This window comes from Nitrincola lacisaponensis, assembly GCF_000691225.1.
Taxonomy (GTDB): domain Bacteria; phylum Pseudomonadota; class Gammaproteobacteria; order Pseudomonadales; family Balneatricaceae; genus Nitrincola; species Nitrincola lacisaponensis.
This window is the reverse complement of record NZ_JMSZ01000032.1, coordinates 287,445-402,787: the sequence shown is the minus strand read 5'-3', so window position 1 is coordinate 402,787 and position 115,343 is coordinate 287,445. Positions and strand designations below refer to the sequence as shown.

Annotated in this window: 97 protein-coding genes and 5 tRNA genes (2 of these 102 cut by a window edge); 27 read left to right on the top strand and 75 right to left on the bottom strand. The window is 50.3% G+C overall.

All coding sequences use genetic code 11. The features are described 5' to 3' along the window. The 4 genes from ADINL_RS11945 to ADINL_RS11930 all read right to left on the bottom strand — a co-directional run. Positions 1 to 3,671 carry the 5' end (the start) of a retention module-containing protein gene (locus ADINL_RS11945; protein WP_036548146.1) on the bottom strand. The gene continues 3,685 nt to the left of window position 1, outside the view, so 3,671 of the gene's 7,356 nt are visible here — the first part of the coding sequence; its start codon is at positions 3,669 to 3,671; its stop codon lies off the left edge, out of view. 257 nt (positions 3,672 to 3,928) lie between these two features. Next, on the bottom strand, positions 3,929 to 5,530 hold the full coding sequence (locus tag ADINL_RS11940) for a phosphohexomutase domain-containing protein (RefSeq protein ID WP_036548143.1): 1,602 nt from the start codon (positions 5,528 to 5,530) through the stop codon (positions 3,929 to 3,931). Positions 5,531 to 5,715: 185 nt separating this feature from the next. After that, entirely contained in the window at positions 5,716 to 6,477 is a 762-nt protein-coding gene (gene xdp1 / locus ADINL_RS11935; RefSeq protein ID WP_036548140.1) for an exosortase-dependent surface protein XDP1, read from the bottom strand. A gap of 57 nt (positions 6,478 to 6,534) precedes the next feature. Continuing rightward, a complete protein-coding gene (locus ADINL_RS11930; protein ID WP_036548137.1) occupies positions 6,535 to 7,077 on the bottom strand; it encodes a VPLPA-CTERM sorting domain-containing protein in 543 nt (180 codons plus the stop codon). A gap of 390 nt (positions 7,078 to 7,467) precedes the next feature. Between ADINL_RS11930 and ADINL_RS11925 the strand changes: the two genes are divergently transcribed. Together ADINL_RS11925 and ADINL_RS11920 are read left to right on the top strand one after the other, a co-directional pair. Continuing rightward, positions 7,468 to 8,076 carry a VPLPA-CTERM sorting domain-containing protein gene (locus tag ADINL_RS11925; protein ID WP_036548135.1) on the top strand — a complete coding sequence of 203 codons (609 nt, stop codon included), beginning with the start codon at positions 7,468 to 7,470 and terminating at the stop codon, positions 8,074 to 8,076. Positions 8,077 to 8,188: 112 nt separating this feature from the next. After that, positions 8,189 to 8,773, top strand: coding sequence for a hypothetical protein (locus ADINL_RS11920; protein WP_036548133.1), 585 nt, complete (start codon positions 8,189 to 8,191; stop codon positions 8,771 to 8,773). On the opposite strand, the gene ADINL_RS11915 is transcribed toward ADINL_RS11920, so the two are convergent. Further along, positions 8,770 to 10,788: a fibronectin type III domain-containing protein gene (locus ADINL_RS11915; RefSeq protein WP_152547670.1), complete on the bottom strand. Its 2,019-nt coding sequence runs from the start codon at positions 10,786 to 10,788 to the stop codon at positions 8,770 to 8,772. The genes ADINL_RS11920 and ADINL_RS11915 overlap by 4 nt on opposite strands. A 204-nt stretch (positions 10,789 to 10,992) precedes the next feature. Here ADINL_RS11915 and galE point away from each other — a divergent pair, with 204 nt between their 5' ends. The 4 genes from galE (at position 10,993) to ADINL_RS11895 (ending at position 16,240) form a co-directional block, all read left to right on the top strand. Continuing rightward, positions 10,993 to 12,009 (top strand): UDP-glucose 4-epimerase GalE, encoded by a 1,017-nt coding sequence (gene galE, locus ADINL_RS11910; protein WP_036548128.1) that lies wholly within the window; start codon positions 10,993 to 10,995, stop codon positions 12,007 to 12,009. Between the two features lie 110 nt (positions 12,010 to 12,119). Further along, on the top strand, positions 12,120 to 13,757 hold the full coding sequence (pgi, locus tag ADINL_RS11905) for a glucose-6-phosphate isomerase (protein ID WP_036548126.1): 1,638 nt from the start codon (positions 12,120 to 12,122) through the stop codon (positions 13,755 to 13,757). A gap of 26 nt (positions 13,758 to 13,783) precedes the next feature. After that, positions 13,784 to 15,061, top strand: a complete 1,278-nt coding sequence (locus ADINL_RS11900) for a nucleotide sugar dehydrogenase (RefSeq protein ID WP_036548124.1) — start codon at positions 13,784 to 13,786, stop codon at positions 15,059 to 15,061. Between the two features lie 60 nt (positions 15,062 to 15,121). Then, positions 15,122 to 16,240 carry an acyltransferase family protein gene (locus tag ADINL_RS11895; RefSeq protein WP_036548121.1) on the top strand — a complete coding sequence of 373 codons (1,119 nt, stop codon included), beginning with the start codon at positions 15,122 to 15,124 and terminating at the stop codon, positions 16,238 to 16,240. Between the two features lie 54 nt (positions 16,241 to 16,294). On the opposite strand, the gene ADINL_RS11890 is transcribed toward ADINL_RS11895, so the two are convergent. The 27 genes from ADINL_RS11890 to ADINL_RS16795 form a co-directional block, all read right to left on the bottom strand. Beyond that, entirely contained in the window at positions 16,295 to 17,530 is a 1,236-nt protein-coding gene (locus ADINL_RS11890; protein WP_036548119.1) for a right-handed parallel beta-helix repeat-containing protein, read from the bottom strand. Positions 17,531 to 17,542: 12 nt separating this feature from the next. After that, positions 17,543 to 18,127 (bottom strand): acyltransferase, encoded by a 585-nt coding sequence (locus ADINL_RS16800; RefSeq protein ID WP_275574408.1) that lies wholly within the window; start codon positions 18,125 to 18,127, stop codon positions 17,543 to 17,545. Positions 18,128 to 18,134: 7 nt separating this feature from the next. Beyond that, on the bottom strand, positions 18,135 to 18,956 hold the full coding sequence (locus ADINL_RS11880; protein WP_036548116.1) for a glycosyltransferase: 822 nt from the start codon (positions 18,954 to 18,956) through the stop codon (positions 18,135 to 18,137). A 14-nt stretch (positions 18,957 to 18,970) separates the two neighbouring features. Next, positions 18,971 to 19,912 (bottom strand): glycosyltransferase family 2 protein, encoded by a 942-nt coding sequence (locus tag ADINL_RS11875; protein ID WP_036548113.1) that lies wholly within the window; start codon positions 19,910 to 19,912, stop codon positions 18,971 to 18,973. 9 nt (positions 19,913 to 19,921) lie between these two features. Next, entirely contained in the window at positions 19,922 to 20,404 is a 483-nt protein-coding gene (locus tag ADINL_RS11870; protein ID WP_051632762.1) for a glycosyltransferase, read from the bottom strand. Further along, the gene (locus ADINL_RS11865; protein WP_036548110.1) at positions 20,401 to 20,862 is read right to left on the bottom strand and encodes a glycosyltransferase family protein; all 462 of its coding nucleotides are present in this window, start codon (positions 20,860 to 20,862) and stop codon (positions 20,401 to 20,403) included. Before ADINL_RS11865 ends, ADINL_RS11870 begins: the two co-directional genes overlap by 4 nt. Before the next feature lie 22 nt (positions 20,863 to 20,884). Next, positions 20,885 to 22,216, bottom strand: coding sequence for a lipopolysaccharide biosynthesis protein (locus ADINL_RS11860; protein ID WP_036548107.1), 1,332 nt, complete (start codon positions 22,214 to 22,216; stop codon positions 20,885 to 20,887). Next, positions 22,206 to 23,459 carry an O-antigen ligase family protein gene (locus ADINL_RS11855; protein WP_036548105.1) on the bottom strand — a complete coding sequence of 418 codons (1,254 nt, stop codon included), beginning with the start codon at positions 23,457 to 23,459 and terminating at the stop codon, positions 22,206 to 22,208. The genes ADINL_RS11860 and ADINL_RS11855 overlap by 11 nt, the downstream gene beginning before the upstream one ends. After that, a complete protein-coding gene (locus ADINL_RS11850) occupies positions 23,452 to 23,904 on the bottom strand; it encodes an acyltransferase (RefSeq protein ID WP_051632761.1) in 453 nt (150 codons plus the stop codon). Before ADINL_RS11850 ends, ADINL_RS11855 begins: the two co-directional genes overlap by 8 nt. A gap of 37 nt (positions 23,905 to 23,941) precedes the next feature. Further along, positions 23,942 to 25,345, bottom strand: coding sequence for a mannose-1-phosphate guanylyltransferase/mannose-6-phosphate isomerase (locus ADINL_RS11845; protein ID WP_036548103.1), 1,404 nt, complete (start codon positions 25,343 to 25,345; stop codon positions 23,942 to 23,944). 25 nt (positions 25,346 to 25,370) lie between these two features. Then, positions 25,371 to 26,468 carry a dTDP-glucose 4,6-dehydratase gene (gene rfbB / locus ADINL_RS11840; protein ID WP_036548101.1) on the bottom strand — a complete coding sequence of 366 codons (1,098 nt, stop codon included), beginning with the start codon at positions 26,466 to 26,468 and terminating at the stop codon, positions 25,371 to 25,373. Next, complete coding sequence (rfbD, locus tag ADINL_RS11835) at positions 26,465 to 27,361, bottom strand: dTDP-4-dehydrorhamnose reductase (RefSeq protein ID WP_036548098.1); 897 nt, start codon at positions 27,359 to 27,361, stop codon at positions 26,465 to 26,467. Before rfbD ends, rfbB begins: the two co-directional genes overlap by 4 nt. After that, positions 27,354 to 27,902, bottom strand: coding sequence for a dTDP-4-dehydrorhamnose 3,5-epimerase (rfbC, locus tag ADINL_RS11830; protein WP_036548095.1), 549 nt, complete (start codon positions 27,900 to 27,902; stop codon positions 27,354 to 27,356). The genes rfbD and rfbC overlap by 8 nt, the downstream gene beginning before the upstream one ends. Next, positions 27,899 to 28,786 carry a glucose-1-phosphate thymidylyltransferase RfbA gene (rfbA, locus tag ADINL_RS11825; protein ID WP_036548091.1) on the bottom strand — a complete coding sequence of 296 codons (888 nt, stop codon included), beginning with the start codon at positions 28,784 to 28,786 and terminating at the stop codon, positions 27,899 to 27,901. The genes rfbC and rfbA overlap by 4 nt, the downstream gene beginning before the upstream one ends. A 14-nt stretch (positions 28,787 to 28,800) precedes the next feature. After that, the gene (locus tag ADINL_RS11820; RefSeq protein WP_161667750.1) at positions 28,801 to 30,975 is read right to left on the bottom strand and encodes a tetratricopeptide repeat protein; all 2,175 of its coding nucleotides are present in this window, start codon (positions 30,973 to 30,975) and stop codon (positions 28,801 to 28,803) included. A gap of 230 nt (positions 30,976 to 31,205) precedes the next feature. Next, positions 31,206 to 32,786 carry a VPLPA-CTERM-specific exosortase XrtD gene (xrtD, locus tag ADINL_RS11815; protein ID WP_204368237.1) on the bottom strand — a complete coding sequence of 527 codons (1,581 nt, stop codon included), beginning with the start codon at positions 32,784 to 32,786 and terminating at the stop codon, positions 31,206 to 31,208. A gap of 39 nt (positions 32,787 to 32,825) precedes the next feature. Next, a complete protein-coding gene (locus tag ADINL_RS11810) occupies positions 32,826 to 33,722 on the bottom strand; it encodes an ExeA family protein (protein WP_036548085.1) in 897 nt (298 codons plus the stop codon). 9 nt (positions 33,723 to 33,731) lie between these two features. Then, positions 33,732 to 34,523, bottom strand: a complete 792-nt coding sequence (locus ADINL_RS11805; protein WP_036548083.1) for a CpsD/CapB family tyrosine-protein kinase — start codon at positions 34,521 to 34,523, stop codon at positions 33,732 to 33,734. A gap of 29 nt (positions 34,524 to 34,552) precedes the next feature. Beyond that, positions 34,553 to 36,136 carry a GumC family protein gene (locus tag ADINL_RS11800; RefSeq protein ID WP_036548081.1) on the bottom strand — a complete coding sequence of 528 codons (1,584 nt, stop codon included), beginning with the start codon at positions 36,134 to 36,136 and terminating at the stop codon, positions 34,553 to 34,555. 30 nt (positions 36,137 to 36,166) lie between these two features. Further along, a complete protein-coding gene (locus tag ADINL_RS11795) occupies positions 36,167 to 37,294 on the bottom strand; it encodes a porin family protein (RefSeq protein ID WP_036548079.1) in 1,128 nt (375 codons plus the stop codon). Between the two features lie 18 nt (positions 37,295 to 37,312). Further along, positions 37,313 to 37,864, bottom strand: coding sequence for a polysaccharide biosynthesis/export family protein (locus tag ADINL_RS11790; protein WP_036548075.1), 552 nt, complete (start codon positions 37,862 to 37,864; stop codon positions 37,313 to 37,315). Between the two features lie 104 nt (positions 37,865 to 37,968). Beyond that, on the bottom strand, positions 37,969 to 38,511 hold the full coding sequence (locus ADINL_RS16500; RefSeq protein ID WP_152547669.1) for a hypothetical protein: 543 nt from the start codon (positions 38,509 to 38,511) through the stop codon (positions 37,969 to 37,971). A 576-nt stretch (positions 38,512 to 39,087) separates the two neighbouring features. Continuing rightward, a complete protein-coding gene (locus tag ADINL_RS11780) occupies positions 39,088 to 39,666 on the bottom strand; it encodes a hypothetical protein (protein ID WP_036548069.1) in 579 nt (192 codons plus the stop codon). Between the two features lie 282 nt (positions 39,667 to 39,948). Next, positions 39,949 to 40,500 carry a heat-shock protein gene (locus tag ADINL_RS11775; protein WP_036548066.1) on the bottom strand — a complete coding sequence of 184 codons (552 nt, stop codon included), beginning with the start codon at positions 40,498 to 40,500 and terminating at the stop codon, positions 39,949 to 39,951. A 244-nt stretch (positions 40,501 to 40,744) separates the two neighbouring features. Continuing rightward, positions 40,745 to 42,148 (bottom strand): undecaprenyl-phosphate glucose phosphotransferase, encoded by a 1,404-nt coding sequence (locus ADINL_RS11770; RefSeq protein ID WP_036548063.1) that lies wholly within the window; start codon positions 42,146 to 42,148, stop codon positions 40,745 to 40,747. Positions 42,149 to 42,326: 178 nt separating this feature from the next. Beyond that, on the bottom strand, positions 42,327 to 42,908 hold the full coding sequence (locus ADINL_RS11765) for a hypothetical protein (protein WP_036548060.1): 582 nt from the start codon (positions 42,906 to 42,908) through the stop codon (positions 42,327 to 42,329). A gap of 30 nt (positions 42,909 to 42,938) precedes the next feature. Beyond that, positions 42,939 to 44,843 carry a retention module-containing protein gene (locus ADINL_RS16795; protein WP_036548057.1) on the bottom strand — a complete coding sequence of 635 codons (1,905 nt, stop codon included), beginning with the start codon at positions 44,841 to 44,843 and terminating at the stop codon, positions 42,939 to 42,941. A gap of 189 nt (positions 44,844 to 45,032) precedes the next feature. Here ADINL_RS16795 and ADINL_RS11755 point away from each other — a divergent pair, with 189 nt between their 5' ends. The 6 genes from ADINL_RS11755 (at position 45,033) to ADINL_RS11730 (ending at position 54,568) form a co-directional block, all read left to right on the top strand. Next, positions 45,033 to 48,395, top strand: a complete 3,363-nt coding sequence (locus ADINL_RS11755) for an ATP-binding protein (protein ID WP_036548054.1) — start codon at positions 45,033 to 45,035, stop codon at positions 48,393 to 48,395. Positions 48,396 to 48,505: 110 nt separating this feature from the next. After that, on the top strand, positions 48,506 to 49,933 hold the full coding sequence (locus ADINL_RS11750; RefSeq protein ID WP_036548050.1) for a TolC family outer membrane protein: 1,428 nt from the start codon (positions 48,506 to 48,508) through the stop codon (positions 49,931 to 49,933). An 83-nt stretch (positions 49,934 to 50,016) separates the two neighbouring features. After that, positions 50,017 to 52,152 carry a type I secretion system permease/ATPase gene (locus ADINL_RS11745; protein WP_036548047.1) on the top strand — a complete coding sequence of 712 codons (2,136 nt, stop codon included), beginning with the start codon at positions 50,017 to 50,019 and terminating at the stop codon, positions 52,150 to 52,152. Next, the gene (locus ADINL_RS11740) at positions 52,152 to 53,576 is read left to right on the top strand and encodes an HlyD family type I secretion periplasmic adaptor subunit (RefSeq protein ID WP_036548045.1); all 1,425 of its coding nucleotides are present in this window, start codon (positions 52,152 to 52,154) and stop codon (positions 53,574 to 53,576) included. Before ADINL_RS11745 ends, ADINL_RS11740 begins: the two co-directional genes overlap by 1 nt. After that, positions 53,573 to 54,172: a response regulator transcription factor gene (locus tag ADINL_RS16515; protein ID WP_036548043.1), complete on the top strand. Its 600-nt coding sequence runs from the start codon at positions 53,573 to 53,575 to the stop codon at positions 54,170 to 54,172. Before ADINL_RS11740 ends, ADINL_RS16515 begins: the two co-directional genes overlap by 4 nt. Before the next feature lie 45 nt (positions 54,173 to 54,217). After that, the gene (locus ADINL_RS11730) at positions 54,218 to 54,568 is read left to right on the top strand and encodes a hypothetical protein (RefSeq protein WP_036548041.1); all 351 of its coding nucleotides are present in this window, start codon (positions 54,218 to 54,220) and stop codon (positions 54,566 to 54,568) included. On the opposite strand, the gene ADINL_RS11725 is transcribed toward ADINL_RS11730, so the two are convergent. After that, the gene (locus tag ADINL_RS11725) at positions 54,555 to 56,480 is read right to left on the bottom strand and encodes a bifunctional diguanylate cyclase/phosphodiesterase (protein WP_036548039.1); all 1,926 of its coding nucleotides are present in this window, start codon (positions 56,478 to 56,480) and stop codon (positions 54,555 to 54,557) included. The two genes, ADINL_RS11730 and ADINL_RS11725, sit on opposite strands and share 14 nt — an antisense overlap. 46 nt (positions 56,481 to 56,526) lie before the next feature. Continuing rightward, on the bottom strand, positions 56,527 to 57,231 hold the full coding sequence (locus ADINL_RS11720; RefSeq protein WP_193364964.1) for a transglutaminase-like cysteine peptidase: 705 nt from the start codon (positions 57,229 to 57,231) through the stop codon (positions 56,527 to 56,529). A 166-nt stretch (positions 57,232 to 57,397) separates the two neighbouring features. Here ADINL_RS11720 and ADINL_RS11715 point away from each other — a divergent pair, with 166 nt between their 5' ends. Further along, on the top strand, positions 57,398 to 57,736 hold the full coding sequence (locus tag ADINL_RS11715) for an ArsR/SmtB family transcription factor (RefSeq protein WP_239644378.1): 339 nt from the start codon (positions 57,398 to 57,400) through the stop codon (positions 57,734 to 57,736). 34 nt (positions 57,737 to 57,770) lie between these two features. Here ADINL_RS11715 and ADINL_RS11710 read toward each other — a convergent pair whose 3' ends face one another. Further along, on the bottom strand, positions 57,771 to 60,509 hold the full coding sequence (locus ADINL_RS11710) for a bifunctional acetate--CoA ligase family protein/GNAT family N-acetyltransferase (RefSeq protein WP_036548036.1): 2,739 nt from the start codon (positions 60,507 to 60,509) through the stop codon (positions 57,771 to 57,773). Positions 60,510 to 60,904: 395 nt separating this feature from the next. Here ADINL_RS11710 and ADINL_RS11705 point away from each other — a divergent pair, with 395 nt between their 5' ends. Beyond that, a complete protein-coding gene (locus tag ADINL_RS11705; RefSeq protein ID WP_051632760.1) occupies positions 60,905 to 62,647 on the top strand; it encodes a PHA/PHB synthase family protein in 1,743 nt (580 codons plus the stop codon). A gap of 142 nt (positions 62,648 to 62,789) precedes the next feature. Next, positions 62,790 to 62,984 (top strand): PA3496 family putative envelope integrity protein, encoded by a 195-nt coding sequence (locus ADINL_RS11700; RefSeq protein ID WP_036548034.1) that lies wholly within the window; start codon positions 62,790 to 62,792, stop codon positions 62,982 to 62,984. 51 nt (positions 62,985 to 63,035) lie between these two features. Here the strand turns inward: ADINL_RS11700 and ADINL_RS11695 are convergent, their stop codons facing one another. The 4 genes from ADINL_RS11695 to ectA are packed head-to-tail and all read right to left on the bottom strand — an operon-like array spanning position 63,036 to position 66,752. Continuing rightward, entirely contained in the window at positions 63,036 to 64,463 is a 1,428-nt protein-coding gene (locus ADINL_RS11695) for an aspartate kinase (protein WP_036548032.1), read from the bottom strand. A 24-nt stretch (positions 64,464 to 64,487) separates the two neighbouring features. Beyond that, on the bottom strand, positions 64,488 to 64,874 hold the full coding sequence (locus ADINL_RS11690) for an ectoine synthase (RefSeq protein ID WP_036548030.1): 387 nt from the start codon (positions 64,872 to 64,874) through the stop codon (positions 64,488 to 64,490). Positions 64,875 to 64,900: 26 nt separating this feature from the next. Next, positions 64,901 to 66,175 carry a diaminobutyrate--2-oxoglutarate transaminase gene (gene ectB, locus ADINL_RS11685; protein WP_036548028.1) on the bottom strand — a complete coding sequence of 425 codons (1,275 nt, stop codon included), beginning with the start codon at positions 66,173 to 66,175 and terminating at the stop codon, positions 64,901 to 64,903. Between the two features lie 52 nt (positions 66,176 to 66,227). Continuing rightward, positions 66,228 to 66,752, bottom strand: a complete 525-nt coding sequence (gene ectA, locus ADINL_RS11680; protein ID WP_051632759.1) for a diaminobutyrate acetyltransferase — start codon at positions 66,750 to 66,752, stop codon at positions 66,228 to 66,230. Positions 66,753 to 67,013: 261 nt separating this feature from the next. Here ectA and ADINL_RS11675 point away from each other — a divergent pair, with 261 nt between their 5' ends. Beyond that, positions 67,014 to 67,487 carry a MarR family winged helix-turn-helix transcriptional regulator gene (locus ADINL_RS11675; protein WP_036548025.1) on the top strand — a complete coding sequence of 158 codons (474 nt, stop codon included), beginning with the start codon at positions 67,014 to 67,016 and terminating at the stop codon, positions 67,485 to 67,487. Between the two features lie 94 nt (positions 67,488 to 67,581). After that, entirely contained in the window at positions 67,582 to 68,625 is a 1,044-nt protein-coding gene (gene hisC / locus ADINL_RS11670; protein ID WP_036548022.1) for a histidinol-phosphate transaminase, read from the top strand. Between the two features lie 50 nt (positions 68,626 to 68,675). Here the strand turns inward: hisC and ADINL_RS11665 are convergent, their stop codons facing one another. The 8 genes from ADINL_RS11665 to ADINL_RS11630 all read right to left on the bottom strand — a co-directional run bounded on the left by ADINL_RS11665 (position 68,676) and on the right by ADINL_RS11630 (position 76,648). Continuing rightward, positions 68,676 to 69,575, bottom strand: a complete 900-nt coding sequence (locus tag ADINL_RS11665; protein ID WP_036548018.1) for a GGDEF domain-containing protein — start codon at positions 69,573 to 69,575, stop codon at positions 68,676 to 68,678. Between the two features lie 49 nt (positions 69,576 to 69,624). Continuing rightward, a complete protein-coding gene (locus ADINL_RS11660) occupies positions 69,625 to 69,930 on the bottom strand; it encodes a c-type cytochrome (RefSeq protein ID WP_036548015.1) in 306 nt (101 codons plus the stop codon). A gap of 181 nt (positions 69,931 to 70,111) precedes the next feature. Then, the gene (gene htpG, locus ADINL_RS11655; RefSeq protein ID WP_036548012.1) at positions 70,112 to 72,037 is read right to left on the bottom strand and encodes a molecular chaperone HtpG; all 1,926 of its coding nucleotides are present in this window, start codon (positions 72,035 to 72,037) and stop codon (positions 70,112 to 70,114) included. Between the two features lie 93 nt (positions 72,038 to 72,130). Beyond that, positions 72,131 to 72,883 carry a DUF599 domain-containing protein gene (locus ADINL_RS11650; RefSeq protein WP_036548009.1) on the bottom strand — a complete coding sequence of 251 codons (753 nt, stop codon included), beginning with the start codon at positions 72,881 to 72,883 and terminating at the stop codon, positions 72,131 to 72,133. A 137-nt stretch (positions 72,884 to 73,020) separates the two neighbouring features. Next, positions 73,021 to 73,758: a hypothetical protein gene (locus ADINL_RS11645; RefSeq protein ID WP_036548006.1), complete on the bottom strand. Its 738-nt coding sequence runs from the start codon at positions 73,756 to 73,758 to the stop codon at positions 73,021 to 73,023. Then, complete coding sequence (locus ADINL_RS11640; protein ID WP_036548004.1) at positions 73,755 to 74,480, bottom strand: hypothetical protein; 726 nt, start codon at positions 74,478 to 74,480, stop codon at positions 73,755 to 73,757. The genes ADINL_RS11645 and ADINL_RS11640 overlap by 4 nt, the downstream gene beginning before the upstream one ends. A 57-nt stretch (positions 74,481 to 74,537) precedes the next feature. Continuing rightward, a complete protein-coding gene (locus ADINL_RS11635; protein ID WP_036548002.1) occupies positions 74,538 to 75,017 on the bottom strand; it encodes a lipase family protein in 480 nt (159 codons plus the stop codon). 155 nt (positions 75,018 to 75,172) lie between these two features. After that, a complete protein-coding gene (locus tag ADINL_RS11630) occupies positions 75,173 to 76,648 on the bottom strand; it encodes a protein adenylyltransferase SelO (protein WP_051632758.1) in 1,476 nt (491 codons plus the stop codon). Between the two features lie 138 nt (positions 76,649 to 76,786). On the opposite strand from ADINL_RS11630, the gene ADINL_RS11625 reads away from it, so the two are divergent. After that, a complete protein-coding gene (locus ADINL_RS11625) occupies positions 76,787 to 77,113 on the top strand; it encodes a DUF3301 domain-containing protein (protein ID WP_036548000.1) in 327 nt (108 codons plus the stop codon). A gap of 43 nt (positions 77,114 to 77,156) precedes the next feature. Here ADINL_RS11625 and sucD read toward each other — a convergent pair whose 3' ends face one another. The 9 genes from sucD to sdhC all read right to left on the bottom strand — a co-directional run bounded on the left by sucD (position 77,157) and on the right by sdhC (position 88,462). Next, positions 77,157 to 78,038: a succinate--CoA ligase subunit alpha gene (gene sucD / locus ADINL_RS11620; RefSeq protein ID WP_036547997.1), complete on the bottom strand. Its 882-nt coding sequence runs from the start codon at positions 78,036 to 78,038 to the stop codon at positions 77,157 to 77,159. 2 nt (positions 78,039 to 78,040) lie between these two features. Beyond that, positions 78,041 to 79,207, bottom strand: a complete 1,167-nt coding sequence (gene sucC, locus ADINL_RS11615) for an ADP-forming succinate--CoA ligase subunit beta (RefSeq protein WP_036547994.1) — start codon at positions 79,205 to 79,207, stop codon at positions 78,041 to 78,043. A gap of 129 nt (positions 79,208 to 79,336) precedes the next feature. Then, positions 79,337 to 80,773, bottom strand: a complete 1,437-nt coding sequence (lpdA, locus tag ADINL_RS11610; protein WP_036547991.1) for a dihydrolipoyl dehydrogenase — start codon at positions 80,771 to 80,773, stop codon at positions 79,337 to 79,339. 38 nt (positions 80,774 to 80,811) lie between these two features. Continuing rightward, positions 80,812 to 82,026, bottom strand: coding sequence for a 2-oxoglutarate dehydrogenase complex dihydrolipoyllysine-residue succinyltransferase (odhB, locus tag ADINL_RS11605; protein ID WP_036547988.1), 1,215 nt, complete (start codon positions 82,024 to 82,026; stop codon positions 80,812 to 80,814). 47 nt (positions 82,027 to 82,073) lie between these two features. Beyond that, on the bottom strand, positions 82,074 to 84,905 hold the full coding sequence (locus tag ADINL_RS11600) for a 2-oxoglutarate dehydrogenase E1 component (RefSeq protein WP_036547985.1): 2,832 nt from the start codon (positions 84,903 to 84,905) through the stop codon (positions 82,074 to 82,076). Between the two features lie 345 nt (positions 84,906 to 85,250). Further along, the gene (locus ADINL_RS11595; RefSeq protein ID WP_036547982.1) at positions 85,251 to 85,955 is read right to left on the bottom strand and encodes a succinate dehydrogenase iron-sulfur subunit; all 705 of its coding nucleotides are present in this window, start codon (positions 85,953 to 85,955) and stop codon (positions 85,251 to 85,253) included. Between the two features lie 12 nt (positions 85,956 to 85,967). After that, positions 85,968 to 87,740 (bottom strand): succinate dehydrogenase flavoprotein subunit, encoded by a 1,773-nt coding sequence (sdhA, locus tag ADINL_RS11590; RefSeq protein WP_036547979.1) that lies wholly within the window; start codon positions 87,738 to 87,740, stop codon positions 85,968 to 85,970. 3 nt (positions 87,741 to 87,743) lie between these two features. Next, the gene (sdhD, locus tag ADINL_RS11585; RefSeq protein WP_036547977.1) at positions 87,744 to 88,091 is read right to left on the bottom strand and encodes a succinate dehydrogenase, hydrophobic membrane anchor protein; all 348 of its coding nucleotides are present in this window, start codon (positions 88,089 to 88,091) and stop codon (positions 87,744 to 87,746) included. Then, positions 88,085 to 88,462 (bottom strand): succinate dehydrogenase, cytochrome b556 subunit, encoded by a 378-nt coding sequence (gene sdhC / locus ADINL_RS11580; RefSeq protein WP_036547973.1) that lies wholly within the window; start codon positions 88,460 to 88,462, stop codon positions 88,085 to 88,087. The genes sdhD and sdhC overlap by 7 nt, the downstream gene beginning before the upstream one ends. Positions 88,463 to 88,901: 439 nt before the next feature. Here sdhC and gltA point away from each other — a divergent pair, with 439 nt between their 5' ends. Then, complete coding sequence (gltA, locus tag ADINL_RS11575; protein ID WP_036547971.1) at positions 88,902 to 90,176, top strand: citrate synthase; 1,275 nt, start codon at positions 88,902 to 88,904, stop codon at positions 90,174 to 90,176. 50 nt (positions 90,177 to 90,226) lie between these two features. On the opposite strand, the gene rlmKL is transcribed toward gltA, so the two are convergent. Then, the gene (gene rlmKL, locus ADINL_RS11570; RefSeq protein WP_036547967.1) at positions 90,227 to 92,380 is read right to left on the bottom strand and encodes a bifunctional 23S rRNA (guanine(2069)-N(7))-methyltransferase RlmK/23S rRNA (guanine(2445)-N(2))-methyltransferase RlmL; all 2,154 of its coding nucleotides are present in this window, start codon (positions 92,378 to 92,380) and stop codon (positions 90,227 to 90,229) included. A 281-nt stretch (positions 92,381 to 92,661) separates the two neighbouring features. Here rlmKL and rmf point away from each other — a divergent pair, with 281 nt between their 5' ends. Further along, positions 92,662 to 92,868, top strand: coding sequence for a ribosome modulation factor (gene rmf, locus ADINL_RS16270; protein WP_084154488.1), 207 nt, complete (start codon positions 92,662 to 92,664; stop codon positions 92,866 to 92,868). Positions 92,869 to 92,935: 67 nt separating this feature from the next. Here the strand turns inward: rmf and ADINL_RS11565 are convergent, their stop codons facing one another. The 3 genes from ADINL_RS11565 to ADINL_RS11555 form a co-directional block, all read right to left on the bottom strand. Continuing rightward, the gene (locus tag ADINL_RS11565) at positions 92,936 to 93,964 is read right to left on the bottom strand and encodes a quinone-dependent dihydroorotate dehydrogenase (RefSeq protein ID WP_036547964.1); all 1,029 of its coding nucleotides are present in this window, start codon (positions 93,962 to 93,964) and stop codon (positions 92,936 to 92,938) included. Positions 93,965 to 94,031: 67 nt separating this feature from the next. Continuing rightward, positions 94,032 to 94,253: a DUF2835 family protein gene (locus ADINL_RS11560; protein ID WP_036547961.1), complete on the bottom strand. Its 222-nt coding sequence runs from the start codon at positions 94,251 to 94,253 to the stop codon at positions 94,032 to 94,034. A 53-nt stretch (positions 94,254 to 94,306) separates the two neighbouring features. Then, entirely contained in the window at positions 94,307 to 99,136 is a 4,830-nt protein-coding gene (locus ADINL_RS11555; protein ID WP_036547959.1) for an NAD-glutamate dehydrogenase, read from the bottom strand. A gap of 111 nt (positions 99,137 to 99,247) precedes the next feature. On the opposite strand from ADINL_RS11555, the gene ADINL_RS11550 reads away from it, so the two are divergent. Continuing rightward, positions 99,248 to 100,633 carry a BatD family protein gene (locus ADINL_RS11550; protein ID WP_036547956.1) on the top strand — a complete coding sequence of 462 codons (1,386 nt, stop codon included), beginning with the start codon at positions 99,248 to 99,250 and terminating at the stop codon, positions 100,631 to 100,633. Positions 100,634 to 100,650: 17 nt separating this feature from the next. Here ADINL_RS11550 and ADINL_RS11545 read toward each other — a convergent pair whose 3' ends face one another. Further along, complete coding sequence (locus tag ADINL_RS11545; RefSeq protein WP_036547952.1) at positions 100,651 to 101,520, bottom strand: TIGR01777 family oxidoreductase; 870 nt, start codon at positions 101,518 to 101,520, stop codon at positions 100,651 to 100,653. Between the two features lie 58 nt (positions 101,521 to 101,578). On the opposite strand from ADINL_RS11545, the gene ADINL_RS11540 reads away from it, so the two are divergent. Beyond that, positions 101,579 to 102,754 (top strand): sensor domain-containing diguanylate cyclase, encoded by a 1,176-nt coding sequence (locus ADINL_RS11540; RefSeq protein ID WP_051632757.1) that lies wholly within the window; start codon positions 101,579 to 101,581, stop codon positions 102,752 to 102,754. Here ADINL_RS11540 and ADINL_RS11535 read toward each other — a convergent pair. The 13 genes from ADINL_RS11535 to ADINL_RS11475 all read right to left on the bottom strand — a co-directional run bounded on the left by ADINL_RS11535 (position 102,738) and on the right by ADINL_RS11475 (position 110,850). Continuing rightward, positions 102,738 to 103,292, bottom strand: coding sequence for a hemerythrin domain-containing protein (locus ADINL_RS11535; RefSeq protein ID WP_036547949.1), 555 nt, complete (start codon positions 103,290 to 103,292; stop codon positions 102,738 to 102,740). The genes ADINL_RS11540 and ADINL_RS11535 overlap by 17 nt on opposite strands. Positions 103,293 to 103,396: 104 nt before the next feature. Continuing rightward, positions 103,397 to 103,783: a hypothetical protein gene (locus ADINL_RS11530; RefSeq protein ID WP_036547946.1), complete on the bottom strand. Its 387-nt coding sequence runs from the start codon at positions 103,781 to 103,783 to the stop codon at positions 103,397 to 103,399. 99 nt (positions 103,784 to 103,882) lie between these two features. Further along, positions 103,883 to 106,510, bottom strand: a complete 2,628-nt coding sequence (gene pepN / locus ADINL_RS11525) for an aminopeptidase N (RefSeq protein ID WP_036547944.1) — start codon at positions 106,508 to 106,510, stop codon at positions 103,883 to 103,885. Between the two features lie 24 nt (positions 106,511 to 106,534). Then, on the bottom strand, positions 106,535 to 106,801 hold the full coding sequence (locus ADINL_RS11520) for a YeaC family protein (RefSeq protein WP_036547943.1): 267 nt from the start codon (positions 106,799 to 106,801) through the stop codon (positions 106,535 to 106,537). 83 nt (positions 106,802 to 106,884) lie between these two features. Continuing rightward, the gene (locus ADINL_RS11515) at positions 106,885 to 107,496 is read right to left on the bottom strand and encodes a rhomboid family intramembrane serine protease (protein ID WP_051632756.1); all 612 of its coding nucleotides are present in this window, start codon (positions 107,494 to 107,496) and stop codon (positions 106,885 to 106,887) included. Positions 107,497 to 107,508: 12 nt separating this feature from the next. Next, positions 107,509 to 108,492: a metallophosphoesterase gene (locus tag ADINL_RS11510; protein WP_036547940.1), complete on the bottom strand. Its 984-nt coding sequence runs from the start codon at positions 108,490 to 108,492 to the stop codon at positions 107,509 to 107,511. 30 nt (positions 108,493 to 108,522) lie between these two features. Next, positions 108,523 to 109,401, bottom strand: coding sequence for an NAD(+) kinase (locus ADINL_RS11505; RefSeq protein ID WP_036547936.1), 879 nt, complete (start codon positions 109,399 to 109,401; stop codon positions 108,523 to 108,525). Between the two features lie 32 nt (positions 109,402 to 109,433). Then, positions 109,434 to 110,375, bottom strand: a complete 942-nt coding sequence (locus ADINL_RS11500; protein WP_036547933.1) for a 1-aminocyclopropane-1-carboxylate deaminase/D-cysteine desulfhydrase — start codon at positions 110,373 to 110,375, stop codon at positions 109,434 to 109,436. Between the two features lie 27 nt (positions 110,376 to 110,402). Continuing rightward, a tRNA-Asp gene (locus ADINL_RS11495) sits at positions 110,403 to 110,479 on the bottom strand. A 4-nt stretch (positions 110,480 to 110,483) separates the two neighbouring features. Then, a tRNA-Val gene (locus ADINL_RS11490) sits at positions 110,484 to 110,559 on the bottom strand. Between the two features lie 29 nt (positions 110,560 to 110,588). Further along, positions 110,589 to 110,665: transfer RNA gene (locus ADINL_RS11485), tRNA-Asp, on the bottom strand. Positions 110,666 to 110,669: 4 nt separating this feature from the next. Then, positions 110,670 to 110,745: transfer RNA gene (locus ADINL_RS11480), tRNA-Val, on the bottom strand. Positions 110,746 to 110,773: 28 nt separating this feature from the next. Then, positions 110,774 to 110,850, bottom strand: a tRNA-Asp gene (locus ADINL_RS11475). Between the two features lie 283 nt (positions 110,851 to 111,133). Here ADINL_RS11475 and syd point away from each other — a divergent pair. Continuing rightward, positions 111,134 to 111,703 (top strand): SecY-interacting protein, encoded by a 570-nt coding sequence (gene syd / locus ADINL_RS11470; RefSeq protein WP_036547930.1) that lies wholly within the window; start codon positions 111,134 to 111,136, stop codon positions 111,701 to 111,703. Between the two features lie 13 nt (positions 111,704 to 111,716). Beyond that, positions 111,717 to 112,295, top strand: coding sequence for a YajG family lipoprotein (locus tag ADINL_RS11465; RefSeq protein WP_036547927.1), 579 nt, complete (start codon positions 111,717 to 111,719; stop codon positions 112,293 to 112,295). Here ADINL_RS11465 and msrB read toward each other — a convergent pair. Further along, on the bottom strand, positions 112,292 to 112,705 hold the full coding sequence (msrB, locus tag ADINL_RS11460) for a peptide-methionine (R)-S-oxide reductase MsrB (protein WP_036547925.1): 414 nt from the start codon (positions 112,703 to 112,705) through the stop codon (positions 112,292 to 112,294). The two genes, ADINL_RS11465 and msrB, sit on opposite strands and share 4 nt — an antisense overlap. A 150-nt stretch (positions 112,706 to 112,855) precedes the next feature. Here msrB and ADINL_RS11455 point away from each other — a divergent pair, with 150 nt between their 5' ends. The 3 genes from ADINL_RS11455 to htpX form a co-directional block, all read left to right on the top strand. Beyond that, positions 112,856 to 114,070: a pyridoxal phosphate-dependent aminotransferase gene (locus tag ADINL_RS11455; protein ID WP_036547923.1), complete on the top strand. Its 1,215-nt coding sequence runs from the start codon at positions 112,856 to 112,858 to the stop codon at positions 114,068 to 114,070. A gap of 64 nt (positions 114,071 to 114,134) precedes the next feature. Beyond that, positions 114,135 to 114,503, top strand: coding sequence for a hypothetical protein (locus tag ADINL_RS11450; RefSeq protein WP_036547921.1), 369 nt, complete (start codon positions 114,135 to 114,137; stop codon positions 114,501 to 114,503). 121 nt (positions 114,504 to 114,624) lie between these two features. Then, on the top strand, positions 114,625 to 115,343 hold the 5' portion of the coding sequence (htpX, locus tag ADINL_RS11445) for a protease HtpX (RefSeq protein WP_036547918.1). It continues 166 nt past the right edge of the window; 719 of the gene's 885 nt are visible here — the first part of the coding sequence; its start codon is at positions 114,625 to 114,627; its stop codon lies beyond the right edge, outside the window.

Here is a 115,343-nt window from a genome sequence, read left to right as displayed (position 1 = left end):
CCATCTCCCTGAGTTACTCCGAGACTGTATACAGAAGCAGGCCCCTGCATATCAGCGCCAAATTCGGCAGAGAAGTAGGTAGAGAAGTCGAAACTGGCTACCTGATCCAGATCATTTTCACTGACGGTCAGGCTGGCATCACTCCAGGTCACATTAATGTTGACGTCGTTATAGTCATAATCACTGCTGTTACCGTAGATATCTTCCCAGTTCAGATCCCCTTCGGTCAGGTTATTCTCAACATGAGAAACACCATTCGGATGCAGGTTCCCATCACTGAACAGCGCTGGCATATTACTATTCTGTCCAGCCAACGGCTCCAATGGATCGCCATTTTCATCCGCCGTCCAGGCCTGCCAGACCGTATCGCCATTTGAATTCACGAAGGACTGGAATACCACTGAGGTATCGTTACCCAGATCCGGGTTATGCGTTGCACCATTCGGAATAATGAAATAACCGATCTCACCGGGTGCATAGCCGGTGATAACGCGGATGTCGTTGACATCCAGTTTGACATTACTCCAGAGCACCACACCGATCGTAGGTTCGCCATTCTCTCCTACAACGTAGTAGCCAAAGCTATTGTCATAACCGGTATTGGGGTTACTGCCCAGATTAGTGATGGTCACTTCATGGCCGGATGGATTAGTGCCTTCTACCTCTGGCAAGTCATCATGTACGGTGACCGATACACTGGCAGCCGCAGATTCCGTACCATCGCTGTCAATCGCTTTCACCTGAATGCCACTGATCTCCAGCTCATCCACGTCAGCGTTATGTGGCAGGCTGGCCAGTTGCTCAACATTCACCGTGACGGTGCCAGTATCACCGGCCGCCACAGGACTGCCGCTCAGCGTCAGCTTCAGGACATCAACACCATTCAGAGAACCGATCAGCTCATCACCTTCAGCATTCACCGACCAGGTCAGCGTGCCATCCAGTCCATCGACACTGATGCCGCTGGTATCACCAAACACAAAGCTGGCAATATCATCACTGCCCGCTGTAAAGGTCAGCAGACCACTGTCATCACTCACCAGACTGTCACGCAGATCCACATCAGTAGTCACCAGTCCGACACTGCTACCCACACCGTCTTCACCGCCCGGAGTCGGGCCATCGCCATCCACGATGGTAATCGTATGGGTGGCATCCGCTTCGTCCAGATCGCCATCGATCTTGATCAACTGGAAGCTCAGGGTCGGATCGCTTTCGCTGTGATCCAGGTTGGTGGCAGCCACAAAACTCCAGGTGCCACCCGCGTTGAAGGTCAGGATACCCACGCCGGTATCAATGGGATCACCGACGACAAAACTGACCGGGTCTGCACCATTGATAGACAACAAGCGTTGAGCACCCTCAGCATCGGCACCTGCTTCTGTACTCCAGGTACCGCCAATGGCATCGCCACCTTCAGTAGCCTGAACATCGCCATCCAGAGTCACTTCTGGCAGATCATCATGCACAGTAACCGATACACTGGCAGCCGCAGATTCCGTACCATCGCTGTCAATCGCTTTCACCTGAATGCCACTGATCTCCAGCTCATCCACGTCAGCGTTATGTGGCAGGCTGGCCAGTTGCTCAACATTCACCGTGACGGTGCCAGTATCACCGGCCGCCACAGGACTGCCGCTCAGCGTCAGCTTCAGGACATCAACACCATTCAGAGAACCGATCAGCTCATCACCTTCAGCATTCACCGACCAGGTCAGTGTGCCATCCAGTCCATCGACACTGATGCCGCTGGTATCACCAAACACAAAGCTGGCAATATCATCACTGCCCGCTGTAAAGGTCAGCAGACCACTGTCATCACTCACCAGACTGTCACGCAGATCCACGTCAGTAGTCACCAGTCCGACACTGCTGCCCACACCGTCTTCACCGCCCGGAGTCGGGCCATCACCATCCACGATGGTAATCGTATGGGTGGCATCGGCTTCGTCCAGGTCACCATCAATCTTGATCAGCTGGAAGCTCAGAGTCGGATCGCTTTCACTGTGATCCAGGTTGGTGGCAGCCACAAAACTCCAGGTGCCATCGGCGTTAAAGGTCAGGATACCGACACCGGTATCAATAGGCTCACCCAGCACCAGCAAATCTGCCGGGCCACCATTAATGGAGAGCAATCGAGTGGCACCATCACTGTCAGCACCGGGATCTGTGCTCCAGGTACCCGTCACTTCATCACCACCCTCAACCGCTTCAATTGCACCATCCAGCTCAGCTGCAGGTTCATCATCATTGAAGGTTATAAACTCGCCCAGGTTAAGAGGCTCAGTGGACTGACTGACACTGTCGCCATCACGGTCAGTAACGGTAACACTTGCTGTCAGAGTTACCAGACTACCAAGATTTAACTGGTCAACCGGCTCACCATTGAGCAAATGATCAATAGGCAAAAACTGTGTCAGCACCAGCTGACCTTCAATAATTTCAAGCGTGAAAACGGTTTCAGAACCTTCACCCATGATAAAGCCGACAATGGACTGCTGATCCTCAGACAGCGCCAACATGATTGGCATATCACTGCTGCTTAGCCCTGAATTGACACTATCCGGAGGCAAGAGCATGAGTTCCTCATCGAGCTCACCACCCGGAAGCTGAATAGGCGGAAAATCTGACTGCGCAAGACCCAACGCATAGCTCCAGCTCAGGCTTCCGGGGCCATCTGTTCCGTAATCGACATCAACGGAGAAAAGCTCAGACAGATCCACTGAATCGACACTGCCACCTTCAGACAGGGTTTCAGCATCAAAGACGTTCAGCTGTAACCCTTCAGCATCGGTATTCAATTCAAGAATACTGGGACCATCATCAAAAATATCGACAATAAAGCTGGATGTAGCCGTCAGACCATTTTCACTGACTACCGTTACAGTCACTTCAACCGGCACTGAATCATTCGGATCATCAGCATCCGGGTGCTCCATAGCTCCAGTCTGCTCAAAGGTATAGGTTCCATCAGGGTTCACCTGAATCTGCCAGGAACCGCCATAGCTGTCAGGACCATAGGTCAGAGTATTCGCGACGGGGTCCCATACGGCACCGGGAGAAGAGAGAGTGACCGTGCCGGTCAAGCCACCAAAGCTGATACCCAGGCTCTGGGTAAAGCTGTCAAAACCACCAGTCTCATTCACAGACCCGCCTTCAGGAGCGACTGAAGGTGGAATAGGCTCTTCAGCAACGACTGGACCTGAATCACCAATAGGTGCTTCAAAGGGTGTGGCCAGCTGTTGGTCATATTGGAAAGACAAGGGATCTACGGTTTCAGAGATACGCATCAGGCGGACAAAAGAACCACCACCGCCATCCGGGGCACCTTCAGTACCGGCGGCCGGCGCTTCCAGGTCATCCAGCAAATCACCATCACCTTCCAGTGCAGCCAGAATTGCATCAATACTGGGATCAGTGATTTCGCTTTCAACGGGTTCAGGAACGGAGGCTGTTATTTGCGCTTCACTCATCAACACATCTTGTGGACCAGCAATGCTGACAAGCTCGCCATTTCCATAATCAAGAACAACTTGAGAAGCATCTGATGTGATCAGGACTTCGCCTGCATAAAGGACATCACCCTCGGTTAAAACGCGGATAGTGCCATCTGCCGCGCGTGCGGAAACGTCACCGGTAATGCTTACGATGGTAGCAACTTGGGGGCTCATGACGGGTTACCTCTGATTATAAGTACTGCTGAGACCTTCTGGCCTCAATTCATATGAGGAATCCTTTCGATGCAATCAGTATAGAACCGGGTTTAAAAAAGGTTACTGTACTGAAGTACAACCCCAGTAATTACGGGGCCTTCAGGAAGATTTAGAGGAAACTGATACGTTTGAATACTACCCTATGTTTTTTAAGTGTTTTTATAAAAAAAGGCCCCATAAGGAGCCTTTCCGACAACACACAAGAGCAAAAACAATTAAGCTAAAGTCGACAACATCTCATCGACAATCACCCGCGCCTCAGTGACCAGTTGATCCAGATGCGACTCATCCACAAAGCTTTCCGCGTAAATTTTATAAATGGACTCAGTGCCGCTCGGACGCGCTGCAAACCAGCCACTTTGCGTGATCACCTTGACCCCGCCTATCGACTCCACATTGCCAGACGCTTTTACCTGAATATCCGTAATAGGCTCACCAACCAGATGCGATGAGCGAATATGCGAAGCCTGCAACCAGCCCAGCACTTTTTTCTCCGCCGGTGTCGCAGGCGCATCAATACGCTTGTAGTACGGCAACCCCAGGGTCCGAGTGAGCTCCTGATAATACTGACTCGGCGACTTTCCAGTCACCGCAAACAACTCTGCCGCCAGCAAACACAGCAGAATACCGTCTTTATCTGTCGACCAGGGCTCACCAACCATGGTTAGAAAACTGGCACCCGCACTTTCCTCGCCCGCAAATGCCAGGCGCTTCTGGTGCAACCCTTCCACAAACCACTTGAAGCCGACTGGAACCTCGTACAAGGTACGGCCATGCTTGGCCACAACACGATCCAGAATGGATGAACTGACCAGCGTCTTGCCTATCGCCAGTTCAGGACTCCATTCAGGCCGATGTGTCAGCAAATAGTCCACCGCCACCGCCAGAAAGTGGTTAGGGTTCATCAACCCCGCTGTATCAACAATCCCGTGCCGGTCCGCATCCGGATCATTAGCCAATGCCAGATCATAGCGATCCCGCAGACGCAGCAAGTTTGCCATGGCATGCGGGCTCGAGCAGTCCATACGAATCTGTCCATCGTGGTCCGGCGGCATGAACGAGAAAGTAGGCTCCTGAACCGTATTAACAATACTGAGATGAATCCGGAAACGCCGTGCAATCTCTTGCCAGACCTCAAGGGAGGTACCCCCCATCGGATCGACAGCAACGCGCAAGCCAAAACGCTCAATCGCTTCCATATCAATCACTTCAGGCAGGTGTGTGACATAGAGATCAACAAAATCAAACGGTTTGACTGCCACTTTCGCCTGATCCAGCGACACCCGCTTGATATTTTTAAAGCCCGACGCCAGCAATGCATTCGCACGATCCTGGATTTCACGCGTCACATGCGATGCCGCCGGACCGCCATCAGGGGTATTGTACTTGATACCCCCGTCACCGGGCGGATTATGCGAGGGTGTAATCACGATACCATCTGCGCGCACCTCAGGCTGATGGCGATTATGCTGTAAAATAGCATGCGAAATCAGTGGTGTTGGTGTAAAACCGCCTTCCGGGTGCACATAAACATCCACCCCTTGAGCCACCAACACCTCGATCACACTGCCACACGCTGGCTCCGATAAGGCATGCGTGTCAATTCCCAGATACAAGGGTCCAAAAATTCCGGCTGCAGTACGATACTCGACAATCGCCTGAGAAATAGCCCAGATATGCGCCTGATTAAACGAGCCGTCAGTCGAAGTACCACGATGCCCGGACGTGCCAAAGCTAACACGCTGGGATGCAACAGACGGGTCGGGTATCTTCTGGAAATACGCTGAAATCAGCGTCGTGATGGTTGAATCTTGCATAGAACAGTCCCTTTTCAATAGTCACTACACGCGCCTCCAGCACTCTTCGGCCTGTCGAAACGCGAAGCCATCAGTCTTTCAAAAAACTGATTCTAGACTACAAAAATGAACTCTGAATGTCTCTATTTTTTTGCAGCGCACAAGCGATGCAGAACACATCGCCCGTGCGTTTCAAGGCGGGAAAATCAGGCAGCCTGAAGCTGGTCACGCTTCTGCTTGCGTTTTTTCATCCAGCTCATACCGGCCAGACCGGTCAGGAACAACCAGGCTGCAGCAGGCAGCGGAACTTCAGACACATCCATCGTGGAGAAGCTAATACCTGTGAGCTTGAAGCCTTCATTATAAGTACCCAACGGGTTGTCACTGAATACTGCATTGTAGACACCTACCAGCCAGTACTGAGAGGTCAATCCACCTTCTACCAGCTTCGGCGTACCTTCAGCAACACCGGTGTAAGTATTGGCATCACCTGCATGACTGAAGCCATTCTGCAACAGGCTGGACCAGGTCAAACCGCTCAGAGTGGTCAGCGGCGCGGTATCGGTGTAAGCCAGCACACTTGCCCAGTTATTATTACCCCAGGCAGAGTCCCCAACAGTAAATGAATCCAGCGATACTTCACGACCAAAATCAAACAGCACCATCTGGTAAACGCGTTGCCCTCTCACAGAATCATTGGACACACGGTGGGAACCATTTTGAGTGGGTGTACCCATGCCATAACCGGCCCAAGTCTGCACAGTATTGCCCGAAATTGTCTGATTATTACGGCCTGACAGACCATAGACAGTCAACGAATCCAGACCATCATTGTAGTTGTATGTCAACGAGTTGCGAGCGCCCGTATTTTGCGTATTGAAGCTCAGATCAAACGACGCAGCTGATACAGGTGTCGCTACCGCAAACACCAGAGCCGCAGCAGCCAATCCTTTCAAGATATTTTTCATAGCAAGTTCCTTAGAATGAATAGAGATGCAGTTAAACCATCCCGGATACGAAGCCGATCAGCCCTGCGCCTTCTTCCGCTGGTGCGCACGCAACCCCAATACACCCGCCAAACCAGTCAAAAACAACCAGGCAGCTGCAGGCAACGGAGTTTCAGCAATATTGGCAGCACTGTAAAAAGTCACATTTGAGATGCCATTTTGATTGAACGTATAACTACCCAATGCCGTATCAATCAAAAAAACAGCCCATACAGGTCCCTGCTTGATGCCAATCGCGATTTGAGAAAACATTGAACTGATAGACTCAGGCAGCGTAATGACAGTCGAACCACCCTCGCTAGACCAGATCGTGTTTCCACCTTCAAACTTGGTGATGTAGCTATAACCCTCTCCAGCCGGATTAATCAAAAAACCATTGTTTGATGGATTGCTGGTCAGGTTTGTCCCTTGAGATCCACGAGAAGATCCGGACAACAAACACTCACCACCCGACAAGCTAAAGCCAGAACAGCCGTTTGCATTACTGGGAACCGGCGCAGCAAACGCCTTGGCACCCATCAGGCAGACAGCCAATACAATCAAACCAATCAGTTTTTTCATCACATCACCCAGTTCGTATCCATTAACAGGTTCAGGGTCAGTGCCACCCGATAGGGGGTCGCTACACTGCCCACACATTACTTCTTGTAATTTTTCAATCGGCCGTTTAAATAATTAAAACGAATTTCCGATTTACCACACATCCTTTCATGGACTGAAGCGAACTATATACAACCAGTTAAGTGAAAACATCGGTCCGTAGTACAATACAATTCAAACAGCAATATGAAAAAACCGGAAAGACCTTATTGTACTTGAGGACAATGGCATAAACAGCGCCATAAGCAGACAATCGCGCACGACTCTCGGGAGTCTCAATCCACGGAATCCGTGCAGTAAAACACCAGGGATTGATCACAACAACAACGCATCATGAACAAGGAAATCATCATGAGAAAACTACTCCTCGCAACCCTGCTGTTCTGCGTCAGTTCCCTGACACAAGCAGCAACAATCAACTTCACCGCAACGGGAACGCCAACATTCAATCTGAGCCATAACTATTTTATGGATCGGAACACTGCCAGTAATGGTATCTACCTGAACAGCGGCTACTACAGTGTCATGGATGCAACTAACGGTGATTATGTTGCCTATAATGGCCACGCTACACCACTTGTCAGCTTCAACTACACGGGCGCAGGCGCTTTTGACCTGAACAGCTTCGTCATTGCCGGTGCCTGGGGATCTCAGACCCTGACCATTCGTGGCTACACCGATGCCGTACTGACCTACACCGCTGAACTGTTTGTGGATACTGCAGCACGGGTCTTCCAGGCAGACTGGCTGGGCTTGACCAGCTTCAGCATCGCAACAGGGAATGACTACGTTAATGATCCGAATGTTGGCGGCGGCGGACAGCACTGGGCCATCAACGCCATCCGTATCAATGAAGCACTGAGCGAAGTGCCTCTGCCTGCAGCTGCCTGGATGTTCCTGGCGGGTATTGCCGGTGCACTGGGTCTGCGTCGCAAGGCAGCACGCAAAGCCATCGCTTAATACCTCTCCCGAGCTGATCGCCTGTCCTGCAGGTGATCAGCTGCCGCTTTTGCACCCCTCTTCAACGCAGGTTAACATGCCCGCTATTCAATAGCTGACTGGAGCTAACCGTTTGAACGACCATCTGCACGCACTGATCCAATGCACCCAGGACCGCTGGCAACCCACTATCGGTGACCCCCACCTGATGGGGTGGATTACCGTACTGGGTTATGGTCTCGCCGCACTCGCCGCGCTGACAGCACTGATTCGTACCCAGGCCACCACGCGGCCCACCGCAGAAAAGCTGTTCTGGTACCTGCTGGTGCCAGGACTGGTCTTTCTGATGATCAATAAACAACTGGATCTGCAATCACTGCTTACAGCCGTCGCACGCTGCGAAGCTCAATTATCGGGCTGGTACGCTGACCGTCGTCCGGTGCAGGTAGCATTTATCTTTGCACTGATCGCACTGGGTACGGCACTACTGGGTATACTGGCCTGGCTGCTCCGCCAATCACTGGACAGGCTCTGGCTGGTCCTGCTGGGTATCACCCTGCTGGTCACCTTCATACTGGTCCGCGCCGTAGGCTTTCATCGTGTCGATGTACTCATAGGCACTGAACTGGCAGGCTGGCGGCTTAACTGGCTGTTCGAACTGGGCGGCATCACCCTGGTGATTCTCGGCTGCCGATATGCGATCCGCCGCAGTGACTAATTTGCACTCACCTGAACAATCAGCAGCGACGGTTCGCTCAGTCCGACACCATCAAAAAGGCGATAGACAAGGGTGTCAGAACCCGAAAAGCCGGGTTCTGATACATACACCGGCATACCCTTCTCCCAGCGAATCTGTCCCTGTTCAGGGTGCTGCAAGATCACAACATGATGATCTGACGCACCCGGAACCTGTAACACAACAGACTCACCCGCGACGACCTGCTGCTCAACAGCGGGTGGAACCACAGGTGGCCGATATTCAACAGCCTGCTCTGCCAACCAGACGTAAGCCGCTCGAGAAGCCAGTTGATAGACACCACTTCGTGTCTCGTTTCGATGCACCGCACGTATCTGATAATACAACGGCCCGGCTGCCGCAGCCGAAACATCCAGATAGGATCGTACATCAGGCTCCAGCATCGACTCGGTAATTCGCTGGTATCCGGAGACCGGATGATCCGAGCGGTATACCAGATACCCCTCAATAACCCCTTCATCCGGAGCCTCCCAGCTCAACACCACACCCTCGGAACCACGCACGACAGCAGGCACTTTCGGGGGTGCTGCCACATGCAAGCGCAGCGTCGGATCGCCCATCAAATTGATATGCACCTGACTTTCCAGATGCGCATAGCGTCCACCGGGATAAAACTCTCGGCCATTGAAGGCATTATTGACCGTACGCAGATGAGATTGCCCGACCGTCCAGCCCGCTGCCATTTGATGCATATGCCAGGCAGGACGCGCACCCCACCCGACCGTTAAACCCCAGTCCGGCTGAGCCAGCAGCATACGCATCGCATTCTTGCCCCCCATCCACTTCTGCTTGCCGCTGCCAAAATTTAAAAAAAACTGTGCTCGATTCTGCACGCCCACATAATGTTCTTCAGAACCACCATCCCAGTGACCAAAATCCATTGCCCAGAGATAGGCTTCAGTATTCAACTCGGGCTGAAACGCCGCCTCCATCACCCGGTCTTTGCCAAACATGGCGCGAGCCCAGGTATGCTCCTGAAATAAATGACTGCTGTTCAACAACACCCGGTACGGAACCTGTCGATCACCATTCCGCCAGGCATGTGCCTTGTGCACATAGTCACGCAGCAGCTCAAGCTCAGATTTTCTTGCCGCACTAAGACGTGACAGATCAACACGTCCAACCATCACATCTATCGCTTTCGGCAAGCTGCTATGATCAAACCTGCCATCACGCGGAACATTGGAGCGCGACTCTCCGCCGGAGTCTGAAAAGAACTGAAGATCCGTCCAGGCCCCGGTTAGATCGGCATAGTATAAATCCGTTTCATGCGGCCCATTTTGATGTCCATCCGGGGCCAGAAAGCCTGAACGCGCAACGGGCACATGACCGAATAAATACAACCCCTGTATCTCAGGATCAGCCCGAACTGCCTCACGAATTGCACGATGCAGATCCTGAGGATCTTGCTGCGGATGCCGCGGCGTCAGCAAGCGCGTCACCGACCAGCCGTCACCCGCCAGATCCAGCTCCAGCAGGCGCAAGTCATCTGCCAAATCCTCTACCAGTGTTTCATCCACCACCAGCAGAATCGTGCCATGCTGATCAACCACAGGCACATCCAGACTCACCACAAAGTAGGTCGCTGCCTCGTTATAGCGATTCGCCAGCTCAGGACGATGCACGCGATACTCGTAATGTTTGCCACGCTCAACCTGCGTATCCGTAAACCCGGTCGCAGAAGGCGGTAATACAGCGACTGGCTCAAACAAAGTCATTTCGGCAAAACTGCGAAGACGACCATCCTGCAGAATATTGCGATACCAGATAGCGCTTTTAACACCCAACTCCCGACGATACACCGTAACCTGTAATTCAGAAGCAGCAGCGCGCTGTCGACTCCAGGACAAATGCACAGACGGCTGCGCACCCGTCTCAACCTGCACATCCATATTAATCGCACTTCGACTCCCATAGGCCTGGGGAGCCACGAAGCATAAAAACACAACTAGAATCAAAATATTAAATCTGATCACGATAGATAATCACCCTTGTAATGCTGGCATCATCGGTTCAACCACAACCGACATAGAGACATACACAGACTATATACCACCGAAGGCTCACTGACCTCCACCCACATTCCTGTCCTGTAGTACAATAGACCCAGGGTGCCAATATGAAAATAATCAGAGGCTTAGGTGATCGACACAATGGAAAGCAAGTTAAAGGAATGCGGTATGACTAAAACGGTATTGGTGACAGGGGGCGCAGGATATATCGGCTCACATACCACCGTAGAATTACTGCAAGCAGGCTGCTCCGTTGTCATACTGGACAACCTGTGCAACTCAAATCCAGCAGTACTGGAGCGCATCTACAGCATCACCGGAAAAAAACCCGTTTTTATTCAAGGCGACCTGCGCGATGCAGCCTGCCTGGATCAGGTGTTTCAGCAACACCCGATAGACAGCGTCATTCATTTCGCCGGACTGAAAGCCGTTGGCGAGAGTGTTCAACAGCCTCTGCGCTATTATGAGAACAACGTCTGCGGAACACTCACACTCTGCCAGGCGATGGAACGCGCCGGGGTCAGACGGCTGATCTTTAGCTCCTCAGCCACCGTGTATGGCGAGGAAGCCCCTGTACCCTATGTCGAAACCCTGCCAAGAGGCACCACTACCAATCCTTACGGTACTTCCAAGGCAATGGTGGAACAGCTTCTCACCGATCTGCAAATCGCGGACCCTCGCTGGTCGGTGGTACTGTTGCGTTATTTTAACCCCATCGGCGCACACGAATCCGGGCTGATCGGCGAAGATCCGCAAGGCATCCCCAACAACCTGATGCCCTACATGACTCAGGTCGCTATCGGGCGACTACAGGAACTGTCCATTTTTGGTGATGATTACCCCACCACAGATGGCACCTGTGAGCGAGACTACCTGCATGTCGTTGATTTGGCACAGGGCCATCTGCAATCAATGCAGAAACTGGGCGCACCAGGCGTGCATATATACAATCTGGGAACGGGACAACCCGTATCCGTCCTGTCGATGCTAAAAACCTTCGAACAGGTCATACAACAATCACTGCCCTATCGCATGGCAGCTCGACGCGCGGGAGATCTGCCCGCCTTCTGGGCCGATGCCAGCAAAGCAAACATAGAACTTGGCTGGACTGCCAAGCGCCCCCTCAAACAGATGCTGGAAGATACCTGGCGCTGGCAAACGCTCAATCCACAAGGCTTTAACTGATAAAACAAGCGTTTACAAATGACTAGTCCTCAGCCGAGGAACGCAGTAGAATGCAGATTGCTGCACTGCAATAAATGTGACGGACCATCACCAAGGGAGTTGTAACAAGCATGAACGTATTTGCAACCGAAGCAGGCACAGATCTCTACGAACACGCCACCACACTGGGGAAGGCGCATATCGCTTCGATGTTCAAACAAAACCCGAACCGTTTTGAAGATTTCAGCTACTCCCTGCCCGGCCTGATGCTCGATCTGTCCAAACAACGCATTACAAGTGAAACACTGAACCTGCTCTGCGCCCTGGCACGTGAAAAACAGCTCGATCAGTGGATCAACGACCTGCTCACCGGTGAAAAAATCAACGAATCCGAAAACCGTCCGGCACTGCATACGGCCTTGCGCACACCGGTAGATCAGACACTGGAGGTCGATGGCGTCAATATCATTGACCAGGTACATGAAAACCTGGCACGCATGGAACGCCTGGTTAACCAGATTCATGCCGGTCAATGGCTGGGCTGCACCGGTGACCCGATCGACACCATCGTCAACATCGGCGTCGGTGGTTCAGACCTCGGGCCCTTCATGGCCTGCAAAGCCCTCGGCGAATTCACCACAACCAACAGCCGTGACATTGAATTACATTTTGTGTCGTCCATGGATGGCAGCCATATCTCCAGCCTGCTGGACAAGCTGGACCCGACACGCACCCTGTTTGTGATTTCATCCAAATCCTTCACCACCATCGACACACTGGCTAACGCAGAAACCGCCAAAGAATGGCTCAAGCGCGCGTACCAGTACGAAGGAACAGATGAAGCACTGATTCTGGCACGCCACTTTATCGGCGTATCCGCAACGCCGCAGCGTATGATTGACTGGGGCATCCCGGAGAGCAACCACCTGTACTTCTGGGACTGGACCGGAGGACGTTACTCCATGTGGTCCACAATCGGCTTACCCATTGCACTGCGTATTGGCATGTCCGGCTTTCGCGAAATGCTGGCCGGCGCACATGTGATGGACAGCCATTTCCGCGACACCCCCTTCGAACATAACTTGCCAGTACTGCTGGCCCTGACCGGTATCTGGAATATCAATTTCCTGGGGATTACCGCACATGCCATCCTGCCCTACGATGGCCGCCTGAGCCACCTGCCCAGTTATCTGGAGCAGCTGGAAATGGAAAGTAACGGTAAAAACACCACCCGTAGCCACGAACTGGTCGGTTACAACACCTGTCCGGTACTCTGGGGAGAGATCGGTACCAACGCCCAGCATGCTTTTTATCAATTACTGCATCAGGGCACCATACCGGTGATGTGTGACTTCATCACCTGTGCCGTGCGTTATGAAGGTCCCAATAACATCGATCTCAAGCGTCAACATCAGCTTAACCTGTCCAACTGTCTGGCCCAGTCACAGATCCTGGCGCTGGGCGACACAGTGATAGAAGGCGCAGACAAAGCCCCCGCTTACAAGCGCTACCGTGGCAACCAGCCCTGCACCACCCTGTTGCTCGACAAACTGACGCCACACACCTTTGGCATGCTTATCGCGCTCTATGAACACAAGGTCTTCGTTCAATCCGTCATCTGGAATATCAACCCCTTTGATCAGTGGGGCGTTGAACTGGGTAAAACCATTGCCACTGGACTGTTGCCTGCCCTGACCGGCGAAGCAGATAATCCATCCCTGGACAGCTCCACACGGGGCCTGATTCATCACATTAATACCAAGCGCTGAGCAGCAACAACCGCCTGGAGGGCAGTATGAAAATTGCAGTATGGGGAAATGAACTGATCGGCTGGACCGCCGCGACCGCCTTCGCTGAATTTGGCAATCAGGTACACGTCAATCAGGACATCAATCGACAGCAGAGCTTGAGTGAACAGTCAGACGCCAACACCATCCTGTTCAACGAGCCGGGACTGCTAACCCACGTAAAAGCACAGTACCACCAGGGAAACCTGGTGTTTGGTAGCCCTGCAGATGCGCTGAACTGTCCGGTTCAAATTCTAGCCCTTAATCCGGATCAATTTGAACTGGCCAAAGACATTATTCGTGCTGTGAATCATCAAACCCAACAACAGCTGATAGTCATCAACTACTCCACCTTTGGCCTGGGCGCAACCGACCAACTGGCAGAACTGCTCGACAGCAACAAACAGCAAGCCATCGCGTATATTCCAGACCAACTGTCTGAAGGCACCGCCTATGACAACTTCATCAAAGCCAAGACCCTGGTCATCGGCTGCCAAAGCAATGAAGCCAATACGCAGATCAAGGCCCTCTACAAGCCTTTCAGCCGCCAACTGGAACAACTGCTGATCGTCAAACGCCGTGAAGCCGAGTTCATGAAGTTCGCTGTCAACGGCATGCTCGCCCTGCGACTGGGCTATATCAACGAACTGGCTAACCTGGCCGACCAACTGAGTATCGATATCGACACCATCATATCCGGCATGGGTAGTGACCCCCGTATCGGTAAACATTACCTTTCACCTGGCTGTGGTTTCGGGGGCGCACACTTCTCCAAATCCATTCAAAACATGGCAGAGTTGCTGAGTACCAACCGTAACTCGATCATTCTGAATACACTGCTGGAAGAAAACGAAAAACAGAAAGTACTGCCCTTCCGCAAACTCTGGCAGCACTATAAAACCGATGTTAAACACCGCAAGATCGCCGTATGGGGCTTATCCTTCAAACCCAACACCGCCAGCATACAAAATGCCCCCAGCTTACAGGTGATCAAAACTCTGTTGGCACAAGGCTGCCAGATACAAGCACATGATCCGCAAGCCATCTTGAACTTCTCGCGACAATTCCCCGTGAATGGACAGATCGCTTACTACGATAAAGCCACTGATGCACTGAAAGACGCCGATGCACTAATTATTTTGACCGAATGGAATGAATACTGGTCACCCGACTACTACGAGATGCTGGAACTCATGAAAAGCCCAGTGATTATCGACGGGCGTAACATCATGGATAAAGAGCTGATGGAAAGCTTTGGGTTTATTTATTATGGGATAGGACGTTAAAAACGATTCTTTCAGCAAAATTTGATTAATTTAAAAGCAGAATCTAAAAGTGGGACAGGAATGATTAACACACAGAACAGAGAGCATTATTTAGACAATCTTCGTTGGATTGCCATGCTACTGGGTGTTTTTGTTCACACTTCAAAACTAGACAACTTTGGATTTTTGGATCAAATAGCAGAAGTTTCTAATCTATTTAGAATGGCACTATTTTTTCTAATTTCCGGATATTTAGGAGCATTGCTTCTGAGCAAAAAAAGCAACCTTGACTTTTTAAAAAGCAGGCTAGCAAATCTAACAATACCACTCGCTGCTGGCATTCTTATATTAAACCCAATTACATTTTTACTAATGCATCAGTACATTGATGGCAACCCATCATTTGACCGAGCCATTTCAGTCTACAGCCTAAACGAGGAGCAAAGATTCAAAGACATCATTATAGTTTGGCACCTGCACTTGTGGTTTCTTTTTTCACTAATTTTTTATGTATTAATGGCCACATTAATCAAAGATATAATTAAAAAAACCTCATCAAAAGTCCAAAGCTATATCTTAGATCGACCAGCTGTGCTAAGAAATATACACGCAATAACCATATCCTTCATAATAATTACATCAATCTTCACTATAATCATATTTAAGTGCATTGAGAGTTTTACAGGAAATCTTCCTTGGATTATCCGAATTACATTTCAATACATCCCATTCTACATAACCGGAATGATAATATTCTACTGCAAAACCTTATTCATAAATTTAAGAAAAACAAACTATGTCCTTGGGTTCATAATAATATTCACATACATTATATTCAACCACATGTACACACAAAATAGCACTCTATCACTCATTACGCTAATATGTGCCAGGACTTGGATTTGCTTTTTCATGCTGGACTTAGGCTATAAATTTTTAAATATAAAAAACAAAGCAACAACTTTATTATCAGAGTCAATATATACTGTATACATATTTCATTTCATTGTTATATATATATTGGCAACACTATTAACAAAGCCATTCGAAATGAACATATTAGACTACGTAACCATATCAGTTATCACTATATCAATATGTATAATGGCACATATTTACTTGATAAAAAAATCCAACCTTGCCTTGCTTGTCTTTAACGGCAGGCTTAAAAAAGCAAAAGAAACATCAATCATCAATTAAAAAAGACTGGATTCAAAAAAACATGAAACCAGCCCAATCTTATAAAACCAAAAATCAATCAGATATTAATAGAGACGAACCAATATCATTCAGAACAGGATAGCTATCTGGCTTATAGTAAAAATCTTCAAAAACTCTTAGACCTTGGCTAGAGAAGTCGCCAGAAAAAAATTCAGAGTAATTATCCAATCCACGTAACCCATCGGAGACAATTAGATTATCTAAAAGAGTCCACGTTAGCTGTCCATCAAACCCATTTATAGAAGAAACCATATTTCTTTCAATTTCAACATTTAAAGATTCAGGATAAACAGAAATCCGTGGAGTCCATAAATTCAAATTATCTCTAACACCTTGAGACGCTGGATTTCTTACAACAGTATTATTAGAGATATTTAAACCATCAGTTGCACCAACATATATACCGTGAATATGTGCATTTATAACAACGTTGTCAATTATATTTATATTACGATAAAACATTTCATAATCAGCTCTACCTGTATCAACCAACTCGTTTCTCATAAATATTGAATGTGTATACCATCCTTCAGATGAATCAAGAATATTTTTCGCTATCAGAATGTTTTTAGATGGTTCTGTTGTTCTCTGTGTCCAAAACTGGATCATGTCAGCATGGTCAGATGATTCAATTGATCTATTAAAATTTTTAATTATATTTTCTGTAATTTCAACATCTGAAACCTGGGCAAAGGTTAATCCATCCATCCGGATTCGTTCTAGTCTATTCCGGTGAAATACGATATTATTTGTACTACTAAAGACAGCGCCTACGTGAAAATCAAAAAACGAGGTGTCTGTGATAGTGATATCACTAGACCCTCGTACAGAGAGACCAACAGCATAGCCATAACCATCATCTACATCACTTACATTTCTAGCCAAATCGCCATCAAAGACACTATCACTAATGCTAACACCTACACTTGACATAACTCTAAATGGCCGATAATAAATTTTATCATCATCGTTGAAATTATAATCAAAAATAACATGTTCAAAAGCTATATTTTGCGAGCCATTGATAACCAAAGATACTATTTTAGAGGGGAATACATAATTTTCAGATTTGATATTAATTTGAGTGTTATCACTACCAGAGTTCAAAACTTGAACGTTACCTGAAAACCCCTCACCCAAAACATAAGTAGCATTTGACTTAATATTTCTAATAACTAATGATTCCTGCTCACCCGAAACATATATTATATCATTAGAAAAAACATCAAACGCCAAAATAGTAAGAACAATACTTAATATAAAACGCATTATACACTCCCATTATCCAGTATTAATATCCTTTATAAACCGAGCGGGATTACCACCAAAAACAACACCAGCAGGAACATTTTTAGTAACCACACTACCAGCAGCGATCACTGCCCCATCACCAATTTCAACTCCAGGCAAGATCACTGAGTTAGCTCCAATCCAAACACCCGACCCAATGCGAACCGGTTTCACCTCAACCTTTTCAGTAGACTTCACCAAGCCAAGATTAGTTCCAGAGTGATGTCTATTTTCACCTGTAATAAAAACGCCCTGGCTAATACCTGAATTGTCACCAACCGTTATAGGCCCGATTAAGATTGAACGTATACCAACCCTACTGTTGTTACCAATTAATACATCGCCAATAGAAGTGTTGATTACAGAAAAGCTTTCGAGTCTAGATCCATTACCGATTTTAAACTGGCAAAAATCATGCTGATTTCTAAAAGAAATTTTTTTGTAAACATCCAGTCTTGCAGAAACTGCAATCCAGGATTTTTCACCTCTTGAGACTCTAAAACGAGCCAGAGCCTGTTCTATTAAAAACATAAAAAGTTTAATTAAATCACGAAAAAACATAAAAAGATTACTCATACCAGCCTCACTGCCTTGAAGTATCATCACGTTGCCAAACATAGTTTTTTAGCTTTTTAAGCTTCCAGCCAGCATAAAAAGCAGAAATCAAATTCACAAAATAATACACAAACATTGACGAAGCACCAACATACTTATAATGCTTAGGCTTACCAGAAACAGACTGATATATATCATAGCCCAACTGTTTCAATTCATAATTACCAAGCTTACTTCTTGTTTTTATTTTAATGAGTCCACCGAGTGTTTTAGGTGGCGAAACAGTAGATATTGCACCTTCAATAACAGAAATATTCCCAGCAGGGACTATACCACGGACAAAACCATCATCTGAAATCACTTCAGGGAACTCATCGAACAACTTCCTTGCAGACTCGTTTAATGCAAAAACACACGATCCGTAACCATCATCAACACAATGAGTTGTATGAATCCAAACAGAATAAAATTTTTTAACAGCAAGTGCTGACTTACTGGTATCTATGTGGGGTTGTGGAACTGCCAAGTAAGGCTCATTTTGATCAGATAAATAGTCTACAATTTTTATAACACTATCTTTATCAATCGATATATCAGAATCTATATAAATTCTTGGGTAATCAATATTGAGCCTTTCAACTAGTCGAATAGCATTAATTTTCGATGGCGTTTCAGTTGAAATCACGTTAACACCATCAAAACTTCTAACTATCTCCTCTGTTTTATCGGTGCAGCCATTACAACAAACATAAATATTATAATGATTTAACCAATCATGTTCAGTAAGAAGAGTTAACAGCCTACCTATATTTCGCTCTTCATTGTGCGCAGGGATGATAATAGCAGCCACGACAGTACCTCAAATTAGATAACATTCCATTTTTTTTGCAAATCATACAACTCCTTCCAGAGTGTATGTTTATCAGTATACTTTCCATTTAGCTTTGACAAACAATAATAAAAAATACGTCTAATCAAAAATGCCAACTTCAGAATATACCTCGCCACATTAAACTTTAAACCACTCCAATGCTTTTTATAATACACAAGACGATGCTTATAAAGCAAATTGAGTTTATTGAGACCACTAGTAGTTCCTCCACCTATGTGGATTAGGTTCGAATCAACCACTAGCATTGGCTTTGCAGAAAAACACTCTCTTGCTCTTTTACACAAGTCTACTTCTTCACTATACATAAAAAAGCGCTCATCAAATCCATTTAAAGATTTAAATAAACTAGTTTTAATTAGAAAAAAGCAACCTGGTATTGAGTCTACAGCAGCATTATCAATTAACTCACTGGAGTTATAAGCATCAAAGCGATTGACATTAAAATACTCTCTCATTATATCTATAAAAAACGCCCAGCTTATCAAGCCTAACAAGGTCGGTTCCTTAAAAGCACTTAAACCTGAATCCTCACCATTCTCATCCAGCACTCTACCACCATATATCATATTTTCCTGGTTTTTCTGTGCTGCTTTAATCAGATTCTCAATGGAGTTCTTAAAAATCTTAACATCAGGATTAACCAGCAATAAATAATCAGCACTCAACTCAGGTATAGCAACATTACAAGCACGCCCAAAGCCCAGATTTTCTCCAGTATACACTGTAGTGATATTAGGAAACTCAATATTTTCAACAAAGCTCATAGAGCCATCATGCGAATCATTATCCACAACAATAAATTTTAATTTATCAATGGGGTAGCTACTACTTAGAATATCTTTAATAACTACAGATATGTCCTTACCACAGTTATAGCAGACAAACAAAATATCTATGCTAGGATAGTTTTTCATGTGTCGCTCCTAATTAATTCCAAGGTTATCCCTAATAAACTTAGATATTTCAAGTTCAGAAATATCACCCACACTTCCCCCATTGGTTATATTATCTAAAGCTTGATCTATAGCATTAGCCAACTCTGATTCAGAGTAGGCGACATACACTCCTGATCGACCTGAAAACTTTCGGGCTGTTGCGATCTGATGGTCATTACGATGCTCTCCGAATTCAAATTGTCTAGGAAGAATAACTACAGGACGCCCAATTGAGAGCCTAGATAAAATCGTACCAATTCCAGCATGCCCTATAACAAGTCGTGCATTACTTTGCAATTGATCAATTTGCTTAGCCTCTAAATATTCGTAAACCCCTCCCAATGCAGGCTTATAACCATTTTTTCCCACTTGATATATAATTTCAAAATCTTTGTGATTATGATGCCAAGCCTCCACCGCTTTAATCAAACGATCAAAGGTTAACTGTGTACCTACCGTAACTAAAATCAAAATACTTCCCCCCTATATATAGGTCCATCCGGTGAGGAAACATCTTTCCATTGAGTCATCCAAAGGTCGGCAAACGGTTTTACTTTCTGACCAGAAAGAGACATAGCTTCAGCATTTGCAATACTGTCAACCCATATTGTTTTTTTTCTCAGCACCTTCCCAATTACTAAAGCAAAAAAACCAGGAGCAGCTCCAGTTGATATGATGACATCAGGGCGGTACCAAACTATCTTAACTGCTATTACTAATGCCATATAAATAAGCATTACTTTTTTATCCATACTGGCATCAGGTACTGTTAACATTTTCTCATTAGGTATGTAGTGACTTAACGATTTATCATTACTCATATAAATAACATTCTGATCATGCCAAACATGTCGTAGCCTAAGTAACTGCAACCAGTGGCCACCTTTTGATGCAACAGCTAAAATTGTCAGTCTCTTATCCTTGCTCATATTCAAAAACACTCCGTTACTTTTAACGCTTAATTAACATCGACCAAGTTATTCTAAACTGCTCTTTAAAGACAAATGGCGAAATATAGCAAACACCATACAATCTAAAGACTTTAACTGCACACATGGCAGCCTGGAGGACAATGCCAGCAGTTGTAGCATAAACAACACCATCAATTCTGTATTCAGGAATTAACCAGAAGGCAAGCACAAAAGAAATAGTTATCGAGTAAATAATATAGTGCCGAATGTATTTGACATTATCGGTCATTAACAAGATAGAACTCACCGGCCCCAGGAATGAAACAATCATCCATGCTCCAGCCATAATCACCATTGCTTTATGACCAACAACGTAATTACTTCCAAACATATTCAGAAGGTTTGATCCAAATATTAAAAAAACCATAAACATTAAAAATGAAAATATTTTTATGACCAAATTATGTTTTATTGTACGGTCCAAGAGATATGATATTTTTCCACTAGAGTGAAGTGTTGCAATAACGGGAGTATTTAGAACAGTTAATGACAAATGAGCAAAATGTACCAAATATGCAAACCGCATTATCACTGCAAGCACTGCCAATTCATAGGCATTAAGCCATCGTGCAGATATGAGCTGACTTCCCCAAACAGTTAGTATTGAAAGAAATGTAACTGGTGCATACGGTGCAGTCACCTTAACAAAATCCGAAAAGCTTTTTAACACGGATTTTAATAAAAAATCATTATCGTCAAGTGAAACACTCTTAAAAAAACCATACAATGATATAGCCAGAACGACCATCACAGAAACCAATATTGCATAGCTCATCTCATATGAAGTTTCAGCACCTGAAAACATCAGATAAAATCCAGCTAACGAGCCAAGCAAAACTATTCCTATATTAAGAGACCAGTATTGATATATAATTTTCTGCTTTGCCTGGAAAAATGAAGCAAAAACTTGCGTCATTGTAAATAATACTGATACCAGAACAAAAACATAAAATGTATTAATGCTATCACCTTTAGCATACACCTTGATAAAATTCGATGTCATCAAAAGATAAGCAAGAAATAATGCAAAGGAACACATCAACAAGACATAAAGTACTGTCTGATAAACTAATACGCGTTCTGATTTTTTTGAGTTTACATTACATAACTCCTTTACCATCGAGTGCTCAGTGCCTGCTCTGGATATTTGTACAATTATAAGCATCAAGTTATAAGTATAAAGAAAAACACCCGCCTCATTTATCTCTAAAGCTTTAGCCACCACCCAAAGAAATACAAACGATCCCGCAGCAGAGATCGCTTTACATATTAAAGCCAAACTTCCTTTTTTCTTTAAAAAATTAATGAGCATCTATATATTTCGCCTCATGCTTTTCTTTTTTAATCTTCACTCTTTCCAAAACAAGAAAAGAGTTATACATCCCTAGTATGAAATAAACAATTGGCTTTGCCCTGTCAAACAAATCCACGGTAAAGGCAGCAAAAACAAGCGACACTATAGACACAAAGAAAACATAATAAATTTTATCCTTAGTGGCTCTATAAGTTAGCCAGTAATTTCTCAGAGTCAATGCAAAAAATATTGAAACCAACAAAACCCCAACATAACCATGCCTTAACGTCATCAACAACCAATAGCTATCAACACTCGGGGGCATCCAAAAAGGCCTGATCCAATCGGAAAATCCAACGCCAAAAATTGGGCTTCTATCTATATTCTGCATAACATGCACCCACTGTATATAACGCGTATACGCTGTATCTGAATTGAATGATGTCAAATCTATTATAAATTTCACAGCACCTCTATTTGACATAAATTCAACGAAAAGAAGCACAAGAATTAGAGCGATCAATGAAAACTTAAAGATCCACTCTTTTTTCAAACTAACTCTATATAAAAAAAACATAAATACATTAATTAAAAACATTAAAAATGCAGCAGAAGTAACGGATGTAAATATAGTTGATACAAGTCCTACTGAAAAAACCACTGCAACTCGCGTTTTGTACAAGTTAAACACAAGCGCCAAAAACATCAATGCAGTAATTGAGTATAATATTGGATGTGAGAACACTGTACTTGAGCGATGAATACCAAACCTAATGTATTTCTCACCTAGATACGGCATATAGTCTACATTCGTTATTGAAGCGGCAAGAGCATGAAAAAGCCTATATCCATTAGTTGCTTCGACAAATGCAAAAGGCATTAAAATCAAAAAAAACACACAAAAAACACCTATGTTGTATTTTAATGACCTAACATTACCCATTATTCTCATGCCTAGAAAAAAGGCAACGAACACCTCAAGAAAATGAATCACACCTGACTGAAGGCCCGATCCAAAGCCATGATTGCGCATAAAACTAATAGCAACCCAAACGCAATACAAAAGTAAAAAAAACTCAGACTTGGTATACTTAAACCCGATAATTTTAGGCAAGTATATTATAAAAACAAAAAGCAAAAATATTCTGTAGGGTTCCAATCGAACCCCGGAAATACTCCAATAGACTTCATTAGGTATAAAAATCAGCAGAATAAATGCAGTTACTATACCAAACTTATTCACATTTAATGAGTTAGACATCTCTGATGATTATCCCTAACCTTCCAGTTTTAATACCATCTTTGATAATCACAGCCGGATTTCCAGCAACCATTACATTACTGGGTATGTTTTTTGAAACCACAGCACCTGCGCCAATAACCACAGAGTCACCGATTTCAACTCCGGGCAGTATTATTGAGTTACAACCAATAAAACAATTTTTACCAATTTTAACATCGGCCTTATAGTTTCTTGACATATCGTGTGTGAGAACTACTGCACCAAATGCCACGTAGGTCCCCTCATCAATATAGATTCCTTTTGGGTTAGTTTTATCTAATTTTGCCTTCAAAGAAATCAGTGCAGTTTTATGTATGTGCATTCCATATATTCTATTCAAAATAAAAGTTTGAATATAAAGAATGCTCTGCCTGAGAGTCACATGTACTAACCAGTGCAGTTTTTTTAAATAGCTTTTCTTCATCGCCCTGTCCTTTAGTCTTTCTTCGAACGAATTATCATCAACTCTGACATGTTTCTATACGCACAATATCATCCTCGCCCAGATACGAGCCTGACTGCACCTCAATTAACTCAAGATCGATGCAACCCGGATTATGTAATCGGTGAATCTCTCCACATGGGATATAGGTAGACTCATTTTCAGTGACCATAAAGGTTTCAGTACCGCGCACCACCTGAGCTGTACCAGAGACTACAACCCAATGCTCTGCACGGTGGTAATGTTTTTGCAACGACAAACTGGCACCAGGCTTGACAGTGATACGCTTTACCTGAAAACGGCTCCCCTCTACGAGTGAGACATATTTGCCCCAAGGCCGGAAGACTTCCTTATGTAGATCAGATTCAGAACGCCCCGCTTGTTTTAACCGATTGACCAGTACCTTAATCGATTCACTCTCAGATTGATGTGCCACTAGCACGGCGTCATCTGTTTCAACAATGATCAAATCCTTGATACCCACACCGGCAACCAGGCGCTGTGTCGCGTAGATGCTGTTGTTCTCAGAGGTTTCCAGCCAGACATCTCCGTGACAGTCGTTACCCTGTGCATCTTTGCTTTTCAATTCGCGCAAGGCTGACCAGTTCCCCACATCACTCCAACCGGCATCCATGGGAACCATGCTGGCATGACGGGTCTTTTCCATCACCGCATAATCGATTGAATCCGACGGACAGGCAGCAAAGCGTTCAGCTGGAATACGGATAAAATCGAGATCAACGGTTGCTTCATCCATCGCTTGTTGGCAGACAGTCAGGATATCTTCCCGATGTACGCCCAGCTCTGCCAAAAAACGCTCAGCCTGAAAGGCAAACATGCCACTGTTCCAGTAGTAGTCGCCGCTGGCCAGGAAAGTCTCTGCGGTAGATGCATCAGGCTTTTCAACAAACTCTTCCACGTCATGGGCAACCTGGGAGCGCGACGCGCCTGCCTTGATATAACCATAGCCTGTCGCGGCGTAGGTCGGCACTATGCCGAACGTCACCAACTGTCCAGCAGCGGCCTCTTCTGCAGCATTGCGCACGGCCTGCTGGAATACTTCGAGGTTCTGGATCGCATGATCTGCAGCCAGTACCAGCAGCACGACAGGCTCTGCATAGGTTTTTTCTGCCTGTAACGCCGCCAGTGCAATCGCTGGTGCAGTATTGCGTCCAACAGGCTCAAGCAGGATTTGTGCGCGAATATCAATTTCACGTAACTGCTCTGCCGCCATAAAGCGGTGTTCATCATTGCAGATCAGTATGGGTTCCAGAGTATCCAGTCCCTTCAGGCGCAGCAGCGTCTCCTGCAGCATACTGAAGTCTGAGGTCAATGGCAGGAACTGCTTCGGCCTACTCTTTCGGGACAAGGGCCATAAGCGCAAGCCTGTGCCCCCGGCCAGAATTACAGGTACAGTCTTCAACCATAGCCTCCTGACAACACGTTACTTAAGCATACTGCTTCGCAATCCACTCACGGTAGCTACCATCCATCACGGACTGCCACCATTGAGGGTGCTGCAAATACCAGTGCAATGTTTTGCGAATTCCGGTTTCAAAACTTTCGAGGGGACGATAGCCAAGCTCCTGACCCGATTTATGCGCATCAATCGCATAACGACGGTCATGGCCCGGACGATCTTTAGCATAGGTAATTAACCGGGCACTTTCACCCGCAATGGCTGAAGCCGCTTGCGAATAGCGCTCTTGAAGGGTTGGATCAGCCGCAAAGGCGCTGTCCATTTCACGACAGATGTACTGCACAATATCGATATTCTGCCACTCATTATGGCCACCGATATTGTAGTTTTCGCCCACCTGGCCTTGCAGCAGCACTTTTTCAATACCGCGTGCATGATCTGTCACATACAGCCAGTCACGCACCTGCTTGCCATCGCCATAGACGGGCAAGGGTTGATCAGCAAGAATGTTGGTGATGATCAGCGGAATCAGCTTTTCCGGGAAATGATAGGGACCGTAATTGTTTGAGCAATTGCTGGTTGTCACCTGTAACCCATAGGTGTGGTGATACGCACGCACCAGATGATCCGATGCAGCCTTACTGGCAGCATAGGGTGAATTGGGCGCATAGGGTGTGTTTTCTGTAAAGGCCGGATCATCAGGCTCCAGCGTGCCATAGACTTCATCCGTGGAGACATGATGGAAGCGGTGCTGTGCACAGCGTCCTTCAGTTATCCAGACCTGACGCGCAGCCTTCAACAGACTGTGTGTACCGATAATATTGGTTTCCAGAAAGGCATCTGGCCCGGTAATCGAACGGTCAACATGCGACTCAGCAGCCAAGTGAACGATGGTATCTAACTGGTGTTCACGAAGCAGTTGCTCCATCTTGGAGGTGTCACAGATATTCGCTTGTACAAACAGAAAATTAGGATGCTGTTGTACGGGATCTAAATTCGCCAGATTGCCAGCATAGGTCAGTGCATCAACAACCAACACCAAGTCATTAGGGTGCTGTTCCATCCAATAGTGCACAAAGTTGGCACCTATAAAGCCGGCTCCGCCGGTCACCATTAAACGCCTCATGCGTTGGCTCCATCATAATCAGTTTTTAATTCGTCCAGCATCATCTGCAATTGCTCACGCCAGTGTCGAGCATGCCCGAGTTGAGCGCGACTGCGCTGGCAGTCCATTACTGAGAAGGCCGGTCGTTGTGCCGGAGTCGGATAGTCCGACGTGGTAATCGGGTTGATCTGGCAATCATGCTGAACCAAACCACGCTCTCGTCCCAGGGTGTAGATCGACTGCGCAAAATCATACCAGGATGCCACCCCGGCATCTGTCCAATGGCTGATGCCGGTAAACTCGGGCTGATCCACCGCACTCAACAGAATTTCGGCCAGACGGCCAGCGTGCGTGGGTGAACCGATCTGATCAGCGATAATGCCCAGACTGTCACGCTCGTTCATCAGGCGAATCATGGTTTTGACAAAATTCTGCCCATAACGGGAGTACACCCAGGCGGTACGAATAATGACAGCGTCCGGAAGATAGCGCTGTACGGCCTGCTCCCCTGCCAGTTTTGACTCTCCATAGACATTAATAGGTGCTACTGGATCATCCGTTTTCCAGGGCCTGCACTGCTGTCCATTAAAGACATAGTCTGTAGACACATGGATCATACGAATACCCGCCTGCTGTGCGGCCTTAGCCAGATTGGCAGGCCCTTCGGCATTCACCTTGAATGCCAGCTCACGCTGACTTTCGGCCTGATCCACGGCGGTATAGGCAGCGGCATTGATCAGCACATCCGGGGCAAAATCCTGAATTGCAGCTTCAATCTGGGCTGGATCAGCGATATCCAGTTCGGCCTGATCTGTCGCATGGAGTGTATAGGCAGCGGTCATCATGGCCACACGTTGGCGCAGCTCCGAGCCAAGCTGCCCGTCTGCGCCGGTCAGCAAAATCCGTTTAGTCATAACAGGGGGCCTCTCGCAGTGAATATCCCTGGCGATCTTTATCCGATAAAACGGGTGCCTGGCCTTTCACTAACGGCCAATCGATGGACAGTTGCGCATCATCCCATTGCAAGGAGTATTCATCACCAGGGTTATAGTAATCCGTGCATTTGTACACAAATTCGGCCGATTCACTGGTGACATAAAAACCGTGTGCGAACCCGGGCGGTACCCAAAGCAGCTGTTTATTGGCAGCGGACAAAGTCACCCCCACCCACTGACCAAAGGTCGGGGACTGACGGCGCAGGTCGACAACCACATCAAACACTTCACCACTGACCACGCGCACCAGCTTGCCCTGGGGTTTTTCCAGTTGATAATGCAGCCCTCTCAAAATGCCCTGACTGGACAGTGAGTGGTTATCCTGCACAAACCGTAAGGGTGAACACTCTCGCATGAAGTCCTGTTCCCGAAAGGTTTCCATGAAGTAGCCCCGCTCATCACCAAAGACCTGGGGCGTCATCAGAATCACATCCGGGATCACCTGGGGTTCATACTTCATGGCTTGATCGTCCCCCGCTCCAGCAAACGCATCAGGTAAGCGCCATAGCCACTTTTCAGTAAAGGCTCAGCTTGACGGCGCAGGGTTTCGGCATCAATAAATCCCTGATGAAAGGCAATCTCTTCAGGACAGCACACTTTCAGGCCCTGACGATCCTCAAGGGTCTGTACGAAAGACGAGGCCTGCAACAGGTGAGCGTGTGTACCGGTATCCAGCCAGGCATAGCCGCGATCCATAATCTCCATATGCAGTTGTTGCTGCTGCAAATAGACACAGTTCAGATCGGTAATCTCCAGCTCACCGCGTGCAGACGGTTTCAGAGATGCGGCAATATCGGGTGCTTGGTCATCATAAAAATACAGCCCTGTCACGGCATAGGGTGACTTGGGTACGGCAGGTTTCTCTTCCAGTGAGATCACCTTACCAGCGGCATCAAACTCAGCGACGCCATAGGCTGTCGGGTTCTCGACATGGTAACCAAACACCGTCGCACCGGTTTGACGTGCATCGGCGTCCTTGAGCAGGCTCTGCAGGTTATGGCCATAGAAGATGTTGTCTCCCAATACCAGTGCTGAGGGTGCCCCTGCCAAAAAGTCCCGACCAATCAGAAATGCCTGAGCCAGGCCATCCGGAGAGGGCTGAACGGCATACACCAGCTCAATCCCCCACTGACTGCCATCCCCCAGTAACCGCTGAAACGCTGACTGATCCTCGGGGGTGGTGATGATCAGAATTTCCCGAATACCCGCCAACATCAGAATACTGATGGGGTAGTAAATCATTGGTTTGTCATAGATCGGCATCAGTTGCTTGCTCACCCCTTTGGTCAAGGGGTAAAGCCGAGTACCGGAGCCACCTGCCAGTACAATTCCTTTACGCTTCATACCTGTCTCCCTGTTCAATTCGCAACCGTTTCACTATCCAACTGGCCCAGCGCATCCGTGACCCGAGTCATCAACTGGGGATCATCTACTGCCAGCTCAGCAGCCTTACTCAAGTAGGCACGTGCATCATTGACCCGGTTCTGAGCCAGCAAAACCCGCCCATAGTGGTAATTGACCACAGCCAGATCTGGCAAGCCTTCAACCGCACGGCGGATCAAACGCTCCGCTTCCTGCACTTCACCAAACAGGAACAGCGCCCAGCCGTGGGTATCCAGAAAGTAGGGTTCATCACTGTTACGGAAATTGCGTGTCAGCTCCAGAGCCCGGCGTACATTCTCCTCACTGGGATCATGGCTGGTCAGCAATGCTGCCAGATTGTTGGTCACCACCAGATTGGTCGGAGCCAGCTGGTGTGCGGCTTCATAATTATCAATGGCCTCTTCAATCCGTCCACTCTGCTCCAGCAAGGACGCTTTCAGCGCATAGAGACTCAGGTCATCGACCTGCTCAATACCACGAGCATAGGCGCTCAGTGCACTATCCACCTGATCCTGCAATTGATAGAGGCCCGCCAGCTGTACATAACCCTGAACCCATTGAGGAACGGCATTCAAGGCATCATTAATCACACTGATCGCCGCATCGAAATCATCCATTTGACGCAACACACCGGCTTTTACCGCATAGTTACCAATATACTCAGGATCAGCACTAATCCGCTGTTCCAGCCACTCCAATAACAGATCGGACTGTTCCAGCTCCAACTGGCTAACAGCATAACCCTCAATCGCCCTCTGGAAGCGTGGTTCCTGCTGCAATGCGGCTTCATAACGTGTCATCGCCAGTGCGAACTGGCCCTGGCCCTGGAAAATCCGACCACTCAGATATTCACTGACTGCACGATTCCCTTCCAGCGCCTGCATATCAGAGATAATCGCTTCGGTACCGGTCCAGTCGTTACGCATCAGGCGGACCTGAGCCAGCAACGAGAGCAAGGACTCATTATTCGGAGAACGACGCAATGCGTTAAGCAGAATCTGCTCAGAACGTCCCAGGTCACCATCTGCCAACAGACGGTTGATAACCGGTACAGCCGCATCAATATTGCCGGGATTGAGGCGCAAGACCTGACGGAAGTTACTGTCAGCCAACTGGGCAGATCCGCTACCCATATAGGCAGACCCTAACAACATCAGCCCCATTTCAGAATCCGGATTATTACGCAACACAACTCGCAGATCACGCACCGCATCATCAATGCGGCCTTCCTGAATAAAGTAACGTGAGCGTACCAGCAGGGCCGGTTCGCTCTGGCTATCGTCTTGCAGAACTTCGGTTAGCTGCGCCAGACCAGACTCATCATCGCCTTCAGCAAAATAGAGTTCTGCTCGACGCGCTTTGGCACGCTGGCGGGTCATGGATTGCTCGGCCGACATCAGCTGCTCAAGTAACTGCATGGCTTCAGTTTGTTGCCCATGCGCCATCAGACGCTCAATCAGGACAAATTGCAATGTAGCCACATCACTGTCTGCAGCATTATCAATAAATGTCTGCAACAAACGATCTGCGCGCTGGGTATCACCCTGTGCATCGACAACTTCAACCAACCCTCTGACCGCCCGGCTGCTGCCCGGATGGCTGCGGGCAAAATCATCCAGCAATGTCTCAGCCTCTTGCAGACGCTCGGTTTCACGTAACAACCCTGCCAGCGCAATTGCGAAATCTTCAGAGTCTGGCTGTGCGTTGTACATATAGCGCAGATCCGCTTCAACCTGCTCCATCTGCTGATTCTGACGATTCAGCTCCATGCGGATCATCCGTGCGGCAAGCGCGCTGGGGTCTATCTCCAGCGCTTCATCCAGCAGTGCAAAGGCTCGTGCTTCATCCCCCATCATCCGGTGAGCGCCTGCCAGAACGGTCAGGGTGTCGGTGTTCTCGGGTTCCAGCATCAGGCTTTTCATGCCCTCAGTCATAGCACCTTGCGGGTCGCCTTTTTGCAGGGCAATGGTAGCTTTAATCAACCACCCGTCAGCACTTTCCTCATCCAAAGCAAGTATTTCATTAGCTTTTAGCTCAGCGTTATCGATTTCTCCGACCATCATCAGCATTCGAGCCATGCGGACCTTATTATTTACATCTTCCGGCGCTAAACGCTCAATACGGGTCAAATGCACATAGAGGCTTTCCAAATTTTGTTCTTGCTCAGCAATTTCAGCAAGATACCTGTAGGCTTCTATGTTATCAGGATCAATCTGAAGTACATTTCTAAACTGGACTGTTGACCTTCCAATATCACCTTTCTCTAGGTATTCTTTACCACTAGAAAGATAGTTCTGAACACTATTGTCTTTATCAGCACAACCACTCATTAAAAAAGCCGATACAACGGCTATACTGCAGAGCTTACCAATTCCTGTTTTCATAACTCACCTTTTCCCGGTAATACTTTTAATAGTTCAGGATATGCAGAGCGTACAAACTCTTTTAATCGTCTATCAGCTTCTTCAACTGGCTCTGATGTATTAAATGGTGTCACCACCCTAACTAAAGCACCATCTGTACGATTATATTTAATTGCATCCTGAAGCAGCGTCCATTTTTTAAGATATTCATTAGCTACAGGTTCACCACGTTCTTGAAACCAGTAGTAAACAAGTTGAGATTCTAACCCTCTTCTTATAATTACCCTATTGATCGGAATATCATCAACATGCGTTCTCCGTATGTCTGCGATCTCCCACCCACCACCGGGTATACATACTCGAGGAGAGTGTGGTGCAATACCTCCTCGCTGAGACTCATAGAATGCAACATAAAAATTAACTAATGGCTGTTCTTCTCTTTCAAAGTTCATCATCAAATAGTCTGTTAACTGAAGCACTTGCAATACGTGTGTATCCAGCCCTCCATGCCAGCCTGACCATCCATTGACTTGAGACGGAAAGTTAGAAAGACTGGCCGAAACAGGGAACTCCTGAAGCTTTTTTTCAAAAAACAGGCCTGACATCGCAGCAAAGTAAATAAGGAAGGTTGCTATCATCAAAGGATGATGTGCCTTAACACTTTTAGTATCACTCACACTAGCCCGATCAGAGTCAACCTCTGAAGCTGCGTTTATACCAAATACATCAAGAATCCCCTGTCGTCTCGTAACACGCTCTAAAATTTCGATTTCCAGGGCCAAGATCACGGCACAAGCAATAAATATAATCCAACCTTCAAAATCGTGTAAAAAGCCTTCCGCCATCCCAGTACCCCACTTTTCAACCAGCAGGCCTGTGACAGCTATTCTAAAACTATTCATAAAAATAGTTATCGGGACAGTTGATAACAGCAATACAGCTCTTTTCCAAAGAGGCGCTTGATAAAAATAAGCAGCAATAAAGCCTAAACAAGCAAGTGGATATAAATAACGCAGCCCACTACATGCTTCAACAACTTGAAGTTTGAACTCACCAAGATCAATTACATTCCCACTTAGGTAAACAGGAATTCCCATCAGTTTGATCAAATAAACGCCGATCTCAGAAGAAATAAGCTGCATTCTTGCAGTCAGCACCGCTTCCAAAAAATATGGCAATGGGATTGAAAAAACAAGTAAAGCAATAGGGACCAATGTGTGCTTAGATGCCCGCCCTAAGAGAGTTACCGAAATACCTAAAAGTAACAAAATAAATGAATATCTTGAAATTATGTAAAGCTCAGAAAGCTCTCCGATAGAGATAAAAAACAATGACAAAAATACCAGCACCACTCCAGCAAAGCTGCCCGATTTATAGTCATTTATAATATCAAATCTTTTTTCCCATAAAATATAAAGAGACACTAAAGGTATCAGAAAGCCATGACTATACTCTTCCTGTACACTCCAGCGCTCTACTAGCTCTTGTAATGCTCCAAAAGACAGAAAAACAGCCCCGACTAACGCAAACAGCAGCATCAAAATGGTATGCCATCGTACATATTTTTGTAGCGATGTAATTTCATTGAAAAAATTCATTAAACCACCTTTTTTGCTTGTCTAGTTGAGGCAAAAATATCATATAGAATCAAGTTCTAACGCATAGGTTTGAACAAGCCACTCTTTCACTCGCCCTACCTCCTCTGTGATCGATTTGCTACGCCGAATGACCGCTGTTGTACTGCGATCTTCAATCATATCCAGTACCAGATTGGCATCAACTAACGGCTGTTCATCTGCAAAGGCATATACCAGCGACATATCACAGAGGGTGTTGATACGTCTGGGAATCCCTTCCGCGTAACAGAAAATAACGCCCATAGCACTGTCGGTGAACAACTCACGCTCACCACCTGCACAGGCAACACGGTGACGTATGTAAGCTTTGGTATCTTCGAAATCCATTGGACGGAGGTTAAACTCTACGCCGATACGCTGAGCAAACTGTGTCAATTCTGGCTGGTTCAGCTTTTCAATCAATTCCGGCTGACCAATCAGCATCATTTGCAGATACACTTCACCGGCAATATTGATGTTGGAAATCAGACGCAGCTCTTCCAGAATTTCTGTCGTAAGGTTTTGTGCCTCGTCTATGATCAGGATGATATGTTTGCCATCACTGTACTTATCCATGACAAAATCAGTAAAGGCTCGCAAGCGCTGGGCATTATCCTGGTGACCATTGGGAATATCGAAGGCACTTAACACCCAGCTCATCAGATCACCAAAGGCAGCATGCGTGTTATTGATAACGCCGATCAGGTGATCATCATCCATTTGCTCAAGCATATGGTGTACCAGGGTGGTTTTACCGGCACCTATATCACCCGTAATCACCGTAAACCCAGCATGGCTCATCAAACCATACTCCAGCATAGTCTGTGCCCGGCTATGATTTTTACTCAGGTAGAGGTAGGCCGGGTCAGGTGTCAGGCTAAACGGCTTTTCCTTTAAACCAAAAAACTCTTTATACATGCCCTGTCCCTATTCCTGTGCCAATGAAGCGACTTTTTCGGATGATTTGTTCAGCACACAGCCCATTAGATTGGTAATCGAGATCAAATCACGGGCCCGCTCTATTTCATCACGAGTATTCTGCCCTTCGCTGACAACCAGCAGAGCGGCATCCATATCACCCAGGACACTCAATGCATCATCTGTTGGCAATACGGCAGGCAGGTCATAAATCACAATACGTGACTTGTAACGCTTCTTGGTTTCGCGGATAAAAGCTTTCATACGAGGACTCGACAACAGCTCAGATGAGTTCCCCTCTGCAATACCTCCTGGAACCACCACTAGCCGCTCGATACCAGGGTTTACCATCAGGTCAGCGGGCTGAGCTCGACCTTTCAGATAATCGTAAATATTATTCTCTGGTTGCAAACCAAAATTACTGGCCACCGTTGGGTTACGCAGATTCAGATCAACCAACAGCACTGTCTGATTGACCTCCATCGCCAAGGCAACGGCCAGATTGCAGGCGATCAGGCTTTTACCCCCCTCTTCAGAAGGCGATGTAATTGCCAGCGTATTCCAGTTATTACTGCGCATTTTCTGAATAATCTTAGTGCGCAAGGTGCGGAAAACCTGTGCTCGCGGGTCGTTATGAAACCCGGCGATAATGCGGTTTTTTTCCAAAGTTTCTCTGGGTAGCTCTACCACGCGCGTCTGGGAATAGCTGATCATTTCCAGCGGAGACATATGCGGAGTATTTCCCCGAATCTCTGCACGCTTTTCTTTGGCTTTCTCTAAGGCTTTCTGAAGTCGAAACATCCTGATTCTCTCATTAGCTTATGCGTGGTTTACATCAGGTTAATGCGGCCCATCACCCTGAACCAAAGGATATCCAGGCTCATGACCATAAAGTGTACTGCCGCAACGCTTGCTACAATGGCCAGCAAGGCGATACCGATATAACTGATATTTCTAGCTCGCTGAATCAAATAATCTTTTTGCGTCATAATAACGGGAATGCTGGCCAACGGGCTTGATCCAAATATTTCGCCCAATCGCTTAGCACCACGCACACCACCATCAAGCAACTCAACCAAAACGATCAAACCAAGACCGATACAACCTGAAAGAAATATTCCCAAGGCAGCAACCTTCTTTCGATCTGGCTTGATAGGGTTTGTGGGTAAAAGAGGCGGCTCAATCAAAACAAAGCTTTCTGCTTTACTTTCGGTTTCAAGATTCTGCGCTATCTCAGCTTCCAGCTCTTTTGCTCTTAGTTCATTGTACTTACGCAATTCACTTTCATAGTCGCGAGTCAAATCTTCGTACCCGCGCTGTACTTGTGGCGTCTGCGCTACACGTTCACGGTAGGTCTCAATCTCCTGCTCTACCCGTTCACGCTGTTGCTCAAGGCGTGCCAGATCACGCTGCAGGCTTTCAATCTGCAGACTGATCTGACGATACTGGGGATTCACCACACGCCCAGGTGCGGCGGCACTGCCAACTGTACCCTGTAGCACTTCGATCTCACGCTTAAGGCGAATCACATCCGGGTGTGAATCTGAATAGCGGTTAGACAGTTGCGCCAGCTCTTCCTGCAACATGGCTAAACGTTGCGCTGGCGTCATAGGCTGGTTGCTCTGGATCGGAGCAGGCAAAAACTGATCGATTGCAGACAACTCAATACCTAACAGGTGTAGTTGGTCATTAATCTGGGCCTGCTGATTTTGAATGGCCAGCAATCGCTCTTCACCCCGCTCGATCATCGACAGGTTAAAGTTCAGCATTTCCGGCAGGCTATTACTAAACTCTGACTTGAACTGTGCGATCCGGTCTTCCAGTACCTGCACCCGTGTCCGCATGCGGTTGGCTTCTTCCCTGATAAAACTGGTCGTTTCTGCCGCCCGGTCAGTACGCACTCGTACATTTTCACTCAGGAAAGTAGTGACCAGGTCATTGGCAACGGCTTGTGCTTTGACCGGATTCGGATCATAGAAAGACACTGTAAAAGCGATATTCGCAGTAGTAGGTCGACCCAGTCTTGGATCCATTACCCGAGCACTGACCATATCTACCGAGACATTGCTGCGAAACTCCTGTGCCAGTTGTGTCGGTGACGCCTTCTGGCGCAGCTCAGGGTATAGATTATGCTTCTGAATCGCCTCCTGAATCAGTGCTGTCGTCAACACACGCTGCTGAATAACCTGTATCTGCTGCTCCGCATAGCTGGTTACAGTACTTCGAACAAGATCCGTGGGAATTTCCTGCGTCTCTATCAAGATCACCCCCTGTGATCGGTAAATAGGCGGTAATGACATCGCAATCGCAATCGCAATCACTGCCAACACAGGAAATGTCAAAATGAAATAATATTTACGACGCCGGAGTATATCCAGGTAGTCCGACAAGCCTTTTTCATTTTCATCTAACACTGAGGGTCATCCTATTGACTGAAAGTGAGGTTAAAACTGATACACAAGGTTTACACGCAGCACATTACCTTCAACGCTGCCTTCATCACTGCGCTTTTGCCATTTGTAGTCATAGCGGCCAGTAACTGAAAGATCGGAACTCAACTCATGCGTATAGCTTGGCGCCAGTGAGAAGTATTCGCGGGTTCGATCATCATCCGTGGATTTCAGCCAATTGCTGTTCAGACTGACTCGACTGACATCACTGAGTGGGCGCCCCCATCCGAAGGTCAGACGGTCCTGTTCACGCACGGTGCCATCACTGGAAGGAAACAGATCGCGACTGAAGGATGCAGAGTAGCTGTCAATCAGCGACTGGTGGTTCCATTGCAGGGTGATAACACTGCCGGTGCTGGTTGATTTGTCTTCGACAGACAAGAGCGGGATACGTTCTCGAGTTTCCTGCCAGCTGGCACCAACCAGCAGGGTTGCAGTGGTTCGCTCAGACCATTCATAGGTCGCACCACCGGTAATCCGCCAGATATCTGACTGAGTCTCGGTTAAGCGCCCATCGGCTTCATAACGGGTATAACTGAGATTTCCCCTCAGCGCCAGACGCTCATCCATTTGATGAGACCAGCCGCTATTCAGTGTGTAGTTCTGGTTATCACTACTGCTGCTGTCACCGCTGTAGTTACGCTCAACATATGAAAATGCCAGTGTCAGCGTGTCACGCTCGGACCACTGGTACAGATAGCTGGGTGTGATGCTGTAGGTCGTAACCCGGCTTCGGGTCGTAAAATCCCCCAGATCATCAACAGCTTCGGAACGTTGATCTGCGCGCTGATAACCGACACCCAGGTTGTAAGCCGCTCGGGGTCTGAGCCAGCTCTGCTGCCAATTCAGACGCGGGTTATTGCGATCATAACGGCTAAAAGATGAGTGGCGGCTGATTTCAACCGCACCATTTAAAGCACTGGTATAGATGGGAGTGCGATAATACCCGGTCAGCTGCGGTGTCAGGGTGTAAATCCAGGTATCCTCAGCCGTTTCGCGAAACAGAAAATTATCATCATAGGATACTGACTGGGCTATAGAGCCTTCAATACCCGTATCTGCCGCCAGCAGAACCCCTGAAAACGGCAGCAAAAAAACCATGCTGCACCAGTTGCGTTTCATCCTTAAATGCCTTTTTTATCAGGGAACAATGATCACATCACCTGCTCGCAGGGATATGTTGGTCTGTTGATCACCACCTCGTTCAATCGCCGGATAATCGACTGACAGAACGGTTTTGCTGTCACCCTGTTCACGAATAATTTTGATGCGACCGGTCGACGCAAATGGAGTGAAGCCACCAGCCAGTGCCAGAGCCTGAACCACTGACAGATCACGAGACATTAACAGCGGGCCTGGATTGTTCACTTGACCAAACACAAAGGCAACATTACCACTGACAGATGTTACACTGACGCTGACTTGCGGTTCGGTAATAAATTCGCGCAGTTTTTCGGTCAGTTGAGCTTCCAGCACTTCGGCACTCTGACCCGCTGCCATAACATGCCCTACCAACGGGTAGGAAATCCGGCCATCTGGCAACACTACCAGTTGACGGTTCAATTCATCTTCACGCCATACAGAAATCAATAACTCGTCTCCGGGCTGGAGACGGTAAGCGTCAGACGCAACGGCCGACCCATAAGGCAAAGCCAACATCAGAGCCAAACTGAAAACAACGCGCTTTAGCATACTATAACTCCCTCTATACAACTGCTGCACAAGCCATGGCATTAGACAGCTATTCTTTCAAATAAAAAGGGGCCCGTCAGCCCCTTTTTTTGATTTTACAGTGTTTAGGCAGCAACAGCCTGCTGACGACCCAGCTTCTGGGAGCGGCGACGCATTGCCAAACCACCCAGCAGCACAGAACCGAACAACCATACAGCTGCAGGCAGAGGAACTTCAGAAACAGCTGGCGGGTAAGCGAAACCAACAGTGAAGCTGTTGATTGCCGCAGTACCTGTCATGATAATGCTGTAAACAGTACCACTTGCCATAGTAAACAGTGAAGAGACAGCTGTATTGGCCAGGTTATCGCTGGTCAGTACAGTGGTGGAGATACCATCAAAGATTGACAAAGACCAGTCAACCAGCGTGGAAGATACATTAAAATCCACCAGACCCAGCGCAATACCAGTTAATTCAGCATTCCATGACAGGGAAACAGCTTCCCCCTCAACAAATGCAGAACCGAAGGTATACTGTGTTCCAGGAAGTTCGACAGACAACACATTGCCGCTTCCCGTTGTGACGGTTGGATTAGTGATGGACACACTTGCCGCCGAAGCTGCAAATGATGCCAGCATCAGCATAGCACCCAGTAAAATTTTCTTCATCGTTGAATCCTCAACTTTGTACATTGGTTTGAACTCATGAATTCAAAAGGTTCAGGCTAGGACTGCTACACCCGTTCCTTAAAGACACATCCGTGTCACCATGGATTATAAAGAACCCCCTTCGAGATTAAACCCTGTACCATGGTACAATGTTGCCATGCAACAAAATGAATCAATTCAATAGCATTTAGCACTGTTGTTGTGCATGTAATGGTTTGCTTCGCGGCTGACGACGTCTTAGAGCCAATGCCACCCAGACAACCGGTGCAGAGAGCCATAGCGCCACAGGTAACGGCACTTCTGGCAATCCCGTTACCATAAGAGCAAGTAACGGAAGTAGAAAAAAGAGCATCCATATTAAGCTTTTCATAAGTAAATCCTCAACTTATATCAATCGAACCCTGTCAGCCGGGAAGATAGGACCAGGGCTACTGCACCCTGCTTCCATCGGCAATACATCCCTGTGAGTTCGATTATAGGGAAGAGCTCACTTAAAAAAGCCTGTACTCAAGTACAATGCTGCAGCGCAAAAAAAAGAGGCACAAACGGCCTCTTTTAAGTAGATAACGCTTATATTCAGGCAGCTACAGCCACCTGACGTGCTTTACGGCGACGCAGCGCAACTGCGCCCATCAGTACAGAGCCGAACAGCCAGACAGCTGCAGGCAGCGGCACTTCAGAGACTGCGATATCGCTCAGCGCCAGAGACGCTGTGTAAGACTTGCTGGCAAAGATGCTTGAACTGATGGTACCTGCAACCACGGCCGTCAGCGTATCGCCAGCTGCAATCATCAGGTTTTCAAACACACTTCCCAGCGCGCCAGACGCCAGCAATGCACCGCCACTGCTCAGGATCGAAACAGTCCAGCTGTTCATGCCGGAAGTGCCTGATCCGGAGACTCCCAGCGAGAAGCTGGCATCCACATCCGAGGAAAGTACCCAGGAGGTTGTCAGTGAGCCACCTGCCCAGGCCGTGAGATAGCCAGAGTTGATTGTGTCGGTACGCTGTGCGTCTGTCAGCAAGCTATTGCTGTAGCCAGGCGTACCCAGATAGAAGCTTCCGGGTGTAACAGTTGGATTGCCAATAGAGATGGTAGCAGCGGATACTGCAAACGACGCCATCATCAATACTAGACCAAAGAGCATTTTCTTCATATGTTGAGTCCTCAACGTAATTTCCATTTTCGTGAATTCATGAATACCACAACGCCATGACCAGGATTAGGACTGCTACACCCCGTCTCAAAGCGTGACACCAAGTGCCGAGAACATTATATCAACATTTTTTAAACATCATCACCCTGTACGCAAGTACACCATGATATAAATCAATAAAAATAAGTAACTGATTTTACGTAATTAAATTCTTTAGTATTAAACTTTAACAATATATTTATTAAAACAACCAAAGGATATATATCTGAAAACAAAGCATTTTCACTTAGCCGCAGGCTTGGGCAAAGCTTTTCCTGTTGCCAGATTAAAGCAGATTACCCAAAAGCTCACTTTTTTCACACGCCCCAGGCGCTCTTTCAAAGGATATGCACTCTCAACATGAAAGCGCATTTTCCCACGAGCCTTCCATACACGATATACAACCTGATAGTCGACCTCCATACCATTTGCCATTACTACCTTGCAACTGCAGTACCGGCTATAACCACCGTGATAGCAAAACTGTTCTGGCAATGAGGCAATGATGGCAGGCAGGTGATGGGATAACTCATAACGCACCTCATCAAATAGCCTTAAGTCCTCATTTGGAAATGGATAAATTTGATCGGGATCATAATCTTCTTCAACTGAAGGAGAGCGGGTGAACACATGATGAGAAAACGTAATATACAGAGTATATGACTCATTACGTTCCGGGTGTTTAAAGGTGTGCTTGCAAGCTGTCAGATGCCCAAGATCAAAAATACACTCATCAAGAATGTACGACTTCCAGAACTGGTATTCATCATCAGACAGATTAAAAGGTTTTTTCAAAAATCAGCAATCCCTATGCCAAAAATAACAAAGGCTCCATAAGGAGCCTTCGCCAAGCATACAGCCTGGATTCAGAACGCCATTACCGGGCACAGCCTCGACCCTATTCGGGTTGCGCGGTGTCATGTCCCGAAAGACATGTCTGCTACACCATTGCAACTAGTATAACTTATGTAATGGGAGATGCAACCACGCTACAGTAGCACATCAAAGCCCTCTGCCTTTATCCGCACCCCACATTATATTAATAAGCGTTTTTGTGTACAAAACCCTTGAAAACAGTCAGAAAAATAATTTTTACATCCAGCCAGACTGACCAGGTGCGAATATATTCCAGATCGTAGCGAATACGGCCTTCCATTTTGTCCAGCGTATCCGTTTCGCCCCGAAATCCCTTGATTTGCGCCAGACCGGTGATACCGGGCTTGACCTTGTGACGCAGCATATAGCCATGGATCTGCCCACGATAGAACTCATTATGAGATACCGCATGCGGGCGTGGACCCACGATCGACATGGATCCACCGATAACATTCAGGAACTGCGGCAGCTCATCCAGAGAAGTACGGCGAATAAATGCACCAAAAGGCGTGATACGGCTGTCATTCTTGGTCGCCTGTTTCACCTCGCCATCACCCGCATCCATGACACGCATTGAACGGAATTTCAGTACATTAATTTCCTGACCATTAACACCGTAGCGCTTCTGCTTGAAGAACACGGGGCCTGGTGAGCTCAGCTTGACGCCCAGCGCGATTAACAACATCGGAATAGAAATCAGTGTCAGGATCATACTGCCAAATACAAGATCCACCGCACGCTTGCTCATGCTGTTCATTCCGATGTGCGGGGATTCAAAAATACTGATCGCTGGCATGCCATTCAAATCCACCCAACGCGCACTGAGTAAATCAAAACTGAACACATCGAGCATCATGTGCACGGATACAGTTGTATCAGCCAACTCATCAAGCAGGCTTTTGATACGCTTTTCTGCACGCAAGGGTAACGCAATGAAGATGACTTCAATCTCCCCGGCTTTGGCGCGCTCAACCAGATCCGCATGCCCACCTTCGACCTGGCTTTCTTCACGACGGCCCAGTTCAAAGTTGCGATCATCAAAGTAACCAATAAAGTTGTAACCCGCCCAGGGCATATCTTCAATCTTGCTGCGGACTTCACGACCCAGCTCTGTTGCCCCGTAAATAGCCACTGCACGAGTATTATGACCCGTCTCACGCACCGTGCTCAGAAACGCGCGCATAATCCCGTGCCAGCAGACCAACTCTACAGGTGTCAGCAGAAACCAGGTCAGTAATAACTCACGGTTGTAGAGATCAGTGGGCTTGAAAAAGAAATCGATGAGAATGAACAGCATAACCACAGCAAACCAGTTACTGGCTACTGCGATAATCTCAGCCTTGAGCCCTGCCCCTCTCCAGGAACGATAGGTCAGACTGATTTCAGAAATGAAGTTGAACACGACAATGGCAGTAATAGCCATTACGTAATAAGCAGACACCCATTCCAGACCAAACAGCTCAATCAGACACCAAAGCGTGATAACAATAATCGCCGCATCTGCCAGACGCGCCAAGGCACTCAGCTTTGATTCATGCGGTTTGATCCTTAATTTCGCTGGAGCCATACCCGTGTCACCTACCCTTTCAATCCATGATAACGCTAACGACTGTCATTTTTACGAACAGCTGTTTAAAAGACTATTTTTACACGATGCCAGCAGCACAAAGCAAGTAACATATTGAAAAAAAACGAATGCTCTCACAAGGAGAGCATTCGGAAAACACTATGCCGATAGCAGGCGATCAAGCCACCTGAGCACTTAAACTCTTCTGACGCTTGCGACGCAGCGCCAGGCCACCCAGCAACACTGAACCGAATAGCCACACTGCAGCAGGCAGAGGCACTTCAGACAGGGCTATATTGCTCAGTGTTAAAGTAAAGTCTCGCGAGAAATCCATATCATGGAGATAATCACCATAAACAACCAGTTTGTAAACTGTATCTGCCTCGACTTCGGCCAGCAAGCCTGTTAACTGACCAGCCTGATTCAGGACAAACCAGCTACCCAGCTCAGTTACAACATTAGTCGCTGTATTGACAATACTGACAGCCCACTCATCGACCGAAGTCGCCAGATCAAAGCTCAACGCTCCGGTCACTGAAGTAATCACATCCAGTTCGATACGAAAAGGCTGATAGGCATTCATTCCATCCAGGAAAGACGCCGTTACACTCGTATCCGTGGTAAAAAAAGAGGAAACAGGCACAGATGATTGATCACCCTCAAAACCTGTGACTGCCACCGGGTTCGATATGGTCACCGTAGCAGCAGATGCCAAGGTAGATGCCAGCAGCAGCACTATACCAGTCATTAAACGTTTCATTTCAGTAACTCCTTGACTTAATTGTCTTTGTTATTCAACGATCAGATTACCACTGCTGATCAACGACTCGATAATCTCAGCATCGCTGTTACCAAGCGTTGTGAGATCGACATTTTTCAACACAATACTTTGTGTAATGGCGCCGTCACCCGCATGACTCACAGAGATAACTGAATCTCCACCCTGCAGGCTGATCGACAGAAAATCTGTAATCTGGTCAGACAGACTGTCAAAAGACAACAGGTCTGCCAGATCCAGGCGATCTGCCTCGGCATCAACACCATAATCACCCAGAGTAAAGTCACCCACAATATCCATTGCTGGCGCATCCACTGTACCCTGATCACCCAGGCTCCAGGCAAAGGTATCCGCTCCCAGACCACCAAACAGGATATCGTTGCCCGGACCACCAATAATCAGATCGTTTCCGGCATAGCCGTGAATCAGATCATTACCATCGGTGCCGATCAGTACGTCATCACCTGCCGAGCCATCAGAGACGGTATTACTGGTGACATCTACACGCACAGTCAGATCACCCGATGCTGTTTCAGTCACACCATCCAGCGTAGCACTGGCTGTTACGGTCAGCGCCAGCTCGCCACTGAAGCCGACAGGCGGCAGGAACTGCAGCCCTTCCAGTTCAGCAGGGGTAAAGCTCCAGACACCACCGCCCAGATCAGTCCCTGCACTGAAAGCCGCATCGGCAGGCACACCCGAGATTTCAACTGTCAGCGACTCACCTGGCAAGGCACTGCCAAGCGAAGCACTAATGGTTAAATCCACGGGCTGGCTGAAGTAATCCGTTCCATTCAACGTAAATACGGGCTGAGAGATAGCCAGTGCAGAATCTAGGCTAGTATCACGACCGTTCAGAACCAACCAGTCAAACCGGTAAGTGCCATCCTGGTCCGCTGTATAGTTGAACTCTCCATTACCGATCATTGCAGCCTGGAGCTCTTCAGATGAACTGACCTGTATAATTTCTTTGCTACCGTCCGGTTTGGTAATAACCAGAACAACCAGATCATTTTTACCAGACTCAATCTGAGAGGCTTTGCCTTCACCATTGTAGAAGGTCCAGTCAAACTGAATACCCGTACCCTCTTTCATGCTCACCTGGGAGGTTGTCAGCTTGCCATCCCATACATTGACATTACTGTCATGATTGACCGTACCATTTCCAGGCGGATTAAAGTGGTTCAGAGAACCTGGCTCAAGATCAAGCTCTGCCTCGATCACATTTTTAGACAGGCCTTGCCAAGGTGCTATGCGATTGCCGTTATATTCGGGGTTATATGTTTTACCCTGCTCAAAATTTTCCAAGTCAATCATGCCACGAGCAGTCGTGATCGCAGTCGCGCCCGCCAACACCATATGAGATGAAGACAATGACAGCTCGGGAGGTAGAATATTCGGTGTTTCAGGCAAATCTGGCTCATCTGCATCAGCCAGCAATTCACCTTCCTGATCACCGATCGGTGCCTCAAACGGCTCTACTGGCTCTTGATCAAAAGAGAACGCCAGCGGATCAATGCTTTCGAAAACTCTGACCAGTTGCACGATGCTGCTACCACCGCCTTCGGGCGCACCGTCTGTTCCGGCAGCAGGTGCTTCCAGATCATCCAGCAGGTCACCTTCGCCATCCAGCGCTGCCAGCACCGCTGCAACACTAGGATCTGTAATCTGGTTATCAAAAGGAACAGGTTCTGTACTGCCAAGCATCTGCTCAGTCATGCCCAGTGCCTGGTTCGGGCCAAATTCAGCCACTTCCCCGTTTCCGAAATCCAGTACCACTTGACCGCTTTCTGCGGTCACCAGGGTTTCACCGGCAAAAAGCTGATCGCCCGGCTGTAGAGATCTGAGCGAACCGTCGGCAGCACGCGCATACACTTCACCACTGATCTCTGTTACCACTGCAATAGCTGTTTCCATTTCAGTATCCTTAAATATTTCGGACTGTACTGCTTAACCAGCAAGGTTAGCTCTCGAACAGATCTACACATGTACATTTGTTCGGTTATGCGTGGCATTATAAGTGTCTGGCACGGCAAGACTATTGGACCGTAGTACAGATAGGGTTATTACACTTTTGGGCTGCGGACACCTGCATGGAGATACACTTTGAACACACAGGTCAGTCGACTTTGTTTACTCGATACACCGATGCTGAAAAGCACAGGTGGTGATATAGCTTTACAACTGCGCTACCGTAAGGCTTTGGGTTTACTGGGATTTTTGTCTGCCGAACGCAATAGAAATCATTCGCGGGTTTATATTGCCAGTCTGTTCTGGCCTGATCTGGATGAGTCCTCCGCGCGTGTAAACCTGAGGCAGGTACTCTCCATTCTGTCGAAACTCTTTAATGACCATCCTTTCCACAATGCACTGCAAGTCAGCCGTCACTTTATAGCGTTACATGATCATCCTTTATTGCAGCTGGATATTTTCGACCTGCAAACCCTGCAGCAGCAGGAAGCGCCTTTTCATGAAGACAGCCTGCTCACCGGGGAATTCATGGCAGGCTATAGTTTGCCGGATTGTGAAGAGTTTGAAAGCTGGCTGGCAGATAAACGTGCGTTTTTCCGTAGCTGCCAGGTTCGCCTGCTGAATACACTACTGGCTCAAGCTCAAACAGACCGGCAGTCGGGCCTGGTTATTAGCTATGTACAAAAACTACTGCAAATCGATCCTGACAATGAATCACTGTTGCGCGAAGCGATGCGGTTATGCAATGACCATGGTCAATCACGATTGGCACTGCGACTGTTCGAAAATTTCGCTCAACGCATGGAGCGCGAACTGGGAGTCTTACCCGATAATGCCTCACTGACGCTCTATAACCAACTGGCACAGCAGTTAAATGAACAGATCCAACGCCCGGTTCAGCCTGACCAGTTTCCTGCCGTTGAGAAAATTTCTCCGGTTGTGGTGGTACACCTGCAATGGCGTTGCAACCTGCCTGATCCAGAGGCTGCAGCCCAGAAACTCTTTGATGCAGACCATTACTCCCGCAAGCTTTTGTGTGACGAAATCGGTGCATTTCATCTAAACAGCGCAGGACGTGGTGCCTTCTTCTATTTCGGCTGGCCCCAGGCACTGGAAGACAACGCCTGGATGGCGGTTCGCAGTACGATTCGCCTGATGCACTATGCGCGAACACATCCTGAAATTGATCTTCGGGCCGGCATTCACAGCGGGCTGCTGCTGTCTTCTCAGAACGCCGACTTACCTGACCTGTTAGGCGATGTGACTGAAGAAACCAGCCTGTTGTGCCAGAGCGCCAGTGATAGTCAGATTTTGCTCAGCGAACCTTGCTATACACTGCTGGAACGAAAGGTTCAGGCCCGCAAAATGACCGAGCGCAGGCGACGTAATGATGGCAGCCTGTCTGCAGCCTACCTGCTGGAGGACGAGCCTACCTGGATTGCCGAGATGCCCGCTGCCCCCCTTCCTGAAATGCGCGCCCTCTATGATGACCTGACCCAATTACGTAATCAGGCACTGGAACGGCTGACACCTGTGCTGATCAGCCTGACAGGACCCGCTGGCAGCGGCAAATCAGTACAGGCCACTCAGTGGCTTAAACAGCAGCGCCTGAGCGGTGGCAGGGTGTTTAAACTGCGCTGCTATCCGGACCGTAAGCAACATCCATTTTTTCCACTGATCAGTTGCTTACGCCAACTACTGGGGTTACAGGCGGATGAAGTCATCAAGCCGGATACGTTGCGTGAGCGCCTGTATCGTCACGGCTGGGACAAGCTGGCAGCCCAACCCTTGTTAATTGACCTGGTGACACGCAATACACCACCCTCTGAGCAGTCTATACGTCAGGCATTCGGCGTCATTGCATCACTGTTACAGCCCATGCATACACCCTGCCTGCTGCTTTGGGTAGAAGATGGTCACTGGATCGATCCGGCAACATTGAAACTGATCGAACTTTTACCCAGCCTCACCCCCTGCCCGGTACTGCTATTAATGACTGCCAGGCAACTGCCAGAAGCCGCTCGACACCTGGAGTGGCAGCACATGACGCTACCGGCCATCAGCACGGAATCTGCCATACAGCTACTGAATTTTTTCAGTCGGGATCGAGGCATCTGGCGTTCGCCCGATGAAATTCAGCGACTGCTGACCCTCACAGAGCATAATCCCTATCTGTTAAAAGCGATGGCTCACCAAGTATCAGAAGAACAGATACCGGCTCAGGTACAGCAGCATTTTTGCCATAGTATTGACCAGCTTGGTGAACAACGTGATGAAGCCCTCAAGCGCGCACTCTGCTGGCCTGATGATGATCAACCACCTCTGCTGCAGGGCCCACCCGTTCTGCAACACGTCATGGCATCACTGAACCCGCCCAGTCGACGGCGCTATGTTCACAAAACACTGGCACTGGCGCTGCAAAACAAGCGGCAAAACCAGGCGCGCCTGGCTTACCATTGGCGAGCGGCAGGCGAGCTGGAAAAGGCTGCAGATACCTATCTCGTATGCGCACAACAGGCATTGGCACAGAAGCGTTATACGGAGGCAGCCCACTGCCTGGGTGAGACGCTGAAACTGGACACATCCGTGGGCTACCCCCTGGAACAACGTATAACCTTATTGAATGACCTGGCCCACGCACGCATCATGGCCTTTGGTTATGGAGACCGTTACGCATTCAAAGCTGCCTCTGAAGCCTCACAACTCGCAAAACAACTCATGGATAAAGAGACCTACTTCCGCTCTATTTATTTGCTGTTTCTAGGCATTGGCTCAATGGACGGCCAGCACTCACGGCTACAGTCTGCCAACCTTTTATATGATTACGCGCAAACCCCGGCACAACTGACACTGGCGCACTGGGCACTGGCAAACAGCCATTTCTGGCAGGGTCGCTTCAGTCAAAGCCGCGCACACGCAGAACAAGCCCTGGCACTGGTAAATCAGGCCAACTCTGATGAGCTGAACAGTTACAGCCATGACAACCCGGCTGTTCTGACACTTGGCTTTCTCTGCTGGGCCTGGTGCTTTGATGATCAACCAGATGAAGCACTCACTATAATCAAAACATTATTAGCCCTCCCCGCTGCTTCACTATCAGACAGCAGCCACTGTTATCAGCTGTTTTTCGCAGCCTCTACACTGGCTCGCTGCGGCAAACCAGAGCAGGCTCTCAGCCTGGCGCAGCAGTGTCATCAGATTGCAATCAGCCTGCAGCATCATTTGTGGCTCTGTGCTTCGGAGTTATTACTGTTAAGCCTGAATGCTTCCACCGCATCACCTGTACAGGCGGAACAGATCGACTGGCTGATCGGCGGCATCAAAAGCACCTATGCTGACGGTCTACCGATGGCTGCTTTGCTGGGCACTGAAGCCCTGATTCGTTCAGGCTTGTCAGCTGAAGCACACAGACTTGTGCAGCAGACACTGGAGCAATTAACCGGGCGTGAGCATGAGTTTTTATTACAGACTTTACAGAAACTGCTTCAGGACCTATAAGTTATTGCAGAGATAAGCAAATTATTGAGCTGATTACTCTTTGCTTACGTTAGGGTGTTAACCTAGATCACAGCCAATCATGATTAATGATTTATCCATGGGTGAAGGGAATGAAAATAATTAATGCTCCGCGCAAGTTACTGGCGTGTTTGGTCGCCAGTAGCTGCCTGATTTCTGCAACGGCTTACGCACAGATGTCCAGCACCACCATTGCTGATATCGCTCGTAAGGCCATCGAAACCAACCCCGAAGTTCAAGCCAGCTGGCATGCATTTCTGGCATCCGGCCATGACACTGAATTTGCGCGCGGTGGATACCGCCCTATCGTTGATTTTACAGCAGGCTATGGTCATGAGCATCGCGACTGGAAAAACTACGATGGAAAACGTAACTTTTCCGGTGCAGCAGCTGAGTTAAGCCTGACACAAATGCTGTATGACGGCATGCGTACCCGCAGTGAAGTGGAGCGTTTCCAGAGCGCTCAGCTGGTGCGTTATTTCGAACTGCTGGATGATGTCGAGAATACCGCTCTGCAAGCGATGAATGCTTACGAAGATGTGATGCGTTATCGTGAGCTGGTGGCACTGGCAGAAGAAAACTTTGAAGAGCACATTCAGGTTTTCAACCAGATTGAAGAAAGTGCCCGTGCGGGTGTTGCACGTCGTGCCGATCTGGAACAGATATCTGGCCGTCTGTCTTTGGCAGAAGCCAACCTGCTGACAGAGCTGTCTAACCTGCATGATGTCAGTGCACGTTACCTGCGTATTGTAGGCGAGCTGCCCGCCGATAACATGGCACCTGTCAGCCTGAATGACAGCAACCTGCCTGCCGATGTGCGTGAAGCATTGCGCCTGGCGTATCAGGGTAATCCGGCTTTCCATGCGGCAATCCGAAATATCCATGCACAGGAATCAGCCGTCAACACAGCTCGTTCCGAGTTCCGTCCACGCTTGAACCTGACTGCGCGCTACCGTACCCAGGAATATGATGATCAGGGCTTTGATAACCGTCGTAACGATGGTCGTATCGCACTGGAATTCCGCTATAACCTGTACAACGGTGGTCGTGATCAGGCCTCTTTGCAGCGCGCTTACGAAGAAGTCAACATTGCCAAAAACCAGCGTGACAAGGCCTGTGTTGACCTGCGTCAGACCCTGCAGATTGCCATCAACGATGTACGTAAACTCGACGAGCAGCTACCTGCTTTGAACCAGCACCGCATTTCTTCTGATCGGGTGCGTACCGCCTATAAGGATCAGTTTGATATAGGTCAGCGTACGCTGCTGGATGTTCTGGACTCCGAAAACGAGTACTTCCAGGCCAGCCGCGCCTACACCAACGCACTCTATGATCGCAGCATTGCAGCCGCTCGTGCGCTGACACTGATGGGTGAACTGCTGCCTGCGCTGGATGTTGTACGTGCCGGTTTGCCAAGCCTGGCTGATCTGGGTGCCGAAACCTTCCCGGTCGATGCAGACTCTGCCTGCCCTGATCTGGATGTAAACAGCAGCATTGCACAGAGTCGCTTGCTGCGCTGAGTACACGGAGTTAAACGCGTTACCCCTGCGGACCTGAACCATCAGGTCCGCCTTACACATGCCTGAGGTCGTTGGAACGCTGTATGTCTGTCTTTAGTGAAACCCCTGGTGGTGCGTTACTGGGCTGTCTACTGATTATTTCCCGGTTTCATGACTCACCGGTTTCCGCAGAAACAGCAATTGCTGGCCTGCCCCTGGTGAACGGAACACTTACCCCTTCAGTGTTTCACCGTGCAGCCAAGCGGGCAGGCCTTGCAAGCCGCATCAGCCAAAGTCCTCTGGAGCAGTTGAACGAAAATCTGCTGCCCGCCATCCTGATTCTCAAAGATGATAAGGCCTGTGTGCTGAACCGGATTGATCACGAACAGCAAACAGCTGAAGTGATCTATCCGGAACTCAGTGAAACTGTTGTCGCTTTACCTCTGAGTGAAATTCAGTCGAAATATACCGGACAGGTCATCTACGCCCGCCCGGAGTTTCGTTTTGACAGCCGTGCGCCGGAAATCAAAAAAGTACGAGATCGTCATTGGTTCTGGGGCGTTATTGCCGAGAACCGCCGACTCTACCGGGATGTACTCCTGGCTGCTGTGATGATCAACTGCTTTGCAGTGGCCATGCCCTTGTTCGTTATGAACGTGTATGACCGTGTGGTCCCCAATCATGCCACAGATACCCTCTGGGTATTGGCTGCTGGTGTTTTTATCGTTCTGTCAGCAGACCTGATTCTGAGACTGATGCGTAGCTGGTTCGTTGATCTGGGTGCCAGCCGTGCCGATGTCAAACTGTCATCCGCCATTATGGAACGGGTACTGGGCATGAAAATGATTAACCGCCCGGCCTCCGCAGGCTCCTTCGCCGCTAATATTCAATCGTTTGAGTCGGTCCGCAGTTTTATAGGCTCTCTGACTGTTGTAGCCCTGGTCGACCTGCCGTTTGTGCTGCTGTTTGCTACTGTCATTGCCATTATTGGCTGGCCCCTGGTGCTGCCAATTATTGCCGGTGCCTTACTGGTACTGATTTATGCGCTCAGCGCGCAAGCGAAAATGCATAGCCTGTCGGAAACCTCGATGCGTGCCGGTGCGATGCGTAACTCGACTCTGATTGAAAGCCTGTCAAATCTGGAAACGCTGAAAAGCTTTGGTGCCGAAAGCCGTATTCAGACTATCTGGGAAAAAACCACTATTTTTCTGACCCGGACAGCGGCACAGATGCGGCTGATTTCCGCATCGATTACCAATGGTGCCCAATGGACCCAACATACCGTCGCCGTCGCGATTATTATTATCGGTGTGTATATGATCATTGAAGGCAACCTGACCCAGGGTGGTCTGATTGCGGCTTACCTGCTGTCTTCCCGCGCCATGGCTCCCATCAGTCAGGCCGCCGGACTGCTGGCACAATACCATCATTCAGCGACGGCGATGCAATCATTGAACGAGATTATGGAACGCCCGGTTGAGCGTCCCGAGAATAAAAACTGGATCAGCCGCCCCGCCCTGCGTGGTGAAATCGAATTCAAGCGGGTTAACTTCCGCTACCCGGATGATGAACGTCTGGCGATCACGGATATGAGCTTCAAGATACGTGCCGGAGAGCATGTCGCCATTCTGGGACGTAACGGCTCGGGCAAGACCACCCTGGAAAAGCTGATTCTGGGCCTCTATGAGCCTGAAAGTGGTGCCATTCTGATGGATGGTGTGGACCTGCGTCAGATTGATCCTTCTGAACTGCGTCGTCAGATCGGTTATGTACCTCAGGATGTATCGATGTTTTTCGGTACGCTGAAGGATAATATTATTACAGCCTGCCCCAGAGCCGAGGATCAACAGATTCTGCGTGCCGCAACACTCAGCGGTCTGGCCCCCTTTATTAATTCGCATCCTGCCGGTTTTGATATGCAGGTAGGTGAACGCGGACAACTGCTTTCCGGTGGCCAGCGACAATCGGTCGCGATTGCCCGTGCACTGGTTAATGACCCACCGATTCTGCTGATGGATGAGCCCACCGGTTCACTCGATCACACCAGTGAAGAGACTTTCAAGCAGAATCTGTCGCGCTATTCCAGAGGTAAAACACTGCTGGTGGTCACCCATCGCAGTTCTCTGTTAACTCTGGCTGACCGCATTATTGTCGTTGATGCGGGTAAAATCGTTGCGGATGGTCCGAAAGCTGAAGTCATGGAAGCCCTGAAACAGGGTCGTGTCGGGAGTGCCAACTGATGACGACCGATAAACCCACACTGGAACAACAGGGCTTTGACCGGGTCGGACAGATCAGTCAGGCTGTCGGACATCGCGGTGCACCGCTCATGGATCGTATTTTTGGCCGCTGGCTGGGAACTCCCGCAGATAGAGACTGGGTGGTCGATGCTGAATGGGGACGTATCCAGCAAGAGCCTGTTCATGCACGACGCCTGCTCTACATTATGGCCCTGGCATTAGTCGCCTTGCTGGTCTGGTCGGCGAATGCGCCACTGGATGAAGTGGCACGTGGTGATGGCCGTGTGATCCCCTCTCGCCAACTGCAGATCGTACAATCGCTTGATGGAGGGATTGTCGAAGAAATTTTGGTCCGGGAAGGCCAAATTGTTGAACAGGGTGACCTGCTATTACGGATTGACCCGACGCGTGCAGTTTCGAGCCTGCGTGAGAGTCGTGCCCAGTTTTTATCACTGACAGCTGAAGTCGCGCGCCTGCAGGCCTTGATTGGCAACCTGGATGAGCCGGACTTTCCGGTAGATCTGGTACTCGAAGCCCCGGATATTGTTAACCACGAGCGGAATACCTTCTTTACCAATCGTGAAGAACTGAATGAGCAGATCTCAATTTACCGTCGTCAACTGGAACAACGTGAGCAGGATTTGCGCGAGGCACGTGCCGCACGCTCACAATATGCCAGCAGCCTGGCGTTAAGCTCTCGTGAACTGCAAGTGACGCGCCCCCTGCTGCAATCAGGTGCTGTTTCTGATGTCGATATCATCCGTCTGGAACGTGAAGTGTCCAATGCGCGCGGGGAAGTGAACCGTGCAGATGCCTCAATCAGCCGCAGTGAAGCCGCGATTGAAGAGGCACGTAACAAGATTCGTGAAGTCGAGCTGACCGTACGTAATCGCTGGAATGCACAACTCTCCGAATCACGTGCACGCCTGAATGCCCTGACCCAGGCTGAGTCAGGCCTGGAGGACTTAGTCCGGCAAACCGAGATTCGTGCACCGGTTCGTGGCACAGTGCAACGCCTGTTCACCAATACGGTGGGGGGTGTTGTAACGCCGGGTCGCGAGGTCCTGGAGATCATCCCGCTGGATGACCAGCTGATTATCGAAGCCCGCATTCCGCCCAAGGATATTGCCTTTATTCGTCCTGGGCAGCAGGCAGTGATCAAATTTACGGCCTACGACTTCGCCATTTTCGGCGGTCTGGATGCCGAAGTGGAACACATCAGTGCGGACACAATTACCGACGAACGGGACAACACCTACTATCTGGTTCGTCTGCGTACTTACGAGTCTGGATTTGCCGACGATCTGACCATCATTCCAGGGATGACAACCCAGGTGGATATTCTGACCGGCAAGAAAACTGTGCTGGAATATCTGATGAAACCGGTACTAAGAGCCACTTCACAAGCGATGAGTGAACGATGACGCAGAAACATTTATTTTTAACGGAAGAAAGTTTCAGTAGTCCACGCTGGACAGCTGCGTTCCCCGAGGCGGCCATTCATGCTGGCGTGTCATTGCCCCCCATGGCGGACACACAGACGCTCGTCTGGATTCTATCCGCCAGCCGCAACTGGCTTGATCTGGTGTCTTTCTATGCCCAGGGTGGCTGTAAAGTGATTGTACTGACCCGCCTCGAGAACACCGACGAGCTGCGCGATGCTCTGGAAGCCGGTGCACGTGGCTATACAGAAGCCCTGGCAAACGTTGCAACCCTGCAACAGGTGGCACAGAGCGTGAGTCAGGGCGCCATGTGGTTACCTGCTCCCCTGCTGACGCGCATGGTGGGTATTTTTTCTCAGGTGTTGAAACAGCAGCAGTCATCTGACGTTGACCTGAGCCTGCTGACAGAGCGTGAGCGCGAAGTGACAGATGCAGTGATGACCGGTGCCAGCAATAAGGAAATTGCGCGCAAACTGGATATTACTGAACGTACGGTCAAAGCACATCTAAGTGCTATTTTCCAAAAACTTGGCGTCCGTGATCGAATGCATTTGATGCTGGTAGTACGGGGCCACTAAAGCCTGTGCTACACTTCGCCTTATCACTATAAGGGAGTCATAGGCATGTTCATCAAGCGTAATCATTGCGGCAAAATCGTCGGTATCAGTGAAACGCAGAGCGTGGAGTTTCCGGAAGCAGCCGATGACCGGTCTGAGGAGTTCCTCGACTATCTGAAATGTGAAGCCTGCAAGGCTACCGTGGCGCAAACAACGCTGGAACGCAGTGATACCGAGCTGGTCAGGGTACTGGAAGACGTGATCGACCTGCTCACACACAAGGGTGTTATTCAATTCACTGACTTGCCTAAAGCGGCTCAGCAAAAGCTGCTAAACCGCCAAAACCTGCGTGAAAACCATCGTAGCCTGAAATTGATTGGCGACGATGAGGATGAGGACAGCCTCAGGTTTCTGTAACGGCTGGCCCTGTCCAGGCATCCAACCCCAGTGATTCCAGCAAGTCCCGCAACTCAGCTTCTCTGACGCCGTCAGCTATAACCTGCAAGCCGATTGAATGCCCCAGTGTTGCCAAACCTCGCAGGAAGTTCTGATTGCTGATATTGCCAGCCAGTCCGGCCACAAACGCATGGTCTACCTTGATGTAATCCAGACCCAGCTCCTGCAAATTGGTGATACGGGCAAAATCGGCACCGGCCCGTTCCAGCCCCACCTGACAGCCCAATGGCTTGATCTGACGGCAGAATTCACGGAACACCTGCGGATGCTGAACCACACACCGCTCGCTGACCTCAAAGGACAGCTGCTCAGCCAGATTACCAGCCTGCTGCAGTTCACTTTGCAGACGGTTTACCGCAATCAGATCAGCCAGCGTTTCGGCAGACAGGTTGATTGCCAAAGGCCCTGTGATGCTACGGTCTCGCAGCTGTTTGAGCTGGTAGGCCACCATGGCAACATCCAGCTCCGGCAGCATGCCCAGACGCCTGGCCCAGGGAATAAAGAATCCGGCGGTATGCAGCTGCCCCTGCAGTTCCATCCGCATCATGACTTCCCGGTGTATCAGGCTGCCATCCAGTGCAACCACCGGATAGTGTTCTGCACGAACGCGCTCACGCATGAGTGCTTCAGTGAGTACCATGCGCCACTCATCGGCATTATGAAAACGCAGTGTAGATTGCGTGGCCAGGGTAATTTCACTGCAGGTCATTTCACGCTGTTCAGCCTGCGCCAGCAGCGTATCCAGTTTCATCATCAGGCTGGCACGATTGTCAGCTGGTGAGAAATAGCTGGCCGCCAGGGGCAGCTGCGGGCCTTGCTCGTACTTTGCGCTAAGCGCTACCAGATTATGCAACAAGCCTTCACTGACGGCAGCCAGATCACTGGCGTCCGTCAGTAACAAAGCGAAGTCACTGCCATTCAAGCGCCCGGCATCGGCCTGGGTAAACTTGTCGGGCAGTTCCTGAAGCGTCGCCTGGATAGCCTCTGCGACCCCTGTCAACAAGGCATCTGTCTGACGATGGCCGAGCTGCTGGTTCAAGGTTGCCAGGTGACGCACCCGAATCAGCACCAGTGCGTGCTGACTGTCCTGATCGTCGCTGTCCAGACGGGTATCCAGCTGTGTAAAGAAGTATTCACGATTTGCCAAGCCGGTCAGCGCATCATGCTGGTTTTTGTAACGCATCTCTTCAAGACGCTTACGTTCGCTATCCAGCATCAAACGGATACGGTCAGACAAAATATTCATCGCCTTGACCACTCGCCCAAATTCCAGCGTACGCGGCTCTCGCGAAAGGATAAAGCGCCGCCCGCCTATCGCCTCCGCCTGCTGTACGACATCATCCAGTGGGCGCGTAATCAATTTGAGGATCAGGGTTCCCAGGCTACCGGCAGCCAGAGCAACCAGTAAAAACCACAACAGCAGATCACGGGTGGTTGTCCAGAGCGCCTGATAGGCAAACCGGGTATGGCTTTCTACATAAAGTGTTCCGTACTGAAACCAGCCATCCTGCACCTGGGCAACGCCTGGCTCAATGTCCAACGCAGCAATACGCTGGAACCACTGGGGCACACCACTGGGGTCTTCGCCCTGATAGATTTTCTGTTGCAGAGGCTGCCCTTCGGGGTCCAGAAGCTCAATGCGCTGATAATGGCCAGTATCAAACTGTGCCGCAATTAACAGCTCCAGCATGACCGGGTCTTTTTCGATCTGAGAGAGCGTCAGTGCCAGCGAGCCTGCATTATCGATATTTTTCAGTAACAGCTGCTCCTCGAAATAGGCTTTCGCTTTATAGGTGCTGATGCTGAAGCTGCTGATGAAGGCAATTGACATCATCAGTACGACCGCTATCCAAAGTTGACGGATCAGTGACATGACTGACTCTCCCTTTTGCTGAAATCCGATCGGCTACAGACGGTTTTCATTGAAAACTTACTCCTTCCTGCTGGATACGTTCCAGCACATTTCGCCAGCGAGACAAACGGGCTGTGGCACTGGCAGCGGGTGACGTTGCTCCACCCGCCCACAAACCTTCACTGTTAAAGCTGAACACCGGCGACAGATCCGGGCGCTGTGAGGCCGGGTGTATATTCGCAATCAGACTGTCCAGTATCAATGGCTCCGATGTAGGGGTTGCATAGTAGCCCAGGACCATATGGGCCTGGGTAATCGAGCTGCGCGGCCCCCCCATACGGGCGTTAACATAAATCAGGCGTAAGCGGTCATCACTGATGCCGGCCTGTCGCAGGCTGACATACTGAAGAATAGCGTAATCCTCGCAATCTCCCATACCATGCCCCAGGGTTTCCAGTGGTGAAGCCCAATAGTCTTCCACACCATAGAGACGCTGATCGGTACGATAACGGATATGCTGATGAACGAATTGGTTCACGATTTCCAGTTTCTGGCGTTCGGTCTCAGCCTGGGCGGCCTGTCTGAGCATGGCCTCCCAGCTACGTGAAACATTGGCTCGCTGTGCACCGAAGCGACTTTCCATTTGCCGGTGAAAACGATCGAAATCAATACTGGCGCGACTGAACAAGCCATGGCTCATCAGCAGTCCGGCTACCGCAAGTAGTAGGACCAACAGACGAATATATCGCGGCTGGAACAGTCGCATCAGCATGAATTTAATCCATTATTCGGTGAAACGTCAGGTATGCCTGAGCCTGGCGGAATATATTGATTCTGCAACAGTATAATACACGCTTTCATATTAGCCTTAAGTTTATATAAAATAGGCGGACTATCACAAAAAATATTATATTGGGGTGACTGAATTGAAAGCTGCTATGACATCGGATACCGCACAGGAGTCCGACTTTCCGGCCGATGGCCTTGAACTGATGAAACAAAACGCGGCAGAAGCCGCACGACTGATGAAGGCACTGGGTAACGACAGCCGCCTGTTGATCTTGTGTTACCTGGGTGATCGCGAACTCTCGGTTTCCCAGTTGAACAGTTTTCTGGATCTGAGCCAGTCGGCTCTATCGCAACACCTGGCTTTGCTGCGACGTGATGGCCTGGTTAAAACACGCCGCGAGTCACAAACTATCTACTACTCTCTCCAGGGAGATAAGGCCAAGCGATTGATCGGTACATTACACGATATTTTCTGCCCAACGCTTTAACAACACGGGTTAACTGCCACTGACCGCCAGGCGGTCAGTGTTGCAGCCGCAGAATTTGCCAGTCTTCGGTGGGTTCATGCAACATCAACTTCATGTCGATCACATCCTCTTCCGCATTGTAGCTGTTACGGAATCCGAGCTTGCGCGCCAGGGCCTGCATCCCTTTATTGGAGGGTAAGGTAGACCCCATAATCATCAAGGTTCCCCGATCACGACAGTACTGAATAACTTTCTGCATCAGAATCACACCCAGCCCCTCTCCCTGCAGATCATCACGCACCACTACGGAGAACTCGGCACGAATGTTGTCAGCGTCAGTGACAGCCCTGACCACGCCCAGAGTTTCATAGCCCTCCCCGTCCAGTTTCGGGGCCGATACAATCAACGCCATCTCCCGGTCGTAATCGATTTGTGTCCAGTTCGCTAATTCCTGGTGGGTTGGTACTCCGCGACTGTAGAAGTAACGCAATCGAATCGATTCAGGCGACAGCTGATTATAGAACTCCAGATGGGCGGGTTCGTCTTCACCGCGAATGGCCCTCAGCACAGCCTGGCGTCCTGAGCGCTTCAGGCGAATCTGTTCAGTCAGATACTCCGGATAAGGCGATACAGACAAGGCTGCCGGCTCACCCAGCGCGACACTGACATCCACCGCCAGCAGTCCGCGCTTGTTCAACAGCAACGGATTGATCTCCAGTGTTTTCAACTGTTTCAGCTCAACCGCCATCTGCCCCAGCTTGATCAGCAGATCACTGAGATTTTGCAGGTCTCGCTCCGGCCATTCGGAGTTTTCACTGATAATGTCATAGACCCGGGACTGACGCACCAACTGCTGCGCCAGCGCTGAGTTCATGGGGGGCAACATCAGCGCACGATCCGCCAGCGTATCTGCGGTGTAGCCGCCAATACCAAAGATCACCAATGGCCCGAATACCGGATCGCGGGTGATTCCCAGATTGATTTGCAGAGATTGAAAGCCGCGTTTCATCTGTTGTACAGCAAAGCCAAACTGCTGCTCTGGCGGATAACGCTCGCTGACACGGTATGCCAGCTTGGTTGTCGCATGCCGCACTTCCTGCATGGAATAGAGATCCAGTGCCAGATCACGCCAGCGGTTACGGCTGCTGTCACGCTCATAGCTGAACGGATAGACATTATCCTGATGTAACGCCTTGACGGCGACTGAACCACCCAGCTGTCGGGCGATTTCCACCACACTGTCAATATCTTCTGCATAGTGTGTGTTGGAAGTCGGAATTTCGTACAGGTCGAGCAGGTCGCAGGCTTCAGAATGGCTGAGATAGTCGCGCCCTTCTTCCAGCACCCGCTCGATCAGATCAACGGCCTTGCGACGGTTTGGCTGATTGTCGATACGGTATGGAGCAGGTGTCTGCCGCATGACCAGCTGGTTACGGTGATACTCGACCATGAACATGAAAGCATCTACAGCTTCTTCAGGATTCAGAAAAGTGGTGATGCCCGAGGCGTTACAGCGGTTTCGTGCTGCTATGGCCGATTCACGCCCCATCCAGCAGGTCAGCACATTACGCGGCGTTTTCTTGGCAATTTTAACCACAGCATCGGCAGTTTCCACGCTGGGAGCCATACGTGTGGGCGCATGAATGGACAGCACCGCATCCACATTTGGATCTTTGGCCAGACGCGCAATCACTTCAGCATAGCGCTCGGGCGTGGCATCCGCATTGAGGTCAACCGGGTTGCGCCCATTCCAGTGAGCAGGCAGCACCGCTGCCAGATCCTGTACTGTATCCTCCGCCAGTTCGGCCAATTGCCCTTTGCGAGCACGCAGACGGTCATAGGCCAGCGCATTCGGTCCCATGCCGTTACAGACAATTGCCAGACGCTCACCCCGCATCGGCTTCATACGTGTCAGGGTTTCCAATGCATTGAACAGCATATCCGAGGTATCAACCCGTACCACACCGGCCCGACGCAAGGCGGCATCATATACCCGGTCCTGATCCGCGATACCTTCACAGGTCACAACTGGCATACGGCCGTCCGGGATAATGCCTGACTTCAACACCAGCACCAGCTTGTTACGCGAGGCGGCACGCAAGGCCGAAATAAAGTTTCGTGACGGTCCGATCACCCGATCCATCTGCAACAGGATTGCGTGAGTGGTCGGTTCTCCGGCGAGATAGTCGATAATGGATGGCAGATCAACATCCACCCCATCGCCCAGCGTCAGGAAGTGGGAAAAGCCGATTTCCTGGCCATTGGCCCAATCGATCATTGCCGTACCGATCAGCCCGGACTGTCCGACATAGGCCACGCGGCCTTTGCGGATATTTACATGCGAGAAACTGGCATTCATCGATGAACCGGGAATCAGCATTCCCATGCAGTCTGGCCCCAGAATACGAATACCGTAGGAGCGCGCCGCTTCACGTATTTCGTCCTTGATACTGCCCTGCCCGGTGACACTTTCCAGTGTCAGCCCACCCGTCAGAATCATTGCCGCCCGAACCATGTTCGCGCCCAGTTTACGTACCAGGTCTGCAACGCTGTCTGGTGGTGTACAGATGATTGCCAGATCCGGCATTTCAGGCAGAGCACTGACACTCTCGTAGCAGGTCACACCATTGACCTGGGCATAACCTTCCTTGTTCACCGCCATCAGCGGGCCTTTGAAGCCACTGTCGAGGAGGTTACGCAGCACGATGCCTCCCATGCTGTCATGCCGTTCAGAGGCACCGAATACGGCAATCGAGCGGGGTCGAAAGAAGCGCTTGAGGTATTTGGTGGACATGGACTCGTTCCTTCGTCTTGGCGGACGGGGCTGTTCAGACTTTAGTGTAAACCATTCTATCCATTTCGCACATGCAGCAAAAGTACTGTCATTAACTATCGTAAAACTCTATACAATAACCGGGTCGTCAGGCAGATTTGGTCAGGTCTATCTGACTCGCCGTGAACTCGTCCCTGAGGGCTCGACTGCCGCCAAGGAAGGCGGCAGTCGAGCGGTCATGGAGGACGAAAAGCGAGTCACACGGTAGCGGTACTACTACCCCGGACTGGCACCAAGAATAACCAAACCGTGCAACCACCCTGCCTGACATAAGTATATTTACTAATAGGGCTGGATGACCGGGGCTGTGTTTGACTAAACTGAAGTGAAGAAGAATGCTATTTAAGGGAGTGATTATGACAGGTATTCAAGGGGCGACGATGCCCGAGATCAAGACAACACTCGACCGCATGATTCATGCGATGGAAGGACGCTTTACCAAAGGCATGTCACCCGCTTCATTGCTGCTTGCCTATATGGACTGGCTGATTCATATGGGTCACTCGCCGGGCAAGATTGCTGAAATGATGGAAAACATGCTGCGCAAGCATTCCGCTTTTTTGCTGTGGGCGTCACGGGCTCCCTTCGACCCTGACATCAAGCCCTTTATCAACCCGCTCGCGGATGATCGTCGTTTTAAAGACCCGGCCTGGTCCAAGTTTCCTTACAATGTCATTTCACAAAACTTCATGCTGCATGAACAGTGGTGGCATTATGCGACCACCAATATCCCCGGTGTCGCCAAGCATCATGAGAATATGGTCACCTTTTCCGCACGCCAATGGCTGGACATGTTGTCTCCCACCAACTTTGCCTTGACCAACCCGGTGGTCGCCAATCGCACCCTTACCAGTGGCGGCATGAATCTGGTACAAGGGATGCAAAAGCTGGTTGAAGACCTGCAGCACAGTCTGCTGGAAGAGCCGCCGCATGAGGGTGATCTGAAAGTTGGCCGTGATCTGGCAGTCACTCCGGGTAAAGTCGTCTACCGTAATCGGCTCATCGAACTGATCCAGTACAGCCCGACCACTGAGAAAGTCAGGGCCGAGCCTATCCTGATCGTGCCCGCCTGGATTATGAAGTACTACATTCTGGATTTATCGCCGCATAACTCCATGGTCAAGTACCTGGTCGATCAGGGCTTCACTGTATTCATGATTTCCTGGCATAACCCGACAGTTGAAGACCGTGATCTGTCGATGAAGGACTACACCCAAAAAGGCATCATGGCGGCACTGGATACCATCAACAAGATTGTACCGGATCAAAAGGTGCATGCGGCTGGCTATTGCCTTGGCGGCACACTGCTGTCGATTGCTGCAGCAGCCATGGCTCGGGATGAAGATCACCGCCTGCAATCGGTAACGCTGTTTACCGCCCAGACTGACTTCACCGAAGCCGGGGAGTTGATGCTGTTTATCGATGAAAGCCAGCTGAGCTACATGGAAGACATGATGTGGGAGAAAGGCTATCTGGATACCAAGCAGATGTCGGGGGCCTTTATGCTTCTGCGCTCCTATGACCTGCTCTGGTCACGTATGGTCAATGAGTACCTGCTGGGTGACCAACCCACCACCAATGATCTGATGGCCTGGAATGCGGACGCTACACGCATGCCCTATCGCATGCATTCGCAATACCTGCGACTGCTGTTCCTCAACAATGATCTGGCCAGTGGACGTTATATTGTCAATGACCGTCCGATTTCACTCAGGGATATACGCGCCCCGGTGTTTGCCGTTGCGACCCTGACAGACCATGTAGCACCCTGGCGCTCGGTCTACAAAATTCATGACCTGTGTAACACCGAGATCACCTTTGTTCTGACCAGTGGTGGTCATAACGCTGGCATTGTCAGCGAACCAGGACGCCCAAGACGCAGTTTCCAGATTGGCCAGCAACGCGCTGAAGACAAGCATATCCCTGCAGAGCAATGGCTGCAGCAGCATCAAAAGCATGAAGGCTCCTGGTGGGAACCCTGGGTCGGCTGGCTGGAATCCAAATCGACGGAATATACTCTGCCACCCGAGATGGGCAGTCCGGAATCCGGTCTGTATCCCTTATGTGATGCACCCGGAAACTACGTACTGGAGAAATAGCGATTAATTGGTTTTTTATTCAAATTTAATAGTTTTTTTTAATTTTGAGCCGTACCCATTCGGCACTATATTCGCCGGTATGGAGGAACCGGCATCCGGAGAAAGGGATTAAGTATTAACTTTTGTATTGAGAGTACAACAGATGGGCACAAAAGTACGTGTCGATCAGGTCTCTGTCGATGAGATGGATGACTGGAACGAACAGTTTTCAGAAGAGGAAGAGATTGGCCGCAGCCGTCTCAAATATAACGGCAAACGCCGCCGTCAGATCGAAGATTTGATGGAAGAACGCCGCCTGATGAAACAGATCAGCGACGTTTTTGACGAGCACGCCTGAGCCTCTGCAAGAATCGCCCGGAAACCGGGCGATCTCTTCACATCTGCTGCATCAAGCGGCACAGATCACATCGCCATGATCTTCCTGTTCGATCAAGGCATGATGCAGCGCCTTGACAGCACTTTCGTAGTCTTCCTCATTCACCACACACTGCATCTCCACTTGTCGCATCGACTGGTGCAAGGCTTGAATGCTGATATTGGCAGAGGCCAGCGCGGACACGGTTCTTGCCAGAATTCCGGAAACCTTCAGGTCTGAACCTATGGCAGACACAATGGCAACCTTCTTCAGGTCTACATCTGCTCCCGGGTAGACATCATTGATTAGCCGCACTGCGCGATTGACCATTTTCCGGGTGCCGGCCACATAGTAGGTAATGCTGTTGGCATCAGAGTCACGGTTCACAATATAAAGTTTCAGCTGATGCAGTAATCGCGCCAGCTCTATATCGTAATTACTGTCACCCAGCATATCCTGATCAAAGATCTCCAGCGCAAAGACATTACGGCGTCCGGCAATGATTTCCACACAGGGCGATGCACTGCAGTAATCATTACTGATGACGGTACCGGCATGATGCGGTTCAAACGCATTTTTGATGCGCAGTTTGATGCCCTGCTGACGCAAGCCTTTCGCTGCTTTGGGATGAATCGCTTCCATACCCAGATTGGAAAGCTGGTCGGCCACATCGTAATTGGTGCGCCCGATGGTGACAATTTTGTCCAGACCCACCACTGCCGGATCGGCACTGCTGAGATGATACTCCTTGTGGATGATCGCCTCATGCGCCCCTGTCAAGGTAGCAATCTTGCTGAAGGTCATCTCGCTATAGCCTCGATCAAAGGTCCGCATCACCCCTTCCTGGCAATGCGCATAACCTGTAGCGATTGGCAGCTCACGCGTCAGGTCAATATCCTGAAAGTGGGTCTGAATCATCTCGTCAAAACTGAGTGGCTGCTCCTGATGCCAACCGGACAGGTCCACAAAGCGCGCATTGACACCTGCATTCTGCAAGGCCAATACCGAGTTGAATGCACTGTGAGTCTCCCCCAGTGATGCCAGCATTTCGCGCACACGTAACAGATGATCCTGGAGCTGGAAATGACCAACAGAACAGAGTTTCTGCAGGTTAGCCATGCAACTGGCAGCCTCGTCAATACGTTCCAGTATGAATCGATCCGCTTTAATCCGGTCATCACCCGAGAACAGCTCGGCATTTTTTGCCAGCATTTCCGTGCGTACCTGATCCAGGCTGGACTGCCAGGCCGTTTCATTCTCAGCCTCGGCAAAGCGGGCATACACACCCGGCTCACCGGTTTTTTTATGTTCCAGCAGCAGGTTGGTCATGCCACCGTAGGCTGAAACAACAAAGATTCTGTTATAAAGTGCTGCGCCCTTCCGGTTACCCATCAAGATGGTATCCATCAGTTCGCTGAAGCGGCTCATTGAAGTGCCGCCGATTTTTTCAACTGTATGCATTGTGACTCCTGTCCGGGTCGTTTTTTACTCGCTCAGCGGGTAAACGCCGTTTTCGTCATGAACCTCTTTGCCGCTTAAGGGCGGGTTAAAGACACACGCCATGACCATATCTTCACTGGTTGCACGAAGCAGATGCTCGTCATGCTTGTCGAGGATATACAGCGTACCCGGTTCAATCGGATACACCTTGCCATCTGCCAGTGTTTCCACTTCACCATAACCGCTCATGCAGTAAACCGATTCCAGATGGTTCTGATACCAGATATGGGTTTCAGTCCCCTTGTAAATGGTCGTGATGTGGAACGAGAAGCCCATGTTGTCATCTTTCAGCAGCATGCGGACACTCTGCCAGGTTTCTGCTTTTACACAACGTTCTGAAGCTTCACACTCTTTTAACGTACGTACAATCACGGTTTATTCCTTCTGTTCAGGGTTAATCAGGAGGCCTGACGCTTGCGCTCAGCCAATGCCTGTGAAAAAGCATCATCCAATACGCTCAAACCAAACTCAATCTGTTTGTCGGTAATAATCAGCGGCACCAGGCACTTCACCACCTGACCGTGCGCACCACTGGTTTCAATTACCAGGCCTTTTTCAAATGCAATGCTGGTCACCCGATCAGCCAGCTCACCGTCCGGACACTCGATACCACTCATCAGACCACGGCCTTTCAACAGCATGCTGCCCTTGCCATGTTTATTGATCAGCGCGCCCAGACCTGCCCGCAGTTTTTCTGCCTTGCGACGCACTTCTGCTGCAAAACTGTCATCCTGCCAAAACGTCTTGAATGCAGCTGTTGCTGTCACAAATGCGTGGTTGTTGCCACGGAAAGTACCGTTATGCTCACCTGGCGACCACTGATCCAGCTCATCACGGAAGATGGTGACCGCAAATGGCAGACCATAACCGCTCAAGGATTTGGACAAGGTCACAATATCCGGCTTGATACCTGCTTTCTCAAAGCTGAAGAAGTGACCTGAACGACCACAGCCAGACTGAATATCGTCCACGATCAACAGCATGTCATGTTTGCGACAGACCTTTTCCAGATTACGAAGCCATTCAAAAGAGGCGGCATTCAAACCACCCTCACCCTGAATCGTTTCGACAATGACAGCCGCCGGATGGTCGATACCGCTACTAGGATCGGACAGTACCTTGTCAAGATACTCGGTGGTATCAACACCCTCTCCCAGGTAGCCATCGAACGGCATACGAGTGACATCTGCCAGACTGGCACCCATGCCACCACGGTGATGCTCATTACCGGTACAGGCCAATGCGCCACCGGAAACACCATGGAAGCCATTGGTGAAGGACACAATTTCACTGCGACCTGTCACTTTTCGTGCCAGTTTCAATGCAGCTTCAACCGCATTGGTACCGGTCGGACCGGTAAACTGCACACGGAATTTTTCCATACCGCGTGGCTTCAGGATCACCTCATGAAAAGTATCCAGAAATTCACGCTTGGCAGCGCTGTACATATCCAGCCCGTGCGTCAGGCCATCAGACAGCACATAATCGACCAGGGCTTTCTGCAGTACCGGATGGTTATGTCCGTAATTCAGCGTACCGGCACCTGCCAGAAAATCGATATATTCCTTACCGTCTTCAGTAAACAGTGATGCGCCTTTTGCCTTGTTGAACACGACCGGAAATGAACGTGAATAGGTACGTACATCGGATTCAACCCGTTCGAAGATATTCATTGTTGCTCCTCATGTTAGATGGGATTCTGTATCAATCTGGACAGTCCGGCGATCAGGCCTGACGTGTGTCCAGAGGACCGCCGCGCCACAGCACTTCATCATCATGCTGGTCGGCGAAATGTGTTTTACGACTGAAAAGTACTGTCTTTTCAATCGGTGCCTGTAACTCTGTATATACCCGGGTAAACAGGGCCTCTGAAGCCGAATTGCCAGGTGTGATAGTTGTTTCTATATAACGAATGGACTGCTCTGTACGGCAACGCTCAACCAGTGCCTTCAACATACGTTGCGCCAGCCCCTGTCCCCGACATCCCGGATCTACTGCAACCTGCCAGACAAACAGCGTATCCGGACGTGTTGGCGGTATATAACCGGAAATAAATCCCACCAGTGCCTGATCTGCATTTTCAACAGCAATGGAGGTATCGGCAAAATGAGTACACTGCAACAAGTTGCAGTAGGTTGAATTGGTATCCAGCGGCGGGCAACGGTTAACCAGCGCATTCAACGGCTGACCATCTGTTGCCTGGGGCTTACGAAAAATCAATGTATCGCTTCCTGTGTTGTACTTATCCATAGTATCCTTGATATTTAGCTTTGCTATGCATTTATTATAAAACATATCACAATGAACATTTCAACCCCGAAGCTTGATTGCATAACTAATGGACTATAAGCCTTATAAATAGAGACTTTTGCAATATAGCGACCAATAATATATCGTATTGCATTACAATATAGTTAAACGGAGGTGACGCCTATCCATTTGCATTACCTGCCTGAAAAGGCTAAAAAGAGCGACTTTTATCCCTGCACGACGGAAGAACTGGAAACACTTATGCAGAAAAGTCAGGACGTACTGGTGCTGTTGCGCCAGATCATCCGCGCTACCGAGCTCCACGACAAACAGCTGAGCCGCGTCACCGGGCTGACCATGCCTCAGCTTATGTCAATACAAACCCTGCACATGCAAGGCCCCATGACCGTGGGCGCACTGGCCAAAGAAATGAACCTGACCCAGGCTACCGTCACCAGCATTCTGGATCGACTGGAAAAGAAACAACTGGTCACCCGGGTACGCAGCCAGGAAGACAAGCGCAAGGTTCTGGTGTATCCGACGGATGAAGCACTCGATCTGCTTAAATCGGCGCCTGCTACGCTGCAGGATCGCCTGATTACAGCATTCGAACAGATGCAAACCTGGGAGCAATCAATGGTTATTTCATCACTGGAACGCATATCCAGTCTGCTTGGCGCAGATACGCTGGATGCTGCCCCCATGCTGGATGTCGGCCCTCTCGATCGTTCATGACTGCACACGGAAGTGGTATCTTCCGCAACGGATCTGCTAGACTCTGGCCTTCACGATTCCGTTATATCTTCGTCAAGTCAGGACTATTGCCGTCATGAGTAAATTCTGGAGCCCGGCTATTCGCTCCCTGGTGCCCTATACACCCGGCGAACAGCCGAAAGTGCTCAATCTGGTCAAACTGAACACCAACGAAAACCCCTATCCACCGGCACCGGGAGTGACGGAAGCCCTGCACGCCTTCCCGACCGAACGCCTGCGCCTGTATCCTGACCCGGATGCCGGCAAGCTGAAAAACGTCCTGGCCAGGCATCACAACCTGAATGCAGAGGAAGTATTCCTGGGTAATGGCTCTGATGAAGTACTGGCCCTGGCATTTATGGCCTTTTTCCGTCATGACAAACCCTTGTTGATGCCGGAAACGACCTACAGTTTTTATGAGGTCTATTGTGATCTGCTGAACATTGATGCCAGACGCATACCGCTGGATGCAGAATTCAGAATTAACCTGGACGATTATCAGCAGGACAATGGCGGCATTATTTTCGCCAACCCCAATGCCCCTACCGGCATCGCCCTGCCGCTTGCGCGGATTGAACAGCTGTTGCAGCAAAATCCGGAGACTGTTGTTCTGGTGGATGAAGCCTATGTGGATTTTGGTGCAGAAAGCGTGATCCCCTTGATTAAGCGCTACCCCAATCTACTGGTCACGCACACCTTCTCCAAGGCACGCTCACTGGCAGGCATGCGTATTGGTGCGGCTTATGGTCACCCGGATCTGATTGATGGCTTGCAGCGCGTCAAGAACAGCTTTAACTCCTACCCTCTGGACATGCTGGCAATTGAAGCAGCAACAGCGTCCATGCAGGATGATGCCTACTTCCGTGAAACCTGCAAGCGTATTATGGATACACGCGAGCACACCACCGCTGCATTGACAGGCAAGGGCTTTAAAGTACTTCCTTCCGCTGCGAATTTTATTTTTGTGACCCATCCTGAACGGGATGCCCGGGAATTGATGCAGCAGTTACGTAATGAAAATATCCTGGTACGGCATTTCACTCGCCCAGGTATTGATCAGTTTTTGCGCATCACTATCGGCACAGATGCCGAAATGGCACAATTGATCGAGAAGCTGTAACAGGCAGATCGCAGGCACTGCTATTAAGCGCTGTGCCTGCGGTCCGATATTCAGAAGGACTCACCCTCGACACGATTACCACCACTCTGGCGTGCAACCGCAAGGTTTTCCATTATCCGACGCAGCATATCTTCTGGTGTATCTTCGATACCTGCCAGTGTTGCCACACCGACACTGACGGTACAACCAATATTACCCGTGGCGAAAGGCAGCTCCAGATCACTGGCCAGACGGCGTACACGCTCACCTGCCAGCAAGGCCTGGTCATGATTGGTTTCCGGCAGGAAGAGCACCAGCTGGTCATCACTGAAACGCGCCAGGAAATCCGCGGTACGCTTCATCCGGTGCAGCTCAGTCACCAGATGCCGGAGCAGCTGATCACCACCATCCCAACTATGCAGATCATTGATACCACTGAAATCATCAATATCAATCAGCAGCATACTGCAGACGCCATCATAGCGCTGTGCCTGAGCAATATTCTGCTCCAGCACAGGCATTAAGGCACGTCGGTTATAGGCACCGGTCAGAGGATCCCGTTGCGCCTGACTGGTGATACGACGCTCAAGTTTTTTACGGTCATTGATGTTTCGCAAAGACCAGATCAACTGATTCGAGTCAGTGACAATCATCCGACTATGGAACCAGATCACCTCTTTTAAACCCAGCGCCTTGAAGGCATGCTGATGATCCGGGCGGAAAACCAGCTCATTTTTGACCACCTGCCCCTGAATCCGGGCCGTTTCAATATAGCCACGCAACAGTGTCAGATAGTCGGTCGGAAACAGGTCTTCCAGCAGCTTGCCGGGCAACTCGCTCACCAACAGCCAGTCTTCATCACCCGGGCTGACCCGAATGATTTTTTCATCTTCTATGACCAGCACCAAATCAGAGGTCAATGCCAGCAAAGCATTGAATGAATCCGTCAGCCTATTCTGTTCCTCAGACATGCCTGTCTCTCCCCAAGCCTGTTAATGTTAGAAGTGCTTAAGAGGGATATTACTTCAAGCGCTGTACCATAACCTCAACAGCTGCCTTCAGTTGCTCATCGGTACAGCTGAAGCAGGTGCCTTTCGGTGGCATCGCACCTTTACCGCTGATAACAGTTTGTGTCATGGCATCAATACCACTGGCAAGACGCGGTGCCCAGTTATCAGCATCATCCATCTTCGGCGCACCTGCTAATCCTGAATCATGGCAAGCCTGACAGTGGCGGTCAACAATTGCTTCGATTTCAGCATCGGCAAATACAGCATGGCTACCAAACAACAGCACAAATGAAAGGGGGGCAATTATTTTTTTCATCGATATATCCTGACAGGTTGAAGTGTTTTTACCCAAGCATAAACCAGAGTGACGCACAAATCGATAAGAATGTGTCACCGATGCCTGGATACAGGTATCAGAATATCAACATGAAATGAACAAAAGCTGAAGAGAGTGCGGCCCCCTGCACCAAAGCAAGGAACCGCACGATTGGACAGGGTTACGCGCTCAATTCCAGTAACAGCTTATTGAGACGTGCAGTATAGGCTGCTGGATCATCCAGCTGACCACCTGCTGCCAGATCAGCCTGATCCAGCAGAATCAGCGCCAGATCGGCAAAGCGAGCTTCGTCCGGCTCCTGATCCAGTTTATTGATCAATGGATGCTCCGGATTGATCTCAAAGATCGGCTTGCTGTCCGGCACTTTCTGCCCCGCAGCTTCCATGATCTTGCGCATCTGCAAGCCCATATCATAGTCACCCAGCACCAGACAGGCTGGCGAGTCTGTCAGACGATGTGTTACCCGCACATCCGATACACGAGCTTCCAGCACCGGCTTCAAACGCTCCAGCAAGCCTTCCAGCTGCTTGGCGCTCTCTTCCTGTTGTTTCTTCTCTTCTTCAGATTCAACCTCACCCAGGTTGAGCTCCCCCTTGGTGACATCTTGGAAAGACTTGCCTTCGAAATCGAACAGCTGGCTCATCATCCACTCATCAATGCGATCTGTCAGCAACAGCACTTCGATGCCTTTTTTGCGGAAGATCTCCAGGTGTGGGCTGCTCTTGGCGGTATTGTAGTTATCGGCAACGACGTAGAAGATTTTTTCCTGACCTTCTTTCATCCGCGCTACATAGTCTTCCAGACCAACTGACTGATCGGCCGTACCCGTGTGCGTGGATGCAAAACGCAGCAACTTGAGAATCTTGTCGCGATTCGCGTAGTCTTCAGCCGGCCCTTCTTTCAACACCTGACCAAACTCTTTCCAGAAGCCTGCATACTTTTCAGCATCGCTCTTGGCCAGTTTGCTCAGCATATCCAATACACGCTTGGTCAAGGCACTGCGCAGCTTGTCGACACTGGGGTCGCGCTGCAGAATCTCACGGGAAACGTTCAGAGACAGGTTGTTGCTGTCGACCACACCCTTGATAAAGCGCAGATACAACGGCAGGAACTGATCCGCCTGATCCATGATGAACACGCGCTGGACGTAGAGTTTCAGCCCACGTGGTGCTTCACGATTCCACAGATCAAAGGGTGCATGGCCCGGAACATACAACAGACTGGTGTATTCAAGACTGCCTTCGACCTTGTTGTGCGCCCAGGTCAGGGGCTCACTGTAGTCGTGGGAAATATGCTTGTAGAACTCCTGATACTCTTCATCTTTCAGGTCACCCTTGCTGCGTGTCCAGAGTGCTGTAGCACTGTTGACCGCTTCAAACTCAGGCGCTTTGGATTCAGTCTCGGATTTTTCTTCTGCATCGTCAACGACAGGCGCGGCTTCTTTTTCCATCAGCACCGGGAAGGCAATATGATCCGAGTACTTGCGTACCAGGCTGCGTAAACGCCAGCCATCGGCAAACTCTTCCTCACCCTCTTTCAGATGCAGCACGATACGGGTACCACGACCGGCTTTTTCAGTCGATGCAATGGTAAATTCACCTTCGCCCCGAGATGACCAATGGACAGCATCAGAGATGCCAGCACCTGCACGACGGGTAAAGACATCCACCTGATCGGCAACAATAAAGGCAGAGTAGAAACCCACACCAAACTGCCCTATCAGCTGACTGTCCTTGGACTGATCGCCGGTCAGGTTTGACAGAAAGCTCGCTGTACCTGATTTGGCAATCGTACCCAGATGCTCAATCACCTCTTCACGGCTCATACCAATACCGTTGTCTTCAATGGTGACCGTCTTTGCTTCTTTATCAAAGCTGACACGAATCTTCAGTTCCGAGTCACCTTCATAAAGATCCCCTTTTTCCAGGGCTTCAAAACGCAATTTTTCAGCGGCATCCGAGGCATTGGAAATCAGTTCGCGCAGAAAAATTTCTTTATTGGAGTAAAGCGAATGCACCATCAGATGCAATAGTTGTTTAACCTCGGTCTGAAAGCCAAGTGTTTCTTTCTGGGTTTCTGTACTCATCTCTACCTCAGACTCCTGTTTGATGTCACTGGATCAAGGCGCTGAATGCCTTTTCACTGGCAGAGATATAGGGGCAAATTTCAGGGTTTCAAGTCACTGGGTGCCATTATCCACTTTGGAAATCACCGGACGGTTCAATTCAGAACTCATCATCAGTGTGGTCAGTGTTGAGGAACGGAACTCTCGACGATAGAGCACAAATACAATAACAGCACTCAACGCCATGAATAGCCAGGGATTAATGATCCAGCTGAGCACCGCAATACTGAAGTAGTAGGAACGCAAGCCTATATTGAAGCTGTTGGCGGCCATCGAGGTCATTTTCGCTACACGGGCTGCATGTGCTTCACGCTCGCGCTCACTGAGCTGTTCTTCCGGTAACGGAGCACCGCCCACCATCACTGAAGCAAAGCCATATTGACGCAGGCTCCAGGTAAACTTGAAAAAGGCATAGACAAACAGCAGCAACATCACCAGCAGTTTGAGTTCCCACTCCTTCCGTGTTGCAGGCATGGCAAACGGCAGGTCTTCAATCAGGTTGATCACCTGCTCAGTAGAACTCATTACGGTGAGAATACCGGCCATCACCAGAATCGTGGTACTGGCGAAGAAGGACACACTGCGTTCCAGGTTGGAAATAGCGGTTGTATCAGAAATGCGGTTATCCCGAGTCAACATACGACGCATCCACTCGGTACGATAGATATGCAGCACGCTGGCCAGACAAGGCGTGGTATAACTCTTGATACGGGCATAGTACATATAACCGTTGAAACAGGTCAGAAACCAAACCAGTGCCAGCAGATTAAGCCAATTTTCTTCAAAGAACCGCTGCAGGATTTCCATCTGGAGACTCCAAACCTATGACGCCCTTAGTCTAAAGGATGAGATGGCCGAACTCTATAACCTCAGGAGTTCTATACACTATAAATCTATTTACATTCATAAACATTCATATGATGACACAGCCGTCAGGCCATACTTCATCGCTGCACCGTTGTCCCTTGGCAGGGACGATAGGGTGACTGCATGATGGGTTGAAGCTCACTGGGTATACGGAGTCTCAGGTACCTGGAAGGATCGTGTATTTTTCCAACTGCTAAACCATGCTGCAGGCCACCTAAATCTTGACGATTATCGGGTGGAGACTCCTCACCGATATACAAATAAACAACTGGATTGCGTCTAAAGGTTGTACCAAGTTGGATGGCTTGAATGCCACTGCTGGTCAGATTTGTACGATAACGCAGCAAATAGGTGGAGACGAGCTCTTCTCCATCCTGAATTACGTAGCGGAAATTAAACTCATCATTGTTATCTGGGTAAGCATAAGGGCGATGCGGAAAATATCTGAAGCCACTGCGTACTAACGTCTCTACAACATTATGTGTGCCTTCATCTTTTGGAAACTGTAAATTCACTTCAGGTTCAAGGTATAGCTGGACCTGCATCATCGGCTCATCAAGGTGATTGGCCATTTCTGTCCAATAGACTCTTACCGCCATCAACCCCGGATCCAATGCAATCGCTTGTGCTGTATCCAGTGAGAAAACGTCAGCAAACTCAGCGTTATAGACCAAACCATCGTTAAATTCACGACAGGTAAACACGTGCTGCTCCAACTGAGCTGACTGCGCATAACCTTCATCAGCAGACGCGGCAGCCCATGTTTGACCGCAAAAGACTACAAAGATCGCTATGCAAACCAGACCATACTTCATCGCTGCACCGTTGTCCCTTGGCAGGGACGATAGGGGGACTGCATGATGGGTTGAAGCTCCCTGGGTATGCGGAGTTTAAGAAAGCGTTCAGGATCATGGCTTTTGCCTGCAGCCAGATCATGTCGAAGCTGACCTCTTCCACTCTCTAATGGGTCATCCTCACCGATATACAAATACACCACAGGATTACGCCTAAAAGTTGTACCTAACTCAATGGCTTGAATGCCTGTACTTGTGAGATTGGTGCGATAGCGATACAGATAGGTCGAGACCAGCTCATCACCATCCTGAATCACATAGCGAAAATTGAATTCATCGTTACTAATATCAAAAGGCACATTCCCGTGCTGGAAATAACGAAAGCCGCTCCTGACAAGATACTCTAAACCATTATGTGTGCCTTCATCTTTAGGAAATTGCAGGTTGATGCTTGGTTCCAGATACAATTGCATCTGCATCTTTGGACTATCAGGCACATAAACCAATTCTGTCCAATAGACCCGCACAGCCATCAAACCGGGGTCCATTTCTATCGCCTGATCAGTCTCCAAGGAAAAGATACGGGCAAACTCAGCGTTATACACCAAACCATCGTTAAATTCCCGGCAGGCGGCACTTAAGTCACCTATAGAACCCGCTGGCTCAGTACTGACTTCCTGACAGGCGCTGAGCAGGAGGGTAAGACTGCCCAGCACCAATAGCCGTTGAAATTTTATGACCATTCGAGAGACTCCTGATAGACGGGATCACGTTCAAGGACTTGAATCAGGTTGCGGATGCTATGCGCGCACAGGGCTGTATTGGTTCTGAGTTGTAATGTGGGAATCATGCCTAATTCTGAGCGATGACGGTGGGTTTCGGGGAGTCTTTCTCGCGCCCTTGCTTCGACGCCATTTATCCACAGAACACAGGGCGGCGAGCCCTCCGCCTAGAGAATGGCCGGTGATATACAAATCTACTTGAGGACCAGCTTTTTCAATCGCATCTCTTAAAGACGCTAACGCATCAGGAAATTGCCTGACCATGCGCCCGCGGAGAATGTCACGATTGCTGAGCATATCGACACTCAGAAGGCCCTCAGTGCCTCGATAAGCCAGAATATTTTCAAGAGTACCATTGTCTAATTGGCGCCGGAAAAGCACACCAAAAAAACCACTGGATCTTGGACCATATTCATGCAGAGTGGTCCAGCCACTTAATTTAGGTTCAGTTTTATAACTTGCTTCACAGGCTCGCGCGAGCTCTAACAGGCTGGGCATCTTTATTTCCTTATTCCTTGATGACTCACTCTGCGTACATCCTTGCAGAGGCGTTCAGTTTTACTCCTGCCAATGATTCTAAGATAAACACCTGCCCCTGTAAAATATGCACACAGATACAATGCCTACCGAGGCGAGCGGATAGAAAACACCACTCAGGATGAACAGGTCAGACAGATGGCTCTCGCCCAATCAGGTGGCGGCTGTCGATAGGACTCCAGGTCTGTGTGCAGGTCACCTGGATGACGCAGCAGCGGCAACAGGCGGTTCACCAGACGATAGTCACCCTGCGTCGCTTCTCGTATCGCCTCTTCCGCCATGTAGTTGCGCAGCAGGTAACGGGGATTGACTGAGCGCATCTGCTGTCGACGGATCGGCGCGCTGGAGGCTTCATGCTGAAGCCGCTGTTGATAGCGAGTCCACCAGTCTGTCCAATCCTGAGGCGCTGCCTGAGTAAACTCTGTCAGTATTTCCGGGAGGGATTCAGTATCTGGAGCATCCGTCAGACAATCGAAGAAACGGGTCATGTCTGTGCGTTGCTGTTTGAACAGCTGCCAGAGGCGCTCAACCAGTTGTGCATCGCCAGCATCCTTCCCCTGCAACCCCAGGCGCGCTTTTTGGCGGCGCAACTGGAACTCAGCTTGCTGCGCGGGAAAGCGCTCAAGAACTGTTTCCAGCTGGCTGCGCTCTGCCAGTGGTAATAGCGCCTGCGCCAGACAGGCGAGATTCCAGTGTACGATCGCTGGCTGACGGAAAAAAGCGTAACGACCCGCATCATCGTTTTTATTGGCGATATGGTCCGGCTCGTAAGTGTCCATGAAGGTATAGGGACCATAATCAAAGGTTTCACCCAGAATCGACATATTGTCTGTATTCAGTACCCCATGTACAAAGCCGTATGTTTGCCATAGCGCTACCAACGATGCAGTGCGTGTCTGAATTTCTTCAAACATCGCCAGATAGGGATTATCGGCATCCAGGCAAGCGGGATAGAAACGTTGCAGGCAGTAATCAGCCAGTTGCCGCAACTCATCATGCCGACGACTGTAGTAGAGCCATTCAAAATGTCCGAAGCGCACATGGCAACGGCTCACGCGCAGCAGCATGGCACAGGGTTCCATACCAATCCGCGAGGTAAACTCTTCACTGCCGATGAGACACAGCGCTTCGGTTGTCGGAATGCCCAATCCATGCATGGCTTCACTGACGAGGTATTCCCGAATACTGGAACGCAACACGGCACGACCATCTGCAAAGCGCGAGAAAGCCGTCTGCCCTGCTCCTTTCAAATGCAGATCCCAGCGTTCACCACGCTGATTGACCACTTCTCCCAGCAGCAGACCACGGCCATCGCCCAGGTCAGGGTTGTAATGACCAAACTGATGGCCGGTATATTTCATGGCCAGAGGAGAAGCGCCCGGTACCGGGATTTCTCCACCAAAATAGCGAACCAGGGCATCCGGGTGTGACTGGCAGGGATCAAGATCCAGATGTTTTGCAACACGCGGGTTAAAGCTGATCAGGTGTGCGTTCTTCAGCGGCTTAGGCGCCGTGCGTTGAAACCACTGCTCCGGCAAACGCGCATAACTGTTATCGAAATTGAGTGTTTCAAGGGTGCGCAGGGCTTGCATGCGGCTCTCCATCCAGACGCTGATCAGATCTATACCATACTATTTCTGTCAAGTATTGTCATCCTGCTGGGTGAACCACTTCACTCAATGCTACACTGCGCCATTCAGTACATCTCTTCACGGCGAAGGAGCCTATCGATGTGGTTTGATCTGCAAGCCTTGATCTGGTTTTGTTTACTCGGGTGTCTGGCACTGTTTTGGTGGCAGAATCTGAAGATGCGCGAAATTGCGCTGAAAGCGGTAAAACACTATTGTGATCGCGAGGGCTTACAGCTGCTGGATCAAAGTGTTGCGCTAAAAGGAATGGGGTTTCAGCGTGATCCACACACCGGTCAATCGGTGTTGCGTCGACGCTATCGATTTGAATTTACCAGTACAGGGGATGAGCGCTATCAAGGGACAGTGGTGTTACATGGGCAACGACTGGCCGGTATTACCACAGAGCCCTACAGGATACCGGAATAAGTTCGCCCGCAATGCGGGCGAACTGTACAGCGAGAGGATGATATTACTTCATCGCCCAACCGGTGATTTCAGACAGTGCCTTGCCGATATCGGCCAGTGAACGCACAGTCTTGACGCCAGCGTCTTCCAGTGCGGCAAACTTCTCATCAGCAGTACCTTTACCGCCAGAGATGATCGCACCAGCATGACCCATGCGCTTGCCTGCAGGTGCAGTGACACCGGCAATGTAAGACACAACAGGCTTGGTGACGTTTTCTTTGATGTAAGCAGCCGCTTCTTCTTCAGCAGAACCACCGATCTCACCGATCATGACAATCGCTTCAGTCTGTGGATCTTCCTGGAACAGCTTCAGAATGTCGATGAAGTTGGAACCCGGAATTGGGTCACCACCGATACCAACACAGGTAGACTGGCCGAAGCCAGCATCTGTAGTCTGTTTGACGGCTTCATATGTCAGTGTACCTGAACGTGAAACGATACCGACTTTGCCAGGCAGGTGGATATGGCCAGGCATGATACCGATCTTGCACTCACCCGGGGTGATAACACCCGGGCAGTTTGGACCGATCAGGCGTACACCCAGTTCGTCACACTTCACTTTACATTCCAGCATGTCCAGAGTCGGGATGCCTTCAGTGATACAAACGATCAGCTTGATACCGCCGTTAGCCGCTTCCAGGATAGAATCCTTACAGAAAGCTGCCGGTACGTAAATAACAGATGCATCAGCGCCAGTCGCTTCAACTGCTTCAGCAACAGTGTTGAATACGGGCAAGCCCAGGTGCTCAGTACCGCCTTTGCCCGGTGTAACACCACCGACCATTTTAGTACCGTAAGCAATCGCCTGCTCTGAATGGAAAGTACCCTGACCGCCAGTGAAACCCTGACAGATGACTTTAGTGTCTTTATTAATCAGAACCGACATGATTATTTACCCTCCGCGGCTTTAACAACCTGCTGAGCAGCGTCCGTCAGACTTGTCGCCGCAATGATATCGAGACCGGATTCGGCCAGACGCTGTGCGCCCAGTTCAGCATTGTTACCTTCCAGACGAACAACGACTGGAACGTTCACGCCAACTTCTTTCACCGCACCGATAATACCATCAGCAATCAGGTCGCAGCGTACGATACCACCGAAGATGTTAACCAGAACGGCACTGACAGTGCTGTCAGACAGGATGATCTTGAAGGCTTCAGTAACACGCTCTTTGGTTGCACCACCACCAACATCCAGGAAGTTGGCTGGCTGACCGCCGTGCAGTTTAACGATGTCCATGGTACCCATCGCCAGACCGGCACCATTGACCATACAACCGATGTTACCTTCCAGTGCAACGTAGTTCAGTTCCCACTGAGCGGCGTGTGCTTCACGCTCGTCGTCCTGAGACGGATCATGCATTGCCTGCAGATCTTTGTGACGGTATACCGCATTGCTGTCGATAACGATTTTGGCATCCAGACAGTGCAGGTTACCGGCATCAGTGATGACCAGCGGGTTGATTTCCAGCAGCGCCAGATCTTTTTCTTCAAACATCTTCGCCAGACCCAGGAAGATATTGACGAACTGCTTGATCTGATCACCCTGCAGGCCCAGTTTGAACGCCAGCTCGCGGCCCTGGTAAGGCTGAGCGCCAGTCAGCGGATCAATGGTTGCCTTCAGAATTTTTTCAGGCGTTTCGTGTGCGACTTTCTCGATTTCAACACCGCCTTCAGTAGAAGCCATGAAAACGATACGGCGTGAAGAACGGTCAACGACGGCACCCAGGTACAGCTCATTGGCGATATCTGTACAGGTTTCTACCAGAATTTTGGAAACTGGCTGACCATTGGCATCTGTCTGGTAAGTTACCAGACGCTGTCCCAGCCATTTTTCAGCAAATGCTTTTGCTTCAGCAGGAGAATCTACCAGCTTGACGCCGCCAGCCTTACCACGTCCGCCTGCGTGAACCTGGGCTTTAACAACCCACTTATCACCACCAATCTTTTCAGCTGCTGCTGCAGCCTCATCTGGAGTATCTACCGCGATACCTTTGGAAACCGGTAGACCATATTGAGCAAACAGTTGCTTGCCTTGGTACTCATGAAGGTTCATGTTCTGATCCGTTGAATTATCGATTAAACATGTACAGCACAGGGCTGTTAACCGCTGACTGCACCTTATGTGAACTACAGCTGCAGTGAGACAGGCTTTTGGCCTGTCACTGCACTGCAGTCCGTCAGGTTAGCGTTTTTTACGGTTGGCCACATGGATAGCATGGTTATCCACAGCCAGTGCGGCTTCATGAACCGCTTCACTCACTGTTGGGTGAGCAAATACTGTCATCTGCAGGTCTTCCGCAGTTGAACAGAATTCCATCGCGATCACTGCCTGAGCGATCAGTTCCGAGGCGATACCACCAACGATATGCACACCCAGAATACGATCGGTCTTTTCATCAGCAATCATCTTGACGAAACCTTCAGTCGCATTGGCTGCCATGGCACGGCCAGAAGCAGCAAACGGGAACTTACCGACTTTGATTGCAACACCTTCGTTTTTCAGTTCTTGCTCGGTTTTGCCAACCCAAGCCAGCTCCGGGAAGGTGTAGATGATGTTCGGGATGCAGTCATAGTTCAGCTGAGCCTTGTGGCCTGCAATGATGTCGACAACCATAATGCCCTCTTCAGAGGCTTTATGTGCCAGCATCGGTCCACGAACGATATCACCGATGGCGTATACGCCAGGTGCATTGGTACGGCACTGCTCATCAACAAAGATGAAACCACGCTCGTCCAGTTTGACACCACTGTCGTCACCCACCAGACCCTGTGTCAGCGGACGACGGCCAACAGCTACGATCAGCTTGTCAACCACCAGCTCCTGCTCACCCTGGGCATCGGTATACTTAACGGTAACTTCTTTGCCTTTGACTTCAGTGCCGGTGCAACGTGCACCCAGCTTGATGTCCAGACCCTGCTTGGTCATCAGTTTGTAGGCTTCTTTGGCTACATCCTGATCGGCCAGTGACAGGAAAGAGTCCATGGCTTCCAGCACGGTGACTTCAGAGCCACAGCGTGCCCAGATAGATCCCATTTCCAGACCGATAACACCGGCACCGATGATACCCAGACGCTTGGGCACTTCATCGATATCCAGCGCACCGGCGTTGTCCAGAATCAGGCCTTCAGTCAGCGGCGCTGGTGGAATCTCAACCGGTACGGAACCTGCTGCCAGGATGACGTTTTCAGCTTCATGCAGACTGACGCTGCCATCTGCTGCAGTCACTTCCACCTGCTTGTTCGCCAGCAGTTTGCCTTTACCCTGCAGCAGCGTCACACCATTGGCCTTGAACAGACCGGCGATACCACCTGTCAGGTTCTTAACGATCTGGTTTTTGCGCGCCACCATCTGCTTGGTATCCATGCGCACGTTGTCCGCCATGATACCCTGAGCTGCGAAGCCATGCTGGGCTTCGTGCATTTTATGGGTGGTCTCCAGCAACGCCTTGGATGGGATACAGCCGACGTTCAGACAGGTTCCACCTAAAACAGCAGCACCCTTGTCATCAACCCACTTTTCCACACAGGCTGTTTTCAGACCCAGCTGAGCCGCACGGATAGCCGCAACATAACCACCAGGGCCCGCACCAATTACAATTACATCAAACTTGTCAGACATTCATCTATCCTGTTTTTCGGGTGAGGTTCTATCAGCGCTTAGACTTCAAGCAGCAGACGCGCAGGATCTTCAAGAAGATCTTTGATTGTCACCAGGAATTGTACCGCTTCCTTACCATCAATCATACGATGGTCGTATGACAGTGCCAGGTACATCATCGGCAGGATCACCACCTGGCCGTTAACAGCCATGGGGCGTTCCTGGATCTTGTGCATACCCAGAATTGCTGTCTGTGGCGGATTCAGGATAGGCGTTGACATCAGTGAACCAAATACACCACCGTTAGTGATGGTGAAGGTACCACCCTGCATGTCATCCATACCCAGTTTGCCATCACGACCACGCTTGCCGAAGTCAGCGATGGTGGCTTCAACATCAGCCAGGCTCATGCTGTCAGTATCACGCAGCACCGGTACCATCAGACCACGCTCGGTTGATACCGCAACACCGATATCCTGATAGCCATGGTAAACCATGTCATTGCCATCGATTGACGCGTTAACAGCCGGGAAGCGTTTCAGTGCTTCAGTTGCTGCTTTAACGAAGAAGGACATGAAGCCCAGACGGGTACCATTGTGAGTCTTTTCAAACAGATCTTTGTACTGCTTGCGCAACTCCATGACCGGCTTCATGTTGACTTCGTTGTAGGTAGTCAACATCGCTGCATTCTGCTGTGCTTCAACCAGGCGCTTGGCGATGGTGGCGCGCAGACGCGTCATAGGTACACGTTTCTCGACGCGCTCACCAACCGGCACATTCAGCGCAACCGGTGCAGCGGCGGCTTTGGGTGCAGCGGCTGCAGCGGCAGGGGCACTGCCACGGCTGTTCAAGAAGTTCTGTACATCTTCCTTGGTGATACCACCATTTTTGCCAGTACCCTTGATCTGGGTGGCATCCAGGTTATTTTCATCAATCAGCTTGCGTGCAGCCGGACCGATCTTTTCAGCATCGGTCGCACTGCTGTCAGCATCCGCCTGAGGCGCTGCTTCAGCGGCCGGAGCGGCACTGGCAACAGCACCCGCTTCGAAGATCGCCAGAATTTCTTCGCTGAGAACGGTATCGCCCTCACCCTTCAGAATCTCTTTGATCACGCCGTCAGCCGGTGCAACGACTTCCAGTACAACCTTGTCGGTTTCAATATCGACGATCAGTTCGTCAGTTGCACAGGCTTCGCCAGGCTGTTTGTGCCAGGTTGCCACAGTACCGTCGGCTACCGATTCAGGAAATGTGGGTGCTTTGATTTCGATACTCATGTTCTTTCCTTTATGTATGCTGCTCAGTAGTTCATTCGAACGTGTTATTAACCATTAATCGCTTCATTAACCAGCTTTTCCTGCTGCTCAACGTGTACAGAGATATAACCCACCGCCGGAGCTGCGGCATGTGGTCTGCCAACACCTTCGAGGAATAGTTTCGGGTTATGTTTCTGCAATACGTGGCGCATATGGTGCTGACTGCAATACCAGGCACCCTGGTTCATCGGCTCTTCCTGACACCACACCACAGACTCGAGGTTGGTATAGTCGGCAATAGCACTGGCCAGATGCGCTTCCGGGAAGGGATACAGCTGCTCGATACGAACAATCGCGACATCGTCTTTTTCAAGCTCTGCGCGACGGTTGTACAGATCGTAGTAGACCTTGCCGCTACACATTACCAGACGCTTCACTTTCTTCGGATCCAGCTTGTCCACTTCCGGAATTATCGGCTGGAAAGTACCCTCAGCCAGATCTTCAAGCGAGCAGACAGCTTGCTTGTGACGCAGCAGAGATTTAGGTGACATGACTACCAGCGGCTTGCGCAACGGGCGAGTCACCTGACGGCGCAACAGATGGAAAATCTGAGACGGCGTGGTGGGTACAGCGACCTGAATATTGTGTTCAGCACACAATTGCAGGAATCGCTCCAGGCGTGCAGACGAGTGCTCTGGACCCTGTCCTTCAAAACCGTGCGGCAACAACATTGTCAAGCCGCACAGACGGCCCCACTTGTGTTCACCACTGGTAATGAACTGGTCAATCACAACCTGGGCACCGTTGGCAAAATCACCGAACTGCGCTTCCCAGATCACCATGGTGTTAGGCATGGTGGTGGCGTAACCATATTCAAATGCCAGAACGGCTTCTTCCGACAGGAAGGAATCATAAATATCAAAATCGGGTTGATCTTCAGCCAGATGCTGCAGCGGGATGTAGGTGCTGGCATCTTTCTGGCTGTGAACGACGGCATGACGATGTGAGAAAGTACCACGCCCTACGTCCTGACCTGTGAGGCGTACTGGGTGTCCTTCAGCCAACAAGGTGGCATAGGCCAGTGTCTCAGCAAAGCCCCAGTTGATTTCCATACCACCGGCGGCCATGCGCACACGGTCATCATAAATTTTCTGAACCTGACGCTGAATCGGGAAGCCTTCCGGGAAACGGCACATTTTCTGCCCCAGTTCCTGAAGCAATTTGATATCCACACGGGTATCAGCGTCAAAGCTCCACTGGTGACCAAGATAAGGCTTCCAGTCAACAAACAGTTCAGTATTCGGTTCCAGCACCAGAGCGTTGGCGACATGCTCACCATTTTCCAGTGCTTTACGGTAATTCTGCTCCATCTCTTTGCTTTCATCAGCAGAGATGACGGCTTCATCAATCAGACGCTGAGCATAGAGTTCACGGGTGGTTTTCTGCACCTTGATCTGTTTGTACATCAAGGGCTGGGTACCTGATGGCTCATCCGCTTCGTTATGGCCACGACGGCGATAGCAAACCAGATCGATCACAACATCTTTGTTGAACTCGTTACGGTAATCCAGTGCCAACTGAGTGACAAAGCGAACGGCTTCAGGGTCATCGCCATTCACATGGAAGATCGGCGCCTGAACCATTTTTGCCACATCGGTGCAGTATTCAGAAGAGCGCGCGTCTTCTTTCTTGGATGTGGTGAAACCAACCTGGTTATTGATCACGATGTGAATCGTACCACCGGTTTTGTAGGCACGTGTCTGGGACATCTGGAAGGTTTCCATCACCACGCCCTGGCCTGCGAAAGCAGCATCACCATGGATGGAGACTGGAATAACCGAGTTGCCCACTTCGTCCTGACGACGATCCTGGCGGGCACGTACCGAACCCTCAACCACTGGGGAAACGATCTCCAGATGGGATGGGTTGAACGCCATTGCCAGATGCACTTCACCGCCAGCAGTCATGATGTTTGAAGAGAAACCCTGGTGGTATTTCACGTCACCGGAAGTTTCCAGCAGTTTTTTGCCTTCAAACTCACCAAACAGATCGGATGGGTTTTTACCGAAGATATTGACCAGTACGTTCAGACGGCCACGGTGCGCCATGCCGATCACGACTTCTTTGGCACCGTCTTTACCAGCGCGCTGAATCAGTTCGTCCAGGCAGGGAATCAGCGACTCACCACCCTCAACACCAAAACGCTTGGCACCGGCGTAACGCGAGCCCAGGTATTTTTCCAGACCTTCCGCTGCGGTCAGGCGCTCCAGTATATGTACACGGGTCTGTGCATCCAGTACCGGATCACAGCGAACAGGTTCCATGCGTGCCTGAATCCAGCGTTTCTCCTGGGTATCGACAATGTGCATGTACTCTGCACCCACTGATGAACAGTAGGTCTTTTTCAGATCTTCAACGATTGTTTTCAGCGGCGCTTCTTCACTGCCGAAGAACAGTGAACCCAACTGGAAAGTGGTGTCGTAATCAGCTTCAGAAAGCTCGTGGAAACGCAAATCAAGATCCGGAACCGGTGGACGGTCCAACAGGTTAAGCGGATCGATCTTGGCAACCTGATGTCCACGTACACGATACGCATTGATCATGCGCAGTACACGCACCTGTTTTTTCTCATGCTCTGAACTGACACTGCCTTCAACCACTGGACCGGCACGGCGCTGGGTTTTGGCCAACAGCTGAAAATGGTCACGGATTGGAGCGTGCGGGATATCCTGGGTCAGGTTATCGCCCGTCTTTGGCAGACGATCAAATTCTTCGCGCCACTCCTGGGGAACGGCATTGGGATCTAGCAGGTAGGTTTCGTATAGTTGTTCAACATATGAAAGATTGCCACCGTACAGGTGTGCGTTCTTCCACATCAGCTCCATCATGCTGTCTTGCATTATTATTTCACCCTGAGTCTGAGGTAAGCTGTCCGGCAAGGCTGCACCACTCCTCACCACACTTGGCTGGCTTCCTCTTAGCTGATTACCGTTTTGGATGCTGCCTGAGCAATACACAGGAGGCATTCGTAGTATTTTACGACTTTTCTGCTGTGCTTAACACAGTTGATCCACCGGAAATTCTACAGAAAATAATCCCGGGCGGTAACATAGACCTTATGGGTACGTAGCTACCCTTAAAAGCACTCTCGGGCATATCCTTATAACCGGGAACTTAACAGGGTCATTACTGGGTCAAAAAACAAAAACGGCGCCTGGGCGCCGTTTTTTTAAACCACCTCAGGATCAGGTCGCACGCTGCAGCAGCAGGTTACGAATCTTGCCAATCGCTTTGGTTGGGTTCAGCCCCTTGGGGCATACATTCACACAGTTCATGATGCCGTGGCAGCGGAAAACACTGAAAGGATCATCCAGCTCTGCGAGACGCTGTTCACGCGCAGTGTCACGCGTATCCGCCAGGAAGCGGTAAGCCTGCAGCAGACCTGATGGCCCGATGAACTTGTCAGGGTTCCACCAGAACGACGGACAGGCTGTTGAGCAGCATGCACACAGGATACACTCATACAGACCATCCAGTTCGGCACGGTCCTCAGGGCTCTGCAAACGCTCAATCGCAGGCGCTGGCGTATCGTTGATCAGGAACGGCTTGACCTTCTCGTACTGACGGTAGAACTGGCTCATATCAACAACCAGGTCACGAATCACAGGCAGACCGGGCAGCGGACGCAGGACCAGTTTGTCCTTTTCCACTACCTGAGACAGCGCTGTGATACAAGCCAGGCCGTTTTTGCCATTCATGTTCATACCATCTGAACCGCACACACCTTCACGGCATGAACGACGGAATGTCATGGTCGGATCTTTTTCTTTCAGCAACTGGAGCAGGTCCAGTACCATGATGTCCTTGCCACCCGGGATGTCGATATGAACATCCTGCATGTAAGGTGCATCATCGGTTTCAGGGTTATATCTGTATACACTTACCAGCATATCATCAGCCTCTTAGTAAGTTCTGACCTTGGGCGGGAACGCATCCACTGTTTTGGGCGCAAAGTTAACCGCACGCTTACCTATACGCTTGTCCACCGGGAAATAGATCGAATGGCACAGCCAGTTTTCGTCATCACGTTCGGTGAAGTCATTACGCGCATGTGCACCGCGAGACTCTTTACGCTCAACAGCAGCCACTGCAGTTGCTTCAGCAACTTCCAGCAGGTTCTCCAGTTCCAACGCCTCAATACGCGAGGTATTGAATGCCTGACTCTTGTCTTCCAGATGCAGGTTTTCAACCTTGCGACGGATCTGGCCAAGAATATCCAGACCTTTCTGCATGCTTTCGCCGTCACGGAATACCCCGAAGTACAACTGCATGGTGCTCTGCAGCTCCTTGCGGACATCTGCAACACGCTCACCACCGGTAGAGTTGTTCAGGCGATTCAGACGCGCCATGGCTGCTTCGATATCAGCATCCGTCGCATCTTTGACTTCATAGCCTTCGCGCATCTGCTGCTCGATCTGCATACCAGCCGCACGGCCAAACACCACCAGGTCAAGCAATGAGTTACCACCCAGACGGTTAGCACCGTGTACAGATACACACGCCACTTCGCCACAGGCAAACAGACCGTCGATGATGTGATCATTACCCTCAGCATCAGGCGCAATTACCTGACCACCGATATTGGTCGCCAGACCACCCATCATATAGTGACAGGTTGGCACAACCGGCACAGGCTCTTTAACCGGATCTGTTGCTGCGAAGGTTTTCGACAGTTCACAGATACCTGGCAGACGAGAATGCAACACTTCTTCACCCAGGTGATCCAGTTTCAGCAGCACGTGATCGCCATCCGGACCACAGCCACGACCTTCCAGAATTTCCAGGATCATGGAACGCGCAACCACGTCACGACCCGCCAGGTCTTTGGCGTTCGGCGCATAACGCTCCATGAAGCGCTCACCATCTTTGTTGATCAGGTAACCACCCTCACCACGACAGCCTTCTGTGACCAGAACACCGGCACCGGCAATACCGGTTGGATGGAACTGCCACATTTCCATATCCTGAGCCGGGATACCTACGCGCAATGCCATACCAACACCGTCACCAGTGTTGATCAGTGCATTAGTCGTAGAGGCATAGATACGGCCAGCACCACCTGTTGCCAGAACAGTTGCCTTACACTTGATGTAAACGGTTTCACCGGTTTCGATACAGATCGCAATACAGCCGACAACAGCACCATCAGCGTTTTTAACCAGATCAACGGCATACCATTCGTTCAGGAAAGTCGTACCGGCTTTCATGTTCGCCTGATACAGCGTATGCAACAGCGCATGACCGGTACGGTCAGCAGCTGCACAGGTACGCGCAGCCTGAGTGGGGTTATCAGGCCCCTTGGACTGGCCACCGAAAGGACGCTGATAGATACGGCCAATTTCAGTACGGGAGAAAGGCATCCCCATATGATCCAGCTCAAACACCGCCTGAGGACCGACTGAGCACATATACTCGATCGCATCCTGGTCACCGATATAATCGGAACCCTTGACGGTGTCATACATATGCCAGCGCCAGTCATCATTCGGATCCGCACTGGCAATCGCACAGGTAATACCACCCTGAGCGGATACCGTGTGTGAACGGGTCGGGAATACTTTGGTGACACAAGCAGTTTTCAGGCCAGACTGGGCCAACTGCAGTGCAGCACGCATGCCCGCACCACCACCACCGACAACAATGGCATCAAAAGTTAAAGTTCGCAGCTTAGTCATCTTTTAGACACCCCACAGAATCTGAATGCCCCACACGACGTAAACAAACGCCAGCAGGCCACAAACGGACTGAAACACGAAACGGATACCGGTCTGTTTGATGTAGTCAGTGGAAACCGACCAGAGACCGATCCATGCGTGTGCTACCAGCGACAGAATCGCCAGCAGGGTGAAGATGCGCATTGCTGTGTTCTGGAAAAGGCCTGTCCACTGGGCATAGCTCAGATCCGAACTGAACAGCAGGTAGCCGATCATGAAAAGCGTGTATGCCATGAGTACGACAGCGGTTACACGCTGCATCATCCAGTCATACAGGCCGCTACGGCCAAAACTTGTAATACTTGTTACCATATCCATACTCCTGCCAGAAGGACCAGCACAACACCGGCAATCAGGGTGACTTTAGCAGCCAGACGACCTGATTCCAGCTCTTCACAGTAGCCAAAATCCATAATCAGATGTTTGACACCTGCAACGAGGTGGTACAACAGTGCAGATACAAATCCCCATGTGATGAGTTTTGCCAGGAAACTATCCCGGAGAAGATCAGCCGCGGCATTGAAGCCTGACTGGGATTCCAGTGACAACCCCAACAGATACATGGCAAAGATGGCACCGAAAAACAGTGCTACACCCGTGACACGATGCAGTATCGAGGTGACCGCCGGAAGTGGCAGTTTGATGGTTTGCAGATCTAGGTTTACAGGTCGTTTTTTGTTCACGGCTCTAGTTCACACTTTTGAGTCCCTTTGCAGGACGGGTTACTGGAAGTGCTTAGAAGCAGTAGTTCGATTTGCCGAACCGGCATTGCACATGTGTGCCATTGCACAAGTGTACAATGTCAACTCAGGGCACGGAGTATAGACATTTACGACTTTGAATACAACGCGACTTGACGCCTGTACAACAATGGTCTAACACCCCTGGAAGCCCTTAGAGCACGGCTATCCCGGCCTCTTATGCAAACGGCACAGAATTGGATCACCCGGATCACACACATACACAGGTTGCTGCAATGCGGTATTCATCTTTAGGTTGAATTGACAAACCTTCATCAACCTCTATAGTTGTCGAGTTCTCATTCAGGTAGTACCTGACAATGTAATCAAGTGGCTAAGTGATAAGTCATTGTAATTATAACCGAATGATAGGAGCCAATTTATGGCTGACAAGAAAGCGCGTTTGACGGTCGATGGTCTGGACGAAACCATAGAATTGCCTGTGTATTCTGGCACCGAGGGTCCAGATGTTATCGATGTGCGTCCGCTGACTGGCAAAGGTCTTTTTACCTATGACCCCGGCTTTGTATCCACGGCTGCCTGTGAATCTCAGATCACCTACATTGATGGCGACAAGGGTATTCTGCTGCACCGCGGTTACCCGATAGACCAACTGGCAGAAAAATCCGATTACCTGGAAGTCTGCTATCTGTTGCTGAATGGCGAATTGCCTGATGCCGAGCAGAAGAAAGCCTTTGTCAACACCATCAGCAATCACACCATGGTGCATGAGCAACTGATTTCTTTCTATAAAGGCTTCCGTCGTGACGCTCACCCCATGGCGATCATGTGTGGCGTGGTTGGTGCACTGTCTGCCTTCTACCATGACTCTCTGGATATTAACAACGCCCATCACCGGGAAGTCTGTGCATATCGTCTGATTGCCAAAATGCCAACACTGGCCGCCATGTGCTACAAGTACTCCATTGGCCAGCCGTTCATGTTCCCACGCAATGATCGCGGTTACGCTGAAAACTTCTTGCGCATGATGTTCTCAACACCCTGCTCGGACTATGAAGTCAGCCCGGTTCTGGTGCGCGCAATGGATCGCATCTTCACGCTGCATGCTGACCATGAGCAGAATGCATCCACCTCGACAGTACGCCTGGCAGGCTCCTCCGGGGCCAACCCGTTTGCCTGTATTGCTGCAGGTATTGCAGCGCTCTGGGGACCGGCACACGGCGGTGCGAATGAGGCTGTACTGACGATGCTGGAAGAGATCGGTGATGAATCCAACATCCCTGAGTTTATCCAGCGCGCCAAAGATCCAAACGACCCGTTCCGCCTGATGGGCTTCGGTCACCGCGTTTACCGTAACTTCGATCCGCGCTCACGCGTGATGAAGAAAACCTGCGACGAGGTCCTGGCTGAACTGGGTATCAGCGATCCATTGCTGAAAATCGCTTCTCGCCTGGAAGAAATAGCACTTGAAGATCCCTACTTCGTAGAACGTAAACTCTACCCGAATGTGGACTTCTATTCAGGCATCATCCTCAAGGCGATGGGCATCCCGACCAGCATGTTTACAGTGATCTTTGCCATGTCCCGCACGATTGGCTGGATCTCTCACTGGAACGAGTTCCACTCCAGTCCAAACCGCATCGGTCGTCCACGCCAGCTCTATACTGGCGCGAAAAAACGCGACTATCCGGGCTGATCGGTCATCGGACACAGCAAAAAACGCCCGCTCTGCGGGCGTTTTTTTTGTCAGAGATGGCGAATCTCAAAACAGCAGTGTATTTTGCTGTTGCGCTTAAAGTCCGGATCCAGAGTCTGCGGCGTGACATCCTTGATCTGATAGGCACTCAAGGCGTCATAATCCAGCTTGAAACGCCGATAGTTATTGGAAAAAATCAACAGTCCATCGGGTCGCAACAACCTCATGGCACCTTCAATCAAGGCCACATGGTCACGCTGCACATCCAGCACCCCTTCCATCCGCTTTGAGTTGGAAAACGTCGGCGGATCCATAAAAATCAGATCATAAGCCGGCAGCGTCTGACGCTTTAACCACTTGAAGCAATCTTCCCGTACCAATTGATGACGGGACATGTCCTGCTGATTCAGTTTGAGATTCTGTCGAGCCCAGTCCAGATAGGTCGCTGACATATCCACGCTGGTGGTAGATCGCGCACCACCCACGGCCGCGTGCACAGTCGCTGTGGCGGTGTAGCAGAACAGGTTAAGGAAATCCTGGCCCGCCGCCAGACTCTGTATCTGGCGACGTACAGGGCGATGGTCAAGAAACAGCCCCGTATCCAGATAGTCCTGCAGATTCACCTGCAAACGACAGCCGTGCTCAGAAACCACCTGAAAATGCCCGGTATCATTATGCCGCTGATACTGTTCAGTTCCCTGCTGCCGCTTACGCTGCTTCAGGACCATCTGCTCAGGCCGTTTCTCCAACACCACTGCCGTTGCCGCCATCGCCTCTGAAAGCCGGTTAAAGGCCTTGACCGGATCGATACTGCCGGGAGCCTGGTACTCCTGCACCAGCACCTGATCGCCATAGACATCCACGGCTACTGCATACTCGGGAATATCAGCATCATAGAGTCGATAGCATTCAATCGACTCCTGTCGCACCCAGCGCCGCAGGTTTTTCAGATTTTTTTGCAGACGATTTGCAAACATCTGGGCGGTTTCACTTAATACCGGCTGCCCCGGCTCAGCAGACACTGCACGCTCAGCATAGACCTCAAACAGGAACAGACGGCTCTCCAGCGCACCATTAAACAGCTGGTAATCCTTGTGCGCTTTCAATCCCATCACCCGACAGAGCGATGCATCAGCTGTCAGCACTGCCGCGCGCCAGCCAAAAAACTGCTGTCGCAACAGCTGCCCCAGTTGCTGATAAAGAAACATCAACTGACCCGTTTCACCCAAACGCTCACCATAAGGGGGATTGGTGACCAGCAAGCCGTGCTCCGCATCCTCGGGTCGCGTGACCTGAGACATTTCACCCTGCTGTAACTGAATAAACTGCTCCAGTTTGGCACGACGCACATTATCTCGTGCGGCTGCCAGCACCTGCGGGTCCTGATCTGAGCCATACAGACGCAAGGAGACTGAAGCTCGCCCCTGCTCTGCACGCGCCTGTGCTTCATCCAGCAAAAGCTGCCAGGCCTGCCGATCAAAATCAGGCCAGCGCATAAAACCAAAACGCTGACGATAAAGGCCCGGCGCAATATCCAGACTGATCAATGCAGCCTCGGTTAATAAGGTTGCAGACCCGCACATGGGGTCAACCAGTACCTGCACATCACCCTTGGCCCAACCCGCCCGCAACAACACGGCTGCCGCCAGATTTTCTTTCATTGGTGCTTCACCGGTTTTGGCACGATAACCGCGGCGATGCAAGCTGTCTCCTGACAGATCCAGAGAGACAGCCACCTGTCCTCGTGCCAGGTGCACATTCACACGCAACTCAGGCTGCTGCTTGTCAATTTCAGGCCGCTGCCCGGTAGCCGCCCGTATCTGATCAACAATAGCATCCTTAACTTTCAGCGCCCCAAAGTGAGTATTACGTATATCATCCGTACGGCCATTAAAGTCGACACTGAGCGTCCCGGATGGACGCAGATGTGCCAACCAGTCAATCGACTGCACCGCATCATAGAGTGAATCTGCCGTGCTGACCGGCGCCTCCAGCAGGCGCAACAACACCCGACTTCCCAAGCGTGACCACAGACAAATACGATACCCAAGCTGTGTATCACCCTGACAACTGACACCGGCCACGGTCATACGTACCGCCTCGCCTCCCAGTTGTGTCAATTCATCTGCCAGCAGCTGTTCCATACCTTTAGGACAGGTCACAAAATACTGCTTGATATCGGCATTCCGGTTTTCTGTTGTCATCACGACCTCGGGGTTTCGCAGGGATGAAAATAATTCACGACTAAATCGCCGCACACTCAGGTGCTGTTAAACAATTGATTCAATGAACAATTGTGCAGCCGCGCTAAGCACAACTCTATGAAGATTCTGTTACATTATAGTTAATATCAATAGCCAACACCGCTCATTTCAGATACTAATAGGGGTGTGAGCTGATTGCCTTATAGCTCACACGCGACAGGTGCCGGTGATGTTCTGGCAGACCGGTACCGCGATGAAAATTAGAAATCGAGAGGCGCATTATGAAAAAACAGAAACGAGACCGTAGCTCAACACTGCATAATCGAGGATTCGTTGCCGGCTTGAACGGACGATCACGTGAAGAGTGCCCAGTACAGGCCGTAGATTTACGATCCCACTGGATGAACGGTTGGCGAGAAGGACGCGAAGCACACTGGAATGGTATGTCCGGCGTTTCTGCAATACAAGTTAACCCCACCTTGGCATAATTTCTGATGTTTGACTAACGCTACAGGAGCCAGGGTTGCGGCAGTATCATTTACCTGCCGCAATCCTTCAGCGTTGCAACAATGGCTCGATCGCCTTCACCGATTCATTGATCAACCGTGGTCCACGGTAAATAAGTCCTGAATAGATCTGCACCAGACTGGCGCCCGCTTCGATTTTTTCAGCGGCATCAAACGGCTCTGTAATGCCGCCCACACCAATAATAGGCAACGCACCATTAAGATAGCGATTCAATGCAGCTATCGCAGCCGTAGAGCGGTTACGCACCGGTGCGCCACTCAAGCCACCCGCTTCCTGAGCCAATGGCGAGTCTTCAACACCTTCACGACTCAAGGTGGTATTGGTTGCAATCACAGCATCAATTTCATAGCTTTTCAGCGCACTGGCGACCAGTTCAAATTCATGCTCTTCCATATCCGGCGCAATTTTCAGCGCAATCGGAACATATTTGCTATGCAAACGCGCCAGACGTGCCTGCTCGTTTTTCAACGCATCCAGCAAGCCGTTCAGTGAATCCCCAAACTGCAGGCTACGCAAACCTGGTGTATTGGGCGATGAAATATTGACCGTCACATAGCTGGCACGATCATACACACGACGCAGACAATAGAGGTAGTCATCATTCGCCTGTTTATTCGGCGTATCCTTGTTTTTGCCAATATTAATACCAAGAATGCCGTTGTACCGTGCCTTGTCGAGATTTTTTAACAGCTGATCCACACCGGCATTATTGAACCCCATGCGGTTAATAATGGCGTTATGCTCAGGTAAACGAAAGATACGAGGACGCGGGTTACCTTCCTGTGGACGGGGCGTTACCGTTCCCACTTCAATGAATCCGAATCCCATGGCAGCCAGACCATCAACTGCTGTTCCATTTTTATCCAGACCCGCTGCAAGCCCCACCGGGTTCGGAAAGCGTAATCCCATGACTTCTACAGGCAATGAACGCGTGCGAGCACCTACCAGGTGCTGCAAGCCGGTTTCCGACAACACATTCATGCTGGTCAGAGACAGGTTATGCGCAGTTTCAGCATCCAGTCTAAACATTAAGGATCGGGCAATGGTATATAGCATGGCAGTCTCGAAGCGAGTTTTAAAAACGGCTCCTATTATAGCCTTGTGCAAAGCAAAAATGACAGTATCAACTCAGCCTGTCGACCTGCAATAAACGACCTTGATCATCATAGTAGACGGCAAAACTGCCATACAAGCCGGAAAGGGAGACGAACTGACGCATCACAGAGGCAGGAAGACGCACCATACGCCCATCACGGGCACGGGCAGAAATTTGCAGTGCCCGCCCTTGATAATACTTCATATATTCATCCCGGCTGATCGCCAGGTCAAGGATTACATATTTCATCAGTGATGTACTGTCAGCCGCTCAGGACTGACAGCACACCCATAACAGGCCTGTCAATCCGATGTAAAAATACAAGTCCGGGCGAGATCATACAACTCTCGCACAGCGACTGTATACATCGCATAGTCCTGCGTTTTAGCCACTTTCAGATCACTGAGCACCTTGTCCCAACGCTCCAGCAGAGGCTGATTCAGTTCAATCCACTGCTCCAGCAAAGTTGCCGTATCTGTTTTGGCAGATGCATCCAGCTTCAGCAAAGAGGCCATCAATGCGCGTTGCTGCCAGTCAAGATCATCACGGAAGGCGTCACGCGCCAATGCCTGCCAGTAGTTTTCGACACTCAGATCATTCAGCTGCATGGCAAACCAGTGCAACTGCAAGCGCTCACCCAGACCAAAGAAGGCCTGTGCAGCTCGCTGCATATCCACTTGCTGTTCACGCGCCACCTCGATCACACCCAGTGCAGAGAAGAGCACACCCGAACCGGCAACAACCTTGGCCAGATCAGCAGGTACGCCGGCATCGGTGTAGCGTTGATACGCGGCTTCCCATTGTGCCTTGGGGTCACCACAGAGCAACTCGCCCAAATGCTCAGCAACTTGTTGCAAAGGTTTGGCGAATACCGCGTGCTCCTGTTCGCAATCCAACCCACCTCGGCGATTACGCAGGAACCAGCGGGTAGCATGACGCGCCAGATACTGCAGACGCTCCATCATCTCCAGCTGAATAGTGGCATCAACCTGGTAGTCCAGCAGTTCAATCTGCTTCCACAAGGATTTCAGGCGGAAGGTATCCCTGACCAGCACATAGGCACGGGTAATCATCTCAACCGATGCACCGGTTGATACCGCCAGTCGATCCGCGAAATTGATACCCATCAGGTTAACAATTTCGTTAGCAACCTGGGTTGAGACGATTTCCCGACACAGGCGATGTCCTTTCAGGCCATCCGCAAACTGCTCACGCATCTGACGCGGGAAGGCAGTCACCAGTTCACGAGCAACATACGCGTCATCCGGCAGCTCGGTTTGCAGCAAACGCTCCTTCAGATCAGCCTTGCTGTAGGACACCAGTACCGACAGCTCAGGGCGGCTCAGCCCCTTACCCGCCAGGCGCTGTTCATCCAGCACCTCGTCTGCTGGCAAATACTCCAGCTTGCGATTGAGCTTACCCTGACTTTCCAGCTTGCTGATGAAGCGCTGATACTCGGACATGGAAACCAGTGAGCGCCGCTCTGCCAGGGTAATGGCCTGCACCTGCCGGTAATTGTTTTTCAGCACCAGTGAGGACACTTCATCCGTCATTTCAACCAACAGCTTGTTGCGCTGCTTCAGGGTCATATCCCCTGCTGCCACCATGCCATTGAGCAGAATTTTGATGTTGACCTCATGGTCCGAGCAATCCACACCACCGGCATTGTCGATGAAGTCAGTGTTCAGTCGGCCACCATTACGTGCATATTCCATGCGGCCCATCTGAGTCATCCCCAGGTTACCACCCTCACCGATGACGCGGCACTGCAGATCACAGCCATCCACGCGCAACCCGTCATTAGCCTTGTCACCCACATCCGCATGACTTTCGTGACTGGCCTTGACGTAGGTGCCGATACCACCGTTCCACAACAGATCAAACTGCGACTTGAGAATCGCTGAAATCAGGTCATTCGGTGTCATCTGTGCCTGAGATACACCCAGCCATTTTTTCATCTCCGGCGTCAGTCGAATTGACTTGGCAGAGCGTTCAAATATACCACCACCTTTTGAGATCAGTGACTTGTCATAATCATTCCAGCCGGAACGTGGCAGATCAAACAGACGTTGACGCTCGGCAAAGCTGCTGGCCGGGTCAGGATCCGGATCAAAAAAGATATGCAGATGGTTAAAAGCCGCAATCAACTTGATCTGGTCAGATAACAGCATCCCGTTACCGAACACATCTCCCGACATGTCACCAATACCCACCACAGTAAAGGGTTCAGTGCGGGTATTGTGACCCAGTTCACGGAAGTGACGCTCCACTGATACCCAGGCACCCTTGGCTGTAATGCCCATTTTCTTGTGGTCATACCCCTGGCTTCCACCGGAAGCAAAGGCATCACCCAGCCAGAAGTTATATTCTTCAGCAATACTGTTGGCGATATCCGAGAAGGTTGCCGTTCCTTTATCGGCAGCAACGACCAGATAGGTGTCATCTTCATCATGTCGCACCACCTGAGATGGCGGCACCACCTCACCCTCTACCAGATTATCTGTAATATCCAGCAATGCACTGATAAACATGCGGTAGCAGGTAATACCCTCTTCAAGCCACTCATCACGACTCATACCCGGATGCAGCTGCTTGGCGACAAAACCACCCTTGGCACCCACGGGTACGATCACAGCATTCTTGACCTGCTGCGCCTTCACCAGACCCAAGACTTCTGTACGGAAGTCTTCGTTACGATCCGACCAGCGCAAACCTCCGCGAGCCACCTTGCCTCCGCGCAGGTGAACACCTTCAACCCGTGGAGAGAATACGAAAATCTCAAACATCGGGCGTGGCTGAGGAATTACAGGAATTTCAGCCGGCGACAGTTTGAAAGAGATATAGGATTTATGTACCCCCTCTTTCTTCTGGAAGAAATTGGTACGTAACGTCGCCTTGATCAGAATCAGGTACTGACGTATGACCTGATCTTCATTGAGACTGGCGACACTTTCCAGCGCCTCCAGAATTCGCTCCTCTACAGCATCAGCGTTTTGCTTATCAGCTGTTTCAGGTTCAAAGCGTGCGTAGAACAGGTTAATCAGTTCTGCTGCAATGCCAACGTGATTATTCAACGCCGCACTTACTGCCTCAGTACTGATCGGGAAGCGTATCTGCTTCATATATGCCGCGTATGCGCGCAGAATTTTTACCTGACGCCACCCCAGACCGGCACCCAGCACCAGTTTATTGAAATCATCACTGCTGCAAGCCCCCTTCCAGATATTCAGGAAGGCATCTTCAAAGGTATCCTGCAGTGCTTCAATAGACGCATGCTGCTTACCGCCATAGCGCAAATTAAAGTCATGTATCCAGATACACTGATCGCGCGTCTGGATTTCATAGGGGTGCTCATCAATGACGCGCAGCCCAAGATTTTCCAGAATAGGCAAGACATCTGACAACGGCAATGAGTTGCCGTAGTGGAAGAGTTTGAAGTTGATTTCATCTTCTTCACGGTCCAGCGCACGATAGAAGCTCAGCGCGATCGGATTGCTATCAGTCATGCTGCGCATGTGCTGAATATCAATCACGGCTGTACGCGCCGAGAAATGCGCCCGATAACTGGCCGGGAAGCCACCATTGAAGTGGTTGTAGCTGTGAATGCCCTGCTCTTCACCCATGGCATCGGTCAAGGCATCATAGAGATCTTCATCCCAACTGCGCGCGGCCTCACGAATCTGGTGTTCAATATCGGCTACATCATATTGATCGATAACCGTTTCACCATCAGCACGGCGCAAATTGAATTGGGTGCGCGCCAGAATCGATTCAGAAAAATAGGTGGTGAATTCAGCCAGTTCACAGTTCAGCATGCGTTTCAGGATAGTCTCGGAGCGCACACGGAATTCAGTACTGTAAATCTCGCGTGGTACATACACCAAAGCTGAGAAATAATGTCCCTGCTTATCACGTCGCAGGAAAACCCGAATCTGGCGACGCTCACGAATTTCCAGAATACCGAGCGTCATTGCTGACAACTCATCCACCTGCATCTGGAACAGATCATCACGCGGGAAGGTTTCCAGTATCTGGTTCAGTTCTTTCCAGTCATGCCCTTGCGGATAGAGACCGGAGTTCTGCATGACGGTCGAGATTTTATTACGGATCACCGGGATACTGCGAGGCGAATGCAGATACACTGATGAGGTATAGAGCCCAAGAAAACGTACTTCACCAACCACTTTACCCTGCTCATCAAAGCGTTTGAAGCTGATGTAGTCAGGATAGGCCGGACGATGAATACGGGACTTGGCAGCAGCTTTGGAAAAACTGATCAGATCGGGCAACAGCGTGTGCTGATCTGCATTGAGGTTATCAGCATCCAGCAGTTTTTCACGACATGCCTGGTTACAGTCACGCAGCAACCCCAGCCCGGAGCCTTCTACAGGTTCCAGAGTCTGTTTCTTGCCTGACTTTTTCAGTTCAAATACTTCATAGCCCAGAAAGGTAAAATTGGTGTGCATCCAGTCCAGAAACTCACTGGCTTCACTCAGGTCCTGTTTTTTCAGTGCAGAACCCTGCTTTTTCAAGTGTTCCGTCTGTTCTTTAACGGCCGCCAGCATCAGATCAAAATCATCCACCGCCGCACGAACTTCATCCAGAACAGCAAGCAGCTCAACACGAATCTGCTCCAGACGCTGCGGATCAGTATGACGATCCACCTCGATAGCGACCACAGATTCGCCACGACTGTCACTTTTATTCAGACCGGTTAATAAGCCCTTGTTGTTTCGCTGAGTACTCAGGACTACATTATTGATGGCATGTATCGATACATCCTGCCGATTCAACTCCATTCTCAGCGAGTCAATGATAAAGGGACGGTCTTCAGAAACAACGGCAATGACAGTGTGAGTCGATTGCCAACCATGGCGTTCAAAATCAGGGTTAAACACTTTCACCCGAGGCGTACTGACAGACGCATCCTGAACGAACTCCCACATGTGCAGGGTTGCACCCAACAAATCATCCGGGCGCCATTTTTGCAGGTCCATTTCAGGGGTATTTCGGTAGTAGCTATCGACAAACTGATTCAACAACTCAGATTTATTGTCGGGCAGGCGTTTGCGAATTTCAGTTTTAAGACGTTCCAGCAGCGTTTCCTTTGATTCCGCAACGTTTAAGGGCATATCTCTCTCTCTTTTTGTGATTATTTCGCCTCAGATAACACAAGGGATAATTGCGTAGCTGATGGCCTTTTCGGATAATGAGGGTAAACTCCGAATACTACTTAAGACTATATGAACAGGCTTGTTACGCAAGGGTTATTGACCGCTTTTCTGGTTTTTTTTTACTGTGCAACGGTCGTGGCTGAGCCGCGGACTGCCTCGCCTGTTCGTCTGCTGGTGGAAACCGACAGGGATCAGCTCTACCCCCACTCACAACTCCTGATCACCCTGCATATTTTTCATGACGCCCCCCTCCCTGAACTGGTCGATATTTTTCCGCCACAACTGGAAGCAGGTCGTGTCCGAACGCTCGGACTGCCTTTTACCCGACTGGAATCTGACTGGGAAGAAGCTGCGTTTCATACCACGCAGCAATTTGCCCTCTTCCCGGATCAGCCAGGACGACTCTCGATTGAAGGTCCGGGCCTGCGAATACCGGCTCAGGAAGCCCACCCGGCTATTAATCTGTCTGCCGAAATACCGGTAATAGACGTACTGACACCGTTAAACCAGACTGATTACCAGCTACCCAGTGAGCAGCTATATCTCGATGACCGCGCCCGGCAGGTAACCGATGATCCGGTCACCTACCTGCGCCAGCTATCACTGACAGCCATAGGCACCTTACCTGGTCAGTTACCCGACAGGCTGCTCAACGCCGAGCAATGGTCAAATTATCAGTTGATTGACCGCCATCTGGATGAATTTCATTCACGTCAGGGTGTTACCAGCCAACTCACAGAAACCTGGCTGATTACCGCGCATGCCACAACACCTGACTTGCACCCAGAAGTCGCTGTACACTGGTGGGATACTCAGGCTAACCGTTTACAATACAGCCAACTGCCCACCCCGGAGATGCACTTTTCCAGCCAGGCTCATAATCAGGTGACTGCTGAATCAACAGCCGACCGCGCTGTAGCAGAAAGCAGCGCAATATCCCCTTCAGCCTCAATGACTGACAGTACTTCAATGAGCGCCAGCCCTTGGCACCCCTTCTGGTTACAGGGTGGAATTGCTGCAGTCTTGATTGTGGTCGGGTTGATAGCCGGCTATTTTGGATTTCGCTCCAGACCTGTGGCGACCACTCAAAAGTCGCAACAGGGCACACCAAAACCCGCCACTCAGCCCGCACGTCCCAAAGCAGCGCCTGCCGCCACTCAGGTTGCACCACAACAGATTTCATTGGAGTATCAGGCATTCATGCAACTACGTGATGCCTGTCAGCAGAACGCCACCGGCTCTGCACGCAGCGCATTGGTACGCTGGGCGGCCTGCTTTTGGCCGGATCGCAGTATCAGCAGCCCGGCATCGATCTATCAAGCCAATGTCAGCCAGACACTCAACTACCTGCTCCTGGATCTGGAGCATCATTTGAAGCGACCAGGCGATGGCAGCTGGCAGGGTGACCTGCTACTGGAAGCTGTCAAAACCCTGCGCCGCAGGCGCGGCCTCTGACCGACTGCACTCATCACTCAGCGCAGCAGGTTTTCCAGGGCCGGCTTTAACGCTGGATAACGAAACGCATAACCAGACTTCTGTAAGGCCACCGGTTTGACACATTGACCTTCCAGCAACAGCTCGCTGGCTTCACCCAGCATCAGCTTCATCACCACTGCCGGCACTCTGAAAAATGCCGGCCGGTGCAGCACACGCCCCAGGATGGTTGAAAAAACACTGTTGGTAACAGCTTCAGGAGCCGTCAGATTGAATGCGCCCTGCACATCGCTGTGATCCAGTAACCAGCAAATGGCACCTGTCTCATCATCCAGATGAATCCAGGACATCCATTGCTGCCCGGTCCCGATGGGGCCACCCAGACCAAACTGGAAAGGCGGCAACATTTTTTTGAGTGCCCCTCCTGAACGCCCCAGCACAACGCCGGTACGAATCAAACAGACTCGCACACCCAGTGCTTCAGCCTTCAGTGCCTCGGTCTCCCAGTCAGCACACAGTTGATGGGTAAATCCCTTGACTGGCGGGGAGGATTCGTCCAGCTCACCACTCGCCTGACTACCGTAATAGCCAATCGCTGAGCCACTGATCAGCACCTTCGGCGGACTGGCTTGCCCGGCCATCCAGTTAACCAGTTGTGCCGTAGTCTGAATTCGGCTGTCCCGTAGTAACTGCTTGCGGGATGCACTCCAGCGACGATCAACAATACCTGCACCGGCAAGATTGACCACAGCATCCACCGGTTCCCGGATTTTATCCAACTGATCTACCCATCCCGCCCTGGCACCCGGGTTACGCGACCAGATCACCACATCATCACCACGCTGCTGCAACACTTTTGCCAGTGCCTGACCAATAAAACCACTCCCTCCGGAGATCAATATACGCATTGCATTCTCTCCTGCGCTTTTTTTATATACACTAGTACGCATTAAGGATTTTACCAGATTGCCATTTGATCAATATGTTACGACTTTTCTGAATCTGTCAGGTATCGAGTCAATGCAGCCAGAGCCATCAATTGCTGAAGAAAACAGGGAACTTCGGCAACGTGTCAGCATTCTGCATCACAAGGCGGAGCGCAACGAGCAGCTATTGAAGGCTTTTTTTGCAGCTGAATTGGAGCTGTTATCCTGCACCACGCTGGCCGAACTGCTGGACTACCTGCTCAATCATTTCCGTCAAAACTTCAATTTGTCTGCTGTCACACTGATGTTACTCGACCCTGAAGATATGGTTCAGGAACTGCTGGATGGCTCGGCACGCTTTAACGATTTTCCCGGTTTACAATTGATTCGACACCCTCAGCCACTGCGCAGCCTTTACCCTGACAAGCAACTGTTTTGTGGTGAAGCTTCTGCGGAGATACGTCGATCCTGTTTTCCCCTGCCTGCGGATGTGCAATCCTGTGCTCTGCTGCCACTGATTCGGGAAGATTTTCTGATTGGCAGTTTATGCCTGGGCAGTTCAGACCCGGAGCGCTATAGCCATCTGTTACGCTATGACTATGTGTCCCATCTTGCATCCGTAGTCGCTGTCTGCATTGAAAATGCGATCAGCCGGGAAAGCCTGCAACGACTGAGCAGTATGGACCCGTTAACACGGGCACTGAATCGGCGTGCGTTCAGTCAGCAACTGCTGCGTGAAATCAAGCGTTGCAATCGCACCGGTGATCCCATGGCTTGCGTTCTGCTGGATATCGATCACTTCAAGCCGGTGAATGATACCCACGGCCATCTCAGCGGTGACAAAATTCTAAGGGATGTGTCGCAGCTGCTCAAAGATACCCTGCGGGAAACTGACAGCATTGCCCGTTATGGTGGTGAAGAGTTTGCCATTCTGTTACCCGGATGTGGTGAAGCTGAAGCCATACAAGTGGCCGACAACTTGCGGGAAACCATCAGTCAGACGCTGTTTTCAGGTCATCAGCAGCAATCGCTGCGTATTACTGCATCCCTGGGTATTACCCTTTGTGAACAACAGCATACGCAACAAGCCGATGTTTCAGCTTTAACTGAAAGCCTGATTCAGGCCGCTGATCAGGCTCTGTACTTCAGCAAACACAATGGCCGCAATCAGGTTAAATTTAACCCCTGTACACTTGCCATCAGGGCGCAGCAATAACATCCTGCAGCATCGCCTTGTACAGTTCTCGATACTGCTCACCCTGCTTTTCGCCAAATAAAGGATCTTCTGGCTGAGGAAGCTGCTGCTCCAGCCGCGGCCAGTCCTGCGCTTTAGCCACCGCATGAATAGCAGGGAAAATAATACTCTCTTCAAAATCGAGATGGCTGCGCTCACGGCGTACAAAATTTTCCAGGCGTTCGATAAACTCAGACATGGGAATAACCGCATCATGCATGACTGCATCAACGGTTTCAGTAATCTCACGAGAGAGAAGTTTCAGATCAGCATGTTCAGCTTCACAAATCTGAAGTTGTTGATCCAGGGCCGCATCACGCTCGGCAAAATAATGATACATCTGATCTTCACGCGGGTGGTGAAACTGATCAGCATAATGGCCTATGTACTCCACCAGCTCGGCCAGAAGCTGAAAGTTCGGGGCATCGCCGGCCTTAAGTCTCTGGATTTTCAATTCCAGCACCTCTAACAGCCGGCTCAGGTTGATGTGATCTTGATGCAACTGCTCAATTAATGTCATCTCACTGTCTCCTGAAAAGTCGTGAGTTTCACTATATACCGCAGTTGCAACATGCGCTGTTGATCAGCATCAATAAAGCGACACTCAATGCTGACGATCAGATCTTAGCGATACAGTTCGTCATCAAAGGGGTCGAGCGGGTTTTCCAGCAAACTGTCTTCACGGAAATAGAGCACCCGACCTTCCAGTTTCAGGCCTTTGGAACTGAACCAGCGCTCATTTTCTTCCAGCGACTCTTCAGCACGGCTGACGGCATACCAGGCACGAATGAGACGATAGAAATAATGTGCAAACAGCGCTGCAGAAGCGCCCAGGAAAAAGCTAGAGCCCATGGCAAAGATGATCAAAATCAGGGCAACAATCCAGACCCGGCTGCGTTTAGCCTCCTTGACCGCCTCTTTGGCGTTACTCAGTTGCTCCTGACATTTGAGCGCCCGACGGAAATTTTGCTGGAGATCGAATTTTTGGTCGGCAACTAGAAATTTATCCATTCTCTTTTCCTGACAGTTTTATTTTTTAACATTAACCAGAGTATATCCAAGGCCTAGCCGGGGAGCGAGCTTCACGGCTACAACCTTGGACTAACGAACCTATTGACAGAGGCTTTTACTCACAACCTCATACACGTCACCTGACAGCTGGCCCTTATCCATAATGCGCTGCAACTGTGCCTGCATCAGCGCCTGACGATCAGCCGCATAACGTCGCCAGCGCGTCAGCGGCGTCAGCAAACGAGCGGCTATTTGCGGATTCTGTGCATCCAGCTGGAGAATATGGTCTGCCAGAAAACGATAACCACTGCCATCCTGTGCATGAAAGTTCACGGCATTCTGCTGACAGAAGGCACCGATCAGTGAACGTATCTTGTTCGGATTACGTGCATCATAGACCGGATGCTCTAACAGCTGCTGCACTCTTGCCAACCCGCCTTCACGCGGATCGGTAGCCTGCACCATCAACCATTGATTCATCACCAGAGACTCATGCTGCCACTGGCTCAGAAACTCCGCCAGCAATTCATCTGCCGAATCCCGAAAACCTGAATGCGCCACACTGATCAGGGCTGCAAACTGATCGGTCATATTGTCGGCCGTTTCGAACTGCTGCTGTGCCAGCGCCAGATGCGCCGGACTCTCCAGTACCATCAGATAGCTCAGGCAAAGATTACGCAAACTGCGCCGTGCCATATCAGCGGCACTGGCTGTATAGCCAGACTGGCTGTCGTGCTGGCGGCACAGTTCCAGCCAGCTGGACTCAAGCTGTTCAGCCAGGGCACAGCGCATAAAGTGCCTCACATGATGAATAGCCAGCGGATCTATCTGTTCTGCTGTTTCACTGATGTAGGCCTCGCTTGGCAGGGTCAGCAGCAGCGCTGCCATTGCCGGATCCTGAGGAGCCTGTTGCAACACGCTCTGCCAGGTGGCAACAAACGTGTCCGGTAAAGATAAAGGCTTGCCCTGCTGGTAATCAGCAATTAGACGGTTCACCAGTCTGAGCGACAGTTGTTGACCCGCATCCCAACGGTTAAAACCATCCTCATCATGACTGAGCAGGAAGGCTAGCTGCTCATCCGTGTAGCCATACACCAGCTTGACGGGTGCAGAAAAATCCCTCAGTAGTGATGGCAAGGGCGCTTCGTCTATACTGTCAAAAACGAAGGTCTGCTCTGCTTCTGTCAACTCCAGCAACTGAGTGGTTTTGCCATCTTTCAACACAAACGATGAGCCGTCAGCCCGGAGCAACCCGACACTCAGGGGCAAGTGGAATGGCAACTTCTGCTGTGCCTCCGGGGTTGCCGGACAGCTTTGCTGTACGTTCAACTGATAACGCTGAGAAGCGGCATCATAGTGATCGGATACCTTCAGCCTCGGTGTTCCGGCCTGGCTGTACCAGCGTTTGAACTGCGTCAGATCACGACCCGAGACATCTGCCATCGCCTGCACAAAGTCATCCGTGGTGACCGCTTGCCCGTCATGACGTTCAAAGTAAAGGTCAGCCCCCTTGCGGAACACATCTGCACCCAACAGCGTATGCAGCATACGCACAACCGCTGCACCCTTCTCATAGACCGTGAGGGTATAGAAATTGGAGATTTCAATAAAGGATGCCGGACGCACCGGATGCGCCATGGGACCTGCGTCTTCTGCAAACTGTGCGGTACGCAAAATACCCACCTCATCAACACGCTGCACCACGGCTGAGTGCATGTCTGCAGAGAAGCACTGGTCGCGAAATACCGTAAAGCCTTCCTTCAAACTGAGCTGAAACCAGTCACGGCAGGTTACGCGGTTACCTGACCAGTTATGAAAATATTCATGCGCCACCACCGACTCGACACGCTGAAAACCGGCATCCGTGGTGGTACGCGGATGCGCCAGAACACAGGCGGTATTGAATATATTCAGCCCCTTGTTCTCCATCGCTCCCATGTTGAAAAAGTCGACAGCCACGATCATGTAGATATCCAGATCATACTCACGGCCATAGACTTCTTCATCCCAGCGCATCGCATTCTTCAGCGCTGTCATGGCATGATCGAGCTTTTCCAGATCCTTGGCTTCAGCATAGATCTGCAGCGTCACCTGGCGGCCGGAGCAGGTGGTGAACTGATCTTCAAGACACTGCAAATCACCCGCTACCAGGGCAAACAGATAGGCAGGCTTGGGGAAGGGATCCACCCAGGTCACCCAATGGCGACCATCGTCCAGCTCACCGCGCTGTACCGGGTTACCATTGCCTAACAACACAGGAAAACGACTGGCATCCGCCACCAGTGTGGTGGTAAACACCGACATCACATCCGGGCGATCCGGATAGAAGGTAATACGCCGGAAGCCTTCAGCCTCACACTGGGTACAATACATGCCATCTGACAGGTATAAGCCTTCCAGAGCGGTATTGGCCTCAGGATTAATGCAGGTTTCAATTTCCAGCTCAAAGGATTCCGGTACATCCAGCAGGGTCAGAAACTCGGCTTCACGCTGATATGCATCCGCAGCAAGGTGGGCGCCATTCAACTTTATTTCGCAGAGTTCGACACTCTCATGTCCGTGCAGCTGCAGCTGCCGAGTCACTGCCGCCTGAGGATTACGGCGGACCTGCAACTGACTTTTGACGCGCGTTGCCGTTTCATCGAGCTCAAACCTGAGTGAAATAGTGTCAATCAAAAAACTGGGCGGGGTGTAATCTTTGAGATAAATCGTCGGTTTGGCTGACATGGAAACAAGTATCCTTGTGCGCGGTTACGAATTCAGTATTTTCAGGATGTCAGGCTGCAGCGGATCGCTGCCATGCTGAGTACCATCACCACGGGTTCTGTCTATATATCCAACCCGTTGTGATTCCGGCATATTGCGCTTGTGTTCATACGCAATCACCGCTCTCAGGCTTTGCTCACGCTGCTCAACTGTCAGCTTCTGACCATTGGGCCACTTGCCCAGTTCCACAGCCCGCTTCATCGATTCATAGATATCGACAGTCATGGCATCAATCATTTCATCAAACGTCATAGGTTTCTCCTCTTGAGGCTGATACTATCACAGCCATACGTCTCTATTGGAGACAGGATCACTTTTATACTGAGCCGATACACCTAGCGTCGCAGCAACCGGACCGGCAGCACAAACAGCAACCCGACCAGCAAGCCGACCAGATGGGCGGTATTCGCTACGGCTCCCATTCCGACACTTTGCAAAACTCCGAGATACCCCAGCACCAGCCACACCAGCATGAACCCCATCAAACCTTGTGGCAGACCAAAGCCTGGACGATAACCGCGACGATCCCACAACCAGCTGTAGCCCAGAACAGCATAAACAACACCTGACATGCCACCAAACATCGGACCACTGACCATGAACTGTGCCAGATTCGACAGGGCCGCTGCAGCCAGGAACAGGCTCAGTAAGACCCAACGTCCGTGCAACTGTTCAATACGGCTGCCCACGATCCAGATCCACAGCAGATTGAAGATCAGATGCAATTCACTGAAATGCATGAAAGCGGGTGTAATCAATCGCCACCACTGACCCGTCGACAACATGCCAGACAGGGTATGGTGGTAGATCTGTTGTCCACGGACAGTAAAGTCCGTAAAGGTCAGCAACCGCATCACCTCACGGTTGTCACCAAACCCTATTGCCAACGAGACCAGTACACTGATCAGGATCAGTGCCAGCGTCAAACCGCTTTTGTGCCATGGCATAGACCGTTTCCTTTAATCGTTCAGGGCCACTTCCCTGGCCACATCAACCCAGACAAATTTGTCGTTTTGTATGCGAGTTTCTTCATCCAGTCGATAGGCAACCAGCTTGCCATATTTAACGGCGCTGTAATCCAGGCATGCCAGATTCGGTGCCAAAGCCTCAGGTTCTCCCTGGCACCAGTAATGGCCGATGAAGAGCGGCTTATAGTCATCCCGATAGCAGATCAGCTCACTACGTTGCTCACGTGTCAGCGGCAGTTTCGCCAGATGCGCAGGCAATGGGTCAGGCTGAAATACCACATCATTCAGGTAGTAGGGATCACGTAACCAGAATTTAGTTCGAAAAAAACTGCGCTCAAAGCCGTCTTTGCTGACCATGATCTCTTTGTTGGGTAGCTCCAGGTGGGTACCGCGCAGCAGGATGTCCATAATATCGTGCTCTTGCGAATCGCCCACAGCCGAGCGAAACAGGAATCCGCGTTTCATGCGGTTGCCACCATTCATGGCCAGGAAACGGTCGATCAGCGTCTGATGCCAACAGGCATGAACAACTCGAAAATGATCAAACTCGAGGAACACCGGCATCTGCTCAAACCAGTTGAGAAAATCACGCTGATCATCCGGATAATTGGCCAGCTGCTCCAGCGTTGCTTCCAGAATACGATGATTGCGCGGGGTGTGTTTACGCAGGTAAGGCTGAGCAAAACCACTGGGTGCCGGCGTGGTATAACACAGATAGTTATACTCATGATTGCCCATAACAATCTGTGCATGCCCCGCTTCAACCATATCACGTACCAGATGCAAGGCTTCGCGGATATGTGGGCCTCGATCAATAATATCGCCGACAAAAATGGCCTGGCGATCCGGGTGCTGGTACACCCCCTGCTGCTGACGATAACCCATCCGGTTAAGCAAAATACGCAGGCTCAGTGCACACCCATGCACATCACCAATGATATCGTAGCCCGAAAATCTACTGTCCTTCACAGACATCTCCTAAACACTGCCCATGCCATTCCCGAATCAACCCGGCTTGGAGCTCCAGCCCAGTTTTTCACGACAGGTCTGGTAAAAATTATAATCAGTGGGATGCAGTAACTTGAGCTTATGTGCTTTTTTGCGAATTGAAATAACGTCTCCAGGCACCAGACTGAAGTCAGCCTGCCCATCACAAGAGATGGTCGGATAGGTACTGTTTTCTTCGCTGATCACCAGCTTGAGCTCACTGTTACCATTGACGACGATCGGGCGGCTGGACAGGGTATGCGGGAACATGGGCACCAATACCAGCGCATCCAGCTTGGGGTGCATAATGGGGCCACCTGCAGACAACGCATAGGCAGTCGAACCCGTCGGTGTTGCCACAATCAGGCCATCGGAGCGCTGGGTATAGACAAACTGCCCTTCGATATACAACTCGAACTGAATCATTCGCGTGGCTTTACCCGGATGCAGCACACAATCATTCAAAGCCACCAGTTCACCAACCGACTCACCTTTACGACGAATCGAGACATCCAGCAGGAAGCGACTGTCGACACTGTAGCCGCCCTCCAGCACTTCAGCGACCCGGGCTTCAATCTCCTGCGGGGAAATATCGGTCAAAAAGCCAAGATTCCCACGGTTAACACCGAGTACCGGGATGTTACTGCGCGCCAGAGAACGGGCCGCTCCCAGCAAACTGCCATCACCACCAACGACAATGGCAAGATCGCAGATCTCGCCCATCATTTTCTGTTTACAGGTCTGCTGGCCATGGCCCGGCATCACCTCGGCAATTTTCTCATCGAGAATAACATTCAGCCCGCGCTCTTCGAGAAAGCGAATCAACTGCTTCAGCGTATCAATGACCGCCTTACTACCCAGGCGTCCAATCAAGCCGATGTTACGAAAATTATCCATGAATCTCTCACTCTCTATGCACCTGACAGTCATTATAGTGGTAGTGGCCCGGAAAACGCAGGCGCACGCTGCTCAATCTGCGCACGGCAGCCCCTGAGCCCTTGCAGGCCACCTGTATGCAGCAAGGCTACTCTGGAACCCGGAGCAAACCCTCCCTGCAACAACAGCTGGCTTAGCCGGTAATACACTCTTAATGTATAAACCGGATCAAGATCAATACCATAGCACGTTGACAGTTGGTACCATAGTGCCGCAAGCATGGGACTGATACGGGCATAGGGTAAATCACCGGAAAATACCTGATAGCGGGATACCGACGGATAAGCCGATGTCGTCCAGTGTGAGGAGAGCATCTGCCCTGCTGTCTCGGCCGAGACTTTTAAGGCAGGTACAACCAGAACCTGCGTCGTCGCCGGGCAGGCCGTAATCAGACCGGCAGCCGTAGCCCCCGTCCCCAGTGCACAGGCCAGATAATCGGGGAGTGATGCCTGAGGTGACAGATATGACCAGATGTCTGCACAGGCCTGCACAGCTGCCGGGCTGCTGCCACCTTCCGGCACCATCTGAAAATCCCCCAGCTCGGCCCGCAAACACTCAATCCACTCAGGATCCGAACGTCGCGCATAGGCCTCGCGTGTGACAAAATGCAAGCGCATCCCCCAACGCTCGGCATCCTGCAACGTAGGGTTTAACGGAAAAACAGGCTCACCACGAATGACCCCAAGGGTTGGAATACCCTGCTGGTAACCGGCGTATGCCAGTGCGTGAAGATGATTGGAGTAAGGGCCACCGAAGCTGAGCAGAGGCCTGCCTGGTTTACGCTTCGCATCACGTAACGCTGGTTGCAACTTGAACCATTTGTTACCGCTGATATGAGGATGCGTCTGATCCAGACGAATAATCGACAAGGCTACCTGATGCCGCTCCCAGAGTGGCAGGTCTGCGATCTGCTCTGGAATCGAATCTATCAACATGGCAACCAGGAAGATGTCTCGAGAAAATGGCGGAACGGACGGGACTCGAACCCGCGACCCCCTGCGTGACAGGCAGGTATTCTAACCAACTGAACTACCGCTCCGTTATGGTGGGCGAAGAGGGGTTCGAACCCCCGACCCCCTGCTTGTAAGGCAGGTGCTCTCCCAACTGAGCTATTCGCCCATAACGTGTTAACGCTGTGTCTGCAAAAGTGGCGGAATGGACGGGACTCGAACCCGCGACCCCCTGCGTGACAGGCAGGTATTCTAACCAACTGAACTACCACTCCGTTTTGGTGGGCGAAGAGGGGTTCGAACCCCCGACCCCCTGCTTGTAAGGCAGGTGCTCTCCCAACTGAGCTATTCGCCCAAAACGTGTCGCACTCAATGATGACGGTTGGCGGAACGGACGGGACTCGAACCCGCGACCCCCTGCGTGACAGGCAGGTATTCTAACCAACTGAACTACCGCTCCACGCGTCATTCATTGCTTTTGCATTCGTTTCGGTCCGCTGCGTTGCATCCCGTAACGAGGTGCGAATTCTAATGAAATTCTAACCTTTGTCAAACCCTTCATCGAAAAAAATTCAGATTTTTTTCAATTGACTCAGAAACTTCATCGCCGCATCACCAGTATAGTGGATCTCAATAGCTGATCAATAGTGACTTCGAAAACCTTCTGCCCTCGTCAGGCTGGCGGGCAAACCGGGCATCCGCTAAAGTGTCGTCGACCCACACTGCGGAGGAATAGTCACCCGATGTCTGCTGAAACCCTTTCACCTGTTACTCTGGCGCTGGATAGTTTTGTACAACGCCTGACAGAAAGCTGTGCCAATGATGGCTGGCCTCAACTCCCCTTCGACCCCGAATGGCCCAGCCCTTGCTGGCAGCAGGAGGCTGACGAAGGTGTCATGACACTGTGGAAGCCTGTACGGCAGACCGCTGTAAACGATATGTTCGACCGTTTAAGTGAGGCGCTGGAAACAGACATTCACCCGGATATTGGCGATTATTACAGTCGTTACTGGTCCGACCCCCTGCCCGCGCGTGCTGCCCAGGGTGAGCTGTCACTCCTGCAGGTCTGGAACCCGGAAGATCTGGAGCGCCTGCGAGCAAACCTGATAGGCCATGCGCTGGAGAAGCGTCGTCGACGCCTGCCCCTGACACTGTTCTTTGCAGTCACCCTGCCGGATGGTAATCTGATACTGAGTCTGGACAATGCAGATGGCAGCATCTGGCTTGAAGCACCCGGCAAGCCACCCCATCAACGCCTGGCCGACTCTTTGGCAGACTTTCTGCTAACACTCGATCCCTTACCCTTTGACTGAGAGGTACTTTGCTGTGCGCTTGATTAGTCTGTTCCCTCTGTTGCTTATACTGACTCTGGTGGTCGGTTGCTCTGGTCCCATGCCACAACGTATCAATCTGCAACCTGAAGTGGTTTCCGCGCCCCGGCTACCCCAGGCAATGCCTGTGAGAGTCACAGTCAACTACCCCTCACGACAACTGAAAATTGGCACTGTTGCGGATCGACTGGGCAACGAGGTGCCGGTCTGGATTACCGATAATGTTCACCAGGAGCTGCAGCAGGCAACCAACCGCACACTTGAGCGCATGGGTGTAGTGACCGGAAATCATGCCAACGCCCAACTGACACTGACTCTCGAGAATCTCACCTACCACCTGCGCAGTGATGGCGTTCGTCGTGAACTGATTGGAGAGATGCACATCAGCCTGCAAGTAGTCGATGGTCAGCGCCAATACCGTGGACGTTTTGAAGCAGACAGACGCGAAGAGGTACTGCGTACGCCCAGTGAGCAGAAAACCCGCGAATTTGTGAATGCTCTGGCCAGTGACGTGCTGTTCGAGGCCTTCAACGACCCGGAATTCACCCGCTTTTTGATCGCCGGAGCGCGCTAGGCGCTCCGTGCAACAAATCTGAGTGCCACCGAGTTGATACAGTAACGCAATCCGGTGGGCTCAGGCCCGTCATCAAACACATGTCCCAAATGCGCCTCACACCCCGAACAGGTAACCTCTGTACGGATCATGCCATGAGATGTATCACGATAAGCATTCAAGGCAGATTCGCTGACGGGTTGCCAGAAACTGGGCCAGCCACATCCAGCATCAAACTTGTGCGCCGAATCGAATAGTACCTCACCACAACACACACAGTGATACTGCCCTGGCGCATCAAACTGATCATACTCACCGGAGCCTGGCCGCTCTGTGCCCTTCTGACGGCAAATGTAATACTGCTCCGGCGTCAATTCTGCTTGCCATTGCTGGTCTGTTTTTTTCACTTTGGATCGGATTGAGTCAGTCATCTGAAAAACTCCCTGGATTTTCGTTGACAAAGCCCCTGCGGACATTGAATTTAGGCCACCAGCGCGTATCATAGTCGCCCTCGGGCCAGCCGTCCGGCCCTCCTTAGTTTCTACGTCACAGCGCCTTTGATGGAGCGCAGGATCATCATCATGCCCGTTATTCGTAAATCCAACAAACTGATCAACGTCTGCTATGACATTCGTGGCCCCGTCATGCAGGAAGCCAAGCGCCTGGAAGATGAGGGGCATCGTATCCTCAAGCTCAATATAGGCAACCCGGCCCCCTGGGGGTTTAATGCACCTGAAGAGATTGTTCAGGACGTCATCCATAACCTGCCGGAATCCCAGGGCTATTGCGACTCCAAGGGTGTCTTTTCTGCGCGCAAGGCAGTGATGCATGAATGCCAGCGCAAATCGATCAAACAGGTCACACTGGAAGATATCTACATAGGTAATGGTGTGTCAGAGCTGATTGTCATGGCGATGCAGGGTCTGCTGAATGACAATGACGAGATGCTGATACCCACCCCGGACTACCCGCTCTGGACTGCTGCAGTCAGCCTGTCAGGTGGCACACCGGTACACTACCGTTGTGATGAGGCGAATGAATGGTTCCCGGACATCGAAGATATTCGCAGCAAAATCACCGAACATACACGCGGCATCGTGGTGATCAATCCGAACAACCCAACCGGCGCCCTCTACCCTGAATCCCTGCTGCTGCAAATTCTGGAGTTGGCCCGTGAGCACAACCTGATTGTTTTTGCTGACGAAATCTACGACAAGATTCTCTACAACGGTGCCGAGCATGTTTCACTGGCGTCGCTTGCAGACGATGTGTTGTGCCTGACCTTTAACGGTCTGTCTAAAACCTACCGTGCTGCGGGATTCCGCTCCGGCTGGATGATCATCAGTGGCCCTAAACACCGTGCCAGAGACTACATTGAAGGTCTGGACATGCTCGCCAGCATGCGTTTGTGTGCCAATGTACCGGCACAGTATGCTATCCAGACAGCGCTGGGCGGCTATCAAAGCATCAACGAGTTGATCGTGCCCGGTGGTCGCCTGCATGAACAGATGGAACTGGCACACCGGATGCTGAACGCCATTCCCGGGGTGAGCTGTGTCAAACCCAAAGGCGCCCTTTACCTGTTTCCGAAACTCGACCCGGCCATGTATCCCATCAAAAATGACGAAAAATTTGCACTGGATCTGTTACAACAGCAGAAAGTGCTGGTCGTACAGGGCAGCGGTTTCAATCTGGATGATACCCAGCACTTCCGTCTGGTATTCCTGCCATCGATTGATCTGCTCAGTGAGGCGATTGATCGCATTGCAGCCTTCCTGAAAACCTATGAGCAGTAATCCATTTGCCACCAACTCAGGCTATACTTGTCAGTAACAGGATCAACTCAGGAAAGACACCTCTATGTTTATCAAAATCAAAAAGAACAGCGGTATTTTTATGCAGCACAATGGCATTGATAAACGCCATATTGTGCCCGTCACTTCCAACTTCCTGCTCAATCTGGACCAGGTTGCGGAAGCTTCATTTTACACGCTGAAAGAAACCAAGATTCGCTATGATCTGGATCAGCGTCCGATTGAGCTGCCAATGCACACCGCAGTGGTACATCTGCAGATGAGCTATTTGTACGCGCTGTCGCACGATGATCAGAGCAAACACCACAATCAGGTCGCTGAGCGTCAATATTACAAACTGTTTTTCCGCCCTGAAAATCTGGAGCCCTACCAAGAGCTGCGTACTGCCATCGAAACTCAGGTTGCCAACCTCTGATACAACCCTGTCGGCATGCCTGACGCGTGCCGACATCCTCTGCAAGGCTTGAAACTTTCTACAGCCACCCCCATCTAAGTTACAAATTTAAACCTGTTGATCATCATGGAAACCAACAACTATGAGAATTTTACTTTTTCTGGGGACTAACCTGGCCGTGATCTTCGTGGCCAGCATCACCCTGAACCTGCTGGGTGTCGGACACTACCTTGAGGGCAGCGGTCTGAACATGATATCGCTGCTGATATTCTGTGCAGTATTCGGCTTTACCGGCTCTTTTATTTCACTGTTTTTGTCCAAATTCATGGCGAAACGGGCAACCCAGACACAGATCATCAGCCAGCCACGCAATGCTGAAGAGCGCTGGTTGCTGGAAACAGTGGCTGAACTTTCAGCCAAAGCCGGGATTAAAATGCCCGAAGTTGGTATTTTCCCGGCCCAACAGTCCAATGCATTTGCCACCGGCTGGAACAAAAATGATGCACTGGTAGCGGTCAGCGCCGGATTGATGCAGCGCTTTCGTCCGGAAGAGATACGTGCAGTACTGGCACACGAAATTGGCCATGTCGCCAATGGTGATATGGTTACCCTGTCGCTGATTCAGGGTGTAGTGAACACCTTTGTGATGTTCTTTGCGCGCATCGCTGCACACCTGGTCGACAGCTTCATTAATCGTGGCCAGAGCAGCGGTCGTGGCATTGGCTACTTTGTCACGGTGTTTGTATTTGACATCATCTTTGGCATTCTGGCATCCGTCATTGTGGCCTGGTTCTCTCGCCGACGCGAATACCGTGCCGATGAAGCCGGAGCCACCCTGGCCAGCCCTGCCGCCATGATCAG

Bases quoted from the DNA above. Each gene is read 5' to 3' on its own strand.
- ADINL_RS11940 (WP_036548143.1), bottom strand. From the start codon at position 5,530: ATGCAAGATTCAACCATCACGACGCTGATTTCAGCGTATTTCCAGAAG.
- xdp1 (WP_036548140.1), bottom strand. From the start codon at position 6,477: ATGAAAAATATCTTGAAAGGATTGGCTGCTGCGGCTCTGGTGTTTGCG.
- ADINL_RS11930 (WP_036548137.1), bottom strand. From the start codon at position 7,077: ATGAAAAAACTGATTGGTTTGATTGTATTGGCTGTCTGCCTGATGGGT.
- ADINL_RS11925 (WP_036548135.1), top strand. From the start codon at position 7,468: ATGAGAAAACTACTCCTCGCAACCCTGCTGTTCTGCGTCAGTTCCCTG.
- galE (WP_036548128.1), top strand. From the start codon at position 10,993: ATGACTAAAACGGTATTGGTGACAGGGGGCGCAGGATATATCGGCTCA.
- pgi (WP_036548126.1), top strand. From the start codon at position 12,120: ATGAACGTATTTGCAACCGAAGCAGGCACAGATCTCTACGAACACGCC.
- ADINL_RS11900 (WP_036548124.1), top strand. From the start codon at position 13,784: ATGAAAATTGCAGTATGGGGAAATGAACTGATCGGCTGGACCGCCGCG.
- ADINL_RS11895 (WP_036548121.1), top strand. From the start codon at position 15,122: ATGATTAACACACAGAACAGAGAGCATTATTTAGACAATCTTCGTTGG.
- ADINL_RS11890 (WP_036548119.1), bottom strand. From the start codon at position 17,530: ATGCGTTTTATATTAAGTATTGTTCTTACTATTTTGGCGTTTGATGTT.
- ADINL_RS16800 (WP_275574408.1), bottom strand. From the start codon at position 18,127: ATGAGTAATCTTTTTATGTTTTTTCGTGATTTAATTAAACTTTTTATG.
- ADINL_RS11875 (WP_036548113.1), bottom strand. From the start codon at position 19,912: ATGAAAAACTATCCTAGCATAGATATTTTGTTTGTCTGCTATAACTGT.
- ADINL_RS11865 (WP_036548110.1), bottom strand. From the start codon at position 20,862: ATGAGCAAGGATAAGAGACTGACAATTTTAGCTGTTGCATCAAAAGGT.
- ADINL_RS11860 (WP_036548107.1), bottom strand. From the start codon at position 22,216: ATGCTCATTAATTTTTTAAAGAAAAAAGGAAGTTTGGCTTTAATATGT.
- ADINL_RS11855 (WP_036548105.1), bottom strand. From the start codon at position 23,459: ATGTCTAACTCATTAAATGTGAATAAGTTTGGTATAGTAACTGCATTT.
- ADINL_RS11850 (WP_051632761.1), bottom strand. From the start codon at position 23,904: ATGAAGAAAAGCTATTTAAAAAAACTGCACTGGTTAGTACATGTGACT.
- rfbB (WP_036548101.1), bottom strand. From the start codon at position 26,468: ATGAGGCGTTTAATGGTGACCGGCGGAGCCGGCTTTATAGGTGCCAAC.
- rfbD (WP_036548098.1), bottom strand. From the start codon at position 27,361: ATGACTAAACGGATTTTGCTGACCGGCGCAGACGGGCAGCTTGGCTCG.
- rfbC (WP_036548095.1), bottom strand. From the start codon at position 27,902: ATGAAGTATGAACCCCAGGTGATCCCGGATGTGATTCTGATGACGCCC.
- rfbA (WP_036548091.1), bottom strand. From the start codon at position 28,786: ATGAAGCGTAAAGGAATTGTACTGGCAGGTGGCTCCGGTACTCGGCTT.
- xrtD (WP_204368237.1), bottom strand. From the start codon at position 32,786: ATGAATTTTTTCAATGAAATTACATCGCTACAAAAATATGTACGATGG.
- ADINL_RS11810 (WP_036548085.1), bottom strand. From the start codon at position 33,722: ATGTATAAAGAGTTTTTTGGTTTAAAGGAAAAGCCGTTTAGCCTGACA.
- ADINL_RS11805 (WP_036548083.1), bottom strand. From the start codon at position 34,523: ATGTTTCGACTTCAGAAAGCCTTAGAGAAAGCCAAAGAAAAGCGTGCA.
- ADINL_RS11795 (WP_036548079.1), bottom strand. From the start codon at position 37,294: ATGAAACGCAACTGGTGCAGCATGGTTTTTTTGCTGCCGTTTTCAGGG.
- ADINL_RS11790 (WP_036548075.1), bottom strand. From the start codon at position 37,864: ATGCTAAAGCGCGTTGTTTTCAGTTTGGCTCTGATGTTGGCTTTGCCT.
- ADINL_RS16500 (WP_152547669.1), bottom strand. From the start codon at position 38,511: ATGAAGAAAATTTTACTGGGTGCTATGCTGATGCTGGCATCATTTGCA.
- ADINL_RS11780 (WP_036548069.1), bottom strand. From the start codon at position 39,666: ATGAAGAAAATGCTCTTTGGTCTAGTATTGATGATGGCGTCGTTTGCA.
- ADINL_RS11770 (WP_036548063.1), bottom strand. From the start codon at position 42,148: ATGGCTCCAGCGAAATTAAGGATCAAACCGCATGAATCAAAGCTGAGT.
- ADINL_RS11765 (WP_036548060.1), bottom strand. From the start codon at position 42,908: ATGAAACGTTTAATGACTGGTATAGTGCTGCTGCTGGCATCTACCTTG.
- ADINL_RS16795 (WP_036548057.1), bottom strand. From the start codon at position 44,843: ATGGAAACAGCTATTGCAGTGGTAACAGAGATCAGTGGTGAAGTGTAT.
- ADINL_RS11750 (WP_036548050.1), top strand. From the start codon at position 48,506: ATGAAAATAATTAATGCTCCGCGCAAGTTACTGGCGTGTTTGGTCGCC.
- ADINL_RS11745 (WP_036548047.1), top strand. From the start codon at position 50,017: ATGTCTGTCTTTAGTGAAACCCCTGGTGGTGCGTTACTGGGCTGTCTA.
- ADINL_RS11740 (WP_036548045.1), top strand. From the start codon at position 52,152: ATGACGACCGATAAACCCACACTGGAACAACAGGGCTTTGACCGGGTC.
- ADINL_RS16515 (WP_036548043.1), top strand. From the start codon at position 53,573: ATGACGCAGAAACATTTATTTTTAACGGAAGAAAGTTTCAGTAGTCCA.
- ADINL_RS11730 (WP_036548041.1), top strand. From the start codon at position 54,218: ATGTTCATCAAGCGTAATCATTGCGGCAAAATCGTCGGTATCAGTGAA.
- ADINL_RS11725 (WP_036548039.1), bottom strand. From the start codon at position 56,480: ATGTCACTGATCCGTCAACTTTGGATAGCGGTCGTACTGATGATGTCA.
- ADINL_RS11720 (WP_193364964.1), bottom strand. From the start codon at position 57,231: ATGCTGATGCGACTGTTCCAGCCGCGATATATTCGTCTGTTGGTCCTA.
- ADINL_RS11715 (WP_239644378.1), top strand. From the start codon at position 57,398: ATGACATCGGATACCGCACAGGAGTCCGACTTTCCGGCCGATGGCCTT.
- ADINL_RS11710 (WP_036548036.1), bottom strand. From the start codon at position 60,509: ATGTCCACCAAATACCTCAAGCGCTTCTTTCGACCCCGCTCGATTGCC.
- ADINL_RS11705 (WP_051632760.1), top strand. From the start codon at position 60,905: ATGACAGGTATTCAAGGGGCGACGATGCCCGAGATCAAGACAACACTC.
- ADINL_RS11700 (WP_036548034.1), top strand. From the start codon at position 62,790: ATGGGCACAAAAGTACGTGTCGATCAGGTCTCTGTCGATGAGATGGAT.
- ADINL_RS11695 (WP_036548032.1), bottom strand. From the start codon at position 64,463: ATGCATACAGTTGAAAAAATCGGCGGCACTTCAATGAGCCGCTTCAGC.
- ectB (WP_036548028.1), bottom strand. From the start codon at position 66,175: ATGAATATCTTCGAACGGGTTGAATCCGATGTACGTACCTATTCACGT.
- ectA (WP_051632759.1), bottom strand. From the start codon at position 66,752: ATGGATAAGTACAACACAGGAAGCGATACATTGATTTTTCGTAAGCCC.
- ADINL_RS11675 (WP_036548025.1), top strand. From the start codon at position 67,014: ATGCAGAAAAGTCAGGACGTACTGGTGCTGTTGCGCCAGATCATCCGC.
- hisC (WP_036548022.1), top strand. From the start codon at position 67,582: ATGAGTAAATTCTGGAGCCCGGCTATTCGCTCCCTGGTGCCCTATACA.
- ADINL_RS11665 (WP_036548018.1), bottom strand. From the start codon at position 69,575: ATGTCTGAGGAACAGAATAGGCTGACGGATTCATTCAATGCTTTGCTG.
- ADINL_RS11660 (WP_036548015.1), bottom strand. From the start codon at position 69,930: ATGAAAAAAATAATTGCCCCCCTTTCATTTGTGCTGTTGTTTGGTAGC.
- htpG (WP_036548012.1), bottom strand. From the start codon at position 72,037: ATGAGTACAGAAACCCAGAAAGAAACACTTGGCTTTCAGACCGAGGTT.
- ADINL_RS11650 (WP_036548009.1), bottom strand. From the start codon at position 72,883: ATGGAAATCCTGCAGCGGTTCTTTGAAGAAAATTGGCTTAATCTGCTG.
- ADINL_RS11645 (WP_036548006.1), bottom strand. From the start codon at position 73,758: ATGAAGTATGGTCTGGTTTGCATAGCGATCTTTGTAGTCTTTTGCGGT.
- ADINL_RS11640 (WP_036548004.1), bottom strand. From the start codon at position 74,480: ATGGTCATAAAATTTCAACGGCTATTGGTGCTGGGCAGTCTTACCCTC.
- ADINL_RS11635 (WP_036548002.1), bottom strand. From the start codon at position 75,017: ATGCCCAGCCTGTTAGAGCTCGCGCGAGCCTGTGAAGCAAGTTATAAA.
- ADINL_RS11630 (WP_051632758.1), bottom strand. From the start codon at position 76,648: ATGCAAGCCCTGCGCACCCTTGAAACACTCAATTTCGATAACAGTTAT.
- ADINL_RS11625 (WP_036548000.1), top strand. From the start codon at position 76,787: ATGTGGTTTGATCTGCAAGCCTTGATCTGGTTTTGTTTACTCGGGTGT.
- sucD (WP_036547997.1), bottom strand. From the start codon at position 78,038: ATGTCGGTTCTGATTAATAAAGACACTAAAGTCATCTGTCAGGGTTTC.
- sucC (WP_036547994.1), bottom strand. From the start codon at position 79,207: ATGAACCTTCATGAGTACCAAGGCAAGCAACTGTTTGCTCAATATGGT.
- lpdA (WP_036547991.1), bottom strand. From the start codon at position 80,773: ATGTCTGACAAGTTTGATGTAATTGTAATTGGTGCGGGCCCTGGTGGT.
- odhB (WP_036547988.1), bottom strand. From the start codon at position 82,026: ATGAGTATCGAAATCAAAGCACCCACATTTCCTGAATCGGTAGCCGAC.
- ADINL_RS11600 (WP_036547985.1), bottom strand. From the start codon at position 84,905: ATGCAAGACAGCATGATGGAGCTGATGTGGAAGAACGCACACCTGTAC.
- ADINL_RS11595 (WP_036547982.1), bottom strand. From the start codon at position 85,955: ATGCTGGTAAGTGTATACAGATATAACCCTGAAACCGATGATGCACCT.
- sdhA (WP_036547979.1), bottom strand. From the start codon at position 87,740: ATGACTAAGCTGCGAACTTTAACTTTTGATGCCATTGTTGTCGGTGGT.
- sdhD (WP_036547977.1), bottom strand. From the start codon at position 88,091: ATGGTAACAAGTATTACAAGTTTTGGCCGTAGCGGCCTGTATGACTGG.
- gltA (WP_036547971.1), top strand. From the start codon at position 88,902: ATGGCTGACAAGAAAGCGCGTTTGACGGTCGATGGTCTGGACGAAACC.
- rlmKL (WP_036547967.1), bottom strand. From the start codon at position 92,380: ATGACAACAGAAAACCGGAATGCCGATATCAAGCAGTATTTTGTGACC.
- rmf (WP_084154488.1), top strand. From the start codon at position 92,662: ATGAAAAAACAGAAACGAGACCGTAGCTCAACACTGCATAATCGAGGA.
- ADINL_RS11565 (WP_036547964.1), bottom strand. From the start codon at position 93,964: ATGCTATATACCATTGCCCGATCCTTAATGTTTAGACTGGATGCTGAA.
- ADINL_RS11560 (WP_036547961.1), bottom strand. From the start codon at position 94,253: ATGAAATATGTAATCCTTGACCTGGCGATCAGCCGGGATGAATATATG.
- ADINL_RS11555 (WP_036547959.1), bottom strand. From the start codon at position 99,136: ATGCCCTTAAACGTTGCGGAATCAAAGGAAACGCTGCTGGAACGTCTT.
- ADINL_RS11550 (WP_036547956.1), top strand. From the start codon at position 99,248: ATGAACAGGCTTGTTACGCAAGGGTTATTGACCGCTTTTCTGGTTTTT.
- ADINL_RS11545 (WP_036547952.1), bottom strand. From the start codon at position 101,520: ATGCGTATATTGATCTCCGGAGGGAGTGGTTTTATTGGTCAGGCACTG.
- ADINL_RS11535 (WP_036547949.1), bottom strand. From the start codon at position 103,292: ATGACATTAATTGAGCAGTTGCATCAAGATCACATCAACCTGAGCCGG.
- ADINL_RS11530 (WP_036547946.1), bottom strand. From the start codon at position 103,783: ATGGATAAATTTCTAGTTGCCGACCAAAAATTCGATCTCCAGCAAAAT.
- pepN (WP_036547944.1), bottom strand. From the start codon at position 106,510: ATGTCAGCCAAACCGACGATTTATCTCAAAGATTACACCCCGCCCAGT.
- ADINL_RS11520 (WP_036547943.1), bottom strand. From the start codon at position 106,801: ATGACGTTTGATGAAATGATTGATGCCATGACTGTCGATATCTATGAA.
- ADINL_RS11515 (WP_051632756.1), bottom strand. From the start codon at position 107,496: ATGCCATGGCACAAAAGCGGTTTGACGCTGGCACTGATCCTGATCAGT.
- ADINL_RS11510 (WP_036547940.1), bottom strand. From the start codon at position 108,492: ATGTCTGTGAAGGACAGTAGATTTTCGGGCTACGATATCATTGGTGAT.
- ADINL_RS11505 (WP_036547936.1), bottom strand. From the start codon at position 109,401: ATGGATAATTTTCGTAACATCGGCTTGATTGGACGCCTGGGTAGTAAG.
- ADINL_RS11500 (WP_036547933.1), bottom strand. From the start codon at position 110,375: ATGTTGATAGATTCGATTCCAGAGCAGATCGCAGACCTGCCACTCTGG.
- syd (WP_036547930.1), top strand. From the start codon at position 111,134: ATGTCTGCTGAAACCCTTTCACCTGTTACTCTGGCGCTGGATAGTTTT.
- msrB (WP_036547925.1), bottom strand. From the start codon at position 112,705: ATGACTGACTCAATCCGATCCAAAGTGAAAAAAACAGACCAGCAATGG.
- ADINL_RS11455 (WP_036547923.1), top strand. From the start codon at position 112,856: ATGCCCGTTATTCGTAAATCCAACAAACTGATCAACGTCTGCTATGAC.
- ADINL_RS11450 (WP_036547921.1), top strand. From the start codon at position 114,135: ATGTTTATCAAAATCAAAAAGAACAGCGGTATTTTTATGCAGCACAAT.